This is a genomic window from Hyalangium gracile (assembly GCF_020103725.1).
In the GTDB taxonomy this organism is placed as follows: Bacteria; Myxococcota; Myxococcia; order Myxococcales; family Myxococcaceae; genus Hyalangium; species Hyalangium gracile.
Genome location: NZ_JAHXBG010000009.1, coordinates 57,088 through 172,430, shown reverse-complemented (window position 1 = coordinate 172,430; position 115,343 = coordinate 57,088). Strand labels below are relative to the sequence as shown.

The 115,343-nt window shown below is 70.3% G+C and carries 86 protein-coding genes (2 of these 86 only partly in view); 64 read left to right on the top strand and 22 right to left on the bottom strand.

The window, feature by feature from the left end:
* Together KY572_RS20060 and KY572_RS20055 are read right to left on the bottom strand one after the other, a co-directional pair.
* On the bottom strand, positions 1-4,221 hold the 5' portion of the coding sequence (locus KY572_RS20060; protein ID WP_224244503.1) for a translocation/assembly module TamB domain-containing protein. The gene continues 438 nt to the left of window position 1, outside the view; the window shows 4,221 of its 4,659 coding nt (coding positions 1-4,221); its start codon is at positions 4,219-4,221; the stop codon falls past the left edge of the window.
* 41 nt (positions 4,222-4,262) lie between these two features.
* Entirely contained in the window at positions 4,263-6,371 is a 2,109-nt protein-coding gene (locus KY572_RS20055; protein ID WP_224244502.1) for a BamA/OMP85 family outer membrane protein, read from the bottom strand.
* 166 nt (positions 6,372-6,537) lie between these two features.
* Here KY572_RS20055 and KY572_RS20050 point away from each other — a divergent pair, with 166 nt between their 5' ends.
* Positions 6,538-6,843: a hypothetical protein gene (locus KY572_RS20050; protein ID WP_224244501.1), complete on the top strand. Its 306-nt coding sequence runs from the start codon at positions 6,538-6,540 to the stop codon at positions 6,841-6,843.
* Positions 6,844-6,888: 45 nt separating this feature from the next.
* Here KY572_RS20050 and KY572_RS20045 read toward each other — a convergent pair whose 3' ends face one another.
* Positions 6,889-8,439 (bottom strand): 4-alpha-glucanotransferase, encoded by a 1,551-nt coding sequence (locus KY572_RS20045; RefSeq protein WP_224244500.1) that lies wholly within the window; start codon positions 8,437-8,439, stop codon positions 6,889-6,891.
* 128 nt (positions 8,440-8,567) lie between these two features.
* Between KY572_RS20045 and KY572_RS20040 the strand changes: the two genes are divergently transcribed.
* The 4 genes from KY572_RS20040 to KY572_RS20025 all read left to right on the top strand — a co-directional run bounded on the left by KY572_RS20040 (position 8,568) and on the right by KY572_RS20025 (position 11,197).
* Entirely contained in the window at positions 8,568-9,146 is a 579-nt protein-coding gene (locus KY572_RS20040; protein WP_224244499.1) for a DNA-3-methyladenine glycosylase, read from the top strand.
* A gap of 35 nt (positions 9,147-9,181) precedes the next feature.
* Positions 9,182-9,814, top strand: a complete 633-nt coding sequence (locus tag KY572_RS20035) for an RNA polymerase sigma factor (protein ID WP_224244498.1) — start codon at positions 9,182-9,184, stop codon at positions 9,812-9,814.
* Positions 9,815-9,887: 73 nt separating this feature from the next.
* Positions 9,888-10,127 (top strand): anti-sigma factor family protein, encoded by a 240-nt coding sequence (locus KY572_RS20030; protein ID WP_224244497.1) that lies wholly within the window; start codon positions 9,888-9,890, stop codon positions 10,125-10,127.
* Positions 10,124-11,197: a radical SAM protein gene (locus KY572_RS20025; protein ID WP_224244496.1), complete on the top strand. Its 1,074-nt coding sequence runs from the start codon at positions 10,124-10,126 to the stop codon at positions 11,195-11,197. Before KY572_RS20030 ends, KY572_RS20025 begins: the two co-directional genes overlap by 4 nt.
* 20 nt (positions 11,198-11,217) lie before the next feature.
* Here the strand turns inward: KY572_RS20025 and KY572_RS20020 are convergent, their stop codons facing one another.
* Positions 11,218-12,015: an MBL fold metallo-hydrolase gene (locus tag KY572_RS20020; RefSeq protein ID WP_224244495.1), complete on the bottom strand. Its 798-nt coding sequence runs from the start codon at positions 12,013-12,015 to the stop codon at positions 11,218-11,220.
* 500 nt (positions 12,016-12,515) lie between these two features.
* Here KY572_RS20020 and KY572_RS20015 point away from each other — a divergent pair, with 500 nt between their 5' ends.
* The 3 genes from KY572_RS20015 to surE all read left to right on the top strand — a co-directional run bounded on the left by KY572_RS20015 (position 12,516) and on the right by surE (position 17,439).
* Positions 12,516-13,403 carry a sigma-70 family RNA polymerase sigma factor gene (locus KY572_RS20015; protein WP_224244494.1) on the top strand — a complete coding sequence of 296 codons (888 nt, stop codon included), beginning with the start codon at positions 12,516-12,518 and terminating at the stop codon, positions 13,401-13,403.
* Positions 13,404-13,411: 8 nt separating this feature from the next.
* Complete coding sequence (locus tag KY572_RS20010; protein ID WP_224244493.1) at positions 13,412-16,369, top strand: serine/threonine-protein kinase; 2,958 nt, start codon at positions 13,412-13,414, stop codon at positions 16,367-16,369.
* Positions 16,370-16,494: 125 nt separating this feature from the next.
* The gene (surE, locus tag KY572_RS20005) at positions 16,495-17,439 is read left to right on the top strand and encodes a 5'/3'-nucleotidase SurE (protein WP_224244492.1); all 945 of its coding nucleotides are present in this window, start codon (positions 16,495-16,497) and stop codon (positions 17,437-17,439) included.
* 103 nt (positions 17,440-17,542) lie between these two features.
* Here the strand turns inward: surE and rraA are convergent, their stop codons facing one another.
* Complete coding sequence (rraA, locus tag KY572_RS20000; RefSeq protein ID WP_224244491.1) at positions 17,543-18,028, bottom strand: ribonuclease E activity regulator RraA; 486 nt, start codon at positions 18,026-18,028, stop codon at positions 17,543-17,545.
* A gap of 15 nt (positions 18,029-18,043) precedes the next feature.
* The gene (locus KY572_RS19995) at positions 18,044-18,541 is read right to left on the bottom strand and encodes a hypothetical protein (RefSeq protein ID WP_224244490.1); all 498 of its coding nucleotides are present in this window, start codon (positions 18,539-18,541) and stop codon (positions 18,044-18,046) included.
* A 158-nt stretch (positions 18,542-18,699) separates the two neighbouring features.
* Between KY572_RS19995 and KY572_RS19990 the strand changes: the two genes are divergently transcribed.
* Positions 18,700-19,311, top strand: a complete 612-nt coding sequence (locus KY572_RS19990; RefSeq protein WP_224244489.1) for a DedA family protein — start codon at positions 18,700-18,702, stop codon at positions 19,309-19,311.
* Positions 19,312-19,467: 156 nt separating this feature from the next.
* Positions 19,468-21,606 (top strand): hypothetical protein, encoded by a 2,139-nt coding sequence (locus KY572_RS19985; RefSeq protein ID WP_224244488.1) that lies wholly within the window; start codon positions 19,468-19,470, stop codon positions 21,604-21,606.
* Between the two features lie 63 nt (positions 21,607-21,669).
* Here KY572_RS19985 and KY572_RS19980 read toward each other — a convergent pair whose 3' ends face one another.
* On the bottom strand, positions 21,670-24,816 hold the full coding sequence (locus tag KY572_RS19980) for an ABC transporter substrate-binding protein (RefSeq protein ID WP_224244487.1): 3,147 nt from the start codon (positions 24,814-24,816) through the stop codon (positions 21,670-21,672).
* A 139-nt stretch (positions 24,817-24,955) separates the two neighbouring features.
* Here KY572_RS19980 and KY572_RS19975 point away from each other — a divergent pair, with 139 nt between their 5' ends.
* Positions 24,956-25,909, top strand: coding sequence for a lasso peptide biosynthesis protein (locus KY572_RS19975; protein ID WP_224244486.1), 954 nt, complete (start codon positions 24,956-24,958; stop codon positions 25,907-25,909).
* Positions 25,910-26,029: 120 nt separating this feature from the next.
* Complete coding sequence (locus KY572_RS19970; protein WP_224244485.1) at positions 26,030-27,004, top strand: hypothetical protein; 975 nt, start codon at positions 26,030-26,032, stop codon at positions 27,002-27,004.
* 7 nt (positions 27,005-27,011) lie between these two features.
* On the opposite strand, the gene KY572_RS19965 is transcribed toward KY572_RS19970, so the two are convergent.
* Positions 27,012-28,037, bottom strand: a complete 1,026-nt coding sequence (locus KY572_RS19965) for an arginine N-succinyltransferase (RefSeq protein ID WP_224244484.1) — start codon at positions 28,035-28,037, stop codon at positions 27,012-27,014.
* 243 nt (positions 28,038-28,280) lie between these two features.
* Here KY572_RS19965 and KY572_RS19960 point away from each other — a divergent pair, with 243 nt between their 5' ends.
* Together KY572_RS19960 and KY572_RS19955 are read left to right on the top strand one after the other, a co-directional pair.
* Positions 28,281-29,336 carry a polysaccharide lyase gene (locus tag KY572_RS19960; RefSeq protein WP_407659978.1) on the top strand — a complete coding sequence of 352 codons (1,056 nt, stop codon included), beginning with the start codon at positions 28,281-28,283 and terminating at the stop codon, positions 29,334-29,336.
* 60 nt (positions 29,337-29,396) lie between these two features.
* Positions 29,397-30,911: a pyridoxal-dependent decarboxylase gene (locus tag KY572_RS19955; RefSeq protein ID WP_224244482.1), complete on the top strand. Its 1,515-nt coding sequence runs from the start codon at positions 29,397-29,399 to the stop codon at positions 30,909-30,911.
* Positions 30,912-30,938: 27 nt separating this feature from the next.
* On the opposite strand, the gene KY572_RS19950 is transcribed toward KY572_RS19955, so the two are convergent.
* Entirely contained in the window at positions 30,939-31,439 is a 501-nt protein-coding gene (locus KY572_RS19950; protein ID WP_224244481.1) for a hypothetical protein, read from the bottom strand.
* 147 nt (positions 31,440-31,586) lie between these two features.
* Here KY572_RS19950 and KY572_RS19945 point away from each other — a divergent pair, with 147 nt between their 5' ends.
* From KY572_RS19945 to KY572_RS19920, 6 genes are all read left to right on the top strand, one after another.
* Positions 31,587-32,987, top strand: a complete 1,401-nt coding sequence (locus KY572_RS19945; RefSeq protein ID WP_224244480.1) for a tetratricopeptide repeat protein — start codon at positions 31,587-31,589, stop codon at positions 32,985-32,987.
* A gap of 22 nt (positions 32,988-33,009) precedes the next feature.
* Positions 33,010-34,305 (top strand): TIGR04013 family B12-binding domain/radical SAM domain-containing protein, encoded by a 1,296-nt coding sequence (locus tag KY572_RS19940; protein WP_224244479.1) that lies wholly within the window; start codon positions 33,010-33,012, stop codon positions 34,303-34,305.
* 15 nt (positions 34,306-34,320) lie between these two features.
* Complete coding sequence (locus KY572_RS19935; protein ID WP_224244478.1) at positions 34,321-34,674, top strand: hypothetical protein; 354 nt, start codon at positions 34,321-34,323, stop codon at positions 34,672-34,674.
* Positions 34,675-34,763: 89 nt separating this feature from the next.
* Positions 34,764-35,009, top strand: a complete 246-nt coding sequence (locus KY572_RS19930; protein WP_224244477.1) for a hypothetical protein — start codon at positions 34,764-34,766, stop codon at positions 35,007-35,009.
* 58 nt (positions 35,010-35,067) lie between these two features.
* Positions 35,068-35,493: a hypothetical protein gene (locus KY572_RS19925; protein WP_224244476.1), complete on the top strand. Its 426-nt coding sequence runs from the start codon at positions 35,068-35,070 to the stop codon at positions 35,491-35,493.
* 47 nt (positions 35,494-35,540) lie between these two features.
* Positions 35,541-36,110: a DUF2378 family protein gene (locus tag KY572_RS19920; protein WP_224244475.1), complete on the top strand. Its 570-nt coding sequence runs from the start codon at positions 35,541-35,543 to the stop codon at positions 36,108-36,110.
* Positions 36,111-36,147: 37 nt separating this feature from the next.
* On the opposite strand, the gene aceA is transcribed toward KY572_RS19920, so the two are convergent.
* Both aceA and aceB read right to left on the bottom strand, forming a co-directional pair.
* Positions 36,148-37,434: an isocitrate lyase gene (aceA, locus tag KY572_RS19915; protein ID WP_224244474.1), complete on the bottom strand. Its 1,287-nt coding sequence runs from the start codon at positions 37,432-37,434 to the stop codon at positions 36,148-36,150.
* A gap of 26 nt (positions 37,435-37,460) precedes the next feature.
* The gene (aceB, locus tag KY572_RS19910; RefSeq protein ID WP_224244473.1) at positions 37,461-39,083 is read right to left on the bottom strand and encodes a malate synthase A; all 1,623 of its coding nucleotides are present in this window, start codon (positions 39,081-39,083) and stop codon (positions 37,461-37,463) included.
* Positions 39,084-39,347: 264 nt separating this feature from the next.
* On the opposite strand from aceB, the gene KY572_RS19905 reads away from it, so the two are divergent.
* The 3 genes from KY572_RS19905 to fumC all read left to right on the top strand — a co-directional run bounded on the left by KY572_RS19905 (position 39,348) and on the right by fumC (position 41,847).
* On the top strand, positions 39,348-39,707 hold the full coding sequence (locus KY572_RS19905; protein WP_224244472.1) for a PspC domain-containing protein: 360 nt from the start codon (positions 39,348-39,350) through the stop codon (positions 39,705-39,707).
* A 56-nt stretch (positions 39,708-39,763) separates the two neighbouring features.
* Entirely contained in the window at positions 39,764-40,330 is a 567-nt protein-coding gene (locus KY572_RS19900; RefSeq protein ID WP_224244471.1) for a Uma2 family endonuclease, read from the top strand.
* Between the two features lie 119 nt (positions 40,331-40,449).
* Positions 40,450-41,847 carry a class II fumarate hydratase gene (fumC, locus tag KY572_RS19895; protein WP_224244470.1) on the top strand — a complete coding sequence of 466 codons (1,398 nt, stop codon included), beginning with the start codon at positions 40,450-40,452 and terminating at the stop codon, positions 41,845-41,847.
* A 12-nt stretch (positions 41,848-41,859) separates the two neighbouring features.
* On the opposite strand, the gene KY572_RS19890 is transcribed toward fumC, so the two are convergent.
* Positions 41,860-42,285 carry a nuclear transport factor 2-like protein gene (locus KY572_RS19890; protein ID WP_224244469.1) on the bottom strand — a complete coding sequence of 142 codons (426 nt, stop codon included), beginning with the start codon at positions 42,283-42,285 and terminating at the stop codon, positions 41,860-41,862.
* Positions 42,286-42,369: 84 nt separating this feature from the next.
* Here KY572_RS19890 and KY572_RS19885 point away from each other — a divergent pair, with 84 nt between their 5' ends.
* From KY572_RS19885 to KY572_RS19860, 4 genes are read left to right on the top strand one after another with little or no spacing between them, the layout of a single operon-like run.
* A complete protein-coding gene (locus KY572_RS19885) occupies positions 42,370-42,945 on the top strand; it encodes a hypothetical protein (protein ID WP_224244468.1) in 576 nt (191 codons plus the stop codon).
* A 15-nt stretch (positions 42,946-42,960) separates the two neighbouring features.
* The gene (locus KY572_RS19880; RefSeq protein ID WP_224244467.1) at positions 42,961-43,476 is read left to right on the top strand and encodes a (2Fe-2S)-binding protein; all 516 of its coding nucleotides are present in this window, start codon (positions 42,961-42,963) and stop codon (positions 43,474-43,476) included.
* A complete protein-coding gene (locus KY572_RS47275) occupies positions 43,476-45,662 on the top strand; it encodes a xanthine dehydrogenase family protein molybdopterin-binding subunit (protein WP_263451828.1) in 2,187 nt (728 codons plus the stop codon). The genes KY572_RS19880 and KY572_RS47275 overlap by 1 nt, the downstream gene beginning before the upstream one ends.
* 16 nt (positions 45,663-45,678) lie before the next feature.
* On the top strand, positions 45,679-47,160 hold the full coding sequence (locus KY572_RS19860; RefSeq protein ID WP_224244466.1) for a site-2 protease family protein: 1,482 nt from the start codon (positions 45,679-45,681) through the stop codon (positions 47,158-47,160).
* 7 nt (positions 47,161-47,167) lie between these two features.
* Here KY572_RS19860 and KY572_RS19855 read toward each other — a convergent pair whose 3' ends face one another.
* Positions 47,168-47,854, bottom strand: coding sequence for a phospholipase D-like domain-containing protein (locus tag KY572_RS19855; RefSeq protein ID WP_224244465.1), 687 nt, complete (start codon positions 47,852-47,854; stop codon positions 47,168-47,170).
* Between the two features lie 102 nt (positions 47,855-47,956).
* On the opposite strand from KY572_RS19855, the gene clpP reads away from it, so the two are divergent.
* Together clpP and KY572_RS19845 are read left to right on the top strand one after the other, a co-directional pair.
* Positions 47,957-48,559, top strand: a complete 603-nt coding sequence (gene clpP / locus KY572_RS19850; protein WP_224244464.1) for an ATP-dependent Clp endopeptidase proteolytic subunit ClpP — start codon at positions 47,957-47,959, stop codon at positions 48,557-48,559.
* 127 nt (positions 48,560-48,686) lie between these two features.
* On the top strand, positions 48,687-49,046 hold the full coding sequence (locus KY572_RS19845; RefSeq protein ID WP_224244463.1) for a hypothetical protein: 360 nt from the start codon (positions 48,687-48,689) through the stop codon (positions 49,044-49,046).
* 32 nt (positions 49,047-49,078) lie between these two features.
* Here KY572_RS19845 and KY572_RS19840 read toward each other — a convergent pair whose 3' ends face one another.
* Positions 49,079-50,143: a virulence RhuM family protein gene (locus KY572_RS19840; RefSeq protein ID WP_224244462.1), complete on the bottom strand. Its 1,065-nt coding sequence runs from the start codon at positions 50,141-50,143 to the stop codon at positions 49,079-49,081.
* A 242-nt stretch (positions 50,144-50,385) separates the two neighbouring features.
* On the opposite strand from KY572_RS19840, the gene KY572_RS19835 reads away from it, so the two are divergent.
* The 17 genes from KY572_RS19835 to KY572_RS19755 all read left to right on the top strand — a co-directional run bounded on the left by KY572_RS19835 (position 50,386) and on the right by KY572_RS19755 (position 75,009).
* Entirely contained in the window at positions 50,386-51,810 is a 1,425-nt protein-coding gene (locus KY572_RS19835) for a WGR domain-containing protein (RefSeq protein WP_224244461.1), read from the top strand.
* Between the two features lies 1 nt (position 51,811).
* Positions 51,812-54,916, top strand: a complete 3,105-nt coding sequence (locus KY572_RS19830; protein ID WP_224244460.1) for a WGR domain-containing protein — start codon at positions 51,812-51,814, stop codon at positions 54,914-54,916.
* Positions 54,906-56,552, top strand: coding sequence for an SWIM zinc finger family protein (locus KY572_RS47825; RefSeq protein WP_224244459.1), 1,647 nt, complete (start codon positions 54,906-54,908; stop codon positions 56,550-56,552). Before KY572_RS19830 ends, KY572_RS47825 begins: the two co-directional genes overlap by 11 nt.
* Positions 56,553-56,832: 280 nt before the next feature.
* Entirely contained in the window at positions 56,833-58,410 is a 1,578-nt protein-coding gene (locus tag KY572_RS19820; RefSeq protein WP_224244458.1) for a reverse transcriptase family protein, read from the top strand.
* A 99-nt stretch (positions 58,411-58,509) separates the two neighbouring features.
* Positions 58,510-60,720, top strand: a complete 2,211-nt coding sequence (locus KY572_RS19815; RefSeq protein ID WP_224244457.1) for a type VI secretion system Vgr family protein — start codon at positions 58,510-58,512, stop codon at positions 60,718-60,720.
* Positions 60,721-60,729: 9 nt separating this feature from the next.
* Positions 60,730-62,955: a type VI secretion system Vgr family protein gene (locus tag KY572_RS19810; protein WP_224244456.1), complete on the top strand. Its 2,226-nt coding sequence runs from the start codon at positions 60,730-60,732 to the stop codon at positions 62,953-62,955.
* Positions 62,956-62,964: 9 nt separating this feature from the next.
* On the top strand, positions 62,965-65,640 hold the full coding sequence (locus KY572_RS19805) for a type VI secretion system Vgr family protein (RefSeq protein WP_224244455.1): 2,676 nt from the start codon (positions 62,965-62,967) through the stop codon (positions 65,638-65,640).
* A 17-nt stretch (positions 65,641-65,657) separates the two neighbouring features.
* Positions 65,658-66,953 (top strand): hypothetical protein, encoded by a 1,296-nt coding sequence (locus KY572_RS19800; RefSeq protein ID WP_224244454.1) that lies wholly within the window; start codon positions 65,658-65,660, stop codon positions 66,951-66,953.
* Positions 66,954-66,968: 15 nt separating this feature from the next.
* Positions 66,969-67,913 (top strand): WD40/YVTN/BNR-like repeat-containing protein, encoded by a 945-nt coding sequence (locus KY572_RS19795; RefSeq protein ID WP_224244453.1) that lies wholly within the window; start codon positions 66,969-66,971, stop codon positions 67,911-67,913.
* 92 nt (positions 67,914-68,005) lie between these two features.
* Positions 68,006-68,476, top strand: coding sequence for a hypothetical protein (locus KY572_RS19790; RefSeq protein ID WP_224244452.1), 471 nt, complete (start codon positions 68,006-68,008; stop codon positions 68,474-68,476).
* 10 nt (positions 68,477-68,486) lie between these two features.
* Entirely contained in the window at positions 68,487-68,894 is a 408-nt protein-coding gene (locus KY572_RS19785) for a PAAR-like domain-containing protein (RefSeq protein ID WP_224244451.1), read from the top strand.
* Between the two features lie 23 nt (positions 68,895-68,917).
* The gene (locus tag KY572_RS19780) at positions 68,918-69,859 is read left to right on the top strand and encodes a type VI immunity family protein (protein ID WP_224244450.1); all 942 of its coding nucleotides are present in this window, start codon (positions 68,918-68,920) and stop codon (positions 69,857-69,859) included.
* A 14-nt stretch (positions 69,860-69,873) separates the two neighbouring features.
* Positions 69,874-71,928, top strand: coding sequence for a HEAT repeat domain-containing protein (locus tag KY572_RS19775; RefSeq protein WP_224244449.1), 2,055 nt, complete (start codon positions 69,874-69,876; stop codon positions 71,926-71,928).
* Between the two features lies 1 nt (position 71,929).
* Positions 71,930-72,949: a DUF2169 family type VI secretion system accessory protein gene (locus KY572_RS19770; RefSeq protein WP_224244448.1), complete on the top strand. Its 1,020-nt coding sequence runs from the start codon at positions 71,930-71,932 to the stop codon at positions 72,947-72,949.
* Positions 72,946-74,067, top strand: coding sequence for a beta-ketoacyl synthase N-terminal-like domain-containing protein (locus KY572_RS19765; protein WP_224244447.1), 1,122 nt, complete (start codon positions 72,946-72,948; stop codon positions 74,065-74,067). The genes KY572_RS19770 and KY572_RS19765 overlap by 4 nt, the downstream gene beginning before the upstream one ends.
* An 11-nt stretch (positions 74,068-74,078) precedes the next feature.
* Entirely contained in the window at positions 74,079-74,327 is a 249-nt protein-coding gene (locus KY572_RS19760) for a hypothetical protein (RefSeq protein ID WP_224244446.1), read from the top strand.
* A 58-nt stretch (positions 74,328-74,385) separates the two neighbouring features.
* Positions 74,386-75,009 carry a hypothetical protein gene (locus tag KY572_RS19755; RefSeq protein WP_224244445.1) on the top strand — a complete coding sequence of 208 codons (624 nt, stop codon included), beginning with the start codon at positions 74,386-74,388 and terminating at the stop codon, positions 75,007-75,009.
* A gap of 6 nt (positions 75,010-75,015) precedes the next feature.
* Here KY572_RS19755 and KY572_RS19750 read toward each other — a convergent pair whose 3' ends face one another.
* From KY572_RS19750 to KY572_RS19740, 3 genes are all read right to left on the bottom strand, one after another.
* The gene (locus KY572_RS19750; protein WP_224244444.1) at positions 75,016-75,345 is read right to left on the bottom strand and encodes a hypothetical protein; all 330 of its coding nucleotides are present in this window, start codon (positions 75,343-75,345) and stop codon (positions 75,016-75,018) included.
* Positions 75,346-75,426: 81 nt separating this feature from the next.
* Entirely contained in the window at positions 75,427-75,975 is a 549-nt protein-coding gene (locus tag KY572_RS19745) for an ester cyclase (RefSeq protein ID WP_224244443.1), read from the bottom strand.
* Between the two features lie 67 nt (positions 75,976-76,042).
* Positions 76,043-78,382 carry an acyl-CoA dehydrogenase family protein gene (locus tag KY572_RS19740; RefSeq protein ID WP_224244442.1) on the bottom strand — a complete coding sequence of 780 codons (2,340 nt, stop codon included), beginning with the start codon at positions 78,380-78,382 and terminating at the stop codon, positions 76,043-76,045.
* 153 nt (positions 78,383-78,535) lie between these two features.
* Between KY572_RS19740 and KY572_RS19735 the strand changes: the two genes are divergently transcribed.
* Positions 78,536-79,798, top strand: a complete 1,263-nt coding sequence (locus tag KY572_RS19735) for a phospholipase D-like domain-containing protein (protein WP_224244441.1) — start codon at positions 78,536-78,538, stop codon at positions 79,796-79,798.
* 7 nt (positions 79,799-79,805) lie between these two features.
* Here the strand turns inward: KY572_RS19735 and KY572_RS19730 are convergent, their stop codons facing one another.
* Complete coding sequence (locus KY572_RS19730) at positions 79,806-80,495, bottom strand: endonuclease III domain-containing protein (protein ID WP_224244440.1); 690 nt, start codon at positions 80,493-80,495, stop codon at positions 79,806-79,808.
* Positions 80,496-80,719: 224 nt separating this feature from the next.
* Positions 80,720-81,226: a GNAT family N-acetyltransferase gene (locus KY572_RS19725; RefSeq protein WP_224244439.1), complete on the bottom strand. Its 507-nt coding sequence runs from the start codon at positions 81,224-81,226 to the stop codon at positions 80,720-80,722.
* A gap of 213 nt (positions 81,227-81,439) precedes the next feature.
* On the opposite strand from KY572_RS19725, the gene argC reads away from it, so the two are divergent.
* Positions 81,440-82,504: an N-acetyl-gamma-glutamyl-phosphate reductase gene (gene argC / locus KY572_RS19720; RefSeq protein WP_224244438.1), complete on the top strand. Its 1,065-nt coding sequence runs from the start codon at positions 81,440-81,442 to the stop codon at positions 82,502-82,504.
* Complete coding sequence (gene argB / locus KY572_RS19715) at positions 82,501-83,349, top strand: acetylglutamate kinase (protein ID WP_224244437.1); 849 nt, start codon at positions 82,501-82,503, stop codon at positions 83,347-83,349. The genes argC and argB overlap by 4 nt, the downstream gene beginning before the upstream one ends.
* A 15-nt stretch (positions 83,350-83,364) precedes the next feature.
* On the opposite strand, the gene KY572_RS19710 is transcribed toward argB, so the two are convergent.
* Both KY572_RS19710 and KY572_RS19705 read right to left on the bottom strand, forming a co-directional pair.
* Positions 83,365-84,093, bottom strand: a complete 729-nt coding sequence (locus KY572_RS19710; protein WP_224244436.1) for a hypothetical protein — start codon at positions 84,091-84,093, stop codon at positions 83,365-83,367.
* 16 nt (positions 84,094-84,109) lie between these two features.
* Complete coding sequence (locus KY572_RS19705; RefSeq protein WP_224244435.1) at positions 84,110-84,970, bottom strand: hypothetical protein; 861 nt, start codon at positions 84,968-84,970, stop codon at positions 84,110-84,112.
* Positions 84,971-85,590: 620 nt separating this feature from the next.
* Between KY572_RS19705 and KY572_RS19700 the strand changes: the two genes are divergently transcribed.
* From KY572_RS19700 to KY572_RS19665, 8 genes are all read left to right on the top strand, one after another.
* On the top strand, positions 85,591-86,520 hold the full coding sequence (locus tag KY572_RS19700) for a M23 family metallopeptidase (RefSeq protein ID WP_224244434.1): 930 nt from the start codon (positions 85,591-85,593) through the stop codon (positions 86,518-86,520).
* 108 nt (positions 86,521-86,628) lie between these two features.
* A complete protein-coding gene (locus KY572_RS19695; protein ID WP_224244433.1) occupies positions 86,629-87,135 on the top strand; it encodes a pilus assembly FimT family protein in 507 nt (168 codons plus the stop codon).
* On the top strand, positions 87,132-87,530 hold the full coding sequence (locus KY572_RS19690; RefSeq protein ID WP_224244432.1) for a type IV pilus modification PilV family protein: 399 nt from the start codon (positions 87,132-87,134) through the stop codon (positions 87,528-87,530). Before KY572_RS19695 ends, KY572_RS19690 begins: the two co-directional genes overlap by 4 nt.
* Positions 87,524-88,579: a PilW family protein gene (locus KY572_RS19685; protein ID WP_224244431.1), complete on the top strand. Its 1,056-nt coding sequence runs from the start codon at positions 87,524-87,526 to the stop codon at positions 88,577-88,579. Before KY572_RS19690 ends, KY572_RS19685 begins: the two co-directional genes overlap by 7 nt.
* An 8-nt stretch (positions 88,580-88,587) precedes the next feature.
* Positions 88,588-90,414 (top strand): hypothetical protein, encoded by a 1,827-nt coding sequence (locus tag KY572_RS19680; RefSeq protein WP_224244430.1) that lies wholly within the window; start codon positions 88,588-88,590, stop codon positions 90,412-90,414.
* Positions 90,415-90,627: 213 nt separating this feature from the next.
* A complete protein-coding gene (locus KY572_RS19675) occupies positions 90,628-95,985 on the top strand; it encodes a hypothetical protein (protein ID WP_224244429.1) in 5,358 nt (1,785 codons plus the stop codon).
* 74 nt (positions 95,986-96,059) lie between these two features.
* Entirely contained in the window at positions 96,060-96,458 is a 399-nt protein-coding gene (locus tag KY572_RS19670; protein WP_224244428.1) for a hypothetical protein, read from the top strand.
* Positions 96,459-96,595: 137 nt separating this feature from the next.
* The gene (locus KY572_RS19665; protein ID WP_224244427.1) at positions 96,596-98,083 is read left to right on the top strand and encodes a serine/threonine-protein kinase; all 1,488 of its coding nucleotides are present in this window, start codon (positions 96,596-96,598) and stop codon (positions 98,081-98,083) included.
* A gap of 292 nt (positions 98,084-98,375) precedes the next feature.
* Here the strand turns inward: KY572_RS19665 and KY572_RS19660 are convergent, their stop codons facing one another.
* The gene (locus KY572_RS19660; RefSeq protein WP_317987871.1) at positions 98,376-100,997 is read right to left on the bottom strand and encodes a protein kinase domain-containing protein; all 2,622 of its coding nucleotides are present in this window, start codon (positions 100,995-100,997) and stop codon (positions 98,376-98,378) included.
* A gap of 209 nt (positions 100,998-101,206) precedes the next feature.
* Here KY572_RS19660 and KY572_RS19655 point away from each other — a divergent pair, with 209 nt between their 5' ends.
* From KY572_RS19655 to KY572_RS48135, 7 genes are all read left to right on the top strand, one after another.
* A complete protein-coding gene (locus tag KY572_RS19655; protein WP_224244425.1) occupies positions 101,207-110,764 on the top strand; it encodes a tetratricopeptide repeat protein in 9,558 nt (3,185 codons plus the stop codon).
* 13 nt (positions 110,765-110,777) lie between these two features.
* Positions 110,778-111,392: a hypothetical protein gene (locus tag KY572_RS19650; protein ID WP_224244424.1), complete on the top strand. Its 615-nt coding sequence runs from the start codon at positions 110,778-110,780 to the stop codon at positions 111,390-111,392.
* Entirely contained in the window at positions 111,389-112,081 is a 693-nt protein-coding gene (gene queC / locus KY572_RS19645; RefSeq protein WP_224244698.1) for a 7-cyano-7-deazaguanine synthase QueC, read from the top strand. The genes KY572_RS19650 and queC overlap by 4 nt, the downstream gene beginning before the upstream one ends.
* Positions 112,081-112,686, top strand: coding sequence for a D-alanyl-D-alanine dipeptidase (gene ddpX / locus KY572_RS19640; RefSeq protein WP_224244423.1), 606 nt, complete (start codon positions 112,081-112,083; stop codon positions 112,684-112,686). The genes queC and ddpX overlap by 1 nt, the downstream gene beginning before the upstream one ends.
* A gap of 127 nt (positions 112,687-112,813) precedes the next feature.
* Positions 112,814-113,710, top strand: coding sequence for a trypsin-like serine protease (locus tag KY572_RS19635; protein WP_224244422.1), 897 nt, complete (start codon positions 112,814-112,816; stop codon positions 113,708-113,710).
* Positions 113,711-113,721: 11 nt separating this feature from the next.
* A complete protein-coding gene (locus KY572_RS19630) occupies positions 113,722-114,597 on the top strand; it encodes a S1 family peptidase (RefSeq protein WP_224244421.1) in 876 nt (291 codons plus the stop codon).
* Positions 114,558-115,343, top strand: the 5' portion of a protein-coding gene (locus tag KY572_RS48135) for a S1 family peptidase (RefSeq protein ID WP_407659977.1). Its footprint extends 144 nt past the window's final position; 786 of the gene's 930 nt are visible here — the first part of the coding sequence; the start codon lies at positions 114,558-114,560; its stop codon lies off the right edge, out of view. Before KY572_RS19630 ends, KY572_RS48135 begins: the two co-directional genes overlap by 40 nt.

The following is a 115,343-nucleotide window of genomic DNA, read 5'->3' as shown; positions in this document are numbered from 1 at the left end:
CTGGCCGCGCACGTGGATGAAGACGGTGACGTTCTCCCGCTCGTTGACGTGTTCGGCGGTGATGTTGAGGTAGGGCGCCAGCGGCGGCCCGGTGAAGTTCACCCGGCTTTCGCGCTGCACGTCGAAGCGGCGCCCCAGCGCATCCACCCGGCCGCGCTGGACGATGACCTCTCCGGCGAGGAAGGGCTGGTCCGTGTAGGAGACCTCGAAGTTCTGCGACAGCCCCAGCTCGATGTTCACGTCCGAGCCGCGGACCCAGAGGTTCCTCGGCGCGTTGATGAGGATGCGGTAGGTGCGCTGGACCTCCTCCTCGGAGTCGGAGGTGTCCACCAGGTCCCTCGGCTGGGCACCCGCGCCGCCCGTGCCCGCGACGCTCGGCTTCCCGGTGACCGGCGTGTCGGTGTTGCTGGCCGAGGCGGTGTCCTCGGCCGTGCCGCTGGTGGGCGTGCCGTCCTTCGGAGGCTCGTTGCGCTTGCGGCGGCGCTTGTCCACCGGGACGCCGTTGCGCACCAGGACGATGTCGCTGGCGGGCTCGAGCGGCTGCAGATCCTTGCGCTGCACCTCCGGCAGCTCGATGTGGGCCTCGGGGATGGTGAGGTTGCGGATGTTGACGGTGTCGAGGCTCAGGCTGCCCTCGAGCGAGGCCCGCAGCGACGCGACGGCGACGAGCTGGTCCTCCGAGATGATGGGGAACTTCTCGAGCCGGGTCTCGCCGGTGAGCTCGTAGGCCCCGGTCTTCGAGCGCACGGCCTCCGCGGTGAGGCGCAGCTGGCCGGCGCCGCCACGCGCGAAGAGCTGCTGCAGGTGGATGCGCTCCTCCGTCACGCCGAGGGCGACCTGGATGTCGCGGTACTCGCCGAAGCCCATCAGCCCCAGCCGGCCGTCCTTCCAGTTGACGGTGCCCTTGAGGGTGGGCGCGCCCACGGTGCCGGCGATGGCCGCGTCCGCCTCGAGCACGCCGCCCAGGCTGCGCACCATCTCGGTGGCGCCGGAGAGGAAGCCCATGTCGAAGCGCCGGGCCACCACCTTGACGTCCAGCGGCACCTTCTTCACCTCCAGCCCCTGCTGCACGGCGGGCAGGGACAGGTCCAGCGGGATGCCGGCCCGGACGAGCAGGCTGCCTCCCGAGGGAGCGGAGACGGTCGCGTCCAGGTCGGAGCGAGCGTCCGCGTAGGTGTAGTGGACGTGGGCCTGGCCCAGCGCGAGCCTGCCCACGCCGAGCTGCTGGAGGCCCACGTCGAGGACGACCTCCGGCGTTGCGGGAGTGCCTCGCGCGGACACCTCCAGGGAGACGATGCCCTGCAGCCCCTGCTCTCGCAGCGTGGGGTCGGCCTCGGCCAGACCCATCAGCTCCTTGAGGGCCGTGGGGTGGAGGCGTCCCTTGAGCTCGAAGGGCACCCAGCCGATGACGTCCTGGTCCTGGATGGCGCCCAGCGGCGCGTCGAGCGTGGCGCTCAGCTGCGCCAGGGGCGCGGTCTTGTCGCCGTCGTACCGGAGCGTCGTCAGCTCCGCGCGGATGTCGTCTCCTCCGCCGTTGACGGAGAGGTTGGCATCCAGCGGCGGCAGCCCGTTGGCGCTGACGCGGCGGGCCTGCACGTTCAGCCGGGCCTCGGGCACGAGGACGGAGCCGGACAGGGCGAACGTCGCGGTGACGGTGCCCTCGGCATTCTGGAGCCCGGCCAGGGCCCCCACCTGGGCGAGGGCCAGCTCCTCCATGGCGCCCTCCACGTTCAGCCGGGCGCGCATCACCTCGTCCGCGGTGGGCGGCTTGATGAGGAACTGGCCCAGCGTGAAGGGCGTCTTCAGGGTGACGTAGGTCTGCTTCGCCAGGCCCTGCAGCTCGAAGCGCGCGCCCAGGGCTCCGGTCGCCTCATCGGACGCGGCGGTCAGCGTGAAGGCGAGCGGATCCTTCAGGACGCCCTGCGGCAGGCCTCCATAGACCAGCCCCTCGCCCTTCATCGTGAAGGTGAGGCGTGGCTCCCTCGCGGGCCCCTTCACCTCCAGCACGCCGCTGAGCTCTCCGCTCACGGGCTCCGGGCGCCCGAGCATCTTCCGCGTCTCCTCGATGCTCAGGCGGGCGAGGTTCACCCGGAGGCTCATCTCATCCTTGCGGTGCCGCAGCAGGCCCTGCACCGGCACGTCGAAGTCCGCGGTGATGCTGGCTGCCGGCACGTTCGCGGTGAGGGTGCCGCTGGCGCGGTCCTTCACGTAGGTGCCCTTCAGCGTGGCGTTGATGTCCGAGTACTCCTGGAAGCGGACGTCCGCGAGCGTGAGGGAGATGTCGGCGTCCGGGCGAGGCAGCCGCCCGCGCGCGCTCACCCGCGCGGAGACGGTGCCGCCCAGCTTGAGCGTCTCGGGGATGAAGGACCTGGGGAGCTTCGTGAGGTCCAGCGCGTCCGCCTCCACGCGCCCGTCCACGTGCTCGCCTTCCTTCACGAGCGTGACGGCCAGGCGCTGCTGGTCGGACACGAGCGTGAGGGCGGGCTTCACTTCAAGCCTGCCGCCGCCGAAGCCCACGTGAGAGGTGCCCCGCAGCGTCCAGGTGCCCTCGGGCCAGGCGAGCGTCATCGCCTTCACCGCGAGCCCCTCCTGGTCCTCGTCCACGGTGCCGGCCAGCGTGAGGCCCAGCACCGCGTCGCCCGCGGTCTTCACGGTGGCCTCCAGCTCCCGGCCCCGCGTGATGATGGCGGCCGAGAGGTTCTGGAAGGTGCGGCCGCCCGTCTGCAGCTCGCCCACCACCAGCGAGGCATCCGCGGACAGCGGCCTGGTGACGTCCGGCAGCGAGGCCTTCAGGTTGAGGTCCTTGATGAGGTTGTCCTCGTAGCCCAGGGTGGCGAAGGTGCCCGAGAGCTCCACTCCCGGGGTGCGCAGCGGCCCCTCCACCTGGAAATCCAGCGCGCCACTGCCGGACAGCGGCAGCGCTGGGCCCGGGCCCAGCCGGCCCACCGTCTGCCCGAGCACGGCGAGATCCGACGCGCTCAGGCTGCCCTTCATCTGGATGTGGTCCACCTTGCCCTGGCCGCGCGCGTCCAGCGAGGCGCCCGGCAGCAGCACCCGCAGGCGCGAGAGCGTGTAGTAGCCGTCCTTCGCGCTCGCCTTGAGCTCCACCGGCCCGAGCGGCTGTCCCTTGAACTTCGACGGGGAGACGTTGAGCTCCACCTGGCCGTCGAGCGTCTCCAGGCTCGTGCCTCCGCCGCTCGCGTTGAGGTTGGCGACGATGGAGGTGGTCGCCGCGTTCTCCATCAGCTCGGCGAGGTTGATGTCCCGGGCCCGCACGGTGACGCCGTCGCTGCGCATCGTGGCGACGTTGAAGGAGCCATCCACGTTCATCGTGGCGCTCCCGGCCTTCACCGTCAGGCTCGTGCGGGCGACGTCGCCCTGCTTCTGGCCGTTACCCTCCACGCTGACGGGCGCGATCAATGGATAGGTGGGCACGAAGGCCCGAGCCGTCGCTGGCTCGAGCGACAGGCGCTCGAGCTCCATCCACGCCTCGCTCAGCCCGCGCATGCCACCGCGGGCCTGGAGCACGAGCCCCGCCACGGTGAGGTCCACGTCCGTGGAGAGGTTCTGCTCCTCGCCCTGGCCCCGGAGCGTCAGCTTCACCGGGCCGGTGAGGGGGCGGGAGAGCCCACCGGTGGCGTCCAGCCGCACGTCGAAGGCCTGCTTCGCCGCGCCATAGCTGGCCGCGCCCTGGGCGTCGAAGTCCTCCAGCCGCACCTGGCGGGTGCCCTCCGCGGTGTCTCCCTCGAAGTCGACGTAGCCGTCCTCCAGCCGCAGGTCCCTCAGCGAGAGCCGCAGCGAGCTCCGGCCCGTGGACGGCTCCTCGGGCTTGGGGTTGCGGGGCTCCAGCGCCCGCATGAGGTTGAGGCCGCGCTCGTCCTGCACGAGGTACAGGCGCGGCTTCTCGAGCCGGGCGGAGGTGATGACCACGTGCTGGGCCACCAGGGGCGCCAGGGACAGGCGCGCGTCCACCAGGGCCACCTCGGCCACCAGGTCCCCCTCGGGGGTGTAGAGCTTGGCGTCCCGCAGGGTGAGCCCCGACAGGCTCAGCTCCACCGCGCCCGCCTCCAGTCGCCCGGAGAGCTGCTCGTTCGCCAGGGGCAGGGCCTTGCCGAGCACCCACCGCTCGCCCGCGGGCGAGGTGAGCCAGGCCAGCGCGCCGGCCACCAGCAGCAGCACCAGGCCTACCAGCCCCAGCACGCCCCAGACGATGCGGCGCACCCAGCGCCTCCATCGGGCATGCTTGTGCGCCTTCGGTGGTGTCAAAACGCCTCTCCAATCGACAGCTGGAACGTGCAGAGCCCGTCCGGGGCTCCCGCGTAGGTCGACTTCTTGCTTCCCAGGCCGAAGCAGGTACCGCCGGCAGGATAGGTGTACCCCGCGCCCTCGACGGGCAAGGGGGGGCCGATCGGCAACCGTCGGGCGATGTCTACTCGGATGGGCCCCACCACGGTGATGTAGCGCAGCCCCACTCCCAGTGCGTGGTACAGGCTGTTACTCAAGGCGTTCCGGCCTCCCAGGGACAGCGACTCGGCGCCCACGAAGCCCGTGTCCCAGAAGCTGGCCAGCGCAATACTGTCGGTGATCCGGTAGCGGACCTCCAGTGAGGTCTCGAAGAGGCTGTTGCCGCCGATGGGCACGGTGCCCGCCTCCGGGTCGGCCGGATTGATGGCCACCTGGGGAGACAGCCGCTGGCTGTTGAAGCCGCGCATGGACGAGCCGCCGCCGGAGAAGAAGCGGTTGACGATGGAGCTCTGCCGCTGCCCCGTCTTCTTGTTGCGGTAGGGGATGAGCGTGCCCAGGCGCACCTTGCCCGCCACCGTCAGCCGCTGCTCCAGGCCGAAGGACTGGTAGTAGCGCAGGTCCGGCAGCAGGCGGATGTACGTGAAGTCGCCGAACAGCGGCCCGCCGCCGCCCTGCACGGAGAGCGCGGCGTAGTAGCCGGCGCGCGGCTCGATCTTGTCGTCGCGCCGGTCCCACTCGACGGTGGTCTCCAGGTAGCTGAGCTGGATGGCGCACGGCTTGTTCGGGTCATCGGAGTTGTTGTTGCGGCAACCCAGCGTGATGAGGGGAATTCCCTGCTCGTTGGCGCCCACCCGCCCCTTCAGCTCGTACAACTCCAGGTTGTAGGCCGGGAAGACGGACAGGTCCGGGTGCGGCTGCCAGATGACGCCGGTGCGCAGGCGCCCGCCGACGAAGGAGTACGCCTGCTCCAGGCCCTTCTCCCCGTTGAGGGAGGCCTGCAGGCGCAAGTCCCGGAAGAGGAAGCGCGGCTGCTCGAACTCGGTGGTGGCCTCGAAGATGAGGCCGCTCTTGGAGTTCTCCTGGCCCGTGCTCACCCCGTAGATGGACGGCAGGAAGGCGTAGCCCAGGCGCCCCCTCACCGTGAGCCGGCGCAGCCCTCCGAAGATGTTGCGGTTGGTCCACTCACCCAGGACGCGGCCTTCCTGGCGCGCGGCGTCCACACCCAGGCCTCCGCCCAGGCGCACCGAGCGCAGCGGCGCCTCGCGCACATCCACCACCACCGGCACCGTGGCCGCCTCGCGATCCGGCCCGCCGCGGTTGACCTTCACCGCGCCGAAGACGCCCATGCCGAACACGCGGGCCTGGGCCTCGGCGAGCGCCGTCTCGCTGTACCAGTCGCCCTTGCGGACCGCGCCCTGCGCCTGCTCGATGATGCGCTTGGGCGCCACCTGCGGGTTGGCGTCCGTGGCGACGAAGATGTTGCCGAACTTGTAGCGCGGGCCCGGCTGCACCTGGAGCGCCACCGAGGCCAGGTGCGTGTCCACGTCCACCTGCACCTCGCCGCCCACCTCCGCCTCCGCGTAGCCCAGCTCGCGCAGCCGCCCCTGGAGCAGCTCCTTCACACCCTGCCAGTTCTCCTCCAGGAAGACGTCGCCCTTGTTCAGCGGCAGCTCCGCCTTCACCCGGCGCTGGTGGTCGTCGGGCAGCTGCTCCATCCCGGAGAGCTCGATGGTGCCGATCCGCGTGGGCTCGCCCTCGCGCACCTGGGCCACCAGCTCCACCGCCTCCTTTCCCTCGGGCTTCACCGTGTTGGAGACGACCTGGGCCTGGTAGTAGCCCTGCGCCTGGTAGTAGCGCTCGATGCGCCGCAGGTCCGCCTGCCACGCGTTCGGGTCGAAGTAGGAGGGCCCCTTGTCGAAGGGCCAGAGCGGCTCCCACCACGGCGTGTCCGTGGTGAGGATCTTCGCCTTGATGTCGCCCTCGCTCACCTTGTCGGTGCCCTCGATCTTCAGGTCCTTCACCTCGAGGGCATCTGGCTGAGGCTTGGTGGTGGCGCACGCACAGGCAAGCGCCAGCAGGAGGAGGAGGGGGGCTCGGAGTCGATGTCGGAGAAGGGCGACGTCCACAGACCCTGTACATATCCATTCGTCCACGCCTTGGCCTGTCCGCGGTGCATCAAAGCCGGGGCACTGTCGCGTTTCGCGATCCTGGCCATGGCCGGAAGGGCAGATCCCGGACACTTGGCGTCGTCACACGTGCAAGCCGCTCCGGCTTGGGCCAGAGTGTCCGGGTATGACCTGGCGAATCAGAGGGTTGCTCGGGGCGGCCCTGGCGGTGGTGCTCTCCTGCGGGCCTGGCAAGGATGACTCGGTGCGGCTCCGGGAGGGGCAGAACCTGGACGACATCGACGAGTGCCCGGGCCTGCTCTGCGGGCGGGAGCTGGAGTTCTGCGCGGAGCTGCTCTTCGAGTACGGGCGCTCGCCGCCGCTGTGCGTGACGGACGACATCTGCGAGCGGCTCGAGTGCGTGTCCCAGGGCAAGCGCTGCGTCCTGTTCGACGGCATCCCCATCCAGCTGCGCTGCATCGACGACGAGTAGCGCCCGGCGGAGCCCCTCGGCAGGGGAGCCCCGCGCGGGGAGCGCTCAGCGGCGCGCGGAGGCGGTGAGCCAGGCCAGCCGCTGCGCGGCGTCACGCGACTGCGGATCCTCCAGCAGGGCGTCCACGTCCTGGGTGATGCGGTAGGCCCAGTTGCTGTCGCTCATGGTGCCCGGCAGGTTGATGCGCTCGCGCGTGCCGAGGATGTCCTGCCAGGGCAGCACGCACAGGCTGCTGCTGGAGTTGAGCGCCGCGGCCAGCATGGCCCGGTGCACCTCGGGGGTGAACTCCTTGGTGACGGTGACGCCCTGGAACTCCGGCCAGGCCTTGGCCACGGCGGCGCGCTCGTCGTCGCGGCTGGCGTCCCACCAGTCCGCCATGGGCTCCGTGTCGTGGGTGCCCGTGGTGGCCAGCGAGATGGCCGGGTACTGGTGCGGGTTGCGGTAGACCAGGTCATCGCGCTCCCAGCGCATCACCCGGTAGCCGGGCAGCCCCAGGTCCGCGAGGATCCTCCGCACGAACGGGGGGATGACGCCCAGGTCCTCGGCGATGATGCCGGCGCCCTCGGACAGCAGGCGGAAGTGCTTCTCGCCCAGCCGCTTGTGGCTCTCCTCGTCCGGGGGGATGAAGCGCCCGGTGGGCGTCTTCTCGTCGCGGATCCACTGGCGGAAGTAGCCCACCGCGTGGTCCACCCGGCGCAAGTCGTAGTAGCTGGCCGCCTTGGCCGCCCGCGCCTTGAGCCAGCGGTAGTCGTCCTTCTCCATCGCGGCGAAGTCGAAGTAGGGCAGGCCCCAGTCCTGGCCGGTGGCGGAGAAGTCATCCGGCGGCACGCCCAGGCGCGCGTCCCGGCGGAGGATGTCCGGGTGCGCCCAGGTGTCCGAGCTGTCCTGGCCGATGATGAAGGGCTCGTCGCCGCACAGCAGGATGCCGCGCGCCTTGGCCTGCGCGCGCACCTGGTTCCACTGCTGCTCGGCCACCCACTGCAGCCAGGCGTGGTAGCGCACCCGGCGCTCCAGCCGAGCCCCTTCCGCCTTCAGCGCCTCGGGTTGGCGGGTGCGCACCGGCTCCGGCCACTCCCACCACGCGCGGCGCTGCTGGTCCTCGGAGATGGCGGTGAACAGGGCGTAGCTCTCCAGCCACTCGCCCTGGGCCTCGCGCCAGGCCTGGAACTCGCGGGCCCGCGCCGACTTCGAGGCCCACTCGTGCTTGTCGAAGTGCGAGAAGGCCCGGTCGAAGGCGGCGTCCTTGAGCGGGAACACCAGGTCATACCGGATGCGTGGGGCCGCGCGCGCCTCGGCCAGCTGGCGCTTCTGCTCGTCCGAGAAGGCGCCCTCGCCGCCCGTGGCCTGGAACTCCGGCAGCTGGTGCGGGTCGATGAAGAGCGGGTTGAGGCCGAACGCGGAGCGCGTGGCATAGGGGCTCGGGTCGCCCGGCGCGGTGGGCAGCAGCGGCAGCACCATCAGCAGCTTCTGCCGGGCTTCCGTCATCCACCGGAAGAGGCCTTCCATGGCGCCGAAGTTGCCGATGCCGAAGTCCGTGCGGGAACGCAGCGAAAAGACTGGGAGAAGAAGACCGGAGAGCCGGCCGGTAGGGAGCATGCGCGCAATCTGCCCCAGCCATTGGCGACTGCAAACCGTTTTGGCGCCCCCGGCTGCTCGGATGCCCGCTCGGGGGATGGCGGCGGTGTTGACGGGCGTTGTACCGGAGGACAATTTTCCTGCCCACCGTGAACCTTCCCGAGTCCTTCTATGCGCGCCCGGCGCTCACCGTTGCCCGAGAGCTGCTCGGCACCCACCTCGTGATGGAGGAAGGGGGCCGGCGCCGGGTGGGGCGCATCGTCGAGACGGAGGCCTATATCGGGGAGCATGACCTGGCGTGCCACGCCGCCAAGGGGCTCACCCCGCGCACGGAGGTGATGTTCGGGCCTCCCGGGCGCGCCTACGTCTATCTCATCTATGGCATGCACCACTGCTTCAACGTGGTGACGGATGCGCCCGGGGTGGGCGCCGCGGTGCTGGTGCGAGCCGTGGAACCCCTCGATGGTTTCCCCCCAGGGGCGCGGACGGACGGGCCCGGGCGTCTGTGCCGGGCGTTCGGCATCACCCTGGCGCACAACAGGTTTGACCTCAAATCATCCCCCTTGTTCCTCACGGAGGGGGAGCGGGTGCCGGAGGCGCGGGTAGCGCGGGGGCCTCGGATCGGGGTGGACTATGCAGGCGAGTGGGCGGCCGAGCCCTTCCGGCTGTGGGTGAAGGACAGTCGCCACGTGAGCAAGGTGCCTTCCAGGGCTGCCCGTCGTCCTTGACGGCGGCCGTCCTGACTGGAAGGTTGCGTCTGGTCATGTCCGAAGAGCTCGCCACCCAGCCTGAAGACCGGCAGCAAGAGGACCGGCGGCTTCTGTCGCGGGCCCAGACGGGAGACATGGCCGCTTTCGAGCAGCTGGTCGAGGCGCACCGTGACAAGGTGTTCGGCCTGGCGCTGCGGATGACGCGCTCGGAGGCGGACGCGGCGGAGATCACCCAGGACACCTTCCTGTCGGCCTACCAGCACCTCAAGGATTTTCGCGGGGATGCGGCGTTCGGCTCGTGGGTACACCGCATCGCGGCAAACCACGCGCTGATGCGGCTGCGCCACCGGCGGGTGGTCCAGGCGGTGGAGGACGACATCAAGGGCCCGGAGTTCACCGAGCTTGGCTCCCTGGCCGATTACCCGGAGCGTGACTGGAGCCGGGACGCCGAGGAGAAGGCGCTGGACGCGGAGCTGGGGCAGGCCATCCAGCAGGCGACGGATCGGCTGCCTGAGGGGTACCGCGAGGTCTTTCTCTTGAAAGATGTGGAGGGCCTCAGTTACGAACAGATCTCCGAGCTGACAGGGGACTCTGTTCCGGCCATCAAGAGCCGGTTGCACCGGGCGAGGCTTGCCCTGAGGGAAGCCATCGACCTGTTCTACAATCAGGGCGCTCTGGCGGAGTGAAACGCTCGGGAGCCCTGAGCATCATCGGAAGTGAGGAAGCGATTCGTCGGGGAAGTCCGCGGTCGAGGTTCGGATGTATACCTGCAAAGACTCAATCAACCTCCTGCTGGACTACCTCGACGGCGAACTGTCGCCGGAGGATGCGCAACATCTGAAGGAGCACCTTCAGGGTTGCGCGCCTTGCGTGGACTTCCTGCGCACGTACCGGGCCACGCCGGGCCTGTGCAAGAAGGCGCTGGCGCACCGGATGCCTCAGGAGATGTCCTCCAAGCTGACCGAGTTCCTCCGGTCGAAGATCAAGTCCGCGTCGTGAACCTGAAACAACTGTCGCTCCCGGAGCTGGAGCAGGCGCTGGCGCCGCTGGCTCCCACGCCCACGGCGATCCGCAAGGTGTTCGCCGCCGTCTTCGCGCATGGCGCGCAGACGGTGGAGCAGGTGTGCCAGGCGCCGCAGGTGCCCAAGCGGGTGGCCGAGCACCTGAGAGCCCACGCCGAGCTGCCGCGCCTGGAGGTGGTGGAGCGGCGGAAGGCGGAGGACGGGTTCGTGAAGTACCTGTTCGCCTCGCCCCTGGGGGGCCGGGTGGAGGCGGTGCGGATTCCGATCTTCGACGAGAAGTACATCGTCTGCGTGTCCAGCCAGGTGGGCTGCGCGCTGGCGTGTGACTTCTGCATGACGGGGAAGCTGGGGTTCCAGCGCAACCTGCGGACGTGGGAGATCCTGGATCAGGTGCTGCAGGTGCGCGCGGAGGCGGACCGGCCCGTGCGCGGCGTGGTGTTCATGGGGATGGGGGAGCCGCTGATCAACTACGCGGAGACGCTGCGGGCGGCGCAGATACTGTCGCACCCGGCGGGGTTCTCCATCTCGGGGACGTCTATCACCTTCTCCACGGCGGGGATGGTGCCGGCCATCCGGCGCTACACGCGAGAGGGCCACCCGTACCGGCTGGCGTTCTCGGTGACGAGCGCGATTCCGGAGAAGCGGGCGAAGGTGCTGCCCATCGAGAAGGCGCACCCGCTGCCGGAGCTGGTGGAGGCGATTCGCGAGTACACGCAGGTGCGGCGCGAGCGGGCGATGATCGCGTACGTGGCGATCTCGGGGTTCAACCTGGGGCTCGAGGACGCGCTGGCGCTGAAGGACACGTTCGAGGGGATCCCCATCAAGGTGGATCTGATCGACGTGACGGATCCGACGGGGAAGTACCTGCCGCCGACGGCGGAGGAGCTGAAGGCGTTTCGGGACCACCTGCAGGTGCTGAAGTCGCCGATTGCGCGGCGGTACTCGGGAGGCAAGGACATCGGCGCGGCGTGCGGCACGCTGGAGGCGAGCCAGTACGGCGGCCAGGTGCTGACGGCGCCGGCTCCCAACGTGGAGCAGCCTTCCTGACGGTATTGACCGTTCGCCCGTCAGGGCTGGGCCGGTGGGTACCAGTTCCCCACGCGCACTTCGACGCCCACATCCGTGCCGACGAGCCGGGTGAACTCGTTCAGGTCGCTGCCGCGTGAGTGGTAGGGGTAGACGATCTTCGGCTTGAACTCGCGCACCGCGTCCGCCGCCTGCGTCACCGTCATGGTGAAGGGCAGGTTCATCGGGACGAAGGCGACCTCGATGTCGCGCAGCTGCCGCATCTCGGGGATGTCTTCCGTGTCCCCCGCGATGTAGACGCGCTTGCCCCCGAAGGTCAGCACGTAGCCATTGCCACGGCCCTTCACGTGGTACTGAAGGCGCTCGGGCGTGATGTTGTACATCGGGATCGCCTCGACGCCGATGTTCGCCACGGTCGTCGTCGCTCCGTTGGCGAGGACCTGCGTCGCCCCCTGGAGCGCCGCGGGCAGCATGTCTTTGACGGCCTGGGGCGCGATGATCACCGTCTGCGTCTGGGCGACGGCGGTCAGGGTGTCCGCGTTCAGGTGATCGCCGTGAATGTCGGTGACGAAGATCACATCCGGTCGCGGGAGCCCCTCGAAGGGCGCGGCGCCGCCGACGGGGTCGACGTAGATGATCTTCCCGCCCCAGGCCATGGCGAAGGTGGCGTGATTGATCGGATGGATGATCAGGTCGCCCTGGGCGGTGGGGATGGCGTCTCCCGAGATGGGCGGTTCGGGAGGGGGCGTGGTGTCATCATCGTCGTCGCACGCCGAGAGAGTGAGGGAGAGACAGAGCGCGGAGAGTGCGGAGAGCGCGAGGAGTCGAGCCTTGAGCATGGGGTCCCCTTTGTCTCCGAAACCTATACCTGGAGGTTCCCAGCGCTCGTCCCGGTTTTCATCCTCGGCGGGTCGGCTACCGGACGTTCGGAGCGCACGGTGGCCGGGCACGCGGCCACGCTCCTGTCGGACATGAGGCGCTTCGAGCACGCCTCGGGAGCCTGGGAGGCCGCGGCTTCGCTCCAGTCCGCGCCCGGCGGCACCACCCACCGCCTGGCACTGCTGCCCGATGGCTCGGTCCCGATGGTCGACGGCGCGCGCGCCTGGGGCTGGTACCCCCAGGAAAATCGCTGGCGGCCCGCGGGCAAGCTCGCGACGCGGGGGACGGGTTTCTCTGGCCCATTCACTCGACCCAGACGGGACAGGGCCACGAGGGGGCAGCCGTCCGCTCAGCCCTTCTGTCTGCCTGGGTAGGCCGAGGAGCAGCCGTGGCGGCATCCTGGTGTCGACGGAGGTAACCCATGCTCTGATGGGCCCTTCCCACCCGGAGACTGGCCGTCATGCCGCAGGAACTCGCACATGCCTTCCTCTCCGCTCGTGAGGGAGACGCAGGTCCGGAGCAGCTCCCCGAGCTGGAGGCGCGGCTGGCCCGGGCCCTGGAGATGGCTCGCGCGGCCTGGCCCGGGGTAGAGCTCGACGGCCCGCGCTTCGCCGCGCACCTGGGCCGCCACCTCTCGCCCGACAGCTCCCCCGAGGCCCTGGAGCAGCTCCACCTCGGAGATCTCTACCTCGCCTGTGCCTGCACCGAGGGAGTGCCGTCGGCGCTCACCGCCTTCGAGTCCCGCTTCCTCCCGGAGGTAGGCGTGGCGGTGGCCCGCCTGAGGCTCCCCGCGGCCACGGTGGACGACGTGCGGCAGCAGCTCCGCCAGAAGATGCTCGTCTCCACTCCGGACATGCCGGCGAAGCTGGCGACCTATGCCGGGACGGGCACGCTCTCCGGCTGGGTGCGCGCCGCCGCGCTCTGGCTCGCCCTGGACATGCAGCGCCGCCAGTCGGGCGAGTCCCAGTCGGACGACTCCGCCCTCCCGCTCCTCGTCGAGCCCGGGGATGACCCTGAGCTCGCCTACCTGAAGACGACCTACCGCGCCGAGTTCAACGCCGCCTTCGCCCAGGCCCTCACCGCGCTCGCTCCGCGCCAGCGCAACGTGCTGCGCCTCAAGTACCTGGATGGCCTGCGCATCGAGCAGCTCGGTGCCCTATATGGCGTGCACCGCGCCACCGCGGCCCGCTGGGTCGTGTCCGCTCAGGAAGCCCTCCTCGAGGAGACGCGCCGGCTGCTCACCGAGCGCCTGCGCCTCACCCACACGCAGCTCGACAGCGTGCTGCGCCTCATCTCCAGCCAGCTCGACGTGAACCTCAGTCGGCTGCTGCGCTCCCGCCTCGACTGAGCCCCGCCATGCACTGCCTGGACGAAGCCACCTTCATGGAGCTGTTGCTCGGCGGCTTGCCACCGGCTCGCGCCGCCGAGGTGGACGCGCACCTCGACTCCTGCCCCGCGTGTCGGCGCATGATGGCGCAGGCGCTCGATGCGCAGGCCTCCTCGCAGCTCAAGGATGCCGCGACCGCCACCACCGTGCCTTCCCCCTCTCGAGCCACGGGCACCGAAGACACGCCCCTGGCGCGCGGCACCACGGTGGGACGCTACCTCGTGCTGGAGCGGCTCGGCGTGGGAGGGATGGGCATGGTGTACTCCGCCTATGATCCCGAGCTGAACCGCCAGGTGGCGCTCAAGCTGCTGCGCACCGGAGCGCTGGGACTGGACGCCGAGGACGGCCGCGCCCACCTGCTGCGCGAGGCCCAGGCCATGGCCCGCGTCTCCCACCCGAATGTGGTGCCTGTCTACGACGTGGGCACCTATGGCGAGCAGGTCTTCCTCACCATGGAGCTGGTGGAGGCGCGGACGCTGCGCCTGTGGCTGCGCGATGCGCCTCGTTCCTGGCGCGAGGTGCGTGACGCCTTCGTGCAGGCGGGCAGGGGGCTGGCCGCCGCGCACGCGGTGGGCATCGTCCACGGAGACATCAAGCCGGAGAACCTGCTGGTGGGCCAGGACGGGCGCGTGCGCGTGACGGACTTCGGTCTGGCCCGCACCACCATGCCCGGAAAGCCGGGAGAGGAGCTGCCCCAGGTGGCGGGAGGCACGCCGGCCTACATGGCGCCCGAGCAGCTCGCGGACCAGCGGCACGCGGACGGGCGCAGCGACCAGTTCAGCTTCTGCGCCGCCCTGTTCGAGGGGCTCTACGGAGAGCGTCCCTTCAACGGCTCCACCGTCACGGAGCTGGCCCAGGAGATGCGCGCGGGACGGGTGCGGCCTGTCCCTCGCGGCACCCCCGTGCCGGGGTGGCTGCACCGCGTGGTGCTGCAAGGACTGGACGCGGATCCCGCTCGGCGCCATGCCTCGATCGAGGCGCTGCTGTCCGCGCTGCTGGAGGATCCAGCGGTGCGGCGGCGGCTGTGGGTGAGAGGAGGGATCGGCCTGACGGTGCTGCTGGGCGCGGTGGGCGTCACGCACGCCCTCAATGTCCGCCAGGCCCGCGCCTGCGCGGATGCCGCCGGACGCGCGCTGGCCGGTGTCTGGGATGCGCCCCGGCAGCAGGCGGTGGAGGCGGCCTTCCTCGGCACGGGCCGGCCCTTCGCCACCGCCGCGTGGGCCCAGGTGCGGCGCTCGCTGGATGCGTACACCTCCGCATGGGTGACGACGCGGACCGCCACCTGCGAGGCGACACGGACTGGCGGAGAGCAGCCGGAGGAGCTGCTGGCGGGGCGGATGCGCTGCCTGGACGGGCGCCTGGCGGAGATGGCGGCGCTCACGCAGGTGCTGTCCCAGGCGGACGCGGACGTGATGGGGCGGGCCCTGCGCGCGGTGGAGTCCCTGCCTTCACCGGCCAGCTGCGTGGGCGCGGCGGCGCCACCGGAGAGCGGAGGTGCCCAGGTGGATGGGCTGCGCGCCGAGCTGGTCCGCGCTCGGGCCCTGGGCGCGGCGGGTCGTTATAAGGAGGGACTGGCCCTGGCCCAGCCCGTGGCGGACAAGGCGCGTCAGGCGGGCGATCCGGCGGCGATGGCCGAGTCGCTGCTCGTGCTGGCCGAGCTGCTCGAGCAGGCCGGGGACTACCGGAGCGCGGAGAAGACCCTCTTCGACGCGCTCGCGTCCGCCGAGGCCAGCCGCAACGATGATGTGGCCGCGCGCGGGTGGACGCTGGCGGTGCGCCTCTCGGGCGAGCGGCTCGAGCAGTTCGCCCTGGCCACCCGCTGGCGCGAGCGAGCGGAGGCGGCCATCACCCGGCTGGGAGGAGACCCCGTGCTGCGCGCGCGGCTCCACGGCAACGTGGGGCGGGTCCTCTTTGCCCAGGGCCGCTACGGCGAGGCGGCTGAGCAGCACGCGCAGGCCCTGGTGCTGCTGGAGCGCACCCTGGGCCTGGAGAGCCTGGAGCTCGCGGACGTCCTGCTCGAGCTGAGCCAGGCCCGTGCGGCGCAGCGCCACGGCGCGGAGGCGCTCGATCTGGCCGAGCGGGCCCTGGCGTTGCGCCAGCGAGCCCTGGGGCCGGATCACCCGGACACCGGCATGGCCCTGGCGGATCTCGCCGAGGTGCGCTCCTACCGGAACGAGTACATGGAGGCGGAGCAGCGCTCCACGCAGGCCCTGGAGGTGCTGGAGCGGGCGCTCGGGCCAGAGCACCCGGGGCTCGTCTCCGCGCTCAACACGCTGGCCATGGCGCGCCTGTCCCTGCAGCAGAAGCCGGAGACGGTGCTGCCCCTGCTGGAGCGGGCGCTGCGCATCATGGAGTCCAGCGGGAGCCCGGAGATCTCCGACACGGCGGTGCTCGTCAACAACATCGGCACCACGCTGGGCAGGGCGGGGCGCTGGGCGGAGGCGGAGCGACACCTCACCGACGCGCTGGCGCGCATGGAGCGCCAGCTGGGCCCGGAGCACCCCACGCTCGTCGTGGTCCTCTTCGGGCTGGCCTCCGTGCAGCGGCAGCTGGGCCGCCCCACCGAGGCCCTGCCGCACCTGGAGCGGGCCGCCGCCATCCAGAATGCCCAGCCGGAGGATGTCCGCGGCATGTGGGTACAGTCCATGATGGAGCTGGGCAGGCTGTACCTGGAGCTCCAGCGGCCCAAGGACGCCGTGGTGCCGCTCACCCAGCTGGTCGACGGCCGGCCGAACTTCCGGGTGTCGCCCCTGGCGGGAGCCGCCGCGCGCTTCTTCCTGGCCGATGCCCTGTGGAAGTCCGGAGGGGACAAGCAGAAGGCGGTGCAACTCGCCAAGGAGGTGCACAGCATGGTGAACCCCCGGAACCCTACCGCCATCCGCCTCTTGAAGGACGTGGACGCGTGGCTCGCCCAGCACGCGAAGTGAGCTGCGGCCACGGCTGAGCCTGGATCCGGTCCGGCGAGAAATGTTTGCGACAAATCCGGGGGAGCTCCGTTGTGCATTCAAGGGCAGCGGTTCCGCCCTGTTTCCACATCCCCCGGAGTCCTCCTGTGCGCACCCATCTCACCCTCTCTTCCCTCCTCACCCTGGCGCTCCTGAGCCTGGGCTCCACGGCCCAGGCGCAGACTTCCGAGCCCCCCCTGCGCATCCTCCTGACCAATGACGATGGAGTGAATGGCTCGGGCATGCGCACCCTGCGCGACGCGCTGTGCGCCGCCGGCCACCAGGTGTTCGTCTTCGCGCCCTCGGGCGACCGCAGCGGCAGCAGCGGCGCGCTCAACCTCAACGTGACGATCCGCGCCACCCGCACGGAGTTCACCTGCGGCACCGCAGTGAGCGAGATGTGGGCCATCGGCGGCACGCCCTCGGACTCGGTCCTCTTCGGGCTGTCCATGCTGGGCGAGCAGAACCGCCCGGACCTGGTCATCTCGGGGATGAACCTCGGGCAGAACGTGGGGCGCGCGGTGAACCACTCGGGCACGGTGGGCGCGGCGGTGACGGCCGCGGAGGAGGGGGTGCCCTCCTTCGCCGTGAGCGTGGCCATCAACCCTCAGGACGCGGCGACGGGCTTCTCGCAGACCGTGGCGGCGGCTCCCTACGCCGCGGCGTACGTGAACCAGCTCATCAGCAAGCTGCGGCAGACGGCCCAGCCCGGGGAGCCCCTGCTGCCGGACCGGGTGATGCTCAACGTCAACTACCCCGTCATCCTCGGCACGGACGGGCTGTTCGCCCCCACGCTCGTCCAGGGCGCGCGTGTGACGGCCGTGGGGCATGGGGAGGTGGTGCATCCGACGTACACGAAGGTGGCGAACTCGGCTGACCTGTACGTCGCCTCCGGCCCCATCTGCGGCCTCCAGGTCGCGTGCGCTCCCGAGACTCAGTGGAACGCGGACACCACCGCGCTGGAGGCGGGGGCGATCTCTGTTTCCCCCGTGGTCGTGGACGGCTCCCTGCGGCTGTGGCTCCTGGCGCGCATCCACGCGCGCCTGCGCTAGGGCCGGCAGCCCTCGGGTTCAATCCCCCGGGGCCCGAGGGCTGTCGACCCGGCGCGTGGCATGAGGAAGTCGCCGTCGCTGCTCCCGCCGGAGCGGGAGTGGCTCAGGACGGCGCCAGCTGGGTGGCGGAGACGACGATGCCGTCCTCGTCGCTGTAGAGCCAGTGGCCAGGCGTGAAGGTGACGCCGCCAAAGTTGACGGGCACGTCGACCTCGCCGGCGCCCGTCTTGCGACTCTTGCGAGGGTTGGACCCCAGCGCCTTGACGCCGATGTCGAGCTTCGCCAGGGCCACGGTGTCACGCACGGCGCCGTGGAGGATGATCCCCGCCCAGCCGCTCTTCTGCCCGATGCCCGCGATGACATCCCCCATCAGGGCCGAGCCGAGCGAGCCGCCGCCGTCCACCACCAGCACACGGCCCGCGCCGGGCTCCGACAGCGTCCTCTTGAGCAGGACATTGTCCTGGAAGCAGCGGATGGTGGCGATGCGGCCATGGAACGCCCGCCGGCCGCCGAACTGCCGGAACTGCGTCTCACAGCTGGACAACTGCGCGTCGAACTGGTCGATGAGATCGGATGTGGCGAACGCCATGACGCTCCCTTTCACTCAGTGGGCCCGGCGGAAGCCATACACCCACGCTCCCGCGGCGGCGAGCGCGGGCAGCACCACGGTGACGGTGAGCGTGACGAAGATGGCGTCATTGGCCGGCTGGCCGATGAAGTCCACGCCCGACACGCGCAGCCACGCCTTCACGCACGTGACGCCCCAGTTGGCGAAGTTGGCGCCGATGACGAGCCAGGCCAGGCGCTGCTGCCCCACCGGGCCGTAGCGCAGCATGGGCAGCGTCCAGGCGACACCCAGCAGGAAGAAGGTGCCCATCAGCGCGTTGAGGTGGGCGGCCAGCGCCATGTGCGGATCCGCGGGCACCTTGCCCGTCATGGCCGACGAGACGTAGCCACCGGTGAGCAGCCCCACGAGCATCAGCCAGGCGGCGGCGTGCGCCATCAGGCGTGCGGCGGGCTGCGGTGCCGGAGCCGCGGTGGGCAGCGAGGCGACCGGAGCATCAGGGCTCGGAGGTGGGGCGAGGTAGGGGGCAGGAGTCATGGTAGGTGTCCGCCATCTTACGGCGACACGGTGCAAAGTGCCGAACCGGGTTGCCGAGCCCGGCAGCCTGTCCCCATCCGGGAACGGTACGGCGCCCGCGCGCGCCTTGTTAAGAAGGGGCAGGCAGGCGTCGAGTCCCCGCGGAGGTGGGAGCGAGCATGGTGGAGTCCATTGATCACTTCATCATGACGATGGGAATGGCAGGGCTGCTCGTCCTCGGACTGGCGGCGATGCTGGAGTACGTGGTGCCCCCCTTCCCGGGAGACACCATCACCCTGCTGGGCGGGGTGTACGCGGTGCGCGGCGATCACCCGTGGCCGCTCGTCTTCCTGATCGTGACGCTGGGCAGCCTGGCCGGGGCGGCCATCAACTACTGGTTCGGCATGTGGCTGGCCCGGCGCTTCGAGGCCCACCCGCAGGCGAGCTTCCTCGGCTTCACCCACGCGAAGCTGGAGGAGGTGCAGGCGCGGATGCGCCGCAACGGGCCGTGGCTGCTGCTCGTCAACCGCTTCCTGCCGGGCATTCGCGGCGTCATCTTCATCGCGGCGGGGGCGGCGCGCATCCCCCGGCGCAACGCGCTGTTGCTGGGCGCGGTGTCCGCCATGGCCCACAACGCCCTGGTGCTGACGGTGGGCCGTGCGGTGGGCGGCAACCTCGAGCGGCTGGAGTCGCTGGTGTCGCGGTACCAGATGGCCGTGGTGGTGCTCGTGCTCGTCGGCGTGCTGGCGGTGGTGGTCCGGGCGCTGGCGCGACGCACGCCGGCCACCTGAGCCGGGCCTTCCGTCCACTGGTGGCCACCCGCCTCGTGCGGACGCGCGGCGGTTGCCGCACCGAGCAGGCATTTGCCGCGGGCGGGTATCCACGGCCGTGCAGTGGGCGGAGGCTTCCGCTTCAGGCTCCCACCTGAAGCTGGTTAAGTCGGGGCCATGCTCCGCAATCGGCCCTGGCTCCTGTTCCTCGTGGCGCTCGTGCTTGCCGGCGCCTGCCGGTGTGACGATCCAGGCCTCGGCGGGGCGCGAGGGGACTTCCGTCCGCAGGAGACGGAGGTGGACTTCGGCCGGGTGCTGGAGGGCGAGCAGTCACGCCGCACGGTGACGCTGGTGGGCACCGGGCGCGCTGGCGTCACGGTGACGGCGACCACGGGCAGTCCCTTCTCCGTGACGGAGAGCTCCGCGTCCGTGCCGGGAGGCGGGACGGTGGGGTTGGAGGTGGTGTTCACCGCGGGGGACACGCCGGTGGAGGGGACGCTGGTGCTCACCTCGGGCCGTCGCACCGAGACCGTCGTGCTCAGGGGGGAAGGGGTGAGGCCGCTGGCCTGCATGCCCACGATGCAGTGCCGCGAGTCCCGCTTCGAGCTCGAGCCCGGCATCTGCGTGGAGACGCTGGCGCCGGACGGGACCATCTGCATCCCGACCAGCCGGTGCGAGGAGCGGGGGCGCTGCCAGCAGGGCGTGTGCGTCGGAGCGCCGCGCCTGTGTGACGACGACGATCCGTGCACGGTGGATGCGTGCTCGCCCACGGAGGGCTGTGTGACGACGCCCGTCATATGCCCTCGGCCCTCGAACCCGTGCAAGGTGGGGGTGTGCCGGCGGACGAGCGGCTGTGGCGAGCAGGACGCGGAGGACTTCAGCCTCTGCGGCAGTGCGGACTGCAAGACGGCGGACCTCTGCTTCGGAGGCACCTGCAGTACCTTCCCCACTCCCGAGGGTTTCCTGTGCGCGCCCGCCATTCCCTGTCAGGGCGAGGGCAAGTGCACCTCGGGAGAGTGTGTCCGGCCGGAGCCGGAGGAGCTGCCCGCGCTCTTCTCGCAGACGCTCGGTGGGGTGCCCGTGGCGGAGCCTGGAGGGCCCGTCCTGCTCGTCCACGGGCAATCGCTCTACACCTCCGTGTGCGCGGAGGATGCGGGCTGCCGGCTGGTGGCCTTCACGGAGAACGGCCTGCTGCGCTTCGAGGCCCCCTATGAGGATGGAGGGCCGCGCACGCTGCTGACCGTGTCCGACGCGGGCGTCCTGATGCGCGAGCCCGAGGCCTTGGAGAGCTACTCCCTGGCCGGTCCGGGCCAGCGCCTCTGGCAGTTCCCGCTGGCGGATGAAGCCGCGCGCGATGGAGGCGTGGCGCCTTCGACGGGAGCGGGCCAAGTGGCGCTGACGGCCGAGGGCGAGGTGGTGGCGCTCGTGTCGTGGCGGGGGCCCGAGGACGCCGGTGTGACGGGTGATGGAGGCATGGATGCGGGCACGCCGGGATGGCCTGCGACGCTCGTGGTGCTCGGCACGGACGGCGGTGTGCGCCGGGCTGGACCCGTGGAGGGCTTTGGCGGCGAGGGCGCGCGCGTGGCGCTCGAGGAGCAGGGCACGGTGCTGCTGTGCGCCGAGGGAGCCGGGCGTGTCTCGCGGGCCGAGCCGGCGCCGAACGATGCGGGCACGGGCTTCGTCACCCTCCCGCTGGTGGACGTGGAGGAGGAGGGTGGCTCCTCGCTGGCGGTGGCGGGAGGACGGCTCTTCGCGGGAGCCAGGCTCTTCGCCAGCACGGATGGCGGGAGCCTGGCGCGCGTCTCCTGGGATGGGGGCGTGCGGCAGCTCACTCCGATTGACGAGCCGGCGCTCCTGCTGAACGACGTGGGCTATGCCTTCGCGCGGACGTGCCCGGACGGCGGCGCGCCCTGTCCGCGCGAGCTCGAGCGGCTGGTACTGCGGGCGATGGATGCGCGGACGGGGGAGGCGGCCTGGGAGGTCTCCGTGCTACCCGTGGATGCTCCTGGCACGCTCCATCAGGCCTCGCTGGTGCAAGGAGGCGCGGTGGGCACGCTCACGGACGTGGCCCTGGATGGGGGCCCGATGGCCCACGTCCAGCTCTTCGCCCAGGGAGAGCGGGTGGCGATCTGCCCGCTGAAGGACCGGCCCCGCATCGCGGGCGCGACGCACGTAGGTCGCTACCTCTATGTCGTCCTCGAGCGCGAGGGCGTGTGGCGGCTCGAGGCGTTCGACCTGGGCTCATTCGGAGTCGCCGAGACGCGAGGCTGGCCCCAGCGACACGGTGTCTCGGGGAACCGGCGCGCCGTGCCCTGAGGCGCTACGTCCTCGGCAGGGCGCGGAGGAGCTCCTGCATGCTCGAGTCGAAGACGGCGGCCCTCAGGGCCGGGTATCCGTGTCGAGCCACAGGTCCTCGAAGCGCACCTGGGGCGGCGTCATGTGCAGCCGCACGTCCTGCACCGTGGGGCTCGCCACGGCGTAGATGCGGTCGTGGTACAGCGGGATGAGCGGGCAGTCCCTCTCGAAGATCTCCTCGGCGCGGCGGTAGAGCTCGTGGCGCCGCTCGGGATCGATGGAGATGCGAGCCTCGGCCGTCAGCTTGTCCAGCTCCGGGTTCTGGTAGCCGAGCGGGTAGATGGTCTGCGCGCTGGAGTTCAGCAGGAAGTAGAGGAAGTTGTCCGGGTCCGGGTAGTCGGCGAGCCACAGCGTCCGGAAGGCGGGGATGCGCCCGGCGCGCAGCCGCGTCGTGTAGTCCTGCGGCGGCAGCTCCACATGGTGGAGCTCCAGCAGGCCCGCCTCGATGAGCGGCGCGAACAGCACCTGATCCTCCTCGGAGGTGTCTCGCCCGGCGGGGTAGTAGATGGTGAGGGGAATCTTGCGCACGCCCGCCTCGCGCAGCAGCTGCTCGGCCCGGGCCACGTCCGGGCCCGACACGGTGGCGGGGCTCGAGTCCTGCAACAGCTCCGGCGGAGTGAGCGTGGAGGCCATGCGCGCGCCAGGGTGGAAGCGCTCCACCAGGCGGGGGATGTCCACGCCGGCGCGGATGGCCTGGCGCACGCGCACGTCGTCGTAGAGCGGCTCGCGCAGGTTGAGGCCCACGAAGGAGGTGGAGGGCGTGGAGCTGGCGATGACCTGGAACATCTCCATGCCGGGAGCCCGGGCGTGCTCGGCGTGGAGGTAGGAGATGAAGTCCACCTGGCCGGCCTGGAACTGCTCGACGGCGGCCTGCCTGGAGTCCAGCAGCCGGAACTCGAGCCGATCCAGCAGCGGCATCCCCTCGCGGAAGTAGGTGGGGTTGCGCTCGAGGGTGACGCGCTCCGTGTCGAAGCGGTCCAGCCGATAGGGGCCGGTGCCCAGCAGCCGCCCGCTGCTGTCCTCGCGGGCGATGGCCGTGGGAGGGAGCGTCAGCAGGTGGAGGAAGAAGGCCTTGGGCTCCCGGAGCCGGATCTCCAGCGTCCCATCGTCGATGGCGTGCAGGCCGGTGACTTCCCGCGCGGTGCCGTTGACGTAGTCGGGCACGCCGGCGATGTCCTCCAGCAGGGTGCGGTCCGGCGAGCGCACGTCCGGGCTCAGCAGCCGCTCGAAGTGGCGCTTCACGTCGAACGCCGTCAGCCGCACCCCGTCGTGGAAGGTGACGTTGCGGCGCAGGAAGAAGCGGAAGACGCGGGCCGAGGAGTCCATCTCCCACCGCTCGGCCAGGTCCGGCGCCAGCACGCCATCCTCCAGCCGGAGCAGGCTGGTGAAGACGCACGCGCAGATCTCCGCCAGCTGGTTCTCCACGCTGAAGAGCGGATCCAGGGTGTTGCGAGCGCGCAGCGCCGCCGCCTGGTGGATGCCGATGCGCAGCTCTCCGCCGGGCCGAGGCCGGGGCAGGCGGAAGCGGAACACCTCCGCCTCCAGGCTCACCGTCTCGTTGCCGAGCTGATCCACCGTGCGGCTCAGCTCGTCGCCGATGCGGATGACGCGGCGGGCGTCCTCGCGCACGCGGGAGACCTCCTCGCGGATGGCCGTCTCGCCCCGGGTGAGCACGCCGTGCGCCTTGCGGATGTCGTCGATGGCGGCCGTCAGCCGCACCACGGCCTCGGAGAGCTGGTGGCCGGTGCGGGCCTGGCCCTCCACCTTGTCCGTGGCCTCTCGGGCCAGCCGCGCCATCTCGCCCGTCTGGCGCACCAGCTCGCGCGCGTGCCCCACCTGCTCGATGGCAGCGCGCGTCACGTCGTCCACCTGCAGCGCCACCCGGCGGCTGGCCTCCGCCACGGAGGAGCCGTGCTGCTCCAGGCGCTTGGTCTCCTCGACGGTGGACTCCACGGCCGCGAAGGTGCGCTGGGTGATGCTGCGGATCTCCACCAGCGCGGCGGCGGCCCGGTCTCCCAACTGGACGCCGATGGTCGCCTGCGCTCGGCCCTCCTTCACCAGCGCCACGGCGGTGCCCACCGCCTCGCGCACGCCGGTGACCATGGAGGCGATCTCCCGCGTGGAGCGCGCGGTGCGCTCGGCCAGCCCGCGGATCTCGTTGGCCACCACGCCGAAGGGGCGCCCGTGCTCGCCGGCCTGCGCGGCGATGATGGAGGCATTGAGCGCCAGCAGCTTCGTCTGATCGGCGATCTCCTGGATGACGTCGACGATGCGGCCGATCTCCGTGGAGCGCACGCCGAGCGAGTCGACGATCTCCGCGGCTTTGCGCACCGTCTCCTCGACGCGGTACATGCCCTTGACGCTGTCGTTGACGAGCTCCTCGCCGCGCTGGGCGGTCTCCGTCACCGCCATGGACAGCTCGTTCGTCTCGCTGGCGCGGCGGCGCACGGCGTCGATGCCGGTGCTGACCACGGAGACGAAGCTCTCGGCCTCGTTGGCGAAGCGCGCCAGCTCGTCGCCGGCCATGGCGATGTGGGCCAGGCGCTCGCTCATGGCCTGCACCAGCTCGCTGGTGTTGTGGGAGAACTCGTCGAGGATGGAGAGGGCGTGGCCCACCTGCTGGAGCCGCTCCGTCATCTCGCCCAGGGCGTTGGTCGTCTCATCGGCGAACGAGTCCATCTGCCCCACGCGCTGGCCGGTGGCGTGGAGGCTCTCGCCCATGCTCGTGACGGCGCCCAGGGAGTGGTCCACCGCCAGGCCCTGGCGCCGCGCGGCCTCCATCAGCATGCGGGCCTGGTCCGAGACGCTGGTGCTGGTGCGGTGCAGGTTGACGGTGACGCGCTGGACCTGGGAGATGGCGCGGCGCAGGGAGACGAGGAGGCGGTGCACGTCATCGCGCCCCTCGAACTCGTCGCGGGTGGAGATGGCGAGATCGCCCTCGGCCAGGCGGGTGATGACGCGGCGGCGCATGCGCAGGCGTCGTCCGGCCCAGGCGTACCAGGTGAGCCACCCACCCAGCAGGTAGAGCGACGGCAGGAGCAGCAGGAGGAGGAGCCATCCTCCGAGGGAGCGCGGCTCTCCCGTGAACGCGCGCAGCAGCCCGCCTAGAATCAGCGCGGTTGCGAGCCCTCCACCGAGGCCGAAGCCGAAGAGGTACCGTTTGGCTCCCATGAGCAGCCGCGAAGCTACTCCGCCTTTCCGCGCCGTTCCTCAAAACCGTTCATGTCGGGGGCCGGGGTGGGCCCTGCTCGTCTGCCTTTCCCTGGTCCTACCTGCCACGTCGACAGGGTTTTCAGGGGGAGGGTCCGCCTTGCCCCAGGGGGGAGAGGACCCAACACGTTACCTCTTCGCGTGGCGCGGGGTGCCGGTGGGGACGGTGACGCTGGCGAGAGCGGAGGGACGCTTCACCTATACGTCGGTCCACCTGCACACGCGAGAGGGGAAGGTGGGGGCACTGACACGGGAAGTGAAGCTCACGGTGGATGCGCGGGGCCGGGTGGAGGGGACGCAGAGCGTGCCGCAGGCGCTGTGGCTGTGGCGGGGGCCGCCGCGCGCGGGCTGTGTGACGGGGCGGGAGGAGCTGACGGGCCGCGAGGGGCCGCACTGTGTCACGGCCGTTCGGGAGCGGGTGGTGGAGGGGGTGATGATGGGCACGCCCTTCCAGGCCCGGTACGACGCGAAGGGGCGGCTCGAGGTGCTGGAGGTGGGCGAGTCCCGGTTCACGGTGGCGGCTTCGGGCGAGCGGCTGCGCGCGCCGCCGGAGCTGTTCGCGGAGGGCGTGCCGGTGGAGGGCGAGCGGGGAGCGCTGACCTTCGTGCCGGCCTGGCCGGTGGCAGAGCGGCTGCCGGGGATGACGCCGTGGGATGCGGCCGCGGCCCGAGCGCTGGCGAAGCGGGTGCATGCGGCCTTTCCGGAGAAGGGCCCGGGGGCGGCGGACTGGCGCGAGGGAGGAGAGGGCGAGGCGGGAGGGTGCCTGGCCCACGCGCTGCGCTTCGCGGCGGAGGCGGCGAAGCTCGGGCACAAGGTAGGGATGGTGCACGGCCTGCTGGTGGTGGACGGAGGCCCGGCGCGTCCTCATGCCTGGGTGCGGGTGGCGTTGGAGGGAGGGGGAGTGCTGGAGCTGGACCCCACCTCGCTGGATGGGGTGCGTCCGGAGACTCACCTGCCGCTGGCGCTGGTGGATCCACGAGGCTCCCCGCTCGAGGCGGGTGAGCGCTGGCTGGAGCTGCTGCGAGGAACGCACCGCATCGTCCGGCGCCCCTGAGCTGTGGCAGACCGGGAAGCCAGCAGTGGGGGGCTAAGCTGCGGAGTCATGTGGAGACTGACCCCAGGCGGTACGTGCCTCGTGGAGTGAACTACCCGTAGAGGGACGGCGAGAGCATCGATGGCACGCATGGCGGATGTGACGCAGATCCAGGAAGAGCTGGTTCGGATGTTCAAGCTGGGGGATGAGGCACAGGTCCGCAGCCTGATGCGCCAGCTTGGCTCGGGACCTCGGCAGGTGCGGGCGGCGTTGGAGACGATGCTGACCCACACGGATGGTCTCGTACGGCAGGCAGCGGCCTTCGGGCTGGGGGAGCTGGGAGGAGCCGCCAGCGTCAAACGCCTGGAGGCACAACTTGCCATCGAGGAAGCGCGTGGGGATTACGACGGGGCTGCTGTCGTGGAGGACATCACTCGCGCGCTCGGTCGCATCAACGGAGCGAAAGCCAGGGCGAGCCTGGTGAAGAGGCTGGAGCGGCTCGTGGCCGGCAAGCCGGAACTCGCGGACGTCAACGATCTGGCGGAAGCCCTCTGGAGGAAACGGCACCCGGATCTGATTCCCGCCGTGCGTGCGAGCCTGGAGAAACTCACCTTGCAGGCGCCGCACGGTCTTCACGGACTGCTGACACTGCTGGAGAAGTCACCAGAGGAGCTCGATGCATGGGTACGTGACTCGTCCGTGAGCCTGGCGCACAAGCGGAAGGTGCTCGCGGTCGCCGAGGAAGATGTACCCGACGAACTGCTGACCGTGATGCCCGCGTTCATTGCCACGGCGCAGGCCGTGAGCGGGCAGATGAAGGACGCCCGCTCGGATGCCAGAACCTACTGCGAGCGCTTGTTCAGTGTGCTCCTACAGGATCGGGACCGCTTCGTGGGTGCAGCGCCTGAGGCGCTGCGCTCCGCGCTGCGAGCTTTGGCTCTCGAGGTGATCGTGACCACCTATCCAGACCCATCTCTGCGCGCGGCTACCATCCTCGAGCTGGTAGGGCGCCCCGAGGATGCTGCGTTCCTGACGGATCACTGTCCGGAGGAGTCGGTCAGCGCCAAGGTCTTTCGCGACGCGGCTCGAGCGCTCCGAGAGCGCCAGAAGAACTGACAGCCCCTCACTCGAACGGAATGAGCGACAGCCGCGCCCCGGCCGACACGCCCAGCATCTCCTTGGCGGGGCCGGGCAGGTAGACGATCTGATCGTCCACCCGGCCCTGTGTGCGCACGGCGCGGAAGCGATTGCGGCCGGACTCCCGCTCGCAGGCCACGAGGATGTCATCGCCCTCCTGCTCGAAGTCGTCCTCGGCCAGCTTCACCGTGCGGTAGCGGCGCACCAGGGTGACATCCGCTACGTTGGCCTCGAAGTGCGGCCCGCCGTCGAACGGATCGATGCGCTCCACGTACCGGAAGCCGATGCGCTCCAGCATCCGCTGCACGCCCCGCGTCTGCGGCCCCACCTCGCCCAGCACCTTCTGCACCCGCGTCGGGAAGAGCGAGGCGTAGATGTCCGAGGAGGGGAACAGCTCCTTGATGAACTCCTTGTTCTGCCGGCTCAGCCGGTCCGCCTCCTGGTAGCTCAGCCCGGTGAACTTCCGGCCGCAGGCCTCCCACAGCAGGCTGCGCCCGTCCGGCAGCAGCGGCGGCAGCAACTCCGCCAGCACTCGAGGCCGGAACATGCGCCGGTGCATGGCGATGAACAGGAAGCGTACGTACGACAACTGCTTGCCCGGCTTGTCCGGCGTGGCGCGGTAGGGCGGATCCACCACCAGGCCACCAATCTCCGTGGGGCCCGCGTAGTTGTAGGCGATGGAGAGCACCTTGTGCCGCAGGTGTCGCTCCAGCGAGGCCGAGTAGTGCTCGCGTTCGCTCACCTCGTAATAGATGTGCGGGGCCTCGTAGGTGCCGTGCTGCGCGATGACCATCGACGTGCCGATGATCATCTCGTTGCGGGAGTCCTCGAGGACGAAGAGGTACTCGCGCTCCAGCGGGTTCTTCACCTTGCCGGCGAAGCTCTTCACCGACTTGTCGATGATGTTCGACAGCGTCTCCTCGTTGTTGGGGAGGTTGACGGTGTTGAGCACGGCGGCCAGCCGCTTCAGGCCAGCCAGGTCGCTCTTCTGGACGTCGCGCAGGACGAGCATGGGACACCTGGGACGCCCGTCTGGAGGGCGCCGCAGGGGTGGGGACCATACACCACACCCGCCACGCGTCAGCCTCTTGTGAACGCGTCCCGGCATGGCGCCGTGCGTCAATCGGGCACCCTCGGCCCCCCGGCCGGAGGCCTCCCAAATCCAGCTCACGCGTGAAACATGTCTCATACCCTCCGTGCCTCTGCCCGCTCGCCTGCTCTGGCGTCGAGGGAGCGGGAAGGTTTCGTCGCAGGAATGAAACATGTTTTTCGGCTAGGGTTCCGATCGTTGAGTGACCAACCTTCGCGAGGAACCCCCGAATTGAGAATCCTCCCGCTCTGGATTGCAGCGCTCCTGGTCTCCAGCCCGGCCGTGGCCGGGGTCGTCTGGCGAGGGGACTTCGAGACGGGCGACCGTTCTCAGTACTCCGGAGCCCAGATGGTGAGCGCGGACCGGCTCCAGGTGGTGACGTCGCCGGTGGCGGAGGGGCGCTACGCGCTCAAGGCCACGGTGAAGCAGGGGGACGACCCCATCAACTCCAGCGGCAACCGCAACGAGCTGGTGTACCAGGGCAACGAGGCGGTGGGCTCGGAGTACTACTACCGGTGGAAGGTGATGTTCGCGCCGGACTTCCCCAGCGTGCGCACCTGGCAGGTCTTCACCCAGTGGCACCATGACGGGTGCTGTGGCTCGCCGCCGGTGGAGTTCTTCGTCTACGGAGAGGAGATCCGGCTGACGCTCACGGACAGCATCACTCCGTGGAGCATGCCCCTGACGCGCGGGGTGTGGCACGAGTTCATCTTCCGAGTGAAGTGGTCGGCGGACCCCAGCGTGGGCTTCGTGGAGCTGTGGCACAACCGCGAGCGGGTGCTGCCCAAGCGGAACCTGGCGACGATGTACCCGGCGTCGAAGGTCTACCTGAAGCTGGGGCTGTACCGCAGCGACACCATCTCCCAGACGGGCGTCGTCTACCACGACGGGTTCACCCAGGCGACGCGGCTGGAGGACGTGCTGCCACCGAGCCCTCCGCCCGACGCGGGCACGCCGGACGCGGGCACGCCGGACGCGGGCACACCCGCGTCGGACGCGGGCACGCCGTCCAGCCCGGACGCGGGCACGGGCACTCCCGGGGAGTCCGCGGGCGACGCCGGAACGACTCCCCCCCTGGGGATGCCGGGCGGCAACGCCGGGCTACCGGACACGGAGTCGGAGGAGGCCGTGCAGTACGGCTGCTCCGCGAGTGGAAGTCCGCTCGCGCTCATGTCCCTGCTGGCGCTGCTCGGAATGCTGCGCCTGCGTCGCTCGCGCTGAGCACCCTGGAGGAGGCGTTGCGCACCGCCCGAGGGGCGTCCTAGGGTCCGCGACCCCACCATGAGCCAGGAACGCGACGAGGAAGTGCCGCATCTGAAGTCCGAGGATTTCCGCCGCCTGGGCCACCAGATGGTGGACTGGATCGCGGACTACTGGGAGCGGATGGAGTCCTTCCCCGTGCGCTCCCAGGTGAAGCCGGGCGAGGTGCTGGCGAAGCTGCCAGTCCACCCACCGGAGCAGGGGCTCGGTGGGGCGCAGGGCTGGGACGCCGTCTTCAAGGATCTCGACTCGGTGGTGCTGCCGGGCGTCACCCACTGGCAGTCCCCCTCCTTCTTCGCCTACTTCCCGGCGAACGCCTCGGGCCCGTCGGTGCTCGGCGATCTGCTGTCCTCGGGGCTGGGCGTCCAGGGGATGCTGTGGTCCACGGGACCCTCGTGCACGGAGCTGGAGACGCGGGTGCTGGACTGGCTGGCGGAGCTCACGGGGCTGCCGGAGTCCTTCCGCTCCACCTCGGGCACGGGGGGCGGCGTCATCCAGGGCACCGCGAGCGAGGCCACGCTGGTGGCCATGGTGGCGGCCCGCGCGCGCGTGCGGCGCAAGCGCCCCGGCCATGCGCCCCTCGTCGCGTACTCCTCCACGCAGGCGCACTCCTCCGTCCTCAAGGCGGCCATGCTGTCCGGAGTGGCGAGGGACGCCAGCGACACCACGCACGTGCGCCTGCTGGAGACGGACGCCGGCTACGCCCTGAGGCCGGAGCTGCTGGAGCGGGCCATCACCGAGGACCTGGCCGCGGGCCGCCAGCCCTTCTTCGTCTGCGCCACGCTCGGCACCACCTCCTCGGGAGCGATGGATCCGCTGGGGCCGATCAGCCAGGTGATGGAGCGCACGGGCCTGACGGCCATGGGAGGCTGGCTGCATGTGGACGCGGCCTGGGCGGGCTCGGCGCTCCTGTGCCCGGAGCACCAGGGACTGGCCGCGGGCATCGAGGCGGTGGACTCCGTCGCCTTCGATGCGCACAAGTGGCTGCTGACCAACTTCGACTGCGACGCCTTCTACACGCGAGACCGGGCCGGCCTGGTGGACGCGCTCAGCGTGACGCCGGAGTACCTGCGCAACGCCGCCAGCGCCAGCGGCGCGGTGATCGACTACCGGGACTGGCAGGTGGAGCTCGGCCGCCGCTTCCGAGCGCTGAAGCTGTGGTTCGTGCTGCGCCACTACGGCGCGCAGGGCCTGCGAGCCTATCTGCGCGAGCACATCCGCCTGGCCGGGCTGTTCGAGTCCTGGGTGCGCGAGGATGGGCGCTTCGAGCTGGCGGTGCCGCGCTCGCTGAGCCTGGTGTGCTTCCGCCTCGCGCCGCGCCCGGGCGAGCCACCCGAGGCCACGGATGCGCGCAACCGCGGCCTGCTGGAGCGGCTGAACGCCACTGGCAGCGCCTTCCTCTCGCACACGGTGCTGCCTGGGGTGGACGGTGCGCCCGCGCGGTACGTGCTGCGCATGGCCATCGGCGCCCCTCGCACGGAGGAGCGCCACGTCCGCGCCTGCTGGGAAGCGCTCCAACGGCTCGTCGGGGAGTGACGGGCCGCGAGCGCCTCGTCGGAGAAGCTAGTCCAGCGCCTCGATGCTTCCGCGGCTCTGGCCCATCGCGAAGGTGCTGCTCACGAACGACAGGAGCGACATCTTCATCAGCTCCTTCATGTCGTTCATGGCCTTCTGCTCCGCGAACATGGCCTGCAGCTCGCCATTGAACTCGGAGCCGGCGGCGGGGGGAGTGGTGGTGCCGTAGTTCGGGCCCTGGGTGGCCGGGGTGCCCGTGCCGGGAACCTGGCTCTGGGGCGTCGTGGTGGTCGTGCCCGGCACGCCGATGCCCGGCACGCCCGCGCTCCTCGCCTGCATGTAGGGCCCACCGAAGGCGGAGCCCGGAACCGCGCCGGAGTTCACCATCGCCGTGGAGACGATGCTGGAGCCGGCAATGCCCACGCGGCCGGTGGTGGGGGCACCCGCGCTGCCCTGCAGGCGCGTGCTGAAGCTGGCTCGAGCGGTCTGGGCCGTGCTGTCCGTGGTGGTGACGGGCATCCGCACGCCGCCCAGGTTGTTGACTTGCATGGTTCCTCCGCAGGCGGGGCCGACCTGGATCACAGCTCGGCTCCCTCCCCCATTATCCGCCAGGAACGCCCCGGAGTTGCGACCTCTGTTTTTCCAATGGTTCCGGGGGGTTGGGAGCAGGCATGGGGCAGGGTAGGCTGCGGGGCCATGGCTTCATCTCCTCGCCCCGAGCGATGCCGGACGCACGCGACGAGCCTCGCGGGCTGGACCTGCGAGGCGTGCCAGTCCCGGCTGTGTCCTGAGTGTGTCGCGGAGCAGACGTACGGGCCCACGGCCGTGGCCGTGGAGGTGTGCTCGCTCTGTGGAGGACGTGCCGTTCGGCTGAAGCACCATCGTTCGCACCGCTCCTACGCGTCCCGGCTGATCGACTCGGTGCGCTTCTTGGTGAAGCCCTCCACGCTGTTCTCTCTCGTGGGGCTGGGAGTCTTCTGCTCCCTGATGGGCTGGTTTGGTGGCTTCATCGGCTGGGTCCTCATGGCAGGCGGCACCTGGGCCTACCTGTTCTACGTGTTCCTGTCGTCGGCGCGGGGCGTGGAGCTGGACGTGCCGGACTTCTCCTCGCTCTCGGACATCATCACGCCCCTGCTGCGCGGGCTGGCCGGCTCCTTCTATGTCTGGGCCCCCGCGGTGCTCTACGTCATCTTCAGCGGGAACTGGGAGCCGGGCGGAGGGTTCGAGGCCGCGCTCTCGGATCCGATCCTCTATCTCATCCTCGGCTGGTGCCTCTTCTACGGGCCCATGGCCTTCATGGTCGCGGCCACGCCCACCTCGCTGTGGGTGCTGCTCAACCCGGTGGCGTTGGTGCTCTGGGCCTTCAGGCTGGGCACGGACTACCTCCTCGCCCTCGTGGTGGTGGTGGTGTCGCTCGGCCTGGATGTGCTGCTCGGCCTCCTGGGCGGTGCGCTGTCGAGCGCGGGAGTCCCCGTCGTCTCGCGGACGCTCGATCTGGTGATGCCCTTCTTCATGGCGCACGTGCTGGGACAGCTCCTCTTCGTGCGGGGCGACAAGCTCGGCTACGGCGTCGAGGAGGACTATTACGAGCCTGTGCTCCCCGGGGCTCGCCCTCAGGGCCGTCTGCCCTCCAAGGCGAAGAGCGCCCCGCCCCCGCGGCGCGAGGAGGGCGGTGTGGCGTCCCGCATGGCGGCGGTGCTGTCGAACCTGGAGCCGAGCGCGCCCGTGGGGGACCCGAGCGAGTCCCTGAGGGCGGTGGTGGACGCCGTGACGGCGCGTGACACCGCGGGGGCGGTGCTGGCCTACCGGGGGCTGGAGTCCTCGTCCCACGCGCGCCTGGCCCCGGAGCAGCACCTCTTCGTGGGGCGGGCGGCGGCCAGCGGTGGGGACTTCGCGCTGGCGGCCAAGGCCTTCGAGACCGCGGCGGACGTGGCGCCGGAATCGCCCGTGGCGCCCCAGGCGCTGGTGCTGTTGGCGCGCCTGTGCGCCGAGCGGATGAGCGACCCCGCGCGGGCCCAGAGCGTGTATCGCTACATCGTCCACCGCTACCCGGACACTGACGCCTCGCGGTTCGCGGCGCAGCGCCTGACGCCCTAGGGTGTGGCATCATCGCGCGCCCATGAGCTCCCACGGGAAGGTCGCGCTCGTCCTGAGCTACCAGTACCCGGGCAAGTACGCCTTCACGGTCCTGGCGGGCGCCGTGGAGGCGGACGCCTCGCTGGCGGACGTCGCCCTGCACTTCCCGCGCGATCGCGAGTCGCTGCTGACCACGCTGCGGCAGTGCGCGGATGAGGGCGCCACGGTGGTGGCGGCCTGGTCCTTCTACTCGGCGAGCTTCGGCGCCGCGGCGGAGGAGCTGGCCTGGGTGCGCGAGCGGCTGGAGGGCCGGCGCGTGCTCTGCATCGCGGGCGGAGTGCACGCCACGGCGGAGACGGAGCAGACGCTGCGCGCGGGCTTCGACCTGGTCGCGGTGGGCGAGGGCGAGCACCTGCTGCGCGAGCTGCTCCACCGACTCAAGCGCGGCGAGGACCCGAAGGGGACTCGGGGGATGGCGCGGCTGGAGGAGGGGCGGGTGGTGCTGAACGGGCGGGGCGAGGGCGTGGTGGACCTGGACGCCTTCCCGCCGTTCGCGGCGGAGCACGCGAAGTACGGGGCCATCGAAATCACCCGGGGCTGCATCTACGCGTGCCGGTTCTGCCAGACGCCGTTCCTGAACAAGGCGCGGTTCCGACACCGGAGCGTGCGCAACGTGGCCGAGTGGGCCCGGGTGCTGCGGCGCTCGGGGCGGCGGGACGTGCGCTTCATCACGCCCACCTCCCTGTCCTACGGCTCGCCGGACGAGTCGGTGAACCTGGCGGCGGTGGAGGAGCTGCTGGCGGCGCTGCGCGAGTCGATGGGGCCGGATGGGCGCATCTTCTTCGGCACCTTCCCCTCGGAGGTGCGGCCGGAGCACGTGACGCCGGAGTCGCTGGCGCTGCTCGAGCGGTACGTGGACAACGACAACCTCATCATCGGCGGGCAGTCCGGCTCCGAGCGCATCCTCCGGAGCAGCCACCGGGGCCATGACACGGAGGCGGTGGTGCGGGCCGCGCGGCTGGCGCTGGAGGCGGGCTTCCTTCCGAACGTGGACTTCATCCTCGGGCTGCCGGGCGAGGAGCGGGAGGACATCGACGCGACGCTCCGGCTGATGGAGCAGCTGTCGGAGCTGGGCGCGCGCGTGCACGGGCACACCTTCATGCCGCTGCCGGGGACGCCATACCGGGATGCTCCCGCGGGCCGGGTGGATGAGGAGACGCAGCGCCGGTTGGACCGGCTGGCCTCGCAGGGGCGCCTCTACGGGCACTGGAAGCAGCAGGCGACGCTCGCCGAGCAGATCGTCCAGCGAAGACAGCCACGCGCGCGGGGACGGGCTTGATTAGGATGGGGTGTGATGTCCGACGACTCTGAGACACCTCCCTACTGGACGCTCATCTCGGTGCTGTTCAGCACGCAGCCGCTCACGCCCACGCTGGCGATGACGCTGCATCAGACGGCGTATGAGCTCTACCAGCGAGACGACTCGGTCGGACAGGTAGCGGGAGACCTCATCTCCGGCAAGGTGCGCAACCTCCGCAAGGACGTCCACCTGGGCGGTATCGTCGGGCCGGCCTTCGAGGCGGAGATCGACACGGAGCGAGGCTCCGGAGTGGTGCGGTTCCTGCTGACGCGGCAGGGGCTGGAGATGATGGAGGCCCGACCACCTCCCCCGCGGATGCCCAGGTCGAAGCCTCCGCTGCTGAACTGAGCAGGCAGGCCTGCGAGCCCTCGCTGCCCGAGACCATTCCGTCCGCACCTTTGGGAGCAGAGGTGAACGAGGCCTCGAAGGAGCGAGCCATGGATCCGAAGGAGTGGAAGCAGCGCAGCGTCGGCATGCCGCTGGATCCCGCGAAGCAGAAGGACCCGGACGACTCGGAGGATCGGCTGCCAGGAGATGGTGGGCGGGAGGCGCTGACCGACATCTCCGGGCAGAACGGCGGGCAGCGCACGGAGGTGGGGCGGCCCTACGACGGCGAGGGGGACGTGCAGCGCGGCCAGCGCGACGCCTTCAACGAGAAGAGCGACCGCAAGAAGGTGGATTGAGCCGGGGACGACCGGGGGCGCCGGAGCGTAGGATCCGAGCACTCCAGGAGGTGCCCGGATGCGCTGGACGCTGTCGTGCCTGATGGTCTGCGGTCTTTTGGGGGCATGCGCCTCCACGCCTACGAGTCCCGTCGCCGAGCCCCAGCCGACCTCGCCAGCAGGGGACTGCCCCACGGAGAAGCTTGCCTTCACCCAGGCCACGGGCTGCCGCTCCGATGGCTCGCTCGAGTTCTGCGTGCCGAAGGGGGACCCACAGCTCCTGGAGCGGCTCCGTGCGGCGGTGCCGGAGCTCCGCGCCGCGGGAGGAGGGCGAGGGCGGGCCGGCTGCGACCTCACGCGGGAGGCGCTCTACTTCCTCGACACGCGTCCGGAGCAGGAGTGCGTCAGCGGCACCGCGGCGCTGACGGATGCGGCCTGGCGGAAGGTCTGCCGCATCGCGCTGGAGCCGGCCATCGCGCGAATCGTCCCCACCTGGTACGAGTGACGCGCGCCGCCGGGTATACTTCGAGGGCGAGCTCACCCGGGACGGACATGCAACCACGGCCACCGCAGCAGACGCCGAGCAAGGACGGACGCGCGCTCAAGAACAGCGCCGTCGAGGGCCTGCTGCGCGGCTTCGGAGTAGGGCCCGGCTCAGCGGAGATGCTGGAGGTCATCGAGCTCCTGGGTGGCACCGGCGGTCTGCCCGTCGAGGTGCCGGTGGACCGCTACATCCAGCTCATCGAATGGCTGGCGCGCCGCCACTACACGAGCCTGCCGCAGCCCGAGGGCATCCGGTGCGTGGGCATGCGCATGCTCCACGGCTACCGGCAGACGCTGCTGGGGCAGATCCAGCTCAAGGCGCTGAACCTGATGGGCCCGGATCGGCTGATGCGCAAGGTGGGGGACTTCATCGGGCGCAACAGCAACTTCGGCGAGCGCACCACCGAGCAGGTAGCCCCTCGCCACTGGCGGATGATCTTCCGAGAAGTCCCCATCCCGCCCGAGTTCTACCAGGGCCTGTGCGAGGCCTCCTTCGAGGTCATGGGCATCAAGAAGGTGAGCATGACCTTCGTGCGCAAGAGCCCCGAGGACACGGACTTCGACATCCGCTGGGAGTGAGCACGGAGGCCTGGGGCCCCCGTGCCCACGAGCCGCATCAGAACTGGTGAGCCTCGGTGGACTCGTTCAGGGCCAGCGTGCTGGAGCAGCCGCCGGAGATGACCTCGGCCACCTGGTCGAAGTAGCCGGTGCCCACCTCACGCTGGTGCCGCGTGGCGGTGTAGCCGTCCTTCTCCGCGGCGAACTCGCGCTGCTGCAGCGCCGAGTACGCGGCCATGCCCTGCTCCTTGTACGTCCGCGCCAGCTCGTACATGGCGAAGTTGAGCGCGTGGAAGCCCGCCAGGGTGACGAACTGGAACTTGTAGCCCATGGCGCCCAGCTCGCGCTGGAACTTCGCGATGGTCGCGTCGTCCAGGTTCTTCTTCCAGTTGAAGGACGGCGAGCAGTTGTACGCCAGCAGCTTGCCTGGGAACTTCGCGTGGATGCCCTCGGCGAACTCCTTGGCCTGCTTCAGGTCCGGAGTGCTCGTCTCGCACCACACCAGGTCCGCGTACGGCGCGTACGCCAGGCCGCGCGCGATGGCGCACTCCAGGCCGCCCTTGAGCCGGTAGAAGCCCTCCGCCGAGCGCCCCGCCTTGCGGTCGATGAACGGGTGGTCGTACTCGTCCGCGTCGCTCATCAGCAGCTTGGCGCTGTCGGCGTCCGTGCGCGCCACCACCAGCGTGGGCACGCCCATCACGTCCGCCGCCAGCCGCGCCGCGGTGAGCGTGCGGATGAAGTTGTTGGTCGGCACCAGCACCTTGCCGCCCATGTGGCCGCACTTCTTCTCGCTGGCGAGCTGATCCTCGAAGTGCACGCCCGCGGCGCCCGCCTCGATCATCGACTTCATCAGCTCGAAGGCGTTGAGCGGCCCGCCAAAGCCCGCCTCGGCGTCGGCGATGATGGGCGCGAACCAGTACCGGTCATCCTTGCCCTCGGCGTGCTCGATCTGATCGGCGCGGCGCAGGGAGGCGTTGATGCGGCGCACCACGTTGGGCACGCTGTCCACCGGATAGAGGCTCTGGTCCGGATACATCTGCCCGGCGCTGTTGGCGTCGGCCGCCACCTGCCAGCCGGACAGGTAGATGGCCTTGAGGCCCGCGCGCACCATCTGCACGGCCTGGTTGCCGGTGAGGGCCCCCAGGGCCTGGATGTAGTCCTCGGTGTTCAGCAGCTCCCAGAGGCGCCGCGCGCCCATCTCCGCCAGCGTGTAGCTGATGCGGATGGAGCCACGGAGCTTCTCCACGTCCTTCTCCGTGTAGTTGCGGGTGATGCCCTCGAAGCGCCGCGCGTGGAGCTTGGCGTGGGGAGAACTGTCCGGGGTGGTGGCGTTGGCGTCGTACATGCGCAAGCTCCTCTGGTTAGGGGAAATCAGTACTGCGGGTCCAAGGCCTCGTAGGCCGGAAGGGTGAGGAAGTCCTCGAAGGTGGGTGTGACGGACAGGCGCTCGAAGAGGTGGCGAGCCTGGGTGAAGCGCTCGCCATAGCGGCTCGGAGCGCCTTCCCGCTCGAGCTCCTCCATCTCCTCGGCCATTACCTGGCGGAACAGCTCCGGGGTGACGTGGCGGCCGTCCTCCAGCGTGGCGCCGTGGTGGATCCACTGCCACACCTGGGCGCGGGAGATCTCCGCGGTGGCCGCGTCCTCCATGAGGTTGTAGAGCGGCACGCAGCCCAGCCCGTCCAGCCAGGCGGCCATGTACTGCACGCCCACGCGGATGTTGTGGCGCAGGCCCTCCTCGGTGCGGGTGCCCTGGGGCACGGCGAGCAGCTCCTTCTCGCCCACCTTCACGTCGGCGCGCAGGTTGTGGAGCTGGTTGGGGCCCGGCATGTGCTCGTCGAAGACGTTGCGCGCCAGCGGCACCAGCGCCGGGTGCGCCACCCAGGTGCCGTCATGGCCGTTCCTCACCTCGCGCAGCTTGTCGGCGCGCACCTGCGCCAGCGCCTTCTCGTTGGCGGCGGCGTCCCCCTTGATGGGGATGAAGGCCGCCATGCCGCCCATGGCGTGCACGCCGCGGCGGTGGCACGTCTGGATGAGCAGCCGCGAGTAGGCGTCCAGGAACGCCTTGTCCATCGTCACCTGCCCGCGGTCCGGCAGCAGGAAGGCCGGGTCGGACTGGAGCTTCTTGATGAAGCTGAAGATGTAGTCCCAGCGGCCGCAGTTCAGCCCCGCCGAGTGCTCGCGCAGCTCGTAGAGGATCTCGTGCATCTCGAAGGCCGCCGGCAGCGTCTCGATGAGCACGGTGGCCTTGATGGTGCCGCGAGCGACGCCCAGCTCGCTCTGGGCCAGCAGGAACACGTCGTTCCACAGCCGGGCCTCCAGGTGGCTCTCCATCTTGGGCAGATAGAAGTAGGGGCCGGTGCCGCGGGCGAGCTGCTCGTGGACGTTGTGGAAGAAGAAGAGCCCGAAGTCGAGGAAGGCGCCGGGCACCGGCTTGCCGTCCACCTCGAGGTGGCGCTCCGGCAGGTGCCAGCCCCGGGGCCGCACGAAGAGGACGGCGGGCTTCTCCACCAGCGCGTAGTGCTTGCCGTTGTCGGCGGTGAAGGTGATGGTCCTGCGGACGGCGTCCATCAGGTTGAGCTGCCCGCGCACCACGTTGTCCCAGGTGGGGCTGTTGGCGTCCTCGAAGTCCGCCATGAAGACGCTGGCGCCCGAGTTGAGCGCGTTGATGATCATCTTGCGCTCCACCGGGCCGGTGATCTCCACGCGCCGGTCGAGCAGATCTCGCGGCAGCGGGGCCACCTTCCAGTCGCCGTCGCGGATGGCCTGGGTGTCCGGGAGGAAGTGGGGCCGCAGGCCACGGTTGAAGGCGGCCTGGCGCTCCTGCCGGCGAGCCAGCAGGGCCTCGCGGCGCTCACCGAAGGCACGTGTCAGCTTCGCGACGAAGTCGAGCGCCGCGGGGGTGAGCACGGAGGCGTAATCCGAGGACCAGGCGCCATGGAGCACCACGCCGGGGGGAAGATCCGGCGGCTTCGGAGAGGACACTGGGTCTCGCATGACGCCTCCTTGACGTGTCGCGTTGTAAAATGGCCTATGGCAGAGAAATTGTCCATACCCGAGAGGGAAGGAAGGGGCTGTGAAAAAGAGGCCTGGTTGCTTGTAAGCCCGTCAACACCTGGGATTGATAAGTTGTAAATCAGCGGACTGCCAAACAATCTTCACCGGGAGTCCGGGCGCAATCGTCTCCGGCAGGCCTGCGTAGGTAGGACTGAGGCCCGGGATCGACAAGGCACCCCGGGCGTGTACGAAAGGACGGGCGTCATGGACTCCACGAAACGCTGCGCGGCCTGCGCCATGGAGCTGAGGGATGAGGCGACGCGGTGCCCTCACTGCCGGGCGGTGCAGCCGGGCGCGGTGATGCACCGCGGAGGCGAGGGACGGAAGCTCCTGGGCGTGTGCCTGGCGCTCAGCCGCCACTTCGGGTTGGACGTGGCGCTGGTGCGCGTGGCGTTCGTCATCCTGCTGGCGGTGTTCGGGGGAACTCCTTTGATGGTGTACCTGCTGCTGTGGGCCTTCACGCCTCCGTCGGCGATCGGCAAGGCGCCAATCCAGCGGGTGGTGGACTGGATGGTGGGGCCGGCGGAGGGCTCGGGCGAGCCCAAGGTGGAACGCCGGGTCTGACCTGAAAGGTCTCCTCCGCTCTTGAGAATGCAACAGGTAGGGTGCATGCTGTAGCCATGCCTGCTCGCCCTGCATTGTCGTTCCCAGAGAGGTCCCCGGCCCTGGGCGCCTTCCCCTCCAACGTGGTGGCGGAGATCCTGGGCGGCGAACTGGTGGACAGCCCCCGGCCGCGCATGGTGCAGACGCTGGCGGCCTCCGTGCTGCTGGCCAGGCTGTCGGGTGCTCTCGTGAAGCGGCGGGGCGGGGCCGGCAGCTGGCTGCTGCTCTTCTCGCCGGAGCTGCACCTCAGCGGAGAGCTCCTCGTGCCGGAGCTGGCGGGGTGGCGCCGCGAGCGGGTGCCGGAGCTGCCGGACGTGACGGTGATGACGCTCGCTCCCGACTGGGTCTGCGAGGTGCTCTCGCCAGAGACGGTGGCGCTCGATCGGGGCCTCAAGATGCTGGCCTATGCGCGGGTGGGGGTGAAGCACGTGTGGCTGATGGACCCGGACCTGAGGACGCTGGAGGTCTACCGCTACGAGGAGGGGGCCTGGGCGCTGCTGGACGTGCACGAGGGCTCCCAGCGGGTGCGAGCCGAGCCCTTCGGGGGAATCACGCTGGAGCTGGGCGCGCTCTGGAAGCGGTAGGAAGGCTCACGACAGTCCCAGGGCAGGGTTCACGGCTGGACGCTCATTCTCGCGCGAGGCCGGAGCGCGCGGCGGCAGGGCGCCTTCCGTGATACGGGCCGGGCCCAGGAGGCTGACCCGTGAGCACGAAGAACGTTCGTATCGAGAAGGACACCTTCGGCCCCATCGAGGTGCCGGCAGATCGCCTCTGGGGCGCGCAGACGCAGCGCAGCCGCCAGAACTTCGCCATCTCCACCGAGCGGATGCCGCCGGCGCTCGTGCGCGCGCTGGTGCTGGTGAAGAAGGCGGCGGCCCTGGTGAACATGGAGAACGGCACGCTCGACAAGCAGAAGGGCGAGGCCATCGTGAAGGCGGCGGACGAGGTGCTCGCCGGCCAGCACGACGAGGAGTTCCCGCTGCTGGTGTGGCAGACGGGCAGCGGCACGCAGACGAACATGAACTGCAACGAGGTGCTGGCCAACCGCGCCTCGGAGCTGCTCGGCGGCGAGCGGGGCGAGGGCCGCCGGGTGCACCCGAACGACGACGTGAACAAGGGGCAGAGCTCCAACGACGTGTTCCCCACGGCGATGAGCGTGGCGGCGGTGCGGGCGGTGGTGGGCGACGTGCTCCCCGAGCTCGCCGAGCTGCGCGACGTGCTGGCGAAGAAGTCACGGGACTTCCAGGACATCGTGAAGGTGGGCCGCACGCACCTGCAGGACGCCACGCCGCTGACGCTGGGCCAGGAGTTCAGCGGGTATGTGGCGCAGCTGGAGCACGCGCGCGGCCACCTCGAGCGCACGCTGCCGCACCTGCTCGAGCTGGCGCTGGGCGGCACCGCGGTGGGCACGGGGCTCAACGCGCCCAGGGGCTACGCCGAGCGGGTGGCGCAGGAGATTGCCCGGCTGACGGGGCAGCCCTTCGTGACGGCGCCCAACAAGTTCGAGGCGCTGGCGGCCAATGACGCGCTGGTGCAGGCCCACGGGGCGCTCAAGGGCCTGGCGGCGGTGATGTTCAAGATCGCCAACGACGTGCGGTGGCTGGCCTCGGGGCCGCGCTCGGGGATTGGCGAAATCACCATCCCGGAGAACGAGCCGGGCAGCTCCATCATGCCGGGCAAGGTGAACCCGACGCAGTCCGAGGCGATGACGATGCTGTGCGCCCAGGTGATGGGCAACGACGTGGCCATCGGCCTGGGCGGGGCCTCGGGCAACTTCGAGCTGAACGTCTTCAAGCCGCTCATCATCCACAACTTCCTGCAGAGCTGCCGGCTGCTGGCGGATGGGATGCGCAGCTTCCGGCTGCACTGCGCGGTGGGCATCGAGCCGAACCGGGCGCGGCTGAAGGAGAACCTGGAGCGCTCGCTGATGCTCGTCACCGCGCTCAATCCGCACATCGGCTACGACAACGCGGCGAAGATCGCGAAGAAGGCCCACAAGGAGGGCAAGACGCTGAAGGAGGTGGCGGTGGAGCTCGGCCTGCTGACGGCCGAGCAGTTCGACCAGTGGGTCCGCCCGGAGAAGATGATCGGCAACCTGTAGGCGGCGGCCCTGCTAGAGCGAGGGCCGCAGTCCGCCGGTGCCGGGCACCACGATGTACCACTTCCCGTCTCGCCACCTCAGGGGGAGGATGTCCGAGCAGTCGCGGTCGTACGGCATCTCGCCGAGCGCGCGGAAGGTGGCGGTGCACTTGAACTTCACCGCCGCCTGCTGGTTCGGGACCTGCACGAGCGCCTCCTCGATGGTGAGGTCGATGTCCCGGACGTCCTGGAAGATGCTGTAGTAGAAGGCCGCGACGCGCTGAGGGCCGCCGGACTTCGACAGGCTGTCCGCGTCGACCATCTCGGCCAGATCCAACCAGTCCTGGGACTCGATGGTGGAGTAGAAGGACTTCACCGTCCCCTCGGGACTGCTCTTGGGTCCGCCACAGCCTGCGAACAACGAGAAGCCCAGGGCTGCGATCAGGACTGCGCGTGACATGCGGTCTCTCCTCCGACGGGGCGCACTCTACCCCAAACGCTCCCTCCATACTCCCGAACGGCCGGCGCTGATATAGAGAGGTGGATGCTGCTGTCCTCCGCGCTGGTGCTGCTCACCCTGGCTCAGGCCCCGGCGACCGCCGGGACGGAGAGCCACCCGTTCGACGATGTGGCCAGGGTGTTGCTGCACCCGCGCTGCATGAACTGCCACCCGGCAGGGGACCGTCCTCTCCAGAAGGACAAGCCGGTGGTCCACAAGCAGAACGTCAGCCGGAACATCGAGAAGCTGGGGCACGCCTGCACCACGTGCCACCCCGCCAAGGCGGTGCCCGGAGCCAACATGCCGCCCGGCGCTCCCCACTGGCACATGCCCTCCGCGCGCCTGCCCATGGTCTTCGAGAAGCGCACGCCCCAGCAGCTCTGCGAGCAGCTCAAGGACCCCGGGGCCAACGGCAACCGCACGCTCGCCCAGCTGCGCACCCACATGGCCGAGGACGCCATCGTGAAGTGGGGCTTCTCGCCGGGCGAGGGGCGGACCGTGCCGCCGCTCTCTCATGCGGAGTTCATCCAGCGCGTGGATGCCTGGCTGGCCGCGGGCGCCCCCTGCCCGCGGAGTACGCCCCCCAGCAGTGCGCAGACGCCGCCGCCCGCGTCCAGGTAGCGAGGACCTGAAGCCATGGTGAAGCTCGTGATCAACGGTGTCGAGCGGGAGCTCGACGTCCCAGAGGACATGCCGCTCCTGTGGGCCCTGCGTGAAGTGCTGGGGATGACCGGGACGAAGTTCGGCTGCGGCGCGGCGCTGTGTGGCGCGTGCACGGTGCATGTGGATGGCATCGCCACCCGGGCCTGCGTGATGCCCGTGGGCACCCTCGTCGGCCAGCGCATCACCACCATCGAGGGGCTGGCCCAGGGCGGAGTGAGGCACCCCTGTCAGCGGGCCTGGACGGAGCTCTCCGTGCCGCAGTGCGGCTACTGCCAGTCCGGGCAGATCATGTCGGCCTCGGCGCTGCTGGCGGCTCAGCCGGAGCCCACGGACGAGGACATCGACGCGGTGATGGCCGGCAACCTCTGCCGCTGCGGCACCTATCCGCGCATCCGCGCCGCCATCCACCGCGCCTCCGAGCTGGCGAAGCAGGAGCGCGTGGACCTCAAGGCGGCCATCGGCGTGGCCCAGGCGAAAGAGGAGCCCTGATGACGACGCTCTCGCGGCGCGCGTTGCTCAAGGCGGGGCTGGCCATTGGAGGCGGACTGCTCGTCGAGGTGTCCCTGCCCTCGGCGCAGGCGGCCACCGCGCCCCAGGTCTTCGCGCCCAACGCCTTCCTGCGCATCACCTCGGAGGATGTCGTCACCTTCATCCTGCGCCCGGTGGAGATGGGGCAGGGCGTGGCGACCTCTCACGCGCAGCTCATCGCCGAGGAGCTGGGCATCGATCCGGCGAAGATGGTGGTGGAGTTCTCCCCGGCGGATCGGCGCTACGACCACCCGGTCCTCGGCTTCCAGGTGACGGGCGGGAGCATGTCCACGCCGACGAGCTGGGAGCCCTACCGCATGGCGGGCGCCACCGCGCGAGAGATGATGCTGGAGGCGGCGTCGCGCAGCTGGGGCGTGCCGAAGTCGGAGTGCGTGGCGGAGGAGGGCGCCATCCACCACCCGCCGACGAAGCGCTCCGGGCGCTTCGGGCAGTTCGCCGAGGCCGCCGCGCGCCTGTCGGTCCCCGACGTCACCTTGAGGACTCGGGACTTCCGCGTCATCGGCAAGCCGGTGCCGCGCATCGACTCCGCCTCGAAGGTGGACGGCTCGGCCGTCTTCGGCATCGACGTGCAGGTGCCGGAGGCGCGAGTGGCGGTGGTGGTGCGCTGCCCGGTGCCCGGCGGCCAGGTGAAGTCCTTCGACGCGGCCGCAGCGAAGGCCATGTCCGGGGTGGAGCAGGTGGTGCCCATCTCCTCGGGCGTGGCGGTGGTGGGCAAGACGTACTGGCACGCGCGGCAGGCGGCGGCCCGGGTGAAGGTGGACTGGGACGAGGGACCGCTGGCCACCTTCTCCACGGCGGCGATGCTGGAGACGCACCGCAAGCTGGCCCGAGAGGGAGGCGGCAAGCGCGTGCACTCGACGGGCGATGCGGAGGCCGAGTTCGGAAGGGCCGCCCGCGTGCTCGAGGCCGAGTACACCGCCCCCTTCGTGGCCCACGCGCCGCTGGAGCCCCAGAACGCCACCGCGCACGTCACCGACGCGAAGTGCGAGGTGTGGGCTCCGACGCAGAGCCCGGGCATGCTGCACGCGCAGGTGAAGAAGCTGCTCGGCTGTGCCGGTGAGGACGTCATCGTCCATCAGACGTGGATTGGTGGCGGCTTCGGCCGGCGGCTCTCGCAGGAGTATGCCCTCGAGGCCGTGGAGGTTTCCCGGGCGGTGGGCAAGCCGGTGAAGGTCATCTGGAGCCGCGAGGATGACATGCGGCACTCGCCCTACCGGCCAGCGGCGACCCACAGGGTGCAGGGGGCGCTGGATGCGCACGGGCGTCTGGTGGCGTGGAAGCACACGGTGGTGACGCAGTCCATCCTCGGCGACGTGGGCAAGGAGTGGGTGCACACCATGTTCGCTGGGGCTCCAGGCTTCATGAGGGCGCTGACGGCGGGAGTGGCGGTGCCCTTGCTCGCGTCGAAGGACGACACCGCCTTCGAGGGCATCGACACCCTGCCGTATCGCATTCCCAACGTGGCGGTGGACTTCATCCGCCACGAGACGGGAGTGCCCGTGCTGTTCTGGCGCAGCGTGGGCCACTCGCACACGGCGTTCGCCACCGAGAGCTTCGTGGACGAGGCCGCGCACGCGGCGGGACAGGACCCGGTGGCCTTCCGCCGCGAGCTGCTCAAGTACGAGCACCGGCACCGGTGGGTGCTGGAGCTCGCGGCCGAGAAGGCCGGCTGGGGGACGCCGCTCCCCGAGGGCCGCTTCCGGGGCGTGGCCGTGCACAAGAGCTTCGGCAGCTACGCGGCGGCGGTGGCGGAGGTGTCGGTGGAGGACGGGACGATCCGGGTGCACCGCATCGTCATGGCGGCCGACTGCGGACGCGTCATCAACCCGAACCTGGTGGAGGCCCAGCTCGAGGGGGCCGCGGTGTTCGGCCTGTCCTCGGCGCTGAAGCATCACATCACGCTGGAGAAGGGGCGTGTGCAGCAGGGCAACTTCCACGACTTCGAGCTCATCCGCATGCACGAGAGCCCGAGGATCGAGTGCCACATCCGCCACAACGAGGCGCCGCCCACGGGCATCGGTGAGCCAGGCGTGCCGGTGATCGCGCCCGCGGTGGCCAACGCCGTCTTCGCCGCCACGGGGAAGCGGCTGCGGGACCTGCCGCTCACCCTTGTCCCGGCCACGTAGGCAGTGAGGAGAGACGATGTCCGCCGCGCTCCAAGCCCCCCGTCCAGCCCCGACCGCTCCGCCAGAGGGGGCTCCCCCCGTCGCCGCCGTGGATGCGGCCGAGAGCGAGTACGCGGCGGTGCGCTCGGGCTTCCTCTCCCCGCAGCGCTCCCGGCAGAGCATCCTGCTCCTGGTGGTGACGATCGGGCTGTTCGCCCTGGCGGCGAAGCAGGGGGACCAGGGCTGGAAGGGCGTGGCGCTGCTGATCGGCGTGCTGCTCTTCCATGAGATGGGGCACTGGGCGGGGATGAAGCTGTTCGGCTTCCAGGACGTGCAGATGTTCTTCGTCCCCTTCTTTGGCGCGGCGGTCTCCGGCCGGAACGCGAGCGCGAAGGCCTGGAAGGAGGCGCTGGTGCTGATGATGGGCCCGGTGCCGGGCCTCGTGGTGGGGACCTTCCTGCTGGTGAGGAGCGCCTTCGAGCCGTCTCACCTGCTGGCGCACCTGGGGCTCATCATGCTGCTCCTCAACGCCTTCAACATGCTGCCGATGTCTCCGCTGGACGGAGGCAAGCTCTTCCAGCTGTTGATCTTCAGCCGCAACCGCTTCCTGGAGCTCGCGTTCACCTTCTTCGCGGCGCTGGGCATGCTGGGGCTGGCGCTCCTGCTGGGGACGTGGGCGCTGGGCATCATGGCCGGGCTGCTGCTCATCTCCCTGCCCCGGCAGTGGAAGGTGCTGCGCATCGTGAAGGAGCTGCGCGCCTCCAGCCCCGAGGTGGACCGCGAGCCTTTGGAGATGGACGAGTCCTCGCTGCGCTCCCTGTACACGGCGGTGGGCGAGCTGATCTCCAACGCGGTCAAGGGCGACAACCGGCTCAAGCAATACGTCCGGACCATGCAGGAGGTGCACCTGCGCGTCCGCATGCACCCGCCGTCCATCCTGGCGAGCCTGGGGCTGTTCTCCCTGTGGTTCATGGGCATCGTCCTGGTGCTCGTGGGCATCCTGACGGTGGGCAGCGGCCGGACTCCGAAAGCGCCCGAGTGGTCTTCGTACAAGGACGCGAAAGCCGGCTTCTCCATCCTCATGCCGGACGCGGCTCCCGCGCGCTGGACGGCGCTGCATGGGCCTGCTCGGAGCTCACGGCAGGAGGGGGAGACGCACGGGGTGCGCCTCTGGGAGGAGCACGACTACAGCGTGACGACCTGGAAGCTGGAGTCGCCACCGACGACGGATGCGGAGCGGGAGCAGGTGCTCGAGGAGATCCGGAGCGCGCTGGCCGCCCAGGTCCGGGCGCAGCGCAATCCCGCCAGGAGCGACGAGCCGCGAGAGCTGGCGGGCATCGCGGGGCGTCACCTGGTCTTCTCGGGGGACTCGGCGGTGACGCGCGGAGAGGTTCGCGAGGAGTACTGGTTCGGGCTGCGCGAGGACCGTGGCTACATCCTGCGCGCGCAGTACGACCAGCGGCTGGCGGCGCCAGGAGAGGCCGAGCGCTTCTTCACCTCGTTCCGTCCGCTGCCCTGAGCGAGCCCTACTCCAGCGCGGTCCACAGGTCGTCGAAGGCCCGGCAGAAGGGCTGGACGAGCCTCGGGTCGTCCGAGACGAGCACGTTCTCGTGGTTCACGTCGGCGGCCGAGCGCGTCCAGTTGTAGCTGCCGGTGAGCAGGCGCAGCCGGTCGAACACGGCGAACTTGTGGTGCATGTGGGCCTCGGCGCGGTCCAGGCGGACCGGGATGCCGGACTCGCGCAGGCGCTCCATGTCCGAGCCGGGGTCGATCGACTTGTCGTCGTCGCTCACCACGCGCACCCGGATGCCGCGCTGGTGGGCCTCGAGGAGGGCGCGGGTGAGGCGATCATCCGTCACCGTGAAGACACATACATTGATGGATCCGCGCGCCTCGCCAATCAGCTTGACGATGGCGCGCAGGGGCCCGTCGCCGGGGGAGAAGTGGGCCTCCATGCGCGAGGCATCGGGGACTCGGCGGGTGGGCAGCAGGGCCTGGACGGTCTCCTCGAGCCAGGAGATGACCTGGCGGGCGCGAGGGTCGGTCACCGAGTCCCTCGCCAGGGCGAAGGCGCGGGAGCGGAACAGGGCGAGCACGGCCTCGCTTGCCCGCCTGTCTTCGAGGACGGTCTGGAGGGCGCGGCGCTCGGAGCGGGTGAGCTGCCGGTCCGCCAGGGTGGCGGTCAGGATGGCGTCGATTTCGGAGGCGTCCATGGGGCTCCCACCCGAGGGGCGGGGGGCCGATCGTATCGCAGCGTACGGTCCGTGAAGAACAGGCGAGCGTGCGGGGGCGGGGGAGATTAGGGTAGGGGAGCCATGAACGTCCCCTTTGTCATCGAGACCACGCACCGCGGCGAGCGGGCGTACGACCTCTACAGCCGGCTGCTGAAGGACCGCATCATCCTGCTGGGCACGCCCATCAATGACGAGGTGGCCAACGTCATCGTCGCCCAGATGCTCTTCCTGGAGTCCGAGGACCCGGACAAGGGCATCAACATCTACATCAACTCACCGGGCGGCGTGGTGACGGCGGGTCTGGCCATCTATGACACGATGCAGTACGTGAAGTGTCCGGTGTCGACGATCTGCATCGGGCAGGCGGCGTCGGCGGCGGCGCTGCTGCTGCTGGCGGGGACGAAGGGCAAGCGGTACGCGCTGCCGAACGCGCGCATCATGATCCACCAGCCGCTGGGCGGGGCGCAGGGCCAGGCCACGGACATCGACATCCAGGCCAAGGAGATCCTCCGCCTGAAGGCCTACCTCAACGGGCTGATGGTGAAGCACACGGGCCACAGCATCGAGCGCATCGAGAAGGACACGGAGCGCGACTACTTCATGAGCGCCGAGGATGCTCGGCAGTACGGCATCATCGACGAGGTGGTGGTGAAGCAGGGCGTCCCGCTGCCGAACAAGACCTGATTCGGTGGGGTGGCGGTTGCCGGCGCGAACGTCCTGCGCGCCGGTGGAGGAGGGCGCAGGCTTTGCGCCCCCTTCAGTCCCAGGGCTTTGGAGTGGCACTGGCACGGCGGATGCTCTACCTCGGGGTATGAGCCGCCTGAGCCTGACCTCCTTGATGGTTTCCTGCCTGCTTGCCGCTGCGTGCGCCACGACGGCGGCCGAGCGTCCTCCACAGCCTCCTGCCTCGCCGACCGTGCAGTCGGAGCTGGGCTACCGCGAGGTGCTACAGGCCGGCGAGGAGTACGCCCGGATGCAGGGCTACGCGCTGGCGGATAACCGAGAGGCGGTGCAGATCCGTCCGAACTACTGGCGGCTGCGGTTCGGGCTGGCGGAGAAGCACTCGGGCCGGCTGTTGGACCTGGAGTTCGACGGCGCCTCGCGCTCGGTGGTGCGTGAGGTCGTCGTCCCCGAGGCGCCAGAGGGTGCCGCGAGCTCGCCCAGCCCATAGCTCCGAGTGTGTGCCGGCTAGAGCATTGCTGCTCACGGCTTCTTGCGCCCCTTGGGGCGCGAGGTTCGTTGCTTCTCGAGCTGCCGGACTTCAGTGATGGCGTTCGCGAAGTGTGCCTCGACTGGAGATGGCTTGTTCGCACGCTGGGCCGAGAAGCGCGCGTACTCATGCTCGGCCTTTGCCACAGCTGTCTCTCGCGAGATCGAGCCAGCATTCTGGAGGACCTCCCGCTCTGATAGACGCAGGAAGTCGTCGAGCTTCGAGATCCAATCGGACATGTACATGGGCTTGCGGCTCAGCGCCTGGAGCTCCGCGAACTCCAGGTAGGCGTTGACGATGCGGTTGAGTGCTTCGAGCTCCTCCGTGATCAGGTAGTTCTTTGCCACGGCCACATCGGCCCGGCGAGGGACATCTCCTGCCCACGAGGTCAGGCCCATGTTTGGCTTCGCAGCATCCGCTCGGGCAATGATGATCTCGGCTGCGGTGTGACCGTGGGCGGCCCAGTGCATCTTATTCTGCACGGTAGCGAAGAAGAGCTGGGACGACTCGGTGTGCGGGTCATAGTCGATGCTGGTCGAGTAGATCTCCAGCACCTTCTTCCAGAAGACCTTCTCCGACGACCGGATGTCGCGGATGCGCGCAAGCAGCTCGTTGAAGTAATCCGGGACACCGGGGCCTGGCGGGTTCTTCAGGCGGCTGTCGTCGAGTGTGAAGCCTTTGCGAAGGTACTCATCCAAGCGAGCGGTCGCCCATTGGCGGAACTGCGTTCCGCGGTGCGAGCGGACCCGGTAACCAACCGCCAGAATCATCGGGAGGTTGTAGTGCTTGAGGCTGCGTTGGACGCGCCGCATTCCCTCCTCGCGAACTTGTAAGAACGGCTTACAAGTTGCGTCCTCCTCCAGCTCGCGCTCCGCATAGATGGCGGCGATGTGCTGAGTGATGTTCTGAGGCGTGGTCTGGAAGAGCGCCGCGAGGGCTGCTTGCGTCAGCCACAGAGTCTCCCCCTCGAAGCGGACCTCGACGCGGGTTCGACCGTCCTCGGTCTGGTAAAGAAGGAACTCGGCCTCGCGTGGGAGAGGAGCGTTATCGTCTTTCATGGCGAAGCGGGATCAGGTCTCTCCATCCTAGTGTCAGCGCATGGGGGACTCAACGCTTGTTCAGGGGGCAGTGGCGTGCCTTGAGGCGAAGCAACGCCTCCTCATCATCCGTGACGCGGCTCGGTCGACCAAGCCTGTACGGGCACGGATCAGGTGGGTGCGAGGCAGGATGGCAAGGGTCTTCCGAAATGTCAGTCCTAAAGGCTACGCTCCGCGTCGTTCGCCATGAGGGGACCAAGGGAATGGCTGATCAGACGACGTACCTGGAGCTTTCGGAAGACGGCGGCAGCTCACACAAGTTCTATGAGGTGAAGGTCGAGGGCAAGAAGCTCTCCATTCGCTACGGACGCATCGGGGACTCCGGCCAGCTCAAGGTCAGCGACTTCCCCAGCGCCGACAAGGCCCTCGCCGAGGCGCAGAAGAAGATCGCCGAGAAGACCAAGAAGGGCTACGCGCCCGCCGTCATGGGCCAGCGCAAGAAGCGCGCTGTCACCCGCCGCGAGATCACCAGCGGCACCTCCTCCGCCAACCAGGCTCCCATCCGCTGGAAGTTCGCCACCGGCGACCGCGCCTTCGGCATCTTCGTCGACGATGCGCGCTGCTGGGTCGGCAACGAGAGCGGCAACATCTACTCGCTCAGCCATGACGGCAAGGTGCTCGACCAGTTCCGCCTGCCCGATGGCGTCAAGTGCATCGTCGCCGACGACCGCTGGCTCTACGCCGGCTGCGATGACGGCAACGTGTACGATCTCGGCGGCAAGGTGCCTCGCAAGGCGTACGCCATCGCCGACGACGTGGACATCTTCTGGCTCGACATCAAGGACGCCGTGCTCGGCGTGTCCGACGCCAACGGCAAGCTCACCGCCATCAACCACGAGGACGAGTCCGTCTGGTCCCGCCAGAGCAAGGGCACCCACGCGTGGATGGTGCGCTGTGACGAGGTCGGCATGTACCACGGCCACGCCAAGGGCGTGACCATGTACGACTGGGAGGACGGCCGGGAGATCTGGTCCAGGCCCACCCAGGGCCACGTGATGTTCGGCTGGCAGGAGGAGTCCACCATCTACGCCTGCACCAACACCGGCTACGTGCACCGCTTCTCCAAGAAGGGCGAGGCCGGGCCGGTGATGAAGTGCGACTCGGCCGTGTTCTCCTGCGCCGCCGTGGAGGACGGCAAGTACGTCTTCGCCGGCGACAACATGTCCAGCATCTACTGCTTCAACGACAAGGGCGAGCGGCTGTGGAAGCTGTCCACCGGCTGCGGCTCGGCGTTCTCGATGCAGTTCTTCAAGGACCGGCTCTACCTGGTTACCACCGAGGGCGCCCTGGCCTGCATCGACGCGAGCGAGGCCGCCATCCAGGCCGCGCAGAAGGGCACCATTCCCAAGCCCGTCACCGTCAAGGCTCCCAAGCCGCTGGCCGCCGCCCAGGTGGGAACCGTGGAGACGACTCGCAGCGCGGGCTCGGGTGTCATCGTCGAGTGCTATGAGGATGGCGGGCAGGTGCGCGTGCGCGTGACGTCTCCGGGCTACAACAAGAACTGGCACGTGCAGTTCCCCAAGGACATCCGGGAGGCGGGCTCCCGCTTCGTGGTCGAGGGCGTGCGCGAGTCGGCTCGCGGCGGCTTCTACCGCGCCTATGGCGACATCAAGAAGCTGGTGAACTGACGTGAAGCTCATCGAGCAGGTGACCCTGCTCTTCCAGGAAGGGAAGAGCGACAAGGTGTACGAGGTGGACCTGCTCGAGGTGGGGGCGGGCCAGTACGTCGTCAACTTCCGCTATGGCCGGCGCGGCACCGCCCTCAAGGACGGCACCAAGACGCCCACGCCCGTGTCCATGGCCGAGGCGCGCAAGGCCTTCGACAAGCAGGTCCAGTCCAAGCTGGACACCGGCTACGTCCGCGCGGGTCATCCCTCCACTGGACTGCCTCCTCCTCCGCCTCCTCGGCCCACGGTCCCTGCTCCTGGTGCCACCGCAGGAGGCGCGGCGGCGGCCCCGGCCGGACCGCCTCCGGGGGCTTCGGCTCGCGAGGCCACCCTGCTGCAGCAACTCACGCAGGAGGTCAGCACCCGCCGCTGGTTCCGCAGCACCGAGGTACGTGCGCAGCCCCGGCCGCTGGAGCGTGTCATCTGGCGGGTGGGCGAGCTGCGTGTGCGCGCCGCCGAGCCCATCCTCCTGCCCATGCTGGAGCGGGCGACGCCGCTGCGCGCCTACTGCATCGCGGCGGCGCTCGGGCGCCTGGGCTCGTCCCAGTCCGTGTCCGCGCTCGGGCGGCTGTATGGAGACCCGGGCACCCCGGACATGGTGCGCCGCATCGCCACCGAGGCGCTGCTCCAGCTCTCCGATGAGGCGACTCGCGCCGAGTTCCGCCAGGACCAGCTGGGCAAGCTGCCTCCGGCGCTTCGCGATGCCGCTCAGGGCAACAGTGCCGAGGCCTTCGGGCAGGCGCTGGACAAGCACCTGGCCGCCGGTGGCAAGGAGCCGTACGCCGTCCTGGAGACGGTGTACCTGGTGGACTCGCCGGTGATGCGCCCCGCGCTGCTGCGCGTGCTGCGCACGGCGCCCTTCCAGCGCAGCGCGGTGAAGGCGCTGCGCCACGTCTTCAAGATGGCCGAGTACCGCCGGGACGGCGAGGTGTTCGGCCTCATCGCCTGGCGCTACGAGAAGGAGCGTGCCACGAACCGCAGCTCCCGCGACGGCTTCGCGAAGGCCACGCGCCTGTTCCTGCGCCGCCGCATCTGGCGCACGCTGCGCCGGCTGGGACAGCTCGGGGAGCAGGACTTCGTGAAGATGGCCGTGGGCGTGCTGCTGGCCTTCAATGACGCGGATGCCGTCGCGGAGTTCACGACGACCTCGGGTTATGGCCGCAACCGCGAGGAGCACCACTGGGAGGCCTTCGCTCCCTACTGGGCCTTCAACCACCTGCTGCACGGGCGCAGCCGGCGCCTGGTGCCCGTGGACCACAAGCTCGCCTTCTACGCGAAGTGGAAGCCTCGCTCGAACGAGGAGGTGCGCGAGCGTGAGGAGAGCTTCCCCGAGCTGTGGGACCGCACTCCGCAGGGGCTGATGCACCTGGTGGATGAGAGCCGCTGCGCGCCCGTGCACACGGTCGCGGCTCGCGCGCTGCGCTCCATGCCCGCGTTCCTCGCCCAGCTCGATGCGGACGCCGTGGCGATGATGCTCGACAAGCCCTACGCGCCCACGGCCCAGCTCGGACTGGACCTCGCCGTGCAGCGGGTGAACGCGCGGGGAGAGCCTCGGGAGCTGGTGCTCGCCGCGGCGCGCTCTCCGTACGCTCCCGCCCGCCAGCAGGCCTTCCGGTGGCTGGATGCGCTGCGCGACGTGCTGCTGAAGGACCTGTCCTTCCTCGCCGCGCTCGCCATCTCGCCCCAGACGGAGACCCGACAGTACGTCGCCGCCCTGCTGCGTGGCTCCGTGCTCCCGGACGATGTGGCCGAGGCGTTCATCCGCCATCTGCTCCAGGCGGCGCGGAAGCTGGGTCCGAACGATGGGCCGCTCGCCGCGGACGTGAAGCAGCTCGTGCTCGCCGCGCTGGGGCCCCTGGGACGGCCTCCGGGAACGGAGACCCTCATCGAGCTGCTGCGCCATCCGCTCGTCGAGGTGCAGGAGCTGGGCGGCGAGCTGCTGCTGCGTCGGGACCTGCGCACCGAGCCGGTGCCTCCCGAGGTGCTCGGCCACCTGCTGGAGTCCGCGAGCGCCTCGCTGCGCACCCTGGGCCTGCGCCTGCTGGGGAAGATGCCGGACGCGGCGTTCCTCGCGAACGAGGCCGTGCTCGGACGGCTGGCTTCCAGCCCTCACCCGGATGTCCGCCAGGGCATCCGTCCGCTGATCGGCCGCCTCGTCACGCTGGATGTGGCGGCGGGGGCTCGGGTGGTGGAGACGCTCGTGGGGGCGCTGCTGCGCCGACGGCTGCCCGAGGGTGTGCCGGAGCACGTGAAGACGCTGCTCACCAGCGAGCTGGCCGCCGCGTTCCAGGCCATTCCCGCCGAGACGGTGTGGCGCCTGCTGGACTCGGAGGATGCCACCGCCCAGGCCCTGGGCGGCGAGCTGCTCGAGAAGCGGGGCGACGCGCTGGCCGTGGATGTGGCGCGCGCGGTGAAGCTGGCGGGCCACGACGTGCTCCAGGTGCGCGAGTGGGCCTGGCGCTGGCTCGAGGGGCACTTGCCCCAGGTGCGCGCCGAGCTGCCCACCGCGGTGCAGCTGCTCGACACGCGCTGGGATGACGCGCGGGCCTTCGCCTTCCGCTACTTCCGCGAGCGCTTCGCTCCCGAGGACTACACGCTGGAGGTGCTCGTCTCCGTGGCCGACAGCGTGAGGCCGGACGTGCAGACGTTCGGGCGCGAGATGCTGGCGCGCTCCTTCCGGGACTCGGATGGGCCGCAGCTGCTGCTGCGCCTGTCCGAGCACCCCGCGCCGCCGGTGCAGCTCTTCGCCACGCACTACCTGGAGCGCTTCGCCAGCGGCAACGCGAGCCTGGTGGAGAAGCTGGTGCCCTACTTCGTCCGGGTGCTGAGCCAGGTGAACAAGGGGCGCGCCGCCCGAGGCCGCGTGCTGGAGTTCCTCCGCAAGGAGGGCCAGCGCAACGAGGTGGCTGGCCGCCAGGCCATGGACGTGCTCCACCGATTGTCAGCGACGATTGCTATAGAGAATCGCGCCGCGGCGCTGGAGGCCATGCTCGCCATCGGAAAGGCGCAGCCCGCCATCCCACTGCCCGTGCGCTTGAAGCCGGTGGAGGTCCGTCGTGGAGTTTGAGTACGCCTATCGGGGCAACAGCTCTGTCGAGAACCGGGGCGACCGCACCGAGCTGTCCTTCTCTCCGGACACCAAGCGCCCGCCCACGTACTTCTCGGGGGAGCTGAGGCAGAACGTGGCCTTCCGCGAGGCCATCTCCGCGCTGCACAGCGTGGTGGTGTCGGACCTGCGCTTCAAGCCCAAGGACAAGACGGCCTACAAGGCCTGGGCGGCCAGGCAGGAGGACCGGGACATCGACTCCATCCTCGCCCAGCGCCAGGCGGTGGCCAGCCGCCTGAAGGGGCTGCGCGAGGAGCTGGCGGAGCTGGAGCGGCAGAGCGCCACGCGGATGCGCCCCTTCATGCAGGCGCGCCAGCGCTACTTCAACTACCTCTACGAGAAGAACAGGGACTTCTGGTTCGTGCTGGACCCGGTCATCACCGTCCACCCGGACGAGGCCTTCTTCGAGTGCTTCAGCCAGGACGAGTCCAGCTACGGCCGGCTCGGCGCCAGCTACGAGGTGTTCCAGAACGTCGGAGAGTTCTCCTGCGGCACCACCAACATCGACTACTCGTCGCCGCTCTATGACGAGTTCCAGAAGATCCGCTCGTACAAGCGCACGCGCTTCGAGGTGGACCCCACGGGCTTCACCACGCAGACGGGCTCGGACGCGGCGTACAAGGAAGTGAAGATCGATCTGCCGGACTCGTGGGTGCGCGGGTTCCTGCAGGTGAACTCGGCGATGAGCCTGCAGGCCACGCGCGTGAGCCTGCACCCCATGGACGTGCACAACTTCCTCTTCGTGCTCAAGCGGCGCAAGGAGAAGAAGGGTCCGCGCTCCATGCGGTACAAGCTGACGCCCGGGCAGCCGGTGAAGGTCGTCTTCGAGCCGTGGAACCTCGAGGTGACGTGCCCGCGCTCCATCTTCGAGGGCGAGGGCACGCACGACATCCGCGTCTGGGGCCGCCGCCGCCTGCTCATCCTCGAGCGGCTCATCCCCGTGGCGAAGCGCTTCACCGTGCACCTGCTCGGCAGCGGGATGCCGTCCTTCTACGTGGCGGACCTGGGCGATCTGTCCTTCACGCTGGGGCTCTCCGGGTGGACGGCGAACGACTGGTCCACGGCGGGCAACTTCGACCTGATGGCGCCGCGCACGGCGGTGGACGAGTTCACCCGGCGCCGCGTCTTCGATGCGTTGAAGGAGACGTGGCGCGAGTCACCGGACGCGCTGGCATCGCGGCTGGGGCTGGACCGGGCCACGGTGCTCGGAGCGCTGGGCGCGTACACGCAGGCGGGCCGGGCCATCTGGGACCTGAACAAGAACGTGTACCGGGCGCGCGAGCTGAGCCGCGAGCCGCTGCCCATGGAGAAGCTGCGGTTCTCCAACGAGCGCGAGGAGAAGGCCACGCGCTTCCTCGAGGCGCGAGCGGTGACGGTGGAGGGACGGCCCTCGAATGTGGATGGCTCGCTGGAGCTGCGCGGGACGGTGAAGGACGCGAGCAAGGTGCATCGCGCGGCTTTGCGGCTCGATGGGGATCAGCGTATGGTCTCCGCCGAGTGCACCTGCAACTTCTTCCAGCAGAACAAGTTGTTCAAGGGGCCCTGCGAGCACCTGCTCGCGCTCCGGCTCCAGCACTCGAAGTCGTATCGGACATGAAGAATGGGAGGGTTCGCGCACGCGGCGGTCAGAGGGCGGTACCTTGCAACCCGGACGGCGTTTCGCCGTCCTTGCCTGATGGCCTGTGATGCATCACTGGCCCGCTCTTGACTGTGCCGTACCTCCCTACCCCAGGCGTATGGCGGTTTGGATTCCGTAAATCCATAGCGCCCGGGGTAGGGGGTACGGCTTGAGTCGAGACGAGCCAGTCCTGAGAGCAGTACGAAGGTGCTCTCGGACCGCCGCGTGGACGGACCCTCCCAGCTCTTCGTGAGAGCCCATGGCCCAACAACCCCCGCGAAATCGGCAGGAGCTGTACGAGCGCATCCAGTCCATCTCCAAGGAGGAGTTCGTCCTGGAGGACATGGTGCGGCTGGGCTTCTGGCCCGCGCGCAGCGGCGTCCCCGGGGACCCGCGGGACGAGGTGCACCGCAAGGCGGAGCTGGAGAAGCAGATCCGCGCGCTCACCTCCGAGCAGGCCCGCCTGGGCAACCTGGAGAAGCTGAAGAAGGAGCTGCGCAAGAAGCGGCTCGCGGAGAGCAAGGCCCGGCAGAAGGAGACGAAGGAGCGCCGCGAGCGCGAGCGGGTGGCTCGGGCCGAGGCGTGGAAGGCGCGCAAGGCCAGGGAGATCCTCTTCCTGGGGCGCGGAGTGTCGGGCGGGCTGAACCACCGCACGCCGGAGGCGCCGAAGCTGGAGCGCCAGGGGCTGCCCAGGCTGGAGACGCCCGAGGCGCTGGCGCAGGCGCTGGGGCTGTCGGTGGGGCAGCTCCGGGCGCTGTGCTACGCGCGGACGGTGTCCACGAAGACGAACTACGTGCGCTTCGCGCTGCCGAAGAAGACGGGCGGCCTGCGGCTCATCTCCGCGCCTCTGCCTCGGCTGAAGGCGGCGCAGCACTGGGTGCTGAAGAACCTGCTGGAGAAGGTGCCGATGCACGAGGCGGCGCACGGCTTCCGGCCAGGGCGCTCCATCGTCAGCAACGCGCGGCCCCACGTGGGCGCCGCCGTGGTGGTGAACCTGGACCTGAAGGACTTCTTCCCCACGGTGGTGTACCCGCGCGTGAAGGGCTTCTTCGTGAAGCTGGGGTACAGCGAGGCCACGGCGACGGCGCTCTCGCTGCTGTGCACCGAGCCCGACATGGAAGAGGTGGAGCTGGACGGACAGCGCTACTTCGTGGCCCAGGGAGGCCGCAGGCTCCCGCAGGGCGCGCCCACCTCTCCGGCGCTGACGAACCTGCTGTGCCGGCGGCTCGACCGGCGGCTGAAGGGCGCGGCCGGCAAGCTGGGCTTCACCTACACGCGCTACGCGGATGACCTCACGTTCTCGGTGCCCAGGGGCGGGACGGGGGACGTGGGGAAGATGCTGCGGCTGGCCCGGTTCGTCATCCGCCACGAGGGCTTCTTCCCGCACCCGGAGAAGACGCGGGTGCTGCGGCGGGGCGGGCAGCAGGAGGTGACGGGCGTCGTCGTCAACGACAAGCCTGGCGTGGATCGCGAGACGCTGCGGCGCTTCCGGGCGCTGCTGCACCAGCTCGAGAAGAGCGGGCCCGAGGGCAAGAAGTGGAACGGCTCGACGGACGTCATCGCCTCCGTGGTGGGCTTCGCGAACTACGTGGCCATGGTGGACCCGACCAAGGGCAAGGCCTTCCAGGACAAGGCCCGGGCTCTGGAGCGCAAGTACGGGCGCAAGACGGTGCTGCCGCCCAGGCCCAAGGCTCCTGCCGCCGCGCAGCCGGGGACGGCCACCGTCGCGCCGACTCCACCCTCCAGTGGTACCGCGGCACCTGGGGGGCCCCCCAAGCCCGAGGAGCCCCAGGAGCCGAACGAGCCACCGAAGAAGAAGTGGTGGAAGCTGTTCTGATCCAGCCTGGCTGGAAGACGCCTGGAAGCGAGCGCTCCCTGATAGGCTGCCCGTGCATGGGGCGGCAGCAGGGGACCCGGTGGCTGGAGGCAGCTCGGTATGCGCTTGAAGGCCCTGATTTCCCATGCGCAGGTGCCTGCGGAGACGCGGGTGTCGCGCCTGCGCGTGGAAGAAGGGCTGTCGCGCCTCTTCGTGGCCGAGGTCGACTTCGTCTGCGCGGACCCGGAGCTCGAGCTGGCGAAGATGCCGGGCACGGACGCGGCCGTCGTCATCGCCGCGGATGATGGCTCCTCCCGCGCCTTCCATGGCTTCGTCGAGCAGGCCGAGTACCTGGAGCGTCGCGGGGACTTGTTCGCCTACCGGTTGCTGCTGATGCCTCGCCTGCAGGGGCTCGCGCACCGCGTCCGCAGCCGCATCTTCCAGCAGAAGAGCGTGGTGAAGGTCATCCAGGAAGTCTTCCAGGGAGCCGGCATCCCGGACGAGGAGGTGGCCTGGAGCGCGACCGAGGGGCCCGAGCGTGAGTACTGCACGCAGTGGAAGGAGAGCGAGCTGGCCTTCGTGCTGCGGCTGCTGGAGGACGAGGGCATCTTCTTCTGGTTCGAGCACTCGGAGACGGGCCACGTGCTCCACCTGGCGGACTCGGCGGCGGTGCATGAGGCCATCGAGGGCGTGCCCGGCTTCCCCTTCGCCAGCTGGGACGAGCAGGAGGCCGTCCGGGACATCGTCACCCACGTCACCTACTCGTCCCGGCTGGTGCCGGACGCGATGACGCTGCGGGACTGGAACTGGCGCACGCCCCAGCAGCCCCAGGAGGCGTCCCTGGGAGCGCAGGGGAAGGGAGGGCTGGAACTCTACGAGTTCCCCGCGGGGTTCAACAGCGCCGCCGCGGGCAAGCGCCGCGCGGAGGATCGGCTGGCCGCCGTCCGTGTCCGCCAGCGCGTGCTGCGTGGGACGACGCCCAGCCTGCGGTTCTCACCGGGGCGCCGCTTCCTGCTCTTCGACGCCCAGCCGGACCCCATCAACCGAGAGTACCTGCTGCTCGAGGTGCGCCACCTGTTCGAGGACCCCACCGCGGGGACGGTGGCGGACGAGGCGGGCCGCTACCGCGCCGAGTTCGAGGCCATTCCCAGCGACGTGGAGTTCCGGGCCCCGCGCGTCACGCCCCGCCCTCGCGTGGTGGGCAAGGAGTCCGCGGTCGTCACCGGCCCTCCGGGAGAGGAGATCCACGTCGACGAGTTCGGGCGCGTGAAGGTGAAGTTCTACTGGGACCGCGAGGGGAAGATGGATGACACCGCCTCGTGCTGGCTGCGCGTCCAGCAGCAGAACACCGCCAGCAGCCAGATCCTCCCGCGCGTGGGCTGGGAGGTGGAGGTGGGCTTCCACTACGGAGACCCGGACCGGCCGGTGGTGCTCCAGAAGCTCTACAACGCGGAGACGATGCCGCCGTACGCCCTGCCGGACAACCTCATGCAGAGCTCGCTCCAGTCGTCGACCACGCCGGGCGGCGGAGGGACGAACGAGCTCCGCATGAACGACGGCAACGGAGGCATGGAGTTCTTCCTGCACGCCCAGAAGGACCTGTCCGTCACCGCGGGCCACAACCTCACCGAGCAGATCGCCGTGGACGAGTCGGTGCAGGTGAAGGCCGACTTCACGGCGAGCATCGGCGCCACGGAGACGCTCTCGGTGGGGGCCAACCAGAGCGCCAGCATCACCGGCGAGCGGGTGGAGGACATCGCCGGCTCGCTGACGGTGGACGTGGGCGCGGTGGACCAGTGGGGCGTGTCGGCCATGCACGCCATCAACGTGAAGGGCGCGCGCAGCGAGGACATCGGCGGGCTGAAGAACGTGCTGGCCCAGAAGGTGGCGGAGACCTTCAACGCGGACCTCACCACCCAGGTGGGCGGCGTGCTGAGCATCAACTCGGTGGGCCCCATCACCGAGGCGGTGGCGGGCAACAAGACGGAGACCATCGCCGGCGCCAGGCTGGAGGTCGTCGCCAAGGCCAAGGCGGAGAACATCGGGGTGGGCAAGCTGCTCACGGCCGGCGCGGTGAAGATCAAGACGGGGCAGGACGTGACGTTCGCGGCCGAGGCGGCCATGGCCATCACCACGGGGGGGCCCATGGCCATCCAATGCGGTGGGGACTTCAACATCTCCGGCAGCTCGGTGACCATCAACGTGGGCAAGGCGACCCTGGACGCGGGCGCGAAGATCGACGCCACCCCCGGCTCCATGAAGCTCAAGGGTGGCAAGGTGGGCGGAGATGGGGCCCAGCTGAAGATCAAGGGCACCATCAAGTACAAGTGAGGGGGTCACGTGGCGGAAGGTCGGGTCCTCGAGTTCCTGCTGTCCATCGACGGGGTGGAGCTGTCCGCCTGGCGTGTCGTCCGCTTCACGCTGGAGGAGGCGCTGTCCGAGGGCAGCCGCGGCTCCGTGGAGCTGGAGGCGGAGGAGCTGGTGGAGGCCGCCGAGCTGCCGGGAAAGCCCGTGCGGCTCGCCATCCTCTCGGGAGAGGGCGTGCCCGAGCGGGCCTTCCACGGCGTCATCCACGCCGCCAGCCTCGAGGCCTTCCAGCCCGGGCGCTTCCGCCTGAGGCTGGAGGTGGGCACGAAGCTGCACCTGCTCGAGCTGGGGCAGGACGTGCGCCTCTTCCAGCAGCTGAGCATCCCGGACATCGTGAAGGACGTGCTGAAGCGGGCGGAGCTCTCCGAGGACATGCAGTCCTGGCACCTGGAGGCCTCCTACCCGAAGTACGACGCCATCACGCAGTACAACGAGAGCGATTACGACTTCATCCGGCGTCTGCTCGCGCGCGAGGGCATCGTCTTCGCGGTGCGCAATGACGAGGCGGCCGAGACGCTCGTCTTCTTCGACAACCCGGGTGGGCTCGCGCCCATCGAGGGTGAGACGGTGCTGGTGGAGCGCAGCGGCACCACCACCGCCGAGGACACCGTCCTGAAGCTGCGGGAGCGCCACGCCGCCGCCGCGGACCAGGTGATGGTGCGTGACTATGACGCGAAGCGGCCCGCGGTGGACCTGAGCCACACGGAGAAGGCCGATGGCTCGCGCGGCCGTGAGGTGTACCTGCACCCCGGCGGCTTCGAGGAGCTGGCGGAGGGCAAGCGGCTCGCGAAGCGGCACGTGGAGCGGCTCCAGGTGCCAACCCTGCTCAAGGAGGGGACGACGGACTGCCCCTTCCTGGAGCCCGGGCGCACCGTGGTCCTCGACGGCCACACTCGCATCGAGCTCAACGGAGAGCTGCTGTTGCTCTCGGTGGTGCACCGGGGTGGGGTGCGTCAGGGCGAGGGCGGTGCCCTCGAGGAGACGTACGAGAACACCTTCCGAGCCATTCCCCACGACAAGCCCTTCCGGCCGGAGCTGCGGCCCGAGTCGCCCGCGCCGGGCGTGGAGGTGGCCTTCGTCACGGGGCCCTCGGGCCAGGAGCTGCATGGCAGCGAGCGCGGCGAGGTGCGGGTGCGCTTCCCGTGGGACCGCTCCGGCATCACGGACGACCGGAGCTCGCCGTGGCTGCGGGTAGGGCAGCTGGCGCTGGGCGGGTCGATGATCGTCCCCCGCGTGGGCTTCGAGGTGCTGGTGGACCGAGAGCTGGGCGACCGCGACCGGCCGCTCGTCACCGGCCACCTCTATAACGGCGAGGCGCCGCCGCCGTACCCGCTCCCGGACCACGCGACGATGAGCTCCATCCAGACGGCTACCACGGGCGGTGGCCCTGGAGCCAACGAGCTGCGCTTCGAGGACACGGCTGGGGCGGAGGAGATCTTCCTCAACGCCTCGCACGACCTCACCCTGTCGGTGGAGCACGACGCCTCGTGGCGGGTGCTCGTGGACGAGAAGGCGGAGGTGGGCAGCAACCGCTCGATGAAGGTGGGGGCCAACCTCACCGAGCAGATCAGCTCGAACCGCTCGCTGGAGGTGGGTGCCAACCAGAGCATCAACGTGGGCGCGGACCTGAACGAGGGCGTGGGAGGCAGCGCCACCGTGAGCATCGGCGGAGCGCGCAACCTCACCGTGGGAGGAGACCTGACGGAGAACACGCAGGGCTCGCTGTCGCGCACGGTAGGAGGGCTCCAGAGCTTCACCGGCATCTCCGGCTACCAGCGCAAGGTGGTGGGCGGAGCGAACACGACGGTGGGCGCCGCGTGGCTGGAGGTCTGCGCCATGAGCCGCTCCACGACGTGCGGCACGGCCCGGGTGGAGACGGTGGGCGCGCTGAAGATGGTGAAGTCCAAGACGATGGCCGTGTCCTGCGGCGCCGCCTACGCGATGAACGCCGCGGCCGAGCAGGTGAAGGTGGGCGGCAACCGGGTGGACAAGGCCGGCGCGGCGCTGGCCATCACCGCGGGCGGCGGGCTGAGCGTCAAGGCGGCGAACATCAACATCACCGGCAAGTCCAAGGTGGTGCTGCGCATCGGCGGCTCGGTGATCGAGGTCACCCCCACCGGGGTGAAGATCAAGTCCTCGAAGATCAACCTCGATGGCGTGAAGAAGCTGAGCTCCAAGCTCATCCACGAGAGCAACTGAGGGGCACGCATGGCCGACGATCAGAGGCTTCGAGCCACCCTCCTCCTCAGCGGGCATGACGGCGCGCTCACCGTGCACGCGGTGCGCGGCAGGGAAGAGGTCTCCCGGCCCTACCGATATGAGGTGGACTTCTCCGGGCAGGACGTGGACGTGGACTCCATGCCGGGCGCTCGGGTGTACCTGCTCCTGGAGTCCCCCGGAGGCGGAGCGCGCAGCGTGGGCGGCGTGGTGGAGGAGCTGTCGCTGGCGGCGTCCCGGGGCGAGCCCGGGGAGGAGACGCGCACCCGCTACCGCGTCGTCGTCGCTCCCGAGCCGTACCTGGTCCTGTCCAACCGCTCCGGGTTCCGCATCTTCCAGGAGAAGACGACGCAGCAGATCGTCCAGCAGCTCTGCAAGGACGCGGGGCTGGAGGAGAAGCAGTTCGACTGGAAGGGGCTGACCGGCTCGTACCCGAAGCGGGAGTACTGCGTGCAGTACGGGGAGACGGACTGGGACTTCCTCAGCCGGCTGCTGGAGGACGAGGGCATCTTCTTCGCCTTCAGCCACACGCCGGACGAGACGCGGATGCGTTTCGAGGACCAGAGCAGCGGGGTGGACTCGCTGGCGCCGGAGGAGCTGGAGTTCACGTTCTTCCCTCAGCACGACGGGGCGGTGCCCCGGGTGTGGGACTTCCAGGCGGAGACGCGGCTGCGGCCGGCGAAGGCCACCGTCAACGACTACGACATGCTGCGCCCGAGCTCCTCGCTGCTGGTGAGCGCCGAGGCTCAGGAGGCGATGACGCGCGAGTGGTACGAGTACCCTGGAGGCTACCGGGCCAACGCCGAAGGCAAGCGCCGCGCCCAGGTGCGGCTGGACGAGCTGCGCACGCCCCGGGTGACGGTGCGGGGCCGCACGGACGCGCTCTTCGCGGAGCCGGGGCGCCGCTTCCAGCTCGTGGAGCATCCCGTCTCCAGCGGCGAGTACTTCCTCACCGCCGTCCGCTTCCACCTCAGGCTGGAGGAGGAGATGGAGCAGCACCGGCCCCTGGTGGAGTCCGGCGCCTGGCTCTACCAGGTGGACTTCGAGGCCATCCCCTCCGAGCAGGCGTTCCGCCCGGCCCGGCGCACACCCAAGCCGCGCGTGTGGGGCGTGCAGACAGCGCGGGTGACGGGGCCGGCGGGTGAGGAGATCCACTGTGACAAGCACGGGCGGGTGAAGCTCCAGTTCCCGTGGGACCTGGAGGGCCAGCTCGACGAGCGCACCTCGTGCTGGGTGCGCGTGGTCCAGGCCCACACCACCGGCTCGATGATGATCCCCCGCATCGGCTGGGAGGTGCTGGTCGAGTTCGAGGACGGAGACCCGGACCGGCCGGTGTGCCTGGGCAAGGTGTGGAACCCCTTCTTCACCCCTCCGGCGGAGCTGCCCGCGGGCAAGGCGCAGACGGGGCACAGCTCCCTCTCCTCGCCGGGCGGCGGGGGCGTGAACGAGGTCATCTTCGACGACACCGCGGGCGCCGAGAGCGTCACCGTCCACAGCCAGCACGACATCCTCGTGAAGGCGGCGAACAACAAGCTGCTCAACGTGGGCCACAACGTCTCGCACACCGTGAACGGCAAGCGCGAGGCCAGCGTGGGCTCCAGCGAGAAGGTCGCCGTCGAGTCCAACCAGAGCCTCAGCGTGGGCGGGGACAGCTCGCTCTCCGTGGGGGCGATGCGAGAGGTGAAGGTGTCGGGCAGCGCCACGGAGGAGATCGCCGGAGACTTCAGCCTCACCGTGGGCGGCATGGAGATGACCATGGTGGGCAGCCCGGCGGCGGCGGTGCTGGAGACCATCAAGGAGGCGGCGGTGAACGCGGCGGTGGGCGCTGCCGCGGCGGCGGCCAGCCGGGCCGAGGCGGTGCTGCTGGGCCCCATCATGCCGGCGCTCCAGGGCGCGCGGCAGGCGCTCGGGGAGGCGGCCCAGTTCGCGGGGCCCGCGGCGGCGATGTTCGCTGGCGGCAACCCGAAGATTGCCCAGCTCGGGCAGGCCGCGGGGAAGCTGTCCAACGCGGCGGGCGCGGCGGACGCGGGCAGCATCGCGGCCGGCATGGCGCAGCTCGCCCTGGGAGGCGGCGGCGAGGCGCAGAAGGCGGGAGGCGCGGCGGGCGGTGGCGCGGCGGGCGGCGGTGGGGGAGGGGACGCGGCTCCGGAGGGGGCGGCGGGCGCCACGGGCGGAGGCAGCGGGACGTGGGACACCGTGGTGAACGGCTCGGTGACGGAGACGGTGGGCGGGCTGGCGGCCTTCAACTCGCTCAAGGGCGTGTCCTTCGCGGTGGGCGGCGCGGCCACGGAGACGGTGGGCGCCGCGCGCGTGGAGCTCATCGGTGGCGGCAAGGCGGAGACCACCGGCGCGGCCAAGGCGGAGACGGTGGGCATCTACATGGTGGATGCCAAGGAGTCGCTCGCGGTGGATGCCAAGGCGGCCATCGCCCTCAACATCGCGGGCGCGCAGAAGCAGAACATCTCCGGCAGCCACAGCCTGAGCGCGGGCGGCCCGGTGCTGGTGACGGCGCCTCAGCTCAAGCTCAAGGGCAGCGGCACCATCACCCTCACCTGTGGCCCGTCGAAGGTCGTGGTGAAGTCCGCGGGAATCTTCGTGGAGGGGGCCGCCTCGGTCACCATCGAGGGCAGCCAGGTCGAGCTGAACGAGAGCGCGCTGGGCACCTAGTCAGGTAGGAAGCGAACGTGGGGAAGTCGGGACAGACTCCGGGAATCTGGCTGAAAGGTGGGGCGGGGGCCTTCTGGACCGCCGCGTGCCGCGCGGCGCTGGTCGCCTGCGGCATCAACCCGGAGAACTTCGGCACCTACGATCAGCGCGCCGATGCCCAGGCCAAGGAGCGCAAGGACTACCGGGACAAGCGCGACGGGGACGCCAAGAAGAGGGGCAGCAAGAAGCGGCCTCACGAGCCCGACTGTGCCTCGAGGAATGGCAAGACGTGCTCGTGCGTGGAGAGCGCCAACGCGCTGAAGGAGATGGGGCCGGAGAGCTGGTCGCTGGCCAACTCCCAGTCGGGCCACATCTCGCAGAACGCGTTCTACCAGGGGGCACGCGCCGACACCTGCACCAACATCCCAGGCGAGCCTGGCAAGCACGCGGGAGGCTACGGGTACCAGGACAACAAGGCCTTCTGCATGGACCACGTGGGCCGGTCCAATGATCCCGGCAGCGATCACTTCGAGATCACCCGGCGCGAGGAGCAGAACAAGAAGTACCTCCAGAACAAGGGCGTCACCAAGGCCACGATGGCCGACATCGAGAACAGCGCTCGTGGCACGGCGGAGATCGCCGCCAAGGGTGGCGAGTCGCGCATCAACGGCAAGCCCACCGAGGAGGACAAGGACCGGGGCGCGATCACCCCCGAGCGCAAGGCCAAGGCCAGACTCATCGCCAAGGCCCGGGAGGGTCAGGCGAAGGAGCTGGCGAAGAAGGAGAACAAGGGCAAGAGGGCGGGACGCAGTGGCAGGTCGGGCCGGAAGAAGCCCTCTTCTCCTTCCGGCAAGAAGGGGCTGAAGCAGGCGCAGCAGAAGGTCGTCGAGTGCATCATCGACGCGTGGAAGCAGAGCCTCGATGAGATGCGCAACGACGTGGTGGACAAGTACTCCGTGGCCGCCAACTCCAAGGCCTGCCAGGAGCAGATCGCCCTGCACAACAAGAAGCTGCCCCCGGGGGCCAGGCCGGCGAAGACCTTCAGCGATCTGCCCAAGGCACGACGGGACAAGATCAACAGGGACCCGGACGTGAAGAAGGCGCTCGACAAGCGCACCAAGGAGCTTCAGAAGAAGAAGGCCGACACCGGGCCCATGGGGAAGGGTAAGAAGTCCCCGACCGAGGAAGAGTGTCTCGAGTATCAAGCCAACTGGCTGGCGACCCACCGGGCCAAGGATGGTGGGCTGTTGCCCATGGAAGGCCGAGTGCCGGGCAAGCCGAAGACGACCCCGACGGGCTTCACGAACACCAATGCCTCGAACACGACCATCTAGGTAGGAGCACCAGGTATGGCCATCGCCACCAACTACTACAGCGTCCAAGGCACGGGGACGGACGAGTGCTGCTATCTCGCCCAGCGCTACGACGACGAGCGCGGCTACAAGCCCGAGGAGGCGGAGTGCTGGGTGATGACCCACAAGCCGGGCAAGGGCGGGATGATCACCGTCCAGTCCCACTTCGGCTCCACTGGCTGGTTCACCCGGCTGTGGCGCTCACCGGCCGGCGTCGTCTACGTCAGCGGCCTGTCCGCGGGCGACGTGTACGTCAACCCGGACATCCTCGCCAAGGACAGCTCCAAGAAGTGGAAGACCCACGAGCTGGGGCAGTCGCTGGATGGCATCTGGGGACTGGATGACAAGTTCGTCCTGGCGTGGGCCGGCTCGTACGAGGGGAAGAACTACCTGTTCTGCTTCGACGGCAAGAAGTGGAAGGAGCTGCCGGCGCCCGAGTTCGGCATTCGCGCCATTCACGGGCTCGACCGGAACTTTCTCTACGCCGTGGGAGAGAACGGGGGCGTGGCCCGCTGGGACGGCGGTCAGTGGAAGCAGTTCCCCACGCCGACCGAGGAGATCCTCCTGAGCGTCTTCGTCGCCGGCCCGGACGAGCTCTATGCCACCGGCAGCGCGGGCACCCTGCTGGAGGGCTCCTCGCAGGGCTGGGGGAAGATCGCCTCCGCCCCCGCGCCACGCGGGCCCCTGCTGGCGGTGGCCCGGTGGAACGACGAGCTGTGGGTGGCCGGTGGGCGCAAGGGGCTGTTCAAGCGGGACGGGAAGAAGAACAAGCTGAAGCTCATCAAGCCCAACGCCAAGGCCAACAGCTTCGACGTCGGTGAGAAGCTCGTCATCGGCTGCGAGGACTTCATCGCCCAGACGTCGGATGGGGAGAACTTCCAGGCGGCCGGCGCGGGCTTCCTCCTGAATGCGCGTGACGGAATCGAGCTGTGCGACATGTAGAGGAAGCCCAGGGGCGGCGACCCAGGCCGTCCTTGACGCTCCGGAGAGACCCCCATGAGACTGCCCTCCACCGCTCACCCCAGGAAGTGCCCATGAAGCCCGCCCGGCAGCGTGCCCGCCGCCCCGTCGCCCCGAGGAAGCAGGCCCCGGCTCCAGCGCCCGCCGGAGCCGTCCTGCTCGCCACCGTCCTGGCGGAAGAGCCCCAGGGCTGGCGGGTGCGCATCGGCGCCCGCGAGAGCGTGCTGCCGCTGGATGCCTCCGTGGATCCCGCCCTGGTGCGCGAGGCGCTGGAGGAGGGCGCCCGGGTGCTCGTCGAGAGCTCGGAGTCGCCCGTGGTGGTGGGCGTGGTGCAGACCTCCCGCGCGCTGCGCGTGGACCGCCACGGCTCGGTGAACGCCGAGGTGGAGCGCTTCTCGCTGAAGGCCCGCCTGGGCGCCACGCTCCAGACGTCCTCGGCCTTCCTGCGCGTGAAGGGCTCCGAGGTGGAGCTCTACGGCAAGCAGGTCGTCACCCGGGCCCGCGAGGTGGCGAAGATCCTCGCGCGGATGATCAGCCTGAACTGAGGGAGACACCATGAGCCTGACGACCACGGGAATGGAGGCGGCGACCGAGAAGCAGCCGCTCAACTTCGTGCAGATGGCGCCCAACGTGTGCCTCATCCCCGCGCCGCCGCCGCCCACCGGCCCGCAGGGCATCCCCACGCCGTTCCCCATCACCACCACCACGAGCAAGATCGCCGAGAAGCCCGTGGCCAAGGTGAAGCACAAGGGCGGCAAGGTGCCCAACCTGGACTCCATCTTCAGCGGCATCAAGGGCAACGAGGCGGGCGTGGGGCAGCTGCCTCCGGGCACTCCCAAGAAGGACATCGTCACCAGCGTGAACCGGAAGAACGCGTCCGCGATGGTCGGGTGTCCCAACTGCCAGGTGGGCGGCAAGAGCTTCATCATGGTGGGCAGCCCCGGCTTCGGGAACCACTCCTGACCGCGCCTCCCGAGCCCTCCTCCATGTCCGAGCCCGTCTCCGAGCCCTACATCGACACGATGATCGACGTCGAAGAGGACGAGCCGATCATCCGCGTCGCGCTCGGGCTCACGGCCTACCTGGCCGAGCCGGAGTTCTGGGCCCAGGAGGGGGCTCAGCGCGCGCTGGATCTGCTGCTCGGGTCCTCCGTGGCGGACCAGCTCGGGTACTACACGACGTCCGTGATGACGGAGTGGGAGGACCTGGAGGAGGGGACGCTCCGCGAGCTGCGCAAGGGGCTCTCCTCGCGCGTGCTGGTGCAGGATCGCCCGCGCCACCTGATGTCCTTCCGCCTGGCGGATGAGCCCAACTGCCCGGAGGTGGGCTTCTCCTATACGGAGATCGACCCCAGGCGCGCCGAGCGCTCCGCGGTGCTGGAGCTGACCCTGCCCCAGGAGCACCCGCCCGAGGAGCTGCTGTCGCTCGCCATCGAGCTGGGGAAGCTGGGCCCGGTGCACTCCCTGGTGGGGGGCTACGTGGGGCGCTGGAACGTGCTCCACCAGGGGGACGCCTTCAACCTGTTCTATCGCTGGGCGGAGCGCTACCTGGGCCTGGACATCCAGGAGCCCGAGGAGATGGCGACGTACACCCCCGAGTGGCTGCCCGGGAGCAACTGGCTGACGCTGGTGAGCCACCGCCTGGCCCAGACGCGGGAGTTCGATGTGTCCACGCTCCGCCGGGACTCCTGGACACAGCCCGTGGAGGTGAGCGTCGTAGGCAAGGGCGTGCTCCTCCAGGCCGGTGCGCGACCCACGATGGGAGACCTCAACCGGCTCGCCTACCCGGAGGCCTATGCCGAGGTGGCGCGCCGGCTGGATCCGCTCTTCGTGGAGGAGCCGCCCGAGTACTGGGGGCTGTTCACCGAGAAGGGCAAGACGCGAGCCTGGCTCCGGCGCCTGGTGGAGGCCGGGGACTGGGCCGCCTGAGCCCGAGAGACCGCATGGCGGATCCACGAGACAGCAAGAAGCCCCCCTCCTCGAAGCGGAGCCCGGGCGCGGCGGGAGCGGGGATGGGCGGTGGCGGGCCGACCTCCAGCCGGGATCTCCTGGGGCGCCGCGCGCTGCTCGACGAGGCGCTCATCGGGCTGCGCGCCATCAAGGATCCGAACGTCCCGGTGCGGGCCATCGAGCGGAACCTGAGGGCGTCGCTCAGGGCGCTGTATGGCGCGCTTGCGTCCCCGAGCGATGCGAAGCAGTACAACGAGGGGACAGCCACCGCGCTGAACCGGGCCCTCGCCGCGCTGGGGTCGCTCGAGGCCATGGTGACCCGGGACACCGGGGCCAGGCGGGTCACCCGGAACCTTCGCGAGGCCACGCAGGACTGGCGGGAGGCGGTGGGGCGAACCCTGCTCCATCCGTTGCAGCTGCCTCGGCCGGCGGAGGGAGAGTGGCCACGGGCCCTGACCGGTGTTCCCTCGCTCCTCACCCTGGAGCGGGGGCCCGTGCCGCCCGCCATCGTGCTCCCGATAGAAGAGGAGGCGCCGGAGATTGATGTGTCGATGGACCCCACCCCGACCGAGCGGTGGATGCCCGTGCTCTCCCTGGAGGAGCTGCTGGCCCAGGCCGAGGCCGCCGGTGAGGAGCTGGGAGCCTCCGGGAAGAAGGCTCCGGCTTCTCGCCCCGCTCGGAAGAAGGCGAGGCCCGCGGTGACTCCCAAGGAGGTCGAGGAGGCGCAGTTCGGCCTCCAGCTCCCGAGGAGCGAGGTGGAGTTCGCGCGGGCGCGGGCCTTCTTCGAGGAGCTCGCGATGATGAGCGTGATGCGGCAGCCGGACGCGGGCGACCTCTGGAGCGAGCTGAGCACCGTGGAGGAGCGGCTGCTGGCGCGGGTGGATGGCATCGTCGCGTGCGGCGTGGACGTGCTGCCCGAGCTGGTGAAGCTCCTGGACGATCGGCCCGTGCCGGACCCGGAGCTGACGTGGGCCGCCCTGTTCGTGCACGGGTGCCTGGCCGGGGATGACGCGCTCCATCAGGTGGCGCGCACCGTGAGGACCGTGGGGCTGGAGGAGCCGGAGATCTTCGATGCCACCGCGGACGCGCTGGCCTTCGTGCCCCACCCTGGGCTCGAGTCGCTGCTGCGCGGGTGGCTCTCGGGACCGGAGCCCACGCTCCAGCTGCTGGCGGTCCGGGTGCTGGGCCGCCGTGGCATGCTCCGAGGGGAGGAGGCGCTCAACTTCGCCCTGGATGAGGACCCGAAGATGGCCTTGGAGGGGGCTCGCGCGCTGCCCTGGGCCTCCGGAGCGCTGGACCTGGGCGAGATGGCGGAGCTGCTTCGGAGCGAGGAGGAGGAGCTCGTCTCCTTCGTCATCGAGACGTTCTGGCTGCGGCATCCCGAGACGGGCGTCGAGCAGGTCCGAGCGCTCGTGGCCGAGGGCCAGGAGGGGTTCGCGAGCGCCGCCCTGTGGCTCGCCATCGGCGGTGGGCCCGAGGCAGCGGCCGACTTCGAGGCGGCGCTGGCTCGGGGAGGCAAGGCGTCCCCCGCGCTCCTGGAGGCGCTCGGGTGGTACGGCGACCTTCGCTTCGTCGAGCCCCTGCTGGCGCAGCTCCGGGCGGGGCAGGTGGCCGCGGTGGGGGCCTTGCAGCGGCTCACCGGCGCCTCCCTCACGGACGATGTGCCGGACCCCGAGTACGAGAAGGGAGAGGAGCCGTTCGTGCGCGGGTTCTCCCCGCCGCCGCAGGAGCTGGAGCTGACGGCGGACCCGGAGAGCTGGACGGCGTGGTGGCGCAAGCACCAGGAGCGGGCCACGCTGAAGAAGCGCTACCGCTGGGGCCACCTGTGGTCCCCGCAGGACAACCTGTGGGAGATGGAGCACGCCCCCGCCTCCATGCGCGAGCGCCGGCTCGCGTTCCACGAGCTGGTGGCGAGGACCGGCGCGACCCATCCCTTCGATCCTCGAGACTTCGTCGCCCGCCAGCAGGCCATGCTCGCCCGGTGGCGCGAGGCGCCTGAATTGCGACGCGCGGCCAGTGGCACCTGGGCCCTTTCCTTCTCCCGCTGAGATGAACCTCCCCGAGCTCAATACCCGCACGGACGCGACCGTCGAGCTGCTCCCGAAGTTCGGGCTGGACGGCGCGCCCTGCTACGTCGTCGTCATCAAGCAGCGCTTCTCCGTGCAGCCCATGGGCGCGGTGAGGCGGGAGACCGGCGCGAAGGTCCGGCTGGTGGACGAGCCGTGGGACCCCGACGTGCCCGAGAGCAGCATCCGCTATCCGTCGGACGCCTGCCTGCGCAAGCCGAGCACGGACGTGGTGGTGGTGGGCAGCGCCGTGGCGGTGGATGCCCAGCCCGTGACGGAGCTGGACGTGCGGGTGCAGGTGGGCCCGGTGAGCAAGCAGCTCAAGGTGTTCGGCCTGCGCGTGTGGTTCAAGGGGGCGCTCGGCATGACGCTCACGCCGCCCAAGCCCTTCCAGTCCCTGCCCCTGCGCTGGGAGTACGCGTATGGAGGCATGGACACGAGCAATCCCAAGGAGCTGGCCCATGAGCCGCGCAACCCCGTGGGCCGCGGGGTGGTGGCCGACTCGGACTCCCTGCTCCACAAGCCGGGACCGCAGATCGAGGACCCGGACGATCTCATCCGTGGTGCGCGCTCCAGGCCTGCTCCCGCGGGCGTGGGGCCGATCGGGCCCGGGGTCGAGCCTCGGCTGCGCTACGCGGGGACCTATGACGACCGGTGGCAGAAGGAGCGCATGCCGCTGCCGCCGCTCGACTTCGACGAGCGCCACAACCAGGTGGCCGCGCCCGGGCTGATCTGCCCCTCGTACCTGCGCGGCGGCGAGCCCGTGTTGCTCGTGGGCTTGCACGAGGACGGGCCACTGGAGTTCGAGCTGCCCAGGCTGGCCTTCTACGTGGGCAGCCAGACCGTGGACGGCACTCAGGAGCACCGCCCCGTGCTGGACACCGTGCTCCTCGAGCCGAATGAGCGCCGGTTCGAGCTGACGTGGCGCTCGCTCGTCCCGGTGCCGAAGTGGGCGCGGGAGCTGAAGTCCATCACGGTCTTCGAGAAGGAGTTCCTCGGATGACGGCCGGGCGACTGGCGCAGTGGCGCGAGCAGGGCAACGCGGTGGGCATCGTCGGGGCCGGCGCTGTCAACGGGCTGGGCTTCGACGCCTGGCAGACGTGGGCCTTCTGGCGCGCGGAGGCCACGGCGATGGCGGAGACGCCCTTTCGCTGCGGCAATGGCACCCGGGCCACCATGGTGACCGCGCGCACGCTGCCGCCCCGCGCTCTGGGGGTGGAGCGCATGACGGCGCTGGCGTTGGGCGCGCTGGAGCAGCTCGTGCCCACGCTCGAGAAGCTGCGAGGCAATGGGGCGCGGGCGATGTGGCTGGGGCTGCCCGAGCGCTACGGGCCGGATGCCAGCCCGGAGCATGCGGCGGAGTACCGGCGCCTGGAGCAGCACCTCAAGCAGTGGTGTGACCAGAAGCTGGGAGGCCTGGAGATCCTCCCCGTGCCTCAGGGGCATGCCTCGCTGGCCTGCGCGGCGGAGGCCTTCTCGGAGGTGGCCGCCGGGCGCGTGGAGGTGGCCATCGTGGGGGGCGTGGACACGTACTATGCCCCCGACGTGGTGGACGAGCTGCTGGAGCAGGAGCGGCTGTTCGACGGGAAGAACCTGAACTCCTTCATCCCGGGAGAGGGCGCGGCCTTCCTGGTGCTCGCGCGGCCTCGGACGGCCCAGCGCCAGGGAGTGCCCACGCTGGCCCACGTGGACGCCGTCGCGACGGGGCAGGAGCCGGGGGCGATGTTCGACGAGGCCCCGTGCACCGGCAGCGGGCTGGCTCAGGCGATGCGCGCCGCCACCAGCGGCCTGTCCGCCGCCGGACGCCGCCTGGAGTGGCTCCTCGGGGATGTGACCAACGAGAGCTACCGGACGCAGGAGTTCCAGCTCGCCCTGCCTCGCGCGGTGGCGCCGGGAGGGCTCGACTCGGCGGGGCGCGACTTCCAGCCCGTGGCGGCGGACAACCTGCAGATGGAGTTCCTGCCGATGCGGTTCGGAGACCTCGGCGCCGCGACCATGCCCACGGCGGCCATCATCGCCAGTCAGTCCTTCGTGAGAGGCTCGCCGGGAGGCCGGCCCTGCTTGATTACCGGCAGCTCCGTGGGAAGGGACCGCGGCGCCATGCTGCTATCGCCGAGCTGAGGAGGTGTGGAGTGGAAGGCAGTACGGCGTTGATTGTCGTGGGTCTGGTGGTGTTCGTGGTCGTCCTGGGGCTCGTTCTCCGGGGAACGGAGGCCCAGCGGCTGCGGCGTGCGTGGTTCCGCAACACGCCCCTGCCCCGGATGCAGGCCGAGGAGTCGCTCGCCCGACACGTCATGGCCCTGAAGGAGCGGTTCCCCGGCCGGACCGAGGCCTGGTACCTGAGGAAGATCCTCGCGGAGCTGCAGAGGGATCGGCGCTGAGCTAGCCTCTGTGCGTCTCGGCCCACCTCCATGGGTCCTGAGCAGGAGGCTGTCGCACATGGAGAACCTCGACTCGCGGATGGAGCGATTGGAGCGTGGCTACCGGCGGATGCAGGGCCTCGCCTTCGCCGCGATGGCCCTGGCGGGCGTGGGTCTGGGCGCGGCCGTCCTCAAGGAAGAGGGGCCGGGCGGCGCACTGGTGGTCTCCCGGCTGACGCTGGCGGATGCGCAGGGCCGCACGCGGGCCACGCTCTCCGCCGATGTGGATGGGACAGCGGGCCTGGTGATCAGTGATGCCTCGGGCCACCCGCGGGCCCTGCTCGGCGTCGCCCAGGACGGCTCGCCGAAGCTGCGCTTCGCCACCGCCGAAGGGAGCACCCTCGCGGAGCTCACCGTGTACTCGAACGAGGCCCCGCGTCTGGCCTTCGCGAAGAACGGTGGGGCGGAGTTCTTCGCCGTGGGACTGTTCGCCGACGGCTCGTCCCGGCTGGAGCTGGCCGATGAGGACGGTCGGCCTCGCGCCATTCTGGGCGCGGACGAGCACGGCTCGCCAGGGCTGCTGCTCGTGGACCGGCTGGGGCAGCCCAAGGCGACGCTGCGGGTGTCTCCGTCCAACAGCGCCAGCCTGGTCCTGGAGGGACACGACGGAGAGGTGTTCCGCGCGCCCTCCAGCGTTCAGTGACGGAGGCTACTGCTCCAGCGCCGTGACGCGTCGCTCCAGGGCATCCACGCGCGTATTCAGTCCCTCATGGTTTCCACCGAGCGATGGCAGCTCGGCGAGCATCGTCGCGATGCGCTTGACGTAGCCGAGGATCTGCCCGTTCGAGGCCTCGAGCTTGTCCATCCGCTCTTCGAGCCTATCCATCCGGACCTCGAGCCTATCCATCCGGACTTCGAGCCTCTCTATTCGGCTCTCGAGTCTGCTCACCCTGCCCTTGAGATCTTGAACCTCGAGGTCGAGCCGCTGAACCGCTTGAACCAGCTGCACCACCACCTCTCCACCCATTGCTGTCGCCATCGGCGCCCTCCACATGTCCTTTCGTCATCCGCCATTCTACGGCGGATGAGGCGGACCCTACCAGAGGGGTCTGACAGGGGCTCAGGACGCAGGAGGTGGGGTCGGTGCAGGCGTGGTGGGCGCCGGAGGAGGCACCGGCGGAAGGAGCTTGAAGCCCTGCTGGAGCAGGAAGCCCAGCTGGTCCGTGATGTCCCAGGACTCCACGAGCTTCGCCCCCTGCATCCGGACGAGCGAGTGCCCATGGAGCGTCAGCTGCTTCGGCTTCCCCGTCTCGTCCATCGCCTTCGTGTCCGAGCCCGTCGCCTTCCAGTGGATGAGCACCAGGTCGTCCTCGGCCACCAGGTGCTGGATGTCGAAGTGGAAGTCGGGGAGCGCGGAGAGGATCTGCTGCGCCTGCTTGCTCACGAACTCCGGCCCCTTGGCCTCGTGCGTGGCTCCGGGCGAGTGGTCCACGAACTCCGGCGCCACATAGAGAGGAGTGCGCTCGAACAGGCGCTGGTTGTAGATCTCCTCGATGAAGGCGCGAGCCGCCCGCTTGTTCTCCTGCTCCGCGGCGAGATCGCGAGCCCCGGAGGTGGTGGCACAGCCCGTCAACAGCGTGAGTGTCAGCAGCAGTGGGAGTCGATTCATGGGGCCGGAGTGTGCCACCGGCCCCGACTCACGTCAGCCGCTCCCACGCGTCACGCCGCGCTCCGTCTCAGGGGGACGGATGGCCCAGGCCGATCGGCGCCGCCAGGCAGGAGTCCGGAATCCCGAAGGCCCGCGTCAGCGCCACCGCGTCAGGCCGCAGCTCCGCGCACAGCCGCGTCACCTCCTTGCGGATGGCCTTGGCCTTCGAAGCCTCGATGTGGTCGTTCTCCAGGAACCAGGCGCTCGCATCCAGCAGGCAGCCCAGGCCGTACAGGTCGCACAGCTTGCCGAGCACGGCCTTCACGGCGGGATCCACCACCTGCTCCACGCCCGCGAGGAACTGCTCCAGCACCACGCGCTCCACGTGGGCGTGCGCCAGCGCCTGCAGGTGGTCCTGCACCTGGATGAAGGCCTGGAACGAGTCCACCCCCGTGCCCATCCGCTTGCGCAGTCGCCGCGCGGCCGAGGCCAGCAGGTCCGACTCCCGGAAGCGCAGCGCGCGCAGCTGGAAGTCCCCGTCCCGCAGGTGCTCGCTGCCCGTGCGGCGGGACTGGAAGGGGTTGCGGTCCGTCAGCGCTCCCGAGGCCCGGTCGACGATGAGCTTCATCACCGTGAAGACGCGGTCATCCTCGAATTGCTGCCGGTAGCCCGTGAGCAGGCTCTTGGCGACGAGCTGCATCAGCACCGTGTTGTCGCCCTCGAAGGTGGTGAACACGTCCGTGTCCGCCTTCAGCGAGGGCAGCCGGTTGGCCACCAGGTAGCCCTGGCCGCCACAGGCCTCGCGGGCCACCTGCAGCGTGCGTGTCGTGTGCCACGTGGCATACGCCTTGAGGCCCGCCGCCAGGGCCTCCACCTCCATCGCGTCCTCCTCCTTGCGCCCCACGTAGCGCTTCACCAGGTACTTGAGCGCGAAGTCCAGCGCGTACGTCGTCGCCAGCGGTCGCAGCAGCCGGAGCTGGTGGGTCTGGTAGTCCATCAGCCGGGTCTCAGGCGCTCCCGCTGGACCGAACTGCCGGCGCTCGTCCCCGTAGGAGATGGCGATGGCCAGCCCGCTCTTGGAGGCGCTCAGGCCCGCGCAGGCCACGCTCACCCGGCCCGCCACCAGCGTGCCCAGCATGGTGAAGAAGCGCCGGGAGGCGCTGGTGATGGAGCTGGTGTACTCGCCCTCCGGGCTCACCTGCGCGAAGCGGTCCAGCAGGTTCTCCCGGGGCACGCGCACCCGGTCGAACCACAGCCGCCCGTTGTCCACGCCGTTGAGCCCCATCTTCACGCCGCAGTCCTCCACGCGGACGCCGGGGTGCAGCCGTCCATCCTCGTCCCGAAGGGGCACCAGCAGCGCGTGGACGCCGTGGCTCTCGCCCTCCACCTCGAGCTGAGCGAACACCGTGGCCATCCGCGCGTGCTGCGCCGCGTTGCCAATCCACTCCTTGCGCGCCGACTCCGAGGGGGTGTGCACCACGAACTCGCCATGCTCCGTGTCGTAGCGGGCCACCGTCTCCACGTCCCGCACGTTGGAGCCGTGCCCCAGCTCGCTCATCGCGAAGCAGCCGGGCAGCTCCAGCGAGGTCATCTTCGGCAGCACGTCGCGGTGGTGTCGCTCCGTGCCCAGGAAGTAGATGCTCCCGCCGAACAGTCCGAAGTTCACCCCCACCTTCACCGTGAGGCTCAGGTCGAAGAAGGCCAGCGTCTCGAAGGCGGCGATGAACGCGCCCAGGTCCACCTTCGTCAGGTCGTCCGGGTAGGCCAGCTTCCCCAGCCCCCGCGCCGCCAGCTGCTGCAGCCAGGAGAACACGTGCTCCCGATAGGTGGAGGTGTTGCGCTCGTCCACGTAGCGGAAGGAGGGAGCGGACAGCCACTCGCGCACGCGGGCGCGCTCGGCGGGGTAGGTGCGCTCCAGCACGGCGCGCAGCGCGTCCACGCTGAAGGAAGGCGCAGGGCCCGTGGTGTCCGCGGCGCGGGGCGTGGAAGGCACCAGGGTGCGGACGGCCTCGGCCCCCGAGAGGCCCAGCGCGGTCTCGAGCGGTGCCAGGGCTCGCGCCAGCTCCGCCATGGAGGTGGGCAGGGAACCCTTGCCGCCGAGCACCTCGGCCAGCTGCGCTCCCAGCTCCGCCAGGCTCTGCTGTTCGCTGGACTCCAGGCGCTCGGCGGTGCGGCGGATGTGCTCACGCAGCTGCGCCAGGGCTCGGGGCGTGGGCGGTGAGAGTGGATCCAGCCAGCGGGCCAGCACGGCGCTGGAGCGCAGATCCAGCCACGGCTGGGCGCGGGCCGCGGCCCCCATGGCGCGGATCTCCTCGTGAGTCAGCTCTCCGTCCGTCCAGGCCATGTAGAGCAGGGGGACGAGGGGGGCCAGGCGCGGAAGGGACAGCAGCTCCTGGGGGGAAGGGCCCTGCGATTCATCGACAGCCATGGATGTCTCTCCGGAGAGCAGGCGGACAGGCACAGTTCGCCACGGCGGGCCGCTCGGAGCAATGGTGGGTTGCAGCGTCGCCGAGCCGACAGGTAGGACAGTTGCCCAGACTGGCCGTGACACCGTGCGTCCCTAGCTTGGCAGGGCATGGACATGGACGTGACGGATGGGGTGCTCCCGCAGCCGGGAGCACATGGTTGGGATGAGAAGGATGGCCAGCGCCATGAGATGAAGGGGCCGTTCCACCTGCCCCCCGGGCCGGAGGCCTTCTCCTTCGTGCTCTACCAGTCCACGGGCGTGTGCCTGGATGACGGGCACCGGGTGGAGCTGCTGGAGAACAGCACGGTGTTCGACCGGATGCTGGAGGACATCCAAAAGGCGCGCGAGAGCGTGCACATCCTCGTGTACATCTGGCGGCCGTGCGAGCTGTCCGACCGCTTCGTGGAGGCCCTGCGGGAGCGCGTGCGCGCGGGCGTGAGCTGCCGCGTGCTGGTGGATCCGGTCGGCAGCGAGGAGGTCTCCGGCGAGAAGGACTTCGACCAGAAGATCGAGCGCCGGCTCGTCGAGGCCGGGGTGGAGGTGCACTACTACCGGCCGCTGGCGGGCAAGGTGCTGGGGCGGCTGCTGGCGCGCAACCACCAGAAGCTCGTCATCGTGGACGGGCGCATCGGCTACACGGGGGGCTTCGGTATCTGGAAGGTGTGGGAGGGAGACGGCCGCGCGCCGGAGAACTGGCGCGACACCCACGTGCGCGTGGAGGGCCCGGCCGTGTGCCGCATGCAGCTCACGTTCTCCCGCTCGTGGCAGGAGTCGGGCGGCAGCCTGCTGCACCCCCGGGATCTGCCTGGTGCCCGCCACGTGGGGCCGGTGCGCGCCGGGTTCGTGGACAGCATCGGCAAGCTGGGGATGACGGACGCCGAGCGGATGGTGCGCATCGTCATCGCCGCGGCGCGCAAGCGGCTGTGGATCGCCAACGCGTACTTCACCCCGCCCAACGCCGTGCTCGAGCAGCTCGTCCACAAGGTGCATGAGGGCGTGGATATCCGGGTGCTGGCACCGGGCCCCATCCATGACGTGCCCATCGTGCGCGCCTCGCAGCGCTCCACCTACGAGAAGCTGCTGAAGGCCGGGGTGCGCATCTGGGAGTACCAGCCGTCCATGATGCACGCGAAGACGCTGCTGGTGGACGACTGGCTCAGCGTGGTGGGCTCCACCAACCTGGACGCGCTGTCGCTCAACAAGCTGAGCGAGGGCTCCCTCGTGCTGGACGATCGGGAGTTCGCCGGCAAGCTGGCGCGGTGCTGGGAGCGCGATCTCGAGTGCTCGCGGGAGATCACCCTCGAGGCGGGAGGACGGACCAACCCCTGGAGACGGCTGGCACGGCGAGCCACCCAGCTCATGGGGCGGGACCGGTGAGGGGAGCTCAGCGGGGATTCATGACGCCGACCTGACGGCACATGGACAGCACGGGGCACGTCGAGCACTTCGGCCGTGTCCCCGTGCAGACGTGCTTGCCGAAGGGCACCAGCAGCCGGTTGAGCTCCACCCAGTAGGCCCGGGGGAGCCGCGCCTCCAGCGCCGCCAGCGTCTGCTCGGGAGTCCGCGCCTGGACGTAGCCCCAGCGGTTCGTCACCCGGTGCACGTGGATGTCCACGCTGATGGCCTGGTGCCCGCAAGCGATGCCCAGCGCCAGGTGGGCGCACTTCGGGCCCACGCCCTTGAAGGACTGGAGCACCCGCGCGTCGCAGGGGAGCTGCCCGTGGAACTCCTTCACCGTGCGCACCGCGATGGCGTGGATCTGCCGGGCCTTGGGCTCGGGGAACGTCACCAGACGGATGAGGGCTTCGATCTCCGGGATCGCGAGCTGGCTCATGGCCTCTGGTGTGCGCGCCCGCTGGAGCAGCGCCAGCGAGGTGGGCAGGCTCACCTCATCCCGAGTCCGGATGGACAGGATGCACGCGACGAGCTGCTCGAACAGCGTGGTGTGCCCCTGGGCCGCCAGCGCGAACATCGCCGCGTCCGCGAAGCTCCGGACGGCCTCCCGGATGCGCTCCAGCACCCGGTCGATGTCAAAGGGCTCCTTCTCCGTTGCGGTGCTCTCGGTCGGACCCATGGAACCTCCGGACCCAAGCTAGCAGGTTGGGTGGAGGCCAGGTGACTCATGAAGTCGGGTCGCGCCGGGCAGATGTGATATCTCCTCTCCCACTCAAGATGGGGATGGGGGGGCAGGAGCAGGGAGGGATGCCCGAGCAGCAGGGGAGGGAGGAGGCCCTCGGTCCGAGCCCTCGAAGTTCCTGCTCGTCAACCGCGGGTTCAGCTGGATCCAGGAGGGCCCGTTCAAGCGCTGAGCGCGGAGCTCAGGTCCAGCGTGTAGAAGCGGTTGCAGCCGAAGTGGCCGGTCCTCCCCATGGCCTGGGGAATCCGCCCGAAGCCCAGCCGCTCGTACAGCTTCTGCGCCTGGCTCATGCCCGTGAGCGTCTCCAGGTAGCAGAGCTGGTAGCCCGCCTCCTTCGCGAACGCCAGGCAGCGCCTGAGCAGCTTCTCGCCCACGCCGTGGCCTCGGGCCTCCTTCAGGAAGTACATCTTCCGCAGCTCGCACACCGACGGGTCTCCACCCGCCAGCGGCGCGATGCCGGCGCCCCCCACCACCCGGCCGTCATGCTCCACCACGAAGTACCCGTGCCTGGGGCGTGAGTAGGACGCGCTCATCGTGTCCACCTCCGCGTCGTGGATGGCGAAGCCCGGGCCGCTGGCTCCGAACTCCGGCATCACGGCGCGGATGATGGCGGCCACGGCCGCGTCGTCTCTCGACTCGATGGGGCGCAGGATCCACTCAGAACTCATGGGCTTTACCGTTCCACAGCCCTCGGCCGATGGCCAGTGTCGTGTGGACTCTCCGCGTCATGCCGGGCCTCACCCCCGGTGGCATGGCGCGTTTCGAGTAGTCAACGGTATGCCTGCCCACCAGGAGGGAAGGGCGAGCGGGGCTCGTGCGGGGTGGATTCGTGCGCGGCAAGCCCCTATACACCGCTCGGAACCTTCCAGGAGTCCTTGCACATGGCCAACAAGGTCAAGGCAGTCCTCATCGGTGGCACGGGCTACGGCGGCGCGGAGATCCTTCGCCGGCTCCTCTTCCACCCGAACGTCGAGGTCACCCGCATCACGGCGGTGGACAACATCGGCAAGAAGGTGGGCGAGGTCCACCTCAACCTCGCGGGCCTGACGGACCTCACCTTCCAGCAGCTCGCTCCGGCCGAGGCCGTCGCTGGCGCGGACGTGGTCTTCCTGGCCATGCCCCACAAGACGACCGCGCAGGTGGTGATGGAGATCCTCTCCTCGGGCGTGCGCATCGTCGACCTGTCCGGCGACTTCCGCCTGCGCGACCCCGCCGCCTACGCGAAATACTACGGCGTGGCCCACCCGGCGCCCCAGCACCTCACCGACGGCACCTTCGTCTACGGCATGCCGGAGCTGAACCGCGAGGCCATCCGCAAGGCTCGCTACATCGCCAGCCCGGGCTGCTTCGCCACCACCATCGCCCTGGGCCTGCTGCCGCTCGCCCGGGGCGGCAAGCTCCGAGGCCCCGTCCACACCGTGGCGGCCACGGGCTCGTCGGGCAGCGGCGCCAACCCGCAGATCACCACCCACCACCCGCTGCGCGCCAGCAACCTGCGCACCTACAAGCCGCTCGAGCACCAGCACATCCCGGAGATCCTCCAGACGCTGCGCGCGGCTGGTGGCTCGCAGGACCTGTCGCTGGAGTTCGTGCCGGTCTCCGCGCCGCTGCCTCGCGGCATCTTCTCCACCTCGTTCGCGGACGTGCCCGCCTCCACCACCCAGGAGGAGCTGGATGCGCTCTGGAAGGAGACCTACGGCAAGGAGCCGTTCATCCGCGTCATCGGTGGCGGGCGGCAGCCGGAGGTGGTCGGTGTTGCTGGCAGCAACTACGTGGAGGTCGGCTTCTCGCTGGGCCCCGTCACGGGGGACACCCGCCGCGTGGTCTGCTTCTCCACCCTGGACAACCTGGTCAAGGGCGGCGCGGGCCAGGCCATCCAGAGCTTCAACGTCATGATGGGCTTCGACGAGCGCACCACGCTCGCCGAGCCGGGGCTGTGGCCGTGAGCGGGCTGGCGGCATTCAAGGGCCGCTGGTTCGTGGTGAAGATCGGCGGCGAGCTGGCCTCCGACAAGCCGAAGCTGGCCGCCAGTGTCGGCGCCGCCGTGCGCGCCTTCCTGGACGCCGGGGTGCGCGTCGCCGTCATTCATGGCGGTGGGCCTCAGGCCACGGAGCTCACGCAGAAGCTGGGGCTGACGCCGAAGATGGTGGGCGGGCGGCGCGTCACCGACGAGGCCACCCTGGAGGTGATGAAGATGACGCTCGCGGGCCAGGTGTCCGTGGACGTCGCCGCGGCGTTCCGCATCGCGGGCGTGCCGGCGGTGTGCACCACGGGCGTGTCCGCGGGGCTCATCGACGCGCGCAAGCGGCCGGCCAAGGTCATCACGGGCGCGGGGCCGGACCCCATCGATCTGGGGCTGGTGGGCGATGTCACCGGGGTGAACACCGAGCTCTTCGAGAAGCTGTCGGATGCGGGGCTGGTGCCGGTGCTGGGCTCGTTGTCCGGGGATGCGCAGGGCAACGTGTTCAACATCAACGCGGACACGGTGGCCACGCGCGTGGCCGCGAAGCTCAAGGCCGCCAAGCTGTTCCTGGTGTCCAACGTGCCCGGCGTGCTGGCCAACAAGGACGATCCGTCCACCCGGCTGCCCACGCTGACGCCCGCGGAGGCCAAGGCGAAGATCGCCTCCGGCGTCATCCAGGGTGGGATGATTCCGAAGGTGGAAGAGAGCCTCGCCATGCTGGAGGAGGGCATCGAGGCCATCCACATCGTCGGCATCTCGCCCGCGAACGCATTGTCGGGCGAGGCGGAGAAGGCCGGGAGCTTCGGCACCGCGTTCCTGCGCGGGTAGTCCTCTGGGCCCGCGTCAGAAGTGCTCGCGGGCCTGGGCCAGGGTGTACTCCTTCTGGGTGGGGAGGACAGGGCCTGTCTTCTCCACCAGCCAGGCCGATGCGCCCTCTGGGAGGTAGAAATCCTCCTCGAAGGGGTGAAGGCCCAGGTGCCGCAGATACTCCTTGAGCATGTCGAGGGTGAACCGGTCCCGGACCTTGCGAGCCTGGTATCGCTCCAGGTTCTCGAAGGGGAAGGGTTCGCCGGACTGGCCAAAGACCCAGTGGCCACCATCGTTGGAGGCGTAGAGGGTGCGGAGCTGGTTGAGCCAGTCGGTTCGATTCGGGCCGTACAGCTCGAACATCACGGCACCGTAGCGTCCCTTGTCCTTGCGGAGCGTGTGAGGCACCGCGACCACGCGCATGCCTCGGCAGCCCAGCGTTCTGGCCATATAGGACATGGGGCTCGCGGCATCGGTTCCCTGCCAGCTGTTATCGACGTAGGCCGTCCAGGAACTGTGTGTCGGAATGAAGAGGTCCCGTCGCGGCTCGGGGGTGGTCAGGGGCAGAAGGGCGGAGAGAGCTTGCTCCAGGGGACCCGAGACGGAGTGCACCTGAACGGTGATGCCACGAGACGCCATCAGGCCGCTCTGCCACGAGGCGAAGGCTCGGGCGGCATGCTCCGCACGGGTCTCCAGGAAACCCATTTCCGAGGTGACCGGCGCCCAGCGGTCCTCCAGGAGCAGCCCCTTCATGGTCTCGGTCATCAGGGAGCCTCGTGCTTCAGGGCACGATCAGAAGGATGATCACCGCGCTCGGGTCATTGGAGGTGATGCGCGACTGGTGTGCGGGGCCACGGCCTGACGTAGGCGAGTCGTACTCCACATGGTAGCGGCGGCCCTTATAGTCGAATTGCAGATCCGGTCGATTGATTCCTACCCGCTGGCTCTTGTCCACCGTGACTTGCTGTTGATTCACGCGGATGTTCCTTGCGCCCAGGGTCTGCAGGTACTGGATGTCCACCTGGAGCTGCGCATTCTGGGCAGGGCTGGGCCCAATGGGTCGTTGGCTCGGCAGCTGCCGGGGCACCGAGGGATGGACCGCGACATCTCGAGGAAGGCGTGCCCCAGGTGGCACCTGCGGCGTCGGGTTGTTGCCGGTGAGCGCCTGGACCAGCCCCGGAGATGGCGCGGGTTGGGTAGGTGTCGGAGCGGGCGCCATTGACGCAGGGCGGAGTGCTGGCTCCGAGCCCACGCGCACCACGCGGGTGAAGACGCCCTGCAGAACCCTGACCCCCGTGAGGTTCACCAACAGGACCTTCAGCTCGCGCTGGACTGTTTCCGTCAGGTGCCTGCGTACCTCGAGCATCGTTCGGGCAATGCGAGGCGTCGTGGCCGGGGAGAAGAGGGTGGGCACGATGAGCGCGCCGCCCGCTCCGCGGTACCAGGCATACCGCGCGTGTCTTGCCTCGGAGGCACTGGCTGCGATGTCGGCCAGCGCCGCGCCCCGATTCGGGTACAGGGAGACATTGAGCGGCTCGGCGCTCATGAGCCCCAGGTCGACTTGCGACTCCGGGACGAGGACGGGCAGCGGCAGTCCCTCGCAGTAGAGGAGATAGCCGCCCGCGGTGATGCCAAAGCCCACGGCCGTTACTCGCAGATCGACGAAATCTCGATGCGCACGTGGGTCGGCTGTTCCTTCAGAGACCTGAGGCAATCGGACGCCGCTGCGGCGCAGCTCCTCTGTCCGCTGAGGTGTGGGAGCCTCGAGGTCAACCTCGACAACCTGCTGTCCAGCGCTGACCGTCGAAGGAAAGTCCTGAAGGACGACAGGACGGAGCTGCCTATATTGCTCGGGCCCTCTGAAGGGTGGGGTTGCAGCGCACCCCGTGAGCAGCCACAGGAGCACAAGTCTGCTCAACCCATGCAGCCAGTGGGTGATGGGGTGCATGGAGGCAACGATGCCGGTCCGGAGTGGAGGCCTGAAGGACGTGAGAGGTTGATCGGCGGCTCGTGAGGTGGCCGAGCAAGCTCCTTCCTCTGAATGGGGGAAGGAGCCGTGGGAATGAGCCATTCCCTGCCCGCGTTCGCGGGTTCCCCGTGTCAGCCCGTTTCCCTTCGTCGCTCGTGCCTCTACTCGCCGCGTGCGTGCTCGCACTCGCGGTGGGGGCGTGTCAGCCGCCTGCAGACTTCCGGAGACGTGCGCCAGCCAGTGACTCGAGCCCCGCTGAGCCCTTCTCGTTCCACTCCCGACCGTCCACCCCCGTGGTGACGCCGGATCTCGATGAGGCTCAGGCACTGAGCTGGGCTGCACGGACCGCGCTCCAGACGCTTCCCGAGGAGGCGCGGCGACGCATCCTGGAGCCGTGGCTCTCGCCCCCTCCCGCTCCAGTGCTGGCGATCATCTTCCCGCCCGGTGGAGGCGTGGAGCTCGCCCCCGAGCCGCTGACCATGCCTCGCCGGGAGGTCGATCTGCTCAACGTGATGCGGGAGCTGCGTGCCCAGCACGGCACGCCCGTGCTGGCGCTCTCGGCCTTCTTCCTCGGTCCCGAGTCCATGGAGCGCGCGAGGAAGCGCCTGCGGCTCGCCCCCGAGCGCATCACCCCCAACGCGCTCTCACGTGTGCTGCGGCGGCGCGAGAAGCCCCTTCTGCGCCAGGTGCGTGAAGCGGAGCGATGGGCCAGGCTCTACGCGCTCGGGTGGCCCGTCGACAGGTCCTGGCGCGTGACGTCTCGCTTCGGCCAGCGCATCCATCCCATACTGGGCATCCTCTCCGAGCATCGCGGCATCGACATCGCCGTGCCCGTGGGGACCGAGGTGCGCGCGCCCGCCGACGGTGTCGTCACCCGGGTGCTCGAGAGTCCAGTCAACGGGCAGTGGATCGAGATCGATCATGGCCTCGGGATGCGCACTCACTACTGCCACCTGTCGCTCGTGGAGGTGAAGCGCGGGCAGCAGGTGAAAGCGGGCGAGCTCGTGGCTCGCTCGGGTGACACGGGGCGTGTCACAGGGCCTCACCTTCATTACCAGGTGAAGCTACCGGACGGGCACGTGGACCCGTTGGGGAGTCGCGCTCCCGTGGACCTCATCGCCGCGCCCTGGGTACTCGAGCCCGAGCCGCTGGCCATCCTTCCGCCGCCTCCGCCGAGTCCCTCCTCCTCCACGGGGAACTCGCACGCATCCGTGGCGCCGTAACCCGTGACTCTGTGCGTCGGTGAGACCCTCCAAGGGCTGCCCTGGGTGGAGCCGGCCAGGGGAGGGGAGGTGTCCTCGGAGGCGCGTTCATGGTCTGCTAGGGGGTGGATGCGTGGGTTCACCCTCATGGAGCTGATGGTCACCGTGGCGCTGCTCGCATTGATGAGCGCCATGACGGCCATCGGCCTGCAGCCGCTTCAAGCGCGCTTCCGCCTCCGCAAGGCCACTGATGCCACCGCCCAGGTCCTCGTCCGGGCCCGCCAGCGGGCCGTCGAGACCGGCCGCTGCCACCACGTGGAGGTGCTCGCGGACGGCGTCCCCGTGAAGGCGGGTGTCCCCGGCAATGCGCTGAGGATCAGCCGCCGGCGGGATGTGGACTGCGAGTCTCCCGCGGATCCGCTCGCCCTCATCGAGGTGGAGCGCGTCACCCTCCCCGACCGCATGCAAGTACTCCAGGAGAAGGACGGCCCGCTCGTGTTCCGCTCCACCGGGCGGACCTGGGACAACGTTCCCTGGCGTCTCCAGGTCGGCGATCCGGAGTTCCAGCGGCTCGTCGTGGCCGCGGCGAACGGGCCCGTGTGCACGTCCGAGCCCGCGGAGGAGCCCTGCCCGTGAGGCGCTGGGGCTCCAAGCGGAGCAGGGCGGGGCACCTGCTCGTCGAGGCGCTTGCGGGCGGGGTGCTGCTGTCGCTCACCATCGCCGCGCTCGCGTCCGGGGAGGTGGCCTCGCGCCGGCTCCTCTCGCGCGGCATCGACGAGCTGGAGATGGAGCGCGCCGCCACCGAGCGGCTCGAGTTCCTGCGCGCCCAGCCCTCGAGCTCTCCTGCGTGGACGGGGCCTTCTGGTGGCGTCGTTCCGGGACACCCGGAGTGGGCCTGGACCATCACCCCCGAGTTCGTGGAGGACCACGACGTCCGGATGGGCTTTCCCTCCTTCCACTACCGGCGCGCGAAGGTCACCATCACCGCGGGAGATGGGCGCAAGGTGGTGAGGGAGGCGCTGCGATGGTAGCCCGCGCCTCCGCTCGCGCACGGCGGGGCTTCACGCTCATCGAAGTCATCGTCGCCAGCGGCATGGGGGTGATCATCCTCGCGGCGCTCATGGGCTACCTGGTGCACCGCGCGCGCATGGATCAGCAGGAGGCGCAGCTCGGGCGGCTCAAGCAGGACGCGAGCCTGGTGCTCGGGCTGCTCAGCCGGGAGCTGCGACAGGCCGGGCTGGGGCGGCCCACCCGGGCCCGGCGCGATGGAGACGGCGAGCTCTATCCCGGGCCGCTGATCGCCGCGACCGAGAGCTCCATCGCCTTCGTGGCGGACCTGCCCCGGCCGGATGCGAGCCTCAACGGCGTCTCCGGCTTCGCCGCCAACCAGGGAGCCCCTCCGCTGCCCGATCGCGCGGTGGCCCTGGTCAACGAGCTGACCGGCGGTTGTGACGTGGACAGCTCCTCGCCCACGGCCTGCCGCACCGATGAGGCGTCGCTGCTGCTCACGCCCTCTGGAGAGGACTGTCTCACCTCGCCTCGGTCCGCGCCCACCTGTCCCTGGGGGCTGAAGAAGTACCAGCCGGGCGAATGGCTGGTGGTGGTGGACGGCGTCGGCCGCTGGCTGGAGCGCCAGGTGTCCCCGAACCTCTTCGCGAGCTCCAGCAGCCGCAACGCCCTGGAGCTCGACGCGCGGCTGCCCTTGGACTTCTTCGAGGTGCCCAACCGGGGTTGGGTGGCGTCCCTGGACCGCGTCTTCTATCGGCTCCAGGGGGAGACCGTGGAGCGCAAGCAGTGCTGGGGCTCCGCGGGAACCACCGCTACCGTCAGCGGGTTCTCCAGCCCCTGCGGCTCGACGACGGAGGGGACGACTTGGGAGCCGTTGCTGCGCTCCGCCAGCCGGAGGGGGCTGGCCTTCCGCTACTTCGACGCGCAGGGCTCCGAGCTCACGGCGCTGCCCCTGTCCACCGAGGATCTCCGGCGCGTGCGACGGGTGGAGGTGCTGCTGCGGCTGAGCGCGCCCGCTTCCGGAGAGACCGTGACGTATGACACCTTCACCTCCGTCGCGCTGAGGCACTAGGAGCCACCGTGCCGCCCTCCTCCTCGCGCCACTCCCGGGGCTACATCCTGCTCGCCGTGCTGCTGCTCCTGGCGGCCCTGGTGCTGCTGGTGGCCATTGCCCAGCAGCGCGCGGGAGACGAGAGCACCACCGCGAACCTCGAGCGCAGCGAGGCCCAGGCGCGGGCGCTCGCCGAGGCGGGCCTGGAGCGCACGCGCGCGTACCTGGCCGGGCTGCTGGAGCGCGATGTGGATCTCGATCGAGCTCTGGACCCAGGCTTCGACACCGACTGCCTCCGGCTGCCCGTGCTCGAGGGCATCACCTCGGATGATCACCTGCCGCCCTTCGCCGACGGCAAGCGCGTGGTGGCCTCCTCCAGCGGCAAGGCCTACCTGCGCGTGCCCATGGATGACAACGCGGACGGGGCGTACTTCGTGCGCATCGACGACAACGATGACGATGCGCAGGACTCCGCCACCCTCACTCCCGCCACCCAGAACAACATCCTGGGCAACTGTCTGGAGGGGCCCACCCTGGGCCCGCTGCGAGACAACCCGGTGCGGGACCGGGATGGGATGGTCTGGGTCACCGTCACGGGTGTGCACCCCGGGACGAGCCTCGAGGGCAACGCCGCGCGTGCCACGCTGAGGGTTCTCGTGGGGCCGGGCGAGCCGGCGGGCATCATCGCGGGCGGCACGGTGCGGATGCTGGGGGCCTCGCACGTCTGTGGACGGTTCGGCGACGTGGTGGCGACGGGCTCCATCGAGGGCGGTTGTCTCTGCGGCACGGCCTGCTCCTCGGGGCCCCCCTGGAACGCGTGCGTGCAGAGTGAGCCCTGCATCGCGCAGAGCGGGGGGACTCTATGCACGGCCAGGACGGGGCGTGTCATCGGAGGAGACGCGTGCTCCGCTGGCGTCTCCGTGCCCTCTCCGCCGCGTGTGTCCGCGTGGGACGTCACCAACGCTCCGCAGAACTGCGTGGGCGCCCCCTGCCTGCCTTTCTACTACCTGCGGATGGACGAGAAGGCCTCGCCGCCTCAGGCGCGGCTGTACGGGTGGAGCTACGCCGCCTGCCAGTCTCCCCGCTCGGCGCCACGCATCTGCACCCCTTCGGAGTGCGCGTCGTGCTGGGTGTCGTTGGAGGCCAACCCGACCAAGAAGCCGCTGGACATCCACGTGTCGGATGGGGACCTCGGGCTCCGAGGGCCGACGCCCTCGCTGACCATCGTCGCCGACAAGGCGCCCCGGATCTGGCGCGCGGATGGGGTCACGGGCTTCACGACGGGTGGGATGGGCTGCGACGTGAATGACACGACCCTCTATCCGGACGCCTCCGGGCTGGGCCGCAGGGAGGTGCCCAAGGTCACGTTCGAGTACCTGCCGACCGGCTCGTCCTCGAGGCTCCCGCGCGGCATCTGGCTCGTGGAAGGCAATGTCCGCTTCCGCCAGGTCGACACGCCGGACTGCGGGACGCTCAGCGGCGAGCCGGGCTACCGCGCGAGCATCATCGCCACCGGCAACATCATCCACGAGGCGGGCCCGCTCTCGTTCCTCCCCGCGAGCCCCAAGGGCTTCGTGCTGCTCGCGGGCAGGGACTTCTCGGTGCGCGGCGGCAGCTCGCGCATCCACACCTGTGGCACCAGCGCGGTGGTGATGGTGCACGAGCAGGCCGAGTTGCGGGGCGACTCGCACCTGGAGGCGCAGATGGTGGCGGAGAACGCGTCCACCTGCTCCGAAGAGCTGGACGGAGATGCCATCCAGATGGGGGGCACCGCGACCGTGTCCGTCCCCCAGTTCCCGCCGCTGCCCGTCGGACCCCCCGTGCGCGTGCGGCTCCTCTCCGAGTCCACCCACTGACGGCCCACCGGCGACGGGTGTGCACCCCCCTGCACACGGCGACTGTGCACCGCGTCGTGCTGGTTCCACATTCGCGGCCTGGTAACGCCCAAGTGCCCGAGACTGCTGGACCTTCCGGGTGGCACAGCTGTTGTTAGGGGAGGGGGCATGTATTGCCCTCGATGCCAGCAGGAGCGTCTCGGCGGTCGCCAGTGCATCCTCTGTGGGAGCGCGATGACGACGCGGGCCCGGGAGGTGCTGGAGGCGGAGCTCGCTCATGTGCACTTCCTCCTCCATGAGCTGACGCGCTGGGACACCGGTGAAGTTCCCAGCGGCGCGCGGCGGTACATCTCCGAGCGCTACGAGCGACAGGCCCGGGTGCTGCTCTCCGTGCTGACCGAGGCTCCCGCGCAGGCCACCGTGTTCGAGGAAGCCGGTCCGGTGGAGGCGGTGGCTTCGGTGGCTCCGCCGACCGTGGAGGCGCAGCCGCTCGTGTTGGAGAGCACGGCTCCCGAGCAGCCCATGCTCTTCGTGCCTGTGCCCGAGCCCGAGCCTGAGCCTGAGCCCGAGCCCGAGGCGTTGCCCGCGCAGCCCGAGCCGCTCCCCGAGCCAGAGGAGCTGCTGCCTCCGGTGACGACCGAGCCCCTCTTCGACGTGCCGGCCGTGCGGAGCGTCGCCGCTCGCGTGGTCGAGGAGTCCTCCACCTGGGACCGCCTCTGGCGGCCGTTCCTCTACGAGAGCATCGCCTGGTTCCTGGGCGCCTTCCTCATCCTCGCGGGCACCCTGTACTTCGTCTTCGAGAGCTGGGGAGGGATGAACTCGCTCTCGCGCTCGCTCGTCGTCTTCGGGATGACCGCCTTCTACTCGGTGGGCTTCTCCGCCTGGGGCGCCTTCCTGGCGCGACGGCAGGAGCTGCGCAACGCCGGGCGCATCCTCGGCATCATCGGCTCGGCGGTCGCGCCGCTGGCAGGGCTGGCGCTCGGGCCCATGGGAGGGATGTTCCCGCTCGGCTCGGAGCTGCAGCTCCCGGGCGTTCAGCCCGTGCTCCTCGTGCCGCTGCTGCTGGGTTGGTCCGCCCTCGCCGCCGTGATGGTGCGACGGCCAGCGGATGCTCTCGATGCGCCTTCGCGGCCGCTCATCCAGGCAGGCATGGTGGGCGCCACGCTGATGATGGGGCTGGCGCCGCTCGCGGCGAAGGCTGGCGCTCCGGCCCTGTGGCTCAACGCGCTGCCCTGCGCGCTCTTCTTCCTGCTCTCGCGTCGAGCCACTCCGGAGCCTCGGAGTGGCGCGGCGTTCGCCTTCGCGCTCGGTGCGCCGCTGTATCTCCTGGCGCTCTTCTCGATCCGCCTGCATGTGGCGCTCGTGGCGGGTGGAACTCCTCCCGCGGTGGGCACCTATGCTCCGTTCATCGCCTTCCTGCTCGCCACGTGCCTGGCCTTCCGTGAGACTCGGGAGGAGCAGGCGGCGGACCCGCTCGCCATCTGCGTGGCGGCGCTCCAGGTGGGCTGCCTCGTCCTGGCTGGCACGGGGGCGGCTCCGGCCTTCTTCGCGACCTCGGCCGTCTTCACGTGGACGATGTACCGGCTGTCGCTTGGCACCCTCCCGAGGCTGCGCTGGCTCTATCCCGCGTACTTCGGAGCGTACCTGGCCTATGGCTCCAGCAGCCAGCTCATCCCGGGCTTCATCAACGCGCTCATCGTCTCCATCAAGACGAAGCTCGGCTATGCGTCCACCGAGCCCCTGCCGTTCCAGTTCGGCGCGCTGACCGCGCTGCCCTTCATCCTCGTAGGTGTCGCGCTGGCGGCGCGGCTGATGGCTCGTGCCGAGCGGAGCGGGGAGGCGCGGGCGTCGGGCATCGCCGAGGTGCTGCTGCGCTCCACTGCCGCGGCCAGCGTCCTCTTCGTCGTGCTGGCGCACCTGGGCCCTGACTCCCGTCCGGTGCTCTGGAGTGCGCTGGCGCTGGGCCTCATCTGCGTCGCCAGTGGTCTGTGGTTCGAGCGCGTCTACCTCTCGTTCGTGGGAGCGATCGTCACGCTGGCCCTGCCGTTTGCCGCCCATGAGCTCCTGGGCTCGGCGGCGGCGGCCGTTGCCTGTGGCGCGGCGGCGCTGGTGTACGCGGTCCTGGCCAGCCTGTGCTCCCGGACCACGCGGCACATCTTCAGCGGAGCGGTGGCGGGGCTCGCCCTGGCGGGCTTCGTCATGGGCCTCACCTCGGAGCCCGGTGCCATGCGCGTCGTGGGCATCGCGCTCTCGGGCGCGGCGGCGCTCCTGGCGAGCTGGGCCCTGGCGGATCCTCGGCTCATTGCCCTGGGGGGATTCGTCCTCGCCGCTGCGCTGCCCAAGCTGGTGATGGCCTATGCGCCGATGCACCGCGGGACGGTGGAAGGCGCGTCCCCGGCGCTGGCGGTCGCGGCGCTGGCCCTCGCCATCCTGGGTGAGCGCAAGGGACTGCTGCGGCTGCTCGGAGTGCCGGGCATCCTGTATGCCTTCCTGGCCGTGGGCGTGGCGGTGGTGATGCAGACGCCCGTGCTCGGCTTCATCCTCCTGGCCTCCGCGGCGGCGGTGGCCATCGCCTCGCGCAGCTTCCCGTTCATGCGGCCCTTCGCGGTGTGCCTCGCGGGGCTGGCGCTCCTGCCTCGCATTCCCGGCACCCTGGTGCCGTGGGGCTGGATGACGCCGCAGCTGTCCATGGGGTTGATCATCCTCTGGGCCCTGGGGACTTCGATCGTCGCTGCCCGCTGGAGGAGGAGCGCGAGCACCACCACCGCGGGCTTCGTGGCCCTGATCGCCGCTGTCGTGCCAGCGGTCGTGGCGAAGCCCTTGGGCTCCTCGAGCTCGGCCTTGCTGCTGGGGGCGGGGCTCGCTTCACTGCTCACGGTCCGCGCGCTGCACCCCTCGCTCAGCATCATCATCGCCGCGGTCTATGCCTGCATGGGGCTCGCGTCGTCCCCGGTGGCGATGCTGGGACTCGCCGCCGCGCTGAGCGTCATCGCCCTGCTGGAGGAGCAGCCCTCCGTGGCGTCCATGCTGGCAGGGGGGCGCCGCTTCGCGCTCGCGGCGACGCTGTCGTCGGCGCTCATCCTCGGCGTCTGCCTGGTGCTCTGGTGGAACAAGCCCGGGGAGCTGCTGCTGCTGGGGACGCTGGTGCTGCCCCTGCTGTGGACTCGCGCCACCCGGCAGCCGTTCTTCCTGGCGCTCGGGGGGCTGTTCACCGTGGGCGCTGTGCTCTGCACGAATAGCGTGCAGTCCTTCGTTCCTGGGTTGCCGGTGCTCGCGCTCCTGATCGTCCGCGCCGTGGAGCACCTGCCCGCCGCACGTTCGCTGTTGCTGGGCCCTGATGCCGGGGAGAAGCGCGCCCTCGCGCTCTCCGAGTGGATGCAGGGTGCGCTGGTCCTGGTGGGACTGGGAATGGTGTCCGTGGGTGATTCCGCCCTCAACGTGAGCGCGCTCGCGGTGGCGCTCGCGCTGATGCCGGGGCGGCGGCCCTGGATGCGGGTGGGCTTCGCGGCGCTGCTGCTCGCCTTCGTTCCCGAGGCTCGGCCCGTGGCCACCGTGGTGCTGCTGGCGCTGGGCGTGCTCGAGTATCACCGACAGTCCGCGCTGGCCGCGTTCTTCCGCGGCGCGCCGGATCCGGCACTGCGTCCCCTGGTCACGCTGGGGGCGCTCAGCCTCACCCTCGTGTCCGCGCTCATCTCTCCCACTCCAGGCGCCATGGCTGGTGTGGCTGGAGTGCTCGCCCTGGCGGCGTTCCTCCTCTCCATGCGCTGGCTGCTCACCGGGGCGGTGCTCGCCCTGGCCGCCACGTCGCTGGGCAGGACGGAGACCTTCGCGTTCCTGGAGGCGCGGCCGCTGGCGGCGGTCACGTTCGCCGGGGTGGCGCTCGTCGCCGCGCTCGTGTCCGCGCTGTGCCAGTCCGGTCGCGTGCAGCGGGCGCTCTCGGCCGCGGCGGCGAAGGTGCTCCCGAGCCTCGAGGAGACCTGGAGCGAGCCTTTCTGGGCAGGCGGTGCCCTCTCGCTGGCGGGCCTGCTGGCGTACGTTCTGATCGACCGTGGTCCGGGGGAGTTGCCGATGGTGGTCGCGGTGCCCGCCGGCCTGGCCACGCTCGTGCTCCTGGTGACGCGCGAGCAGTGGATGGCCTACGTCGGCATCGCGCTGCTGGGAGGCGTGCTCCTCTCCGTGGCACCTCCCGAGTGGCTGCCCGTGGTCGTGGGAGGCACGGGGCTCGTCCTGTGCCTCGCGGGCACGGTGCTGGAGGAGCGTGAGGTGGGCGTGGGCCATGCGCTGCACCACGGCGGGTGGATGCTCTCGCTCCTGGCGCTCGCCGGCTTGCAGAGCGTGAGGCACCTGAGCACTCCGCTGAGCTTCGCGCTGGCCACCGGGGCCGCGTGGGCCGTCGTGCACCGGCGCCGCGAGCGCGAGGTGGTGGGCTGGCTGGCCTCGCTCGTGGCCGCCCATGTGCTGGTCGTGTACCTGGGCGCGGTGTTCTCCCGCGGCCACGGCAAGGAGTTCATCCTGCCCCACCTGGGTGCCGTCACCGCGCTGCTCGCCACCCTGGCGCTGTCCTGGGCGGGAGAGAAGGTGCGCCGGGGCGTGGGGCACCTGTTCGCCGCCGTGGCACTGCTCGAGGTGCTCATGGGCCTGCTGCTCGTGGACGGCACGCGCGGCGCGCTGCGCGAGGCGCTCGTGGCTGGCGCGGGCCTCACCGTGCTGCTGGTGGCGCTGGTCCGCCGCGCGGCTCGGGAACAGGACGAGCTCTTCGCGTACCTGGCGCAGGCGACCGTCGCGCTGGGCTACCTCTGCGTCCGGCTGCTGGGCATGGGCAGTGGGACCCTGAGTGGGGCGGACAGTCTCGTGGCCCTCGTGGGGGGCGCGTTCTTCTCGGGCCTCTATGTCTTCGTGCTGCGCGAGGGCTCGGGGCTCCCGGCCTTCCGCCGGCCCGCGCTGCTGGGCGCCTTCCTCTTCCCGCTGGCGGGCCTGCTCACCGCGCCCTGGGGGGAGCCGCTGTACGCCGCCGCCCTGCTCGTGGGCCACGCCGCGCACTTCGCCGCGCTCGCCGCGCACCCGTCTCGCCGGAGCGTGGCTTCCCTGGCCTCGGTCGTGGCCTTCAACGCCGCCCTGTTCGTCGTCTGGTCGGGCACCGGCGCTGGAGAGCCGCAGTATTACGTCATCCCCGCGGGCCTCTCGCTGCTGGTGCTGCTGCGCGCCTTCCGGGACTCGCTGGCGCCGGAGACCGCCGCCCGGCTGCGTGCCCTCGCGGTGACGATCATCTACGTCGCCGGAGCGTGGAAGCCGCTGATGTTCAGCGACGCCGGGGGAATGGTGCTCTGCGTGGTCATCTGCCTGGTGGGAGTCGCGGTGGGCATCGCGCTGCGCATCCGCTCCTACGTGTATCTGGGCAGTGCGTTCCTGGTGACGTGCATCATCGCCAACCTGGCGCGCTTCGGGATGAGGGACCATCGGATTGGCGCCGCGTTCCTCACGCTGCTGGGGCTGCTGGTGGTGGGCTTCATGGTGCTGCTCAGCGCTCACCGTGAGCGACTGCTCACCCGATACGCGCGGGTGCGCTCGCTGCTGGCCACGTGGGAGGGGTGATGCGCTCAGTGAAGTTGGGGCCGGGCGCTGTGTGAGAGTTGAAGAATTCGCGGCTCTGGCCGTATGGAGGCGGCATGCGAATCCTCATGCTCGTGGGTGTCCTGCTGTTGGTTCCGGGGTGTGTGGTCGTTCCAGCCCGGAGAGGGTCTTCTCCACCGCCGCCGCCTCCTTCGCGCCCGATGAACTACAACGAGGCCGTGAACCTGGGCTTCCAGTTCTGTCGCTCGCGCGGGTACGAGTGCCACGTCAAGGAAGCCCACATGACAGGCAACGACGTGTGGAAGGTGAAGTTCCGCGCGTTCGCTCCTGGCGCCAAGGGCCACGTCCACCTCGACTACGACGCGTACTCGCGCGCGCTGCTCAAGGTGGATGAGAAGGTGAAGGCGAAGAAGGGCGACCGGGACGACGACGACTGGGATGACGATGACCGCGGCCGAGGGCGTGGCCGGGGACACGGGAAGCACAGGGACTGAGGCCTCGGGTGAGCTGAGCGCCGCCCCGCCGGAGTCCGGTGCTCACCATACCTGTGGCAGCGGAATGGCGCGTGCCTACTCATGGGGTAGGCTGTGCGCGGGCGGAACGGACCGCCCTGCGGACAGCGAGGCATGCGATGACGGACGAGCTCACCCCTGACTCGCTCAGGCTTGGGAGCCTGGTAGGCCCCTGGCGCGTGGAGGGCTACGCCGGACGCGGCACCTATGGCGTGGTCTACAAGGCTCGGCGTGCTGGCCATCCGGGCTCCGCTCCGGTGGCCCTCAAGCTGGCGCTCTTCGCGTTCGACCCGCGCTTTCTACGTGAGGTGGAGCTGCTGTCGCGCACCCGCCACCCCTCCGTACCGGATCTGCTGGACCGGGGCTGGTGGCACTCGAGCGAGGGGCGCACGCATCCCTATCTCGTCATGGAGTGGATCCACGGAGTGCCGCTGTATGAGTGGGGGCGGGTGCACAGGCCCACTTCGCGTCAGGTGCTTCAGGTGGTGGCGCAGGTGGCGTGGGGCCTCGAGGTATTGCACAGGGCAGGGGGCCTGCACCGGGATGTGAAGGGAGACAACATCCTGGTGGAGCCCGAGGGCCAGGCCTTCCTCGCGGACTTCGGCTCGGGAACCTGGGAGGGAGCCGCCCCGCTCACGGACAACCTCATGCCTCCCGGGACTCGCGAGTACCGGAGTCCCGAGGCGCTGCGCTTCCAGTGGAACCACCTGCGTCAGCACGGCGCCCACTACGAGGCGCGCACCCATGACGATCTCTATGCGTTGGGCGTCAGTGCGTACCGGCTTGTGACGGGGATGTACCCGCCGCCGGGCACGGATCCGGAGGCGAGACTCGACCCGAGCCGGTCGCCCTTTCCACCACGGGAGCCGCCGCGCGTGCTCAACGAGCGGGTGATACCGGAACTGTCAGCGCTGATTGAGCGGATGATGGCAGCGGAGCCGGTGGTGCGTGGGCTTGCTCGCGAGGTGGCCGAGGCTGCGGAAACGGCGGCGGAACATGCGGGGCGCGAGGCGGATGTCCCGTTGGCGGGCCAGGCGGCTGCTCATGCCGGAGCCGTTGCCATCGCCGCTCGGGTGAGGGCCAGGTCCGATGCTCCGGTGACAACCCCCGTGTCACCACCCGCGGAGGTTGTCAGGGTGCCAACGCCAGTGCTTGTCGAGCCGGAGGTTCATGGCTGGAGGGACAGGGCCAGGATAGTCCTGGTAGCCGGGTGCCTGGCGCTGGTGACAGGAGGAATCTGGTGGACGGGCCATGGGGCGCACACGCGGCGCGCCACGTTCGTCCAGGTAGAGGAGCTGGCCGAGGGTGTGGAGGGATACGATGAGCCAGCATCGCTGGCGGATGCTTCCGTGACTACTCGGGTGTCCCCTCTGGATTCAACCGTGGCCTCGGGGATGATTGCTCTGCAGGTGCCGGATGATCCACTCCCGGGCCAGATGCGCGCTCCTTGCCGACGTCGTGGGACGGTCGAGATCAACGGCGGGTGCTGGATACGGTGGGCTGACTACCCGCCACCTTGTGGCGATAAGGCATACGAGTGGAAGGGCGAATGCTTCATGCCCGTCTATGGACCCGGGCGGCCACCTACCTCCAAGAAGCCTCAATAATGGAGCAACCATGAAGATGCGTTTCAGAACTCAAGCGCATGGTTGTGGAGAATGGACGCGGCTTCTGAGGATAGGAGTTCTGCTGTGGGCAGGTATTTTCGCTGATGTGCCTACGAAGCCACTCCCAGGCCAGATGAGGGTTCCCTGTCGACGTCGCGGGACGGTTGAGATCAACGGAGCGTGTTGGATCCCCTGGTCCAATCTCACTCCGCCATGTGGCGAGGGGGCCTACGAGTGGAGAGGTGAATGCTTCTTGCCCTTCATTGAGCGGCGAGCACAGCCCTCGACGTAGTCAGCGGGACTTCTCGAGCGTCTGCAGCGCCGCCGCCGCCTCGTCCTGGCCGCAGTTCTTCGAGCCGAGCAGCTGCTTCTCCTTGGGCTGCCCGGCCAGCTTCGTGAGCGCGGGTACTGCCTCCGTGCTTCCCAGCGCTCCAAGCCGTCGCGCGGCCTTGGCTCGTACGCCGCAGTCCTCCAAGGCCAGCGCCGTCATGTACACCTCCACCAGGTCCAGCCCCTTCGTCTCCTGCGAGGCCTCCAGGTAGCGCAGCGCTCCCCATTGCTTCGCTGAGGCGTCGCCCTCCGCCAGGGACTCGAAGTGGCTTCGCAGCGGGTCCTTCGGCAGCGCGCCCAGCAGCTTGCGCAGCCCCTTGTCACTCTCGTCGGCGCCGAAGTCCTCCGCGAGCGCGTCCAGCGCCTGCGGCTCCAGGTCCTCGCGCTGATCCGCGTCCAGGCCCAACAGCACTTCGTGCTCGTCGTTGTGCCGCTTCAAGCCGTGCAGCGCCAGCGCGCGCACCTGGCGAAGCTCCGGATCCTTGCGGTCTTCCGCGGGCACCGCGTCGAGCCGCTTGAGTGCCTCCGCGGGCTTGCCTGCCTCCAGCAGCCGCCGGGCCTGCACCGCCGGGCTCTGGTTCCACAGCCACAACCCCACCCCTCCGAAGAGCAGCACCCCTCCGGCCAGCCCCAGCCCCACGAGCCGCCGCGTCCGCGTCCCCAGCAGCCCCGTGAGCTTCTGGCCCAGTGCCTCCAGCGAGAGCTTCCCCGGGAGCACGGCGCGCTTCTCCGTCGGGGCGCTGCCCATGTCCCGGCCTCCGAAGGGCGGGCCCTCGGCGGCGGTGTGCTTGCTTCGGTAGAGCTGGAGCGACTCTCCCCGGCCGGGGAGCGGAATGGCTCCGCAGGCCTCCGCCGCCACCTCCGCGCGGTTGCGCGCCAGGTTCACGGACTCGGTGAACGTCACCTCGTCCGCGAGAGCCACCTGCTCCGCTGCCTTCACCACCTCCATGGGCTCGCCGAGCACGCTGTCGCGCATGAGCAGCACCTCGCCGGCATGCAGGCAGACGCGGACGTGGAGCCGCGTCTCCGGGGGCAAGGCTTGGTTGTGGCGCCACAGCCGATCCTGCATCCCCATGCCGCAGAGCACCGCGCCCGTGGGCGAGCTGAACACCGCGAGCAGCGAGTCTCCCCGCTTCTGGACGAGCTTGCCCTCGTACTCCTTCAGCAGCGGGAGGAGCAGCCCCTCGTACGTCTCCAACATCCGCAGGTGCTCCTCGCGCGTCTGCCGGCTGGTGAGCTCGGCGAAGCCCTGGATGCTGGTCAGCATCAGCGTGAGGTTCTGCGGCTTGCTCGCGAGCCCTCCACCAGAGGCCATGGGCGGCAGGGAGTTCGCCAGCGCGCCAAAGAGGGCCGTGCCGCTGCCCGTGGGAGGTGGCAGGGAGGTGGCGGGAGGCGCGGCTCCAAAAGCCGCGGTGCCGCTGCCGGTCGGAGGGGGAAGCGAAGTCGCGGGCGGGGCCACTCCGAAGGCCGCGGTGCCACTGCCGGCCGGAGGGGGAAGGGAAGTCGCGGGGGGCGCCACGCCGAAGGCCGCAGTGCCACTGCCAGCCGGAGGAGGCAGCGAGTGCGCCGCCGCGGGCGACTGGTTGTTCGCCGGTGCGTCCCATGGGACGGAGCCCGGAGGAGAGCCCTTCGCGCCATCCGCGGCCTCGGGACTCGCCGAGGCCAGGGCCGAACCCAGCGAGGGCACGGCGGGCGAAGCTCCGAAGGCCGCCGTGCCACTGGAGACGGGCGCGCCGCCTGGCACCAGCACCCCGGGCGGCGTGACGGTCGCCGGGAGCGGGCCCGCCGCCGCGGCGGCCAGCGCATCCGCCAGCACGTGCGCGTTCTGGAACCGATTGGCCGGATCCTTCTCCAGCAGCCGCATCACCAGCGCCACCAGCGTGGGGTGGATGGACAGCCCAGGGGCTGCGCGATCCAGCGGCAGCGGCGCCGCGTTCGCGTGCTGCGCGATGTACCTGCGCGGATCCGGCCCATCGAACGGCAGCCGTCCCGAGAGCACCCGGTACGCCAGCACCCCGAAGCAGTACAGATCGCTGCGCGCATCCACCCGCGCGCCGATCGCCTGCTCCGGCGACAGGTACTCCGGCGTGCCGAGCACCACTCCCACCTGGCTCACGTTGCTGTCGGCCTCGGGCTCGATGAGCCGCGCGATGCCGAAGTCCAGCAGTCGCGCCTGCTCGCCTCGCGCCGTCCGGGTGAGGAACACGTTCTCTGGCTTGATGTCCCGGTGGATGATCCCCTTGTCGTGGATGGCCGCCAGCCCCTCCGCCAGCTGGTGCAGCACCGTGAGCGCTCGCGCGGGCGCCAGCGGGCCGCTCCGCAGCAGCTCGAACAGGCTGTCGCCCTCCACCAGCTCCATCACCAGGCACGCGGAGTCTCCGGACTCGCCGAAGTCGATGATGCGCACCACCGCCGGGTGCTCCACCGCGGACAGCAGCCGCGCCTCGCGCTTGAAGCGCTCCGACATCCCCGGCTGCAGGTGCAGATCATGGTGCAGCACCTTGATCGCCACCTTGCGCCCCAGCGACACCTGCTCGCCCAGGTACACCTCTCCCATCCCGCCCGAGCCGATTGGACGGATCACCCGGAAACGACCTTCGAGGACGAGGGAGTCGGGGGCAAGCACCAGCGGCCATCTTGTCCGAGAATGGCGCGCCGCGCATGGCCCATCTCGGAAGGATTTCAGGATCTTCCGTCGCTGGTACCGCTGCCCCGCCGCCTGCCCTCCGGCCGGGGGAACGGTAAAAATTTCGAGGGCTTAGCCACCGTGGTACCCTGTGACCCCTCTCCCCGATGGCCACCGAAAGCGACTCCTCGAAGCCCGCGTCCGAGTCGGGCGCTGCCTCCCCCGAGCTCCGGCTGCTGGACCGGCGCGCCTTCGTGGGTTTTCCCCCGCTGGCACTGGCGCCCGGACTGACCATCGCGGACTTCGCGCTGCAGATCCCCGACGTCACCTTCCCCTTCAACGTCAGCGCCGGCCCCTCGCGCTACCAGCGCAAGAAGCTCCTCTTCGGCTTCCTGGAGCTCACCGTCGACGCGGACATGGTGGCGCGCAAGGTGGCGGAGCTGGCCGGACGTCTGGCCGGGCTCGAGGAGCTGAAGCTCCACTTCCGCCCCGGCTACCTGGAGGGCCAGGCCCGGCTGCAGGGCCCCGAGCGCACCCCCGCCACCTTCAAGATCGCCTTCGATGGCGATGGCGAGAAGCTGGCGCTCTACGTCTATGACGTGCGCCTGTACGGCTTCTCCTCCACGGCCTCGGTGCAGGTGCCGGGCATCCTCGCCTCCGCGGTGGGGGCGCTGGGGCTGCTGCCGGACATCGAGGTGCAGGGCGCCACCGGCTTCACCACCCGCGTGCTGGCCGAGCTGTGCCGGCTGGCGTCGGTGACGCGCGGCTTCAAGATGCCGGAGCTGGACCAGGCGCGCCTGTCCGCCGCCGAGGTGTCCAGCAAGGGCCTGCGCCTGCGCTTCTCCTCGGGTGGACTGCCGCCTCCCTCCGCGCCGGATGACGAGCTGTTGATGACGCTCGAGGGCGCGCGGGCCTTCGCCGAGCCCGAGGCGCTCATCGCCCAGGGCCGACTGGCCGAGGCGCGCGAGGCGTACCTCCAGGCCGGAGACGCCCAGGACGCGCACCCCTTCGCCGTGGAGCGGCTGCTGTCGCTGCTCGTCGCCGATCCGCAGGCGCATGACCTGGCGCTGGATGTCGCGGCCACGCTGCTGCGCCGTCGCGAGAAGAGCCCCGCCGCCCTCTGGGGCGAGGCCGTGGTGCGCGAGCGTCGGGGCGAGGAGGCCCGCGCCGCCGAGCGCTACCTGGCCCTCAGCGCGCTCTCGCGCCGCACGTCAGAGGATGCCGCGGCCTTCTTCGCCGCCGAGGCCGCCGCCCGCTGCTCTCGCGACACCGCGCCCGCCGTGGCGGTGAAGGCGCTCCATGAGCTGCTCGGCCTCAGGCCGGACCACCTGCCTTCCCTCAAGGCCCTGGCGCGTGCTTCCGACCAGGCCCGGGATCGCGCTGGCGCCGTGCGGGCCTATCGCCGGCTCGCCGCGCTGACGCGAGATCCCGCCGAGGCCGCGGACGCTCACGTCCACCTGGCGCGCCTGTGCGCCCAGACCGAGGACGACATCGCTGGCGCCCGGCTGCACTGCGAGGCCGCGCTGCGGCTGTCTCCGGACCAGCCGGATGCCCTGCTGCTGCTGGGCGAGCTGTGCCATCGCGATGGCGAGCACCTGCGCGCCCTCAAGGCGCTGGACCGGCTGCGCGAGGTGGCCCTGGCCCGGCACGAGCTCGACCGCGTGGGGCAGGCCAACCTGCTCGCTGGCCGCGTGTGGGAAGAGGGCCTCAAGCAGCTCGACAACGCCCTGCTGCGCTTCCGCGAGGCCGTGACGCTGCTGCCCGGTGAGCCCGAGCCGCTCTTCGCCGCCGGCCGCGTGGCCGAGGGCCTGGGCAAGGTGCAGGAGGCGCTCGCGGACTATCAGCAGGCGCTGGAGCTGGCCGGCCCCGCGCCGCGCTCCGAGTCCGTGCGCAAGGCCGCGCATTCCAGCCACCACGCCATGGCGCGTCTGTGCCGCACGAAGCTGGGAGATCCGGCGCGCGCCCGCGAGCACCTGGAGGCCGCGCTCGCGCTGGAGCCGAGGGACCTGGTGGCCCTCGAGGAGCTGATTCCGTACTTCCGTGCCACCGGCCGCGCCCTGGAGCTGGCCGAGGCGCTGGAGAAGGCCGCCGCCGTCTACGAGGAGCCCGCGAAGCGCGCCAACCTCTGGGCCGAGGCCGGCGAGCTGTACCGCGGCCGGCTGCAGCAGCCCGAGAAGGCCGAGCGGCTCCTGCTCTCCGCCGTCGAGGCCGACCCGAACAACAAGCCCGCGCTGGAGGCCATGCTCGCGCTGGCCGAGGCACGGCGTGATGGTGGGCTGCTCACGCGCTGCCTCGGGGCGCTCGCGCGCCTGACGCCCGAGCCCAAGGAGCGCGCCCAGAAGTATCGCCGCCTCGCGGTGGCCGCGAGGGACCTCACCTTCGATCTGGACCTGGCCGTCCAGGCGCTGCAAGAGGTGCTCAAGGCCGAGCCGGGAGATCTGCCCTCCCTCGGCGAGCTGTGCGCGCTGCAGCGCAAGCGCTCGGACATGGCGGGGCTGGCCACGGCGCTCGAGGATCGCGCGCGGGTGGCCGAGGCCCAGGGCGACAAGCGGCTGGCTTCGGCCGCGCTGCGCGAGCTGGCCGGAGTGCTCGAGGCGAAGCTCGGCCGGGTGGGCGAGGCGCTCGTGGCGATGGAGAAGGCGGCGCGCCTGGTTCCGGACCCCGCCGTGCTGCTGGACCTGGCGGACCTCTCGCTGCGCTGCGAGCGGCCGGAGCATGCCAGGAGCGCGCTGGAGTCGCTGCTGTCCTCCCTGCCTCGCACCGCCGCGCCCGAGCGGCTCGCCGACATCCGTGCCCGCCTGGGCCGCGCGTGTGAGCAATTGGGAGACCGCGATGGCGCCATCGCCGCCTACGCGCAGGCCTTCCCGCTGCGCCGGCTGGATGACGCGCTGGCCGCCCGCCTCGAGGCCCTCTACACGGAGGTGGGCGAGACGCGAGAGCTGGCCGAGCTGTGGGGCACCCGCGCCCAGGCCCTCGTCTCCGCCGAGCGCACCGTGGAGGCCGCGCCGCTCTTCCTCAAGAGCGCCCGGCTCCTGCTCAGCCGCGGCGAGAAGCCCGCCGCCCTGCTGCGCCTGTCCGCCGCCCTCGAGGCCGATCCCCAGGGGCCCATGGCCGCCGAGGTGCTCGACCTGCTCGCCGAGCTCGAGCTGGAGCGCGGGGAGAAGCTGGAGGCCGCGAAGCTGTACGCCCGCAAGGCCGTCCTCATCTCCGATGTGCGCGCCGGGGCTCGGCTCCTCTATCGCGCCTCGCTGCTGGCCGCTGGCACCACCCGCGAGGAGACCTTCCTCGCCGAGTCCCTGGAGCGCGACGCCACCTTCGCCCCTGCCCGAATGCGCCGGGGAGAGCTGCGCATGCCCTCGGATCCTCGCGGCGCCCTCGAGGATCTCGAGGTGGTGCTGGCCCTGCCGGCGACGGACCCGGATGCCCCGCGCGAGCAGGAGCTGCTCTCGCTCACCCGCAAGGCCGCCACCGCCGCGGTGCGCTCGGGCCGCACGGACTCCGCCCGACGGCTGCTGGCGCAGTACAGCGCCCAGGCTCCCACGGACCTCGACTCCCAGCTCGAGCTGGCCAGCCTGCACCGCAAGGTGGGGGCGAGCGAGGCCCTGGCGGATCTGCTCATCCAGCTGTGGCCCCGCCTCACCGGCGAGGCGCAGCGCAGCGCTCGTCGCGAGCTGGCGGAGCTGGCCCTCACCCTGGGGCGTGTCCACGAGGCTGCTACCGCCCTGCGCGCGCTCCTCGTCGAGGAGCCGAAGGACCTGTGGGCCGCGCAGGCCCTGCTGTCGCTGCTGCCCGCCCCGGGCACCGGCACGCCGGAGCAGGAGGCCGAGCGGCTGACCCTGCTGAGCACGCAGATCTCCGCCGCCGAGGGCGAGGCTCGTGCCGAGCTGCTGGCCCGTCGCGCCGCGCTCCACCACGCCGCGGGCCGTGCCACCGCCGCCCGGGATGACTTTGCCGAGGCCGCTCGACTCTCTCCGCGGCCCGCGCCGCTGCTGCTCTCCCTCGCCGAGCTCGCCCACGAGGCGGGGGACGAGGTGGCCGAGCTGTCCGCGTGGCGCCGCGCCGTGGCCGCCGACGCCACCCTGGGGGAGCGTGCTCGGAATCGGCTGCTCGCCATTGCCGCCTCCCTCATGGAGAAGGATGCGCGCGCCGAGGCCCGGGAGGCGCTGCGCGCCGCCGTCGCGCTGGAGCTGCCCTCCACCGAGCGCTGCGAGGCCTTCTTCTCCCTGGCCACCCTCGCCCGGAGGGATGGACATCCGGAGGCCGAGGCCGAGGCGCTCGCGGAGGCGGCTCGCCAGGGTCCGGTGCCTCGCCGCGTGGAGGCGCTGCTGGGCCGCGCTGGCTTGCTGGAGCAGCTGGGCCAGCGGCAGGAGGCGGCGCGGAGTCTCGAAGAGGCGCTCGCGCTCTCTCCCCGGCATCAGGGCGCCACCGTCGCGCTCCAGCGCGTGCTTCGCCAGCTGGAGGACTGGGCGGGCCTGGCCGCGCTCCTCGCCGCCGAGGCGCCTCATGCCGCGCCCGCTGGCGCCGCGGCGCTGTACTCCGAGCTCGCGGGCCTGTACCTCGACAAGCTGAAGCAGCCGGGCCCCGCCGAGGCGGCGCTGCGAGAGGCCCTCCGCCTCGCGCCGGATGACGCGAAGCTGCGCCGCCGGCTCGTCTCGCTCGTCGTGGCGCGCGGAGAGCTGCTCGAGGCCGCCGCGCTGCTCGAGGCCGCGGCCGAGGGTGCCGAGCCCGAGGAGGCCGCCACCTTCCTGCGAGAGGGCGCCGTCCATGCCCGCGCCGCCTCCGAGTCCGAGCGGGCCCTGCGGCTCGTCCGCCGCGCCCACGCGCTCATGCCCGCCGAGGGCAAGGAGCTCGAGGAGCTCGCCGAGCTGCTCTACCTCCACGGCGATGTGAAGGAGGCGCTGCCGCTCCAGGAGAAGCTCGCCGCCGAGGTGGACTTCGCGAAGGCTCGCGAGCAGGCCGAGGCCACGCTCCGACGCCTGGGCGAGCTGGCCGAGAAGGCCGGAGACACGAAGCGCGCCGTGAAGGCCTGGCGACGGCTGGCCGCGCAGAACCCTCGGGACGCGATGGCCGTGCACCGGCTGGCCGCGCTCCTCGAGAAGCAGGATCCCCGCGGCGCCTTCGAGGTGCTCGTCACGCACGTGAGGTCGCTCCCTCCGTCGGAGGAGACGGTCGCGCGGCTGGTGGAGCTGTCCGAGCGGGCACGCGCCTCGCTCGCGGATGTGGACGTGGCGGCGTCCCTGCTGACGCTCGCGGCGGAGATGGCCGCGGAGCCGCTGCCCCTGCGCAAGCGGCTCACCGCGCTCTACCGCGAGCAGGGCCGGACCCAGGAGCTGCTCGCGGAGCTGCGCCGGGTGGCCACGCTCAGTGTCCAGGTGGAGGCTCTGGACTCGGCCATCGACTCCTATGGTGAGGAAGCCCGGGTCGCCGAGGATGCGGGGCGGATGGACCAGGCCCTCGAGGCGCTCGGCGCGCTGAGGGATCTGCTGGAGTCCCAGGGCAAGCCCGCGGCGGCCGCTGCTCACGAGCGTCGCCGCGCCGAGCTGCTGCGGGACGTGAAGCTGGACCTGCCCGCGGCCGAGGAGGCCCTGGAGCGCTCGTTCCGGCTGAAGGCGGACTTCGAGACGGTGCAGATGGGCGAGGCGCTCGCCGCTCGCCGAGAGGACGCGCCCGCGCAGGCCCGCTGGCTGGAGCGCATGCTGCCGCTGCAGGCCGGCGCCCAGGAGCAGGGTGCGGTGCTCCTGCGCCTGGCGCGGCTGTACCTGGGCGTGCTGGCGGATGCGAGCAAGGCGGAGGGCTTCCTTCGTGAGGCGCTGCGCCGGGACCGCGCCCTGGTGGAGGCGGAGAAGCTCCTCGAGGAGCTGCTGGAGCGCGACGACCGGATGGCGGAGCTGGCCTCCTGGTACGAGGACTCCGCCGCGGAGGAGTCGGACTCCGCTCGGCGCGCGCTCCTGCTGCGGCGCGCGGCCGCGCTGTACCGGGATCGAGCCGGTCGCCCGGAGGCCGCGGCCGCCGCGCTGCTCGCCGCCCGTGCCGCCGCGCCGGATGATCTGGACCTCACCGCCCAGGCGGCGGATCTGCTCCACGAGGTGGGGCGCGAGGAGGATGCGGCCGAGTTCGACGCCATCCTCCTGGAGGGAGACCCCTTCCGCGAGCCCATCTTCACCCGTCACCTCGCGTTCCTGAATGAGGCGGGGGACCACCAGGCGCTCGCGGCGCTCATGCTGCGCCGGGCCCAGCGTCAGCAGCCCCGCGAGGCCTCCGAGAGCTACCTGAGCGCCGCCCGGGCCTTCCGGGAGGCGGGGGCTCGCGAGCGCGCGCTGCTGTGCGAGGACCAGGCCTTCGAGCTGGATCCCTCCAGCAACGAGGCCTTCGGGCTGCTGCGCCAGCGGATGGCGGGAGATGTGCGGCGGCTGGCGGATCTGCTGGCCCAGCGCGCGGCCGCCCTGCCCAAGGACGAGTCCCTGCCGTTGCTGCGCGAGCGCGCCCAGCGCCTGCTGGATGCGGGCGAGGCGCTGCTGGCGGCCGAGGCCTTCGACGTGTACCTCTCCCAGGCGGGGGAGGATGTGGAGGCGCTGGCGGCTCGCGCCGAGCTGGCGGCGCAAGGTGGCGGCCCGAGCGCCGCGCAGGCGTATGACCGTCGACTGGTCGCCGCGGGCCAGGGGCTGCCCGTGCCCGTTCGCGTGCGCACCTGGCTGCGGCTGGGGCACGCCTCGCTGGCCTCGGGCGCGTACCACGATGCCGCGGATGCCTTCGAGGCCGTGGTCTCGCTGGATCCCGACGGAGAGCGCGGCAAGGAGGCGCTGTCGCTCCTCACCGAGGCGTACTCGCGCACGGGCAACACGAAGGGGCTCTATCGCGCGTCGCTCCAGCTGGCGCGGAACGCCGATGGCGCGACAGCGGAGGTGCTCTATCGCCGCGCCGCGGATCTCTTCGACGATCCTCAGCAGGCCATCGACGCGCTGCTGCCGTTGGCGCGCCTGCGTCCCGCCGATGCCACCCTGATCGACCGGACCGTGCAGGGCCTGCGTGCCCTGGGCCGCCACGCCGAGCTGCTCGACGTCTACGAGGCGGGAGCCACCGCCGCGGGAGGCGGTCGCGCCGCGGAGCTGCTGCTGGCCGCCGCGAACGTGGCCGACGCGGAGCTGGCGGAGCCGGATCGCGCGTGGGCGCTGCGGCAGCGGGCCGTCGAGGCGGACCCCTCGAACGAGGCGGCGCTGCGCAAGCTCGTGGAGGGCCTGCGCCAGAGGGGTGACACCGAGCGGCTCCTGGAGGCGTTGCCAAGGCTCGTGGAGCGGACCGAGGACGCGGACGAGGCCGCCCTGCTGCGGCTGGAGCTGGCCTCGCTCGCCCGTGCCGCCGGTCAGGCCGCGCTGGCTCGCGAGGTACTGGAGAAGGTCGTCTCGCGAGGAGCCTCGGGCGCTGGCTACGGCGACGCGCTGGAGGCCCTGGAGCCCCTGCTGGCCGACGAGCCCGCCCGGCGCGCCGAGGTCCGCGTGGCACGAGCGGAGTTCGCCAAGGGCAGCGCCCACAAGGAGCTGCTCGTCTCCGCGGCGAAGGACTTCGAGGCCGCGGGACGCCTCCCGGACGCGCTGAAGGCGGTGAAGGCCGCCGCCGCTGTCGATCCGGAGGTGCCCACGCTGCGGCTGATGGCCCGGCTCTACCTCGCCTCGGGGGAGGCTCCGCGCGCGGCGAAGGCGCTGCTGCTGGCGGTTCGCTCCTCCACGGCCGAGGAGAAGCCCGCGCTGCTGCTGGAGGCCGCCGACCTCTGGGAGCAGGCCGGAGAGAAGTCCGAGGCCCTGGAGGTCATCGAGCGCTTCGCGGCCGAGACGCCCGAGGCGCTGAGCACCGCGGAGCTGGCCGAGCGCTTCCTGCGGCTCGGGGCCTCTGCTCGGGCGGTGGAGGTGGGCTTCGGGCCCGCGATGGTGGCCGGCAAGCTCGCCGACGCGCTGGCCCTGGCCGAGAAGGCGGGGGATGCGGCGCGGGTGCGCGAGGCGCTCTGGGCGCTCGCGGCGGCGCCGGACGCGAGCACCTCGCACGTGGGCCGGCTGGTGGAGAGCCTGCAGGCGGAGGCGGACCTCGCGGGGGTGCTGCGGCTGGCGGACCTCGTGGCCGGGCGCGACGCGGGGCTCGCGGGCATCCTGCGCGGCGAGGTGCTGGACGCGGCGACGGCTCCGGTGGAGCTGCGCCTGCGCGCCTTCCAGGTGCTGGTCTCGGGGCCGGACTTCGAGCACCGGCTCCCCGGGCTGCTGGCGGTGATGGGACAGCTCCCGACGGAGCTGGCGGAGGCGGTGCTCGCGTACGTCCGGGCGCTGCCTCCCACGCGGCGCATCGAGGCGCTCCGAGCGGTGGAGCAGGGCTGGCCCGAGCGGCGCCCCGCCTTCCTGCGCGAGCTGTTCGAGCTGCAGCGCTCCGAGGGCCGTCATGAGGACGCGGTGCTCACCCTGGCGGCGCTCGTCGAGGGAGAGACGGACACGCGGGCCCGGGTGGCGCTGCGGCTGGAGTACGGCGAGGTGATGCTCTCGTTGCCCCAGGAGGAGCGCTTCGCGGCGGCTCGCCCGAAGGCGCGGGCGTCCTTCGAGCGCGCGCTGTCGGAGGACGGCACGTGCCTCCCGGCGCTGAAGCACCTGCTGGCGCTGTACGACGAGAAGCAGGACGCCGAGGCCTTCGTCGCGATGGCCGGACGCCTGGAGTCGCTGGCGGGGGCCGAGGCGCTGGAGCCCTACCGCGAGCGCATGGCCGATGCCTACGAGGCCCTCGGGAAGCCCGCGGAGGCGGCGGCCCAGCTCGCGGCGCTGCCGGAGACGCCGGAGCGGCTGGAGCGGCGGGTGCGGCTGGCCGAGGAGCGAGGCCTCACGGGCGAGGCGCTGCAGCTGCGCGAGCGGCTGACGGACGAGCCCGAGGCGCTGGAGACGATCCTCCGCGGCTACCTGGACGCGCAGCTCTTCCCCTTCGCGGTGAAGCTGGCCGAGCGGCTCCTGGAGCGGCAGGCCCTCTCCGTGGGCGCCACGAGGTTGGTGGCCGAGCGGCTCTCTCCCTCCATCCAGGGGGCGCGGCTGGCCGCGCGCCTCTGGCCCGTGCTGCTGAAGGAGAAGACGTTCGACGTGGATGGGTGGACGCTGTACGCCGAGGCGCTGCGTCAGCTCGGCCGGACCGACGCCGCCGAGCGCGTGGACGGCGTCGCCGCGGTGCTGTCCGACAGCGAGCTGATGGCGCCCTCCGTGCACGTGCTACCCCTGCCGAAGCCGCCGAGCGGCTTCCGCCACCCCATGCCTTCGGGCCTCCTGCCGGTGACGGAGGAGCGCCTTCCTCGGGTGTACGTGGCGCTCCGGCCCATCCTCAAGAAGCTGGGGGCGGGCGGCACGCAGGTGCTGCTGGATCCCGTCGGCGGCGTGGAGGCCTGGCTGGCCAGCCCGGAGGAGCTGGTGCTGGGCGCGGGCGCGCTCACGTGCTTCGGTCCGGTGGAGCTGGGCTACCTCTGCGCCCTGGCGCTGAGCCTGGGGGAGAAGGGCGTGGCTCTGGCGCGTCCAGGCCCGGTGGAGGGCCTGGAGGAGGCGGCGGTGGAGGCCTTCCGCGCGATGCCTACCTCCCTGGCGGCGGGGCGGGTGCTGGCCCGGCTGGACCCCGACATGCGGGGCGGAGACCCGATGGACGTGGATGAGGGGGCGGTGCTCGTCGCCAGCCCGGCGTTCCGCGCAGTCGCCCTCACGGTGCTCGAGCTCGTGTAGGCTGCGCGGCGCCATGCGCCTGCGAAGATACGTCCTCCTCTCCTTCCCCATCCTCGTGATGGCGGCCGTCGCTTGTCTGTCCGAACCCCAGTACCCGGGAGACCAGGTGCTGGGGACCTTCCGGTTCGATGCCACCATCGACTGGTCGCGGACCACCTGCACCACGAACCCAGGGGGCATCGTCCAGCTCAGCGATGCGGGGCCCCTCCGCTTCGAGGGCACCTTCTCGCGCAACACGAGCGGGGACGAGGGCTGGCTGACGGTGCAGGGATTCTCTCGCGACGCGGACTACACCGGGCAGCGGGTGGTGTCCGTGCAGCGCGTGGCGGCCACGCTGGCGGGCTGCGGCAGTGGCTGCGAGGGCGCGCAGATCGAGGAGACGCTGGACACCCTCCTCTTGAGCAGCAGCCAGGATGACTTGATCGGCCGCAGCTGCGCGCGGCTGGTGGATGGCGGCGTGCCGGAGAGTGATGGCGGCGTGCAGCCTCCGGGCCCCACGCCGAACGGGTATGACGTGCAGCGGGCGTGTGGAACGCTGATCGACGACTTCATCCCGGGCACGAAGAACTGCACGTGCATCAAGGGATGCCGGGCTGTGTACACGGTGGAAGGGATGCGGGTGAACTGATGAAGAAGGCCGTGGTGCTGCTCTCCGGAGGGCTGGACTCCACCACCTGTCTGGCCATGGCGAAGGCGGCGGGCTTCGAGCCGGTGTGCCTGGCGATCTCGTACGGCCAGCGCCACGCGGTGGAGCTGGAGCGCGCGCGCAAGGTGGCGGAGGCGATGGGGGTGAAGGACTTCCGCGTGGTGCCCATCGACCTGCGGAGCGTGGGAGGCTCGGCGCTGACGGCGGACATCCCGGTGCCGAAGGACCGGCCGGAGACGGAGATGTCCCACGGCATCCCCGTGACGTACGTGCCGGCGCGCAACACGCTCTTCCTGGCGCTGGCGCTGGGGCTGGCGGAGGTGGTGGGCGCGCAGGACCTCTACATCGGCGTGAACGCGGTGGACTACAGCGGCTACCCGGACTGCCGGCCGGAGTTCATCCGCGCGTTCGAGGCGCTGGCGAACCTGGCGACGAAGGCGGGAGTGGAGGGGGCGCGCTTCAAGATCCACGCGCCGCTGTCGGGGATGACGAAGGCGGACATCATCCGCGAGGGGACGCGGCTGGGCGTGGACTATGGGATGACGCACTCGTGCTACGACCCGGACGCGCGGGGCCTCGCGTGCGGGCACTGCGATAGCTGTGTGCTGCGGAAGAAGGGGTTCCAGGAGGCGGGGGTCCCGGACCCGACGCCCTACATGGAGGCGAAGTGATGCTGCCCGCGGCGAAGCTGGCGCTGACGTTGTGGCTCTCGGCGGGAGCGGGCGAGTCGCCCGTGGTGGACGCCACGGAGCTCATCCCGGATCTGGTGTTGGACCTGCGCTACGCGACGGAGGACAACTTCCTGAAGCGGAAGGTGTACCCGGACGGCGCGCGCTGCATGCTGCTGCCGGACACGGCGAACCGGCTGAAGAAGGCGGCGGACACGCTGCGGCCGAAGGGCTACCGGCTGAAGGTGTACGACTGCTATCGGCCGCGCGCGGTGCAGTACGAGATGTGGAAGATCCTGCCGGAGCCGGGGTACGTGGCGGACCCGAAGTTCGGCTCGAACCACAACCGGGGCGCGGCGGTGGACCTGACGCTGGTGACGGCGGACGGGGCCCCGGTGGAGATGCCGACGGCGTTCGATGACTTCACGCCCGCGGCGCACCACGGCTACAAGGGCGGCACGGAGGCTTCGCGCAAGCACCGGGAGCTCCTCCGCCAGGCGATGGAAGGCGCCGGCTTCAAGCGCAACAGGATGGAGTGGTGGCACTACGATCTGCCGGGAGCGAAGAAGCTGCCCGTGCTCGACGTGCCCTTCACGAAGCCGCAGTGACAGGGGAGGCTGGATGCCCCTCCCTCAAAGATGGCTTTTTCCTGGCGTGGTGGCCCTCACCTGCCTGCTGGGCTGTGGTCGCTGTGATGGACACGAGGCTGGAGCAGGGAAGAAGTCTCGCCTGACGGTGGAAGGACTCCTCGCTGGTACCCGGCCCGTCAATGGAGAGCTGGCACCCTCCACCGAGCTTGGCGCGGAGGGGTTTGAGTTCGGTCCTGCCCAACCAGACGTCCGACAATTCGCGGGCGAGATGGATGTGCAGAACCGCTACCTGCCCGTCGTGATGCTCTCGCTGAACGACCCCATGGCTCTGCCGGACTGCAGTGGAGTTCTCTTGGGGCCTCGCCTGGTGCTGACCGCGGGGAGCTGCGTCTGCGCACTGAGAGAAAAGGGGGCTCTCTCCATTGCTCGAGCGGAGAGCAGGGCGGACAAGTCGTCATGTGTGAAGCGGGTTCTCGTGACCGCTGTCGCCTATGGGGAGGTAGGCAATCCCAGGTTCAAGGAGAGGACGACGGACATGCAGTTCCACACGTCCGCAGGCTCCGTCAGCCCTCATCCGAGCCTGGAGCTGATTCTGGACCCACGCGGCTTCGTCGTGAGAAGCCAGGCCGACCTTGCCACGATCGTGCTGGATGAACCCATGGAGGAGGAGGCCTCGGAGGTTCTGCTTGCAAGGGATGAAGCCCAGGTAGGCGAAGCCTTGGTCATGGCGGGATACGGCCATGATGAGATCGTGGGTGGCTTCCACGGCGTTCGTTACTCTCGCAAGAACAAGGTGGTGGGGGTCACGCCCTCCGAAGGAGGACGGATTCAATACGAGCAGCAAGGGGCTGCCGCGTACAACGGCTTCGACGGAGGACCGTGCTTCCGCGAAGCAGAAGGGCGGCGCTGGCTGGTCGGCGTCGCGAGGGCCCGCGCGGATCGGGAACTCGTGTGCACGAGCACCGTCACATACGAGGCGTGGCTGCATTCGGAGCTGCAGCGCGCGAAGGACTCTCGGGGCAGCAAGCCGCCTGGCCCATGAAGGAGGAGCCCATGAGCCGATTCCGGAAGGACTCTTTCCCATGGGTGTCTGTTCTGCTGTGGCTGTGTGCGCTGGAGGGATGCGCCGCGAGCACTGCCGCTGCTTTTGAAGGGGATGCCTCCGCGCTGCCTCCTGGCTTCGAGTTCACGCTCTCCGGTGCGAAGGAGGATCTGGAGAACCGGTATCGAACGACGGTTCTCGTCACCAGCGAGCGAGGCCTCTGCAGCGGCGTCATGCTCTCCCCGCGTCTCGTCCTGACAGCGGCTCACTGCCTCTGTCTGCCGCCCACCCAAGGTCTCCCGGAGCGTCCCATCGACACCTCGAACTGCGCGGTGGATGTGACCGTTACAGCCCACACCTATGAAGTGGGAGCAGGCCCGCGGCGTCCAGTGACGAGCCATCCTCGCTCGTATCAAGGACTGGCCTCCGCGCACCCGTCCTTCAAAGCGAGCATGCGAGAAGCAGGAGTCGTGTCGTTGGAGGCGGATCTGGCGGTCGTACGTCTGAAGAAGCCCGTGGAGGGGATGAGAATCGAGGTTCGGTTGCCGAAGGCCGAGGTTGAGCTCGATGAGTCTCTGGTCATGGTGGGATACGGAGCCACCGGACCTGAGGGAGAGCAGGGAGGACGTCGTCGCTACGGGCGCAACGTCGTCACGAACATCCAACTCGCGGCGGGCGGCAATGGCGTGTTCGCATTCCGTGCGCTGGGAACGCACTCTCAAGAGGGGGACAGCGGCGGTCCCTGCTTCCGCGAGGAGCGAGGAAGACGCTGGCTCGTCGGAGTCAACAGCGGTCATGCGAATGGAGGTACGATCTCCGTGTTCACGAGCATCTTTCATTACCGCGCATGGATCGCGGAGCGTATCCAGAAGGCGGAAGTGGATTGAACGGGCGATGTCGGATGCTCCGAGATGGAGTCTGGACCGTACCCCTGCTGCTGGCCGTCGTGCTGCTGCCGAGCTGCGGCGGCGGCGGTGGTGGTGGACGCGCGGATGCTGGTACCCGTTCCATTGAGGGGGACTCGGGCCAGGTTCTCCGCTGGAAGGATGAGGACAACCGCTACTCCTCCGTCGTGCTGATCCGGAGCGACCTGGGATTTTGTAGCGGTGTCCTCGTTGCTCCACGGCTCGTGCTGACAGCCGCCCACTGCTTCTGCCCTCCAGGAGGTGGAATGGACCCAAAGAAGGGGGAGGCGAGTTGCGGCAGAAGGGCGATGGCCGTGAGCTCCTTCCATGAGCGAGCCGGGGAGGAGCCGCGGACCATTCTGGACACATCCGAGGGCACAGTGGTGGTGCACGCGGAGTTTCGCGCAGAGACTCAGGGCGTGGGCGGCAGGACCTTGGTCAAGAATCGCCTGGCGGATCTCGCGGTAGTCCGCTTGGAGAGGCCTCTCGCAAACACTCGAGTCGACCGAACGCTCAGTCGCGAGGAGGTCCGGCTCAATGACGAGCTGACCCTTGTGGGGTACGGGACCACGGACGCGACCGGAAGCAATGGAGGCGTGCGTCGCTTGGGCAGGAACACTGTCTCGGAGCTTCGATCCTCCTCTAATCCGAATGGGCACGAGATAGGCTTCCGGCACCCGGGCGCGCATGCACGACCTGGTGACAGTGGTGCTCCCTGCTTTCTCGAG

Excerpts from the sequence above, each read along its gene's own strand:
- KY572_RS20010 (WP_224244493.1), top strand. The coding sequence starts at position 13,412 with ATGCACTGCCTGGACGAAGCCACCTTCATGGAGCTGTTGCTCGGCGGC.
- KY572_RS19750 (WP_224244444.1), bottom strand. The coding sequence starts at position 75,345 with ATGGCGACAGCAATGGGTGGAGAGGTGGTGGTGCAGCTGGTTCAAGCG.
- KY572_RS19995 (WP_224244490.1), bottom strand. The coding sequence starts at position 18,541 with ATGACTCCTGCCCCCTACCTCGCCCCACCTCCGAGCCCTGATGCTCCG.
- KY572_RS19940 (WP_224244479.1), top strand. The coding sequence starts at position 33,010 with ATGAGCTCCCACGGGAAGGTCGCGCTCGTCCTGAGCTACCAGTACCCG.
- KY572_RS19845 (WP_224244463.1), top strand. The coding sequence starts at position 48,687 with ATGAGCCGCCTGAGCCTGACCTCCTTGATGGTTTCCTGCCTGCTTGCC.
- KY572_RS19815 (WP_224244457.1), top strand. The coding sequence starts at position 58,510 with ATGCGCTTGAAGGCCCTGATTTCCCATGCGCAGGTGCCTGCGGAGACG.
- KY572_RS19795 (WP_224244453.1), top strand. The coding sequence starts at position 66,969 with ATGGCCATCGCCACCAACTACTACAGCGTCCAAGGCACGGGGACGGAC.
- KY572_RS19735 (WP_224244441.1), top strand. The coding sequence starts at position 78,536 with ATGGACGTGACGGATGGGGTGCTCCCGCAGCCGGGAGCACATGGTTGG.
- KY572_RS19770 (WP_224244448.1), top strand. The coding sequence starts at position 71,930 with ATGAACCTCCCCGAGCTCAATACCCGCACGGACGCGACCGTCGAGCTG.
- KY572_RS19790 (WP_224244452.1), top strand. The coding sequence starts at position 68,006 with ATGAAGCCCGCCCGGCAGCGTGCCCGCCGCCCCGTCGCCCCGAGGAAG.
- KY572_RS19670 (WP_224244428.1), top strand. The coding sequence starts at position 96,060 with ATGCGAATCCTCATGCTCGTGGGTGTCCTGCTGTTGGTTCCGGGGTGT.
- rraA (WP_224244491.1), bottom strand. The coding sequence starts at position 18,028 with ATGGCGTTCGCCACATCCGATCTCATCGACCAGTTCGACGCGCAGTTG.
- KY572_RS19685 (WP_224244431.1), top strand. The coding sequence starts at position 87,524 with ATGGTAGCCCGCGCCTCCGCTCGCGCACGGCGGGGCTTCACGCTCATC.
- KY572_RS19755 (WP_224244445.1), top strand. The coding sequence starts at position 74,386 with ATGGAGAACCTCGACTCGCGGATGGAGCGATTGGAGCGTGGCTACCGG.
- KY572_RS47275 (WP_263451828.1), top strand. The coding sequence starts at position 43,476 with ATGACGACGCTCTCGCGGCGCGCGTTGCTCAAGGCGGGGCTGGCCATT.
- KY572_RS19725 (WP_224244439.1), bottom strand. The coding sequence starts at position 81,226 with ATGAGTTCTGAGTGGATCCTGCGCCCCATCGAGTCGAGAGACGACGCG.
- KY572_RS19880 (WP_224244467.1), top strand. The coding sequence starts at position 42,961 with ATGGTGAAGCTCGTGATCAACGGTGTCGAGCGGGAGCTCGACGTCCCA.
- KY572_RS20035 (WP_224244498.1), top strand. The coding sequence starts at position 9,182 with ATGTCCGAAGAGCTCGCCACCCAGCCTGAAGACCGGCAGCAAGAGGAC.
- KY572_RS19925 (WP_224244476.1), top strand. The coding sequence starts at position 35,068 with ATGCGCTGGACGCTGTCGTGCCTGATGGTCTGCGGTCTTTTGGGGGCA.
- KY572_RS19630 (WP_224244421.1), top strand. The coding sequence starts at position 113,722 with ATGAGCCGATTCCGGAAGGACTCTTTCCCATGGGTGTCTGTTCTGCTG.
- KY572_RS19665 (WP_224244427.1), top strand. The coding sequence starts at position 96,596 with ATGACGGACGAGCTCACCCCTGACTCGCTCAGGCTTGGGAGCCTGGTA.
- KY572_RS19855 (WP_224244465.1), bottom strand. The coding sequence starts at position 47,854 with ATGGACGCCTCCGAAATCGACGCCATCCTGACCGCCACCCTGGCGGAC.
- KY572_RS19655 (WP_224244425.1), top strand. The coding sequence starts at position 101,207 with ATGGCCACCGAAAGCGACTCCTCGAAGCCCGCGTCCGAGTCGGGCGCT.
- KY572_RS19990 (WP_224244489.1), top strand. The coding sequence starts at position 18,700 with ATGGTGGAGTCCATTGATCACTTCATCATGACGATGGGAATGGCAGGG.
- KY572_RS19780 (WP_224244450.1), top strand. The coding sequence starts at position 68,918 with ATGTCCGAGCCCGTCTCCGAGCCCTACATCGACACGATGATCGACGTC.
- KY572_RS20020 (WP_224244495.1), bottom strand. The coding sequence starts at position 12,015 with ATGCTCAAGGCTCGACTCCTCGCGCTCTCCGCACTCTCCGCGCTCTGT.
- KY572_RS19980 (WP_224244487.1), bottom strand. The coding sequence starts at position 24,816 with ATGGGAGCCAAACGGTACCTCTTCGGCTTCGGCCTCGGTGGAGGGCTC.
- KY572_RS19695 (WP_224244433.1), top strand. The coding sequence starts at position 86,629 with ATGCGTGGGTTCACCCTCATGGAGCTGATGGTCACCGTGGCGCTGCTC.
- KY572_RS19710 (WP_224244436.1), bottom strand. The coding sequence starts at position 84,093 with ATGACCGAGACCATGAAGGGGCTGCTCCTGGAGGACCGCTGGGCGCCG.
- aceA (WP_224244474.1), bottom strand. The coding sequence starts at position 37,434 with ATGTACGACGCCAACGCCACCACCCCGGACAGTTCTCCCCACGCCAAG.
- KY572_RS19970 (WP_224244485.1), top strand. The coding sequence starts at position 26,030 with ATGGCACGCATGGCGGATGTGACGCAGATCCAGGAAGAGCTGGTTCGG.
- KY572_RS19935 (WP_224244478.1), top strand. The coding sequence starts at position 34,321 with ATGTCCGACGACTCTGAGACACCTCCCTACTGGACGCTCATCTCGGTG.
- KY572_RS19955 (WP_224244482.1), top strand. The coding sequence starts at position 29,397 with ATGAGCCAGGAACGCGACGAGGAAGTGCCGCATCTGAAGTCCGAGGAT.
- KY572_RS19765 (WP_224244447.1), top strand. The coding sequence starts at position 72,946 with ATGACGGCCGGGCGACTGGCGCAGTGGCGCGAGCAGGGCAACGCGGTG.
- KY572_RS19650 (WP_224244424.1), top strand. The coding sequence starts at position 110,778 with ATGCGCCTGCGAAGATACGTCCTCCTCTCCTTCCCCATCCTCGTGATG.
- KY572_RS20030 (WP_224244497.1), top strand. The coding sequence starts at position 9,888 with ATGTATACCTGCAAAGACTCAATCAACCTCCTGCTGGACTACCTCGAC.
- KY572_RS19950 (WP_224244481.1), bottom strand. The coding sequence starts at position 31,439 with ATGCAAGTCAACAACCTGGGCGGCGTGCGGATGCCCGTCACCACCACG.
- KY572_RS19740 (WP_224244442.1), bottom strand. The coding sequence starts at position 78,382 with ATGGCTGTCGATGAATCGCAGGGCCCTTCCCCCCAGGAGCTGCTGTCC.
- KY572_RS20045 (WP_224244500.1), bottom strand. The coding sequence starts at position 8,439 with ATGCTCCCTACCGGCCGGCTCTCCGGTCTTCTTCTCCCAGTCTTTTCG.
- KY572_RS19835 (WP_224244461.1), top strand. The coding sequence starts at position 50,386 with ATGGCTGATCAGACGACGTACCTGGAGCTTTCGGAAGACGGCGGCAGC.
- KY572_RS19775 (WP_224244449.1), top strand. The coding sequence starts at position 69,874 with ATGGCGGATCCACGAGACAGCAAGAAGCCCCCCTCCTCGAAGCGGAGC.
- KY572_RS19945 (WP_224244480.1), top strand. The coding sequence starts at position 31,587 with ATGGCTTCATCTCCTCGCCCCGAGCGATGCCGGACGCACGCGACGAGC.
- KY572_RS19890 (WP_224244469.1), bottom strand. The coding sequence starts at position 42,285 with ATGTCACGCGCAGTCCTGATCGCAGCCCTGGGCTTCTCGTTGTTCGCA.
- clpP (WP_224244464.1), top strand. The coding sequence starts at position 47,957 with ATGAACGTCCCCTTTGTCATCGAGACCACGCACCGCGGCGAGCGGGCG.
- KY572_RS20050 (WP_224244501.1), top strand. The coding sequence starts at position 6,538 with ATGACCTGGCGAATCAGAGGGTTGCTCGGGGCGGCCCTGGCGGTGGTG.
- KY572_RS19920 (WP_224244475.1), top strand. The coding sequence starts at position 35,541 with ATGCAACCACGGCCACCGCAGCAGACGCCGAGCAAGGACGGACGCGCG.
- KY572_RS19885 (WP_224244468.1), top strand. The coding sequence starts at position 42,370 with ATGCTGCTGTCCTCCGCGCTGGTGCTGCTCACCCTGGCTCAGGCCCCG.
- KY572_RS19730 (WP_224244440.1), bottom strand. The coding sequence starts at position 80,495 with ATGGGTCCGACCGAGAGCACCGCAACGGAGAAGGAGCCCTTTGACATC.
- KY572_RS19820 (WP_224244458.1), top strand. The coding sequence starts at position 56,833 with ATGGCCCAACAACCCCCGCGAAATCGGCAGGAGCTGTACGAGCGCATC.
- KY572_RS19985 (WP_224244488.1), top strand. The coding sequence starts at position 19,468 with ATGCTCCGCAATCGGCCCTGGCTCCTGTTCCTCGTGGCGCTCGTGCTT.
- argC (WP_224244438.1), top strand. The coding sequence starts at position 81,440 with ATGGCCAACAAGGTCAAGGCAGTCCTCATCGGTGGCACGGGCTACGGC.
- KY572_RS19860 (WP_224244466.1), top strand. The coding sequence starts at position 45,679 with ATGTCCGCCGCGCTCCAAGCCCCCCGTCCAGCCCCGACCGCTCCGCCA.
- KY572_RS19785 (WP_224244451.1), top strand. The coding sequence starts at position 68,487 with ATGAGCCTGACGACCACGGGAATGGAGGCGGCGACCGAGAAGCAGCCG.
- aceB (WP_224244473.1), bottom strand. The coding sequence starts at position 39,083 with ATGCGAGACCCAGTGTCCTCTCCGAAGCCGCCGGATCTTCCCCCCGGC.
- KY572_RS19745 (WP_224244443.1), bottom strand. The coding sequence starts at position 75,975 with ATGAATCGACTCCCACTGCTGCTGACACTCACGCTGTTGACGGGCTGT.
- KY572_RS19675 (WP_224244429.1), top strand. The coding sequence starts at position 90,628 with ATGACGACGCGGGCCCGGGAGGTGCTGGAGGCGGAGCTCGCTCATGTG.
- KY572_RS19960 (WP_407659978.1), top strand. The coding sequence starts at position 28,281 with ATGAAACATGTTTTTCGGCTAGGGTTCCGATCGTTGAGTGACCAACCT.
- KY572_RS19905 (WP_224244472.1), top strand. The coding sequence starts at position 39,348 with ATGGACTCCACGAAACGCTGCGCGGCCTGCGCCATGGAGCTGAGGGAT.
- ddpX (WP_224244423.1), top strand. The coding sequence starts at position 112,081 with ATGCTGCCCGCGGCGAAGCTGGCGCTGACGTTGTGGCTCTCGGCGGGA.
- KY572_RS19900 (WP_224244471.1), top strand. The coding sequence starts at position 39,764 with ATGCCTGCTCGCCCTGCATTGTCGTTCCCAGAGAGGTCCCCGGCCCTG.
- KY572_RS19965 (WP_224244484.1), bottom strand. The coding sequence starts at position 28,037 with ATGCTCGTCCTGCGCGACGTCCAGAAGAGCGACCTGGCTGGCCTGAAG.
- KY572_RS19805 (WP_224244455.1), top strand. The coding sequence starts at position 62,965 with ATGGCCGACGATCAGAGGCTTCGAGCCACCCTCCTCCTCAGCGGGCAT.
- KY572_RS20015 (WP_224244494.1), top strand. The coding sequence starts at position 12,516 with ATGCCGCAGGAACTCGCACATGCCTTCCTCTCCGCTCGTGAGGGAGAC.
- KY572_RS19930 (WP_224244477.1), top strand. The coding sequence starts at position 34,764 with ATGGATCCGAAGGAGTGGAAGCAGCGCAGCGTCGGCATGCCGCTGGAT.
- KY572_RS19840 (WP_224244462.1), bottom strand. The coding sequence starts at position 50,143 with ATGAAAGACGATAACGCTCCTCTCCCACGCGAGGCCGAGTTCCTTCTT.